The following is a 115,343-nucleotide window of genomic DNA, read 5'->3' on the forward strand; positions in this document are numbered from 1 at the left end:
GCTTTCCGGAAAAACGTTCAATAACATCTCCGTCTTCTCCGAATTCGATGAAGCCGTCATGCTTTTCGGCTGTACCGTCTGTCAGGGGTTGGAACCAATGAGTGTAGTGGGTGACGTTCAGGGATTTAGCCCAGCTTTTCATACCGTTGGCTATTAAATCGGCCATTTCCCGATTAATGGGAGTTCCTTTTTCGATAGCGTCTGTTACAGCTTTATAAGCTTCTTTAGGCAGGTATTCCTGCATCTTTTTACGGTCAAAAACATGGCTGCCGTAGTAATCGGACAACTTGTTTGAAGGAGTAATGACTTCAAGAGGACGACGATTGGCGAGCTCTTGCAAAGCAAAAAATCTCATTTTTGACATACTTGTCTCTTCTTTTATTGATTGTTGGGCGCAAAATTATATGTTTTTTCTGAATTACCCCCTATTTAAAAGGGGGTAATCTTGAATTTTTATATGTTTTTTGGAGATGTACCCCCCCCTTGAAAAGGGGGGTATTCTTGAAAATATGCATTTCTGAAGAAATGGCGGTCCCGGAAAATGAAAATGGAATAAAGATGGAAGTTATTACTTTTTTTCTATATTTGTTCCCATATAAGAAGATATTGCGGTTGAAACATTTTATATGCATATGGATAGGAGCCTGTTTCCTGTGTGCAAGCTTGCAGAAGGCGGGTGCTACGGCTGTTCCCAAATCGTATGCGGGACAGAGGGCTTACGCGGATTCCATTATGGACAAGGTTATCTTTTTTGCGCCTTTTTATGAACGTATTGTCGATGAGTATAAGGCGGAACTCTATATAAAAGGATGGGCAAACATCCGTAAGAAGAATCATTTGCTCCGTTTTATCCCTTCCATGTTTCGTATGAAGAAAGGGGTGCGGGAGTATATGATGGAAACATACAGCGAACTGCATTATACCGCTCCCGATATTTACGACCAGAAAGTGACAGCCAGTGTGGGAACTTCTTCCGAACTTTGGGAGCTGGACGGTCGTTTGCTCGAATATTTCCACATAAATATTTATTCCTCCACTTTATTATATGATAAGTTGCTGTCTCCATTGGCTTCCAATGCGAAGAAATTCTATACTTACTATGTAGATTCCATAATGGGCGAAGTGCATAATCGGGAGTTCCGTATCCGGTTTATGCCGAAGAGCAAGAGCTTCCAACTTGTGGGTGGCTATATGATTGTCAGCGATAACGTGTGGAGCGTGCGGGAGATTCGTTTTTCCGGCCGTTCCGAAATGCTTCGCTTTAATAATCTGGTAAAAATGGGGCAGGTGGGAAGTGAGGACGAGTTTCTGCCTGTGCATTTTAATGTCGATGCCACTTTTCGTTTGCTCGGCAATGTGATAGACGGCAGTTATACGGCGGTGCTCGATTATAAAGATATTCATCAGAAAGATCCTGCTGTCGCAACCGGACGCAATCGGACAAAGAGTAAATACGACCTGTCCGAGTCCTATACTTTGCTGACAGACACCAACGCCTATCAACGTGATACAGCCTATTTCAACAAACTGCGGCCTATTCCGCTGACTTCGCATGAGCAGAAGTTATACGAGGATTTCTTTTTGCGTCGTGATACGCTTCTCTATAAGAAGAAACCCAAGAACAGGCGGCTGGAGTTCTGGGGGCAGATAGGAGATGCATTGGTCAGCAGGTATACGGTAGACCTTGCCAAGATGGGAAGCGTACGTTGTTCACCTCTTATCAATCCTTTGTTGTTGAGTTATAGTAAGAGCAATGGTTTCTCGTATCGTCAGGAGTTCAAATACAACCGTTTATTTGCGGGTGACCGTCTGTTGCGTGTAGTTCCAAAGCTGGGTTATAATTTCAAGCGGAAAGAGTTCTATTGGTCGGTCAACTCCGATTTCGATTACTGGCCTCGCAAGCGCGCCGCCCTGCACGTCAGTGTAGGTAATGGTAATCGTATTTACAGTAGTGATGTACTGGATGATTTGAAAGCTATTCCCGACAGCATCTTTGATTTTGACCAGATTCACCTGGACTATTTTAAGGACTTGTATTTGCATATACGCCATAGCTGGGAGATTGTTAACGGTTTGACTTTGGATGTAGGTCTTTCCTTGCACAAACGTACAGAAGTGGAACGTTCCAGATTCGTTCTTGTCTATCCCAATACTCCGAATGTCATGTCGGCAGGTACTTCATCGATTTATCCGGGATTTGACCCTTCGATTCTGAAGAAGTTCCGTCACAGTTATAACAGTTTCGCGCCTCGTGTACGTGTAACGTGGACTCCCGGTCAATATTATTATATGAGCGGTGACCGTAAAATCAATCTTCATTCCAAATATCCGACTGTCTCGGTAGACTGGGAGCGCGGTATCAGCGGAATTATGAACAGTACCGGAAAGTACGAACGTATTGAAGTGGATTTCCAGCACAATATTCCGTTGGGGTTGATGCGCGATATTTATTACCGGTTCGGCTGGGGAGCTTTTACGAATCAGAAAGAGCTCTATTTTGTGGATTTTGCCAATCTGGCACGTTCCAATCTTCCTGTCGGTTGGAATGATGAAATCGGCGGAGTATTCCAGTTGCTCGACGGACGTTGGTATAACTCGTCCCGCAAGTATATCCGCGGGCATTTTACGTACGAAGCTCCTTTCCTGTTACTTCGCCACCTGAAGAAATATACTCAATATGTGCTGAATGAGCGTTTGTACCTGAATGCTTTGGTCGTTCCTCATTTGAATCCTTATCTTGAAGTGGGATATGGCATCGGTACGCATATTTTCGATTTTGGTGTTTTTACGAGCTTTGCAAATTGGAAATATCAGGAAGTGGGCGTCAAGTTTACGTTTGAGTTGTTCAATAGGTAAGCCGGAATGGAAGATTATAGGAATTTATGCTTTATCTTTGTCGCAAAATTTTAAGACTATGGGAATCGTAATAGGCATAGACGTAGGTGGAAGTACCACTAAAATCGTTGGAATCAATAAAGGAAAGATACAGTCTCCGATGTTCATAACGGCGACCGATCCGGTGACTTCCCTGTTTGGCGCATTCGGTAAGTATATTTATGATAATGGAATCCGGCTGTCCGATGTGGAACAGGTGATGCTGACCGGTGTGGGCAGTGCCTTTGTGGACAGCCCGCTTTACGGACTTCCTACGCGTAAGACGGATGAGTTCATAGCCAACGGGCTGGGTGCGCGCCATGCTACGGATATAGACCGGTTGATTGTTGTCAGTATGGGTACGGGTACATCTTTTGTGAAAATCAACGGGGATGAAATCCAGCATATCGGTGGTATGGGTATTGGCGGTGGAACTTTGCAAGGGCTTTCACGCCTGTTGCTCAAGACGCACGATATTCATCAAGTGGCCGATTTGGCTGCAAAAGGCGATGTGACCCGTGTCAATCTGCAAATCGGTGATATCTGTAACAACGCATTGCCCGATTTACCCGTGTCCGCCACTGCCTCATTGTTCGGAAAAGCCGACAGTAACGCTTCGCAGGAAGATATAGCCTGCGGTATTATCTATACCGTGCTTCAAACCATAGGCGGTGCGGCTGTCCTTTCCGCTTTGAATAGTCCGGTGAAGGATTTTGTGTTGATAGGCAACCTTACCCAACTGCCGCAATGCAGGGAAGTGTTCCCGAAAATGGAAAGCATCTACCATGTCCGGTTTCATATCCCGCCTTATGCGGAATATCGTACGGCTATCGGAGCGGCTTTGGCATATATCAAAGAGAATTCCTGATATATATTAAGGTATAAATCTTTAGAAATCGGGCGTAAAGACCGGATATTTTCAGAAAGAACTTTTTGTCATTCAAGAAAATACTCCTATCTTTGCGCCCGATTTAATATGAGTCAACATAAAGTCTCACTTAATTAACGAGTTAAACAATTTATTTATTAATGGAAAATTTAAAAAATGTTGCTCCCATTGAAGACTTCAACTGGGATGCTTACGAAAACGGTGAAACCGTAACAAACGCAAGTCACGAAGACTTGGAGAAAGCGTATGACAACACGCTGAACAAGGTTAACGACCGCGAGGTAGTTGACGGAACCGTAATCGCAATGAACAAGCGTGAAGTAGTTGTGAACATCGGTTACAAATCAGACGGTATCATTCCTTTGAATGAATTCCGCTACAATCCCGACCTGAAAGTAGGTGATACGGTAGAAGTATACATCGAAAACCAGGAAGACAAAAAAGGACAGTTGGTTCTGTCTCACCGCAAAGCTCGTGCTACCCGTTCTTGGGATCGCGTTAACGCTGCTTTGGAAAATGAAGAAATTATCAAGGGTTACATCAAGTGCCGCACTAAGGGTGGTATGATCGTTGACGTATTCGGTATCGAAGCATTCTTGCCGGGTTCTCAAATCGACGTTAAGCCTATCCGCGACTACGATGTATTCGTTGGCAAAACAATGGAATTCAAGGTTGTTAAAATCAATCAGGAATTCAAGAATGTCGTTGTATCTCACAAGGCTCTTATCGAAGCCGAACTGGAACAACAGAAGAAAGAAATCATCGGTAAACTCGAAAAAGGACAAGTTCTTGAAGGTACCGTTAAGAATATCACTTCCTACGGTGTATTTATCGACCTGGGCGGCGTAGACGGTTTGATTCACATTACAGACCTCTCTTGGGGCCGCGTTAGCGATCCGAAAGAAGTGGTTGAGCTCGACCAGAAACTCAACGTTGTTATCCTCGACTTCGACGATGAGAAGAAGCGTATTGCTCTCGGCTTGAAACAACTTACTCCGCATCCTTGGGACGCTCTTGATCCTAACTTGAAGGTAGGCGACCACGTGAAGGGTAAAGTAGTCGTTATGGCTGACTACGGTGCATTCATCGAAATCGCTCCGGGTGTTGAAGGTTTGATTCACGTATCTGAAATGTCTTGGTCACAGCACTTGCGTTCTGCACAGGACTTCATGAAGGTAGGTGACGAAGTGGAAGCTGTAGTTCTGACTTTGGACCGCGAAGAACGTAAGATGTCTTTGGGTATCAAGCAACTGAAAGCTGATCCTTGGGAAACTATCGAAGAGAAATATCCTATCGGTTCCAAGCACACGGCTAAAGTTCGTAACTTCACTAACTTCGGTGTATTCGTAGAAATCGAAGAAGGTGTTGACGGCTTGATCCACATCTCTGACCTGTCTTGGACTAAGAAGGTTAAGCATCCTTCCGAATTCACTCAGATCGGTGCGGACATCGACGTACAGGTTTTGGAAATCGACAAGGAAAACCGTCGTTTGAGCTTGGGTCACAAGCAACTCGAAGAGAATCCTTGGGATGTATTCGAAACTGTATTCACAGTAGGTTCGGTACACGAAGGTACTATCATCGAAATGCTGGATAAGGGTGCGGTAGTTGCACTGCCTTATGGTGTAGAAGGTTTCGCTACTCCGAAACACCTCGTTAAGGAAGACGGTTCACAAGCTCAGTTGGACGAGAAACTCGAATTCAAGGTTATCGAGTTCAACAAGGACGCTAAGCGCATCATCCTGTCTCACAGCCGTATCTTCGAAGATGTAGCTAAGGCGGAAGAAAGAGCTGAAAAGAAAGCCGCTAAGAAGTCTACCGGTAAGAGAGAAGAAGCTCCCGCTTCAATCCAAAACCAGGCTGCTTCTACAACTTTGGGCGACATCGACGCTCTGGCTGCTTTGAAAGAGCAAATGGAAGCCGGAAAGAAGTAATCACTTCCACATATAGATAAGGTAAGGGCACTTGTGTAACCACAGGTGCCCTTTCTTGTTTTCTATTTCGGTAGAATTTGCAAGAATAAAGGCTGTTTCTTTATTTTATGACTATCTTTGCAAAATAGTAGTTTGAAACGAGGTTTCATAGCTGCCATATTCCAAACAATATACATAACTTTATTTTAGTTCACTATGCAAAACATTCTCAAAACCTCAGGAAACATTATGTTACTGGCTTGTTTGTCTCTCGTGTTATTGACAGGATGCAGCCAAAAGTCCAAACTCAAACTGGCAATAGAATTGGCCGACAAGCAATGTCCCATGGATATGGGAACTGTTGGTGAGATATCCGGCATCACTTTTGATGGTACGGATGTGATATATAACATGCTGATGAATGAGGATTATCTGGATTTGAACGCATTGGAGAAGAATCCGGACGCAATGAAATCTGCGGTAACGGCCATGTTCAAGAATCCGAAAGGCGAGATAAAGACAATGCTGGAAATGGTTGTTGATACAAAATCCGGAATTAAATTTATATATAAGGGAAAAACCACAGGAAAAGAGGTGGAATGCTATTTGGAAACCGAGGATTTGAATAACATCCTGAATCAGAACCTGACAGAGGAAGAAAGCGACAAGCATAAGTTGGAAGAACTGGTGAATGTAACCAATGTCTCCTGTCCGATGGATGTAGATGAGGCTACTACGCTCGATAAGCTGACGATAGAGCCGGATAAAGTAGTCTATAATTATACCATAGACGAGGCAAAGGTCGATATGGCTACAATGAGAAATAATGAAGCGCAAATGAAGCAGGCCATCAAAGGCTCTTTGAGTGTTTCCGAATCTTCTTTAAGGTTGTTTCTGGAAGCTTGCGTAAAGGATAATAAAGGGCTTTCTTACCGGTATGTAGGTGGTACTTCGGGAGAGAGTGCGGAGTATATTTTCACGGTCGCCGAATTAAAAGCGCTTCTGTAAAAAGAGATAAAGATTGTTCTGAACCGTTTATCATGGAAAAGTTTGAATTGCATGTACTCGGCTGTGGTTCCGCACTGCCCACAACACGTCATTTTCCTACTTCGCAAATAGTGAATGTGCGCGATAAGTTGTTTATGATTGATTGCGGGGAAGGTGCACAGTTGCAGTTCCGTAAATCGCGTTTGAAATTTTCGCGACTGAATCACATATTTATATCTCATCTGCATGGAGACCATTGTTTTGGATTATTGGGGCTGATTTCTACCCTCAATCTTTTAGGACGTACGGCCGAATTACACATTCATTCTCCAAAAGGCTTGGAAGACCTGATGATACCCATGCTTGATTTTTTCAATCGTCAGATGACTTATAGAGTGCTCTTCCATGAGTTCGGAACGAAAGAGGCTGCGGTCGTTTATGAAGACCGTTCATTGACGGTGACTACCATTCCTTTGCGGCATCGTATGCCTTGCTGCGGTTTCCTGTTTGCCGAAAAGCCGGGGCCCAACCATATCCTGCGCGATATGATAGATTTCTATCAGGTGCCGGTGTACGAGCTGAACCGTATCAAGAACGGTGCGGACTACGTTACGCCGGAAGGAGAGGTGATACCCAATGCCCGCCTCACCCGTCCTTCGGCTGCTCCGCGCCGCTATGCCTATTGTTCGGATACGATTTATCTTCCCTCTGTAACGGAGCAGATAAAAGGAGTGGATTTGCTTTTCCATGAAGCCACTTTTGCCGAAGATGCCGCCCCGCGTGCCAAGGAAACCTTCCATACCACCGCTTCGCAGGCCGCACGGATAGCTCGCGATGCGGAAGTGAAGAAGTTGCTGATAGGTCACTTCTCCGCCCGTTACGACGATGAGCAGGTATTGCTGGACGAAGCCCGTGCGGTCTTTCCCAATACGCAGCTTGCCAAAGAAACGCTTTGTATATCGGTGTGAATTAAACTTTTACTATCTTTACCGGTGTATTAAATATAATGAGTATGCAAGATATAGTAAACGGACGTTGCGGCTGGTGCGGAACGGACGAGTTGTATGTGAGATACCACGACCAAGAGTGGGGGAAGTTAGTGACCGATGACAAGACGCTGTTTGAGTTTCTTGTATTGGAAAGCTCTCAAGCCGGGCTGAGCTGGATAACCATTCTTAAAAAGCGCGAAGGATACCGTAAAGCCTTTTGTGACTTCGATGCCGGACAAGTGGCGCAAATGACCGATGAGGACGTTGAGCGGCTGATGCGGTTTGAGGGTATTGTGCGGAACCGTTTGAAAATCAAATCGACCATCACAAACGCAAAACTGTTTCTTGCCGTCCAAAAGGAGTTCGGCAGTTTTTATAATTATACCCTGTCATTCTTTCCCGACGGAAAACCTATCATCAATACCGTTCACTCATTGAGCGACATTCCGGTATCATCGCCTCAGTCCGATGCCATGAGCAAGGATATGAAAAAGCGGGGATTCAAGTTCTTCGGGACAACCATTTGCTACGCGCACTTACAGGCGTCAGGCTTTGTGAACGACCATCTGGCGGGATGTATCTGTCGCCAAACAACAGAGGTGAAATAAGCGAAATGCCAATACAACTCTGCCTTTACCGGGCTTTTTGTTCGTTTCGGGCTGCTTTTCGTTTTAATTTCTTATCTTTGCTATCCAAAAGCCATAAATGTGAATAGAATATATGAACCCTTCTTATAATGAACGCGAAGTGCTGGCGCTTCTTCAAGAGGAGAGTACACAGAAGCGGGGATTCGAGATGATTGTCGCACAATACAGTGAGCAGTTATACTGGCAAATCCGGCGCATGGTACTTTCGCATGAAGATGCCAACGACTTGCTTCAGAATACCTTTATCAAGGCATGGATCAATATCGACTATTTCCGGGCGGAGGCCAAACTCTCCACCTGGCTCTATCGTATCGCCCTGAACGAGTGCCTTACTTTCCTGAACAAACAGCGGGCGGCGGGTACCGTGTCATTGGACGCTCCCGAAGCCGCCACCCTTCAAAAGCTGGAGAGCGATCCTTACTTCTCGGGAGACAAGGCTCAGATGGCTTTGCAGAAAGCGCTGCTCACATTGCCCGAAAAACAACGTATGGTGTTCAACCTGAAGTACTACCAGGAAATGAAATACGAGCAAATGTCCGATATCTTCGGTACTTCCGTAGGAGCTTTGAAAGCGTCCTACCATCATGCCGTGAAAAAAATAGAGAAGATATTGGGAGAAGAAGATTAAACCTTTGACGTGAATAAAAGTCTAACCAAACAGAGAGGAGAAGAGCTTATGAAAGAAGAAGACAACATACTCAAAAAGGCAGGGACGGGGAATGTTTTCCATGTGCCCGAGGGATATTTTGAGAACCTTACTTCGGAGATTATGAACCGGCTTCCCGAAAAAGAGCGCCTTGCTTTTGAGAAGAAAGAATCTACGATGTGGGAGAGAGTAAAGCCGTGGGTATATATGGCGGCTATGTTTGTAGGCGCGGCATTGATTATCCGCGTGGCTTCCTCTGACCATACTCCGGCTGCGGCAGACCGCATGGCTGTCGACGAAACGGAAACCGAAATGGAATATATCAACATGGCGGTGGATAACTCCATGCTTGACGACTACTCATTATACGTCTATCTGGCTGATTCCGACGCAGAGTGAGCGATAGATAACTTTAACCGATTGAAGAAAGAATGAAAAAGCTGATTGTTTTATTAGTTATGATGTGCGGTTTGGTACCCGTATTGCGGGCAGCGGACGGATGTAACCAGCGTTTGTCGCCTGCTGAGTTTCGTGCCAAGCAGAAAGCCTATATTACGGAAAAAGCCGGATTGACCAAGGAAGAGGCCGTTAAGTTTTTCCCTCTGTACTTTGAATTGCAGGATAAAAAGAAAGAGCAGAACGATAAGGCATGGAAGCTGATTCGTCAGGGAAAAGACGAAAAGACTACCGAAGCCCAGTATGACGCGATAATGGAAGGCGTGTACGACGCGCGTATCGCTTCCGACCGTTTGGATAAAACGTATTTTGAGAAGTTCAAGAAGATATTGTCTGCCAAGAAACTCTATCTGGTGCAGAAAGCCGAAATGCGCTTTCACCGGGAATTGCTGAAAGGCATGCGTCATAACGGCGACAAGGGTAAAGCTCCGAAACCCCAACCGGGCAAGAAATAAAAACACACCGTCTGTTTGCGTGAAACGGACGGTGTGTCGAGGTCTGACAGACTATCTGTTTGAGCCTGACAGACAGTCTATTTTTTATTTTCCAACGCTTTGGCTTCTTCCCATAGTTTGTCCATTTCTTCCAGCGTCATGTCGTGCAGGTTTTTGCCCTCTTTGATGCTGTGCGCCTCTACATAGTTGAAGCGGCGGATAAACTTCTGGTTGGTATGTTCCAGCGCGTTGTCCGGATTTATCTTATACAGGCGTGCGGCGTTGATGAGGCTGAACATCACGTCCCCGAACTCTTCTTCCGCTTTCTGCTTGTCCATGTGGGCCACTTCGGCTTGGAACTCCTGTATTTCTTCTTTCACTTTATCCCATACCTGCTCGCGTTCTTCCCAGTCGAAACCTACGTTGCGGGCTTTATCCTGAATGCGGTAGGCCTTGATAAGCGAGGGAAGGGCTGAAGGTACGCCGCTTAACACGGTCTTGTTGCCACCCTTTTCCCGAAGTTTCAGCTGTTCCCAGTTTTCGGACACTTGTCCGGCGGTTTCCGCTTTCACGTCGCCGAATACGTGGGGATGGCGGAAGATAAGTTTCTCGCAAAGGCGGTCGCAGACATCTTTCATGTCAAAGTCTCCGGTTTCCGAACCGATTTTGGCATAAAAGGCTACGTGGAGCAATACGTCTCCCAGCTCTTTGCAGATGTCCTGCTTGTCGTCGCGCATCAGGGCGTCACAGAGTTCATACGTCTCTTCAATGGTGTTGGGACGCAGACTTTCGTTGGTCTGTTTCTTGTCCCAGGGACATTTTACCCGCAGTTCGTCGAGAATGTCGAGGAAGCGGCCGAAGGCTTCCATCTGTTCTTTTCTTGTATGTTGCATGAGTCGCTTTTTTTGATTAAAGATTGACGCAAAGATACGAATATTGCACTACGAAAGTGCAGCATTTGTCTTATTTCTGCACTTTTGTGGCACGGTTGGCCTTATTCTTCCATTCTTCATACGAAATCAGCAGGCCTATTACTTCCGAGTAGTTTTTCCGCCCGCTTTCTATCTTGTTTCCTTTCAGGTATAAGTCGTATATCCGGTCTTGGATATCACCGACCAACGGGTTGTACTTCCTCATCCAGTATTCGCTGTTCTTCTTGGCCAGTCCGATGATTTCCGGACGGATGCTCCGGTAGAGTTGTGCGTATTCTTCTTCGTCCATAAGCCGGCGCGCATTGCCCAAGACGTGCGGCAGTACGGACAGATAGCCGCTGAAACGGATGTCTTTCGCCTGCGAGCGGGTACATACCTGATAGGCGTAGAAATTGGCTTCCGCCTCGCTGGTGATGCCCAGTAAGTGGGCGAGCTCGTGGGCGTAAGTGGCGGGATATTGAGAGGGAAGCAAATCGCCGTTCAGGGTGAACTCGCAGAAGAAAGGCGCCATGCTGCCGGTGACTCCCACCATGGAAATCAGGGGGGTGAACAGCATCGTTTTTACCCGGGGCGATTGATGAAAAGGACGGTGAACGCCTAAGGAGTCACCGATTTGATTATAGGCCTGTACGCTTTCACGGCAGACCAGCTCTTTGTCAATCGACGTAATACCGGTGTAAGAACTGTTCAGATTCTCGATGTAGCCGTCTGTAAAACTCCGAAAGTTTTCAGGAGTATAGGCGGTGTAAGGAATGCGCGTCCGCTCGTAAAAGTTCTTTTGCGAGTAATTCAGCCCCCATGCCAGATAGAACCATACATACACCCATAGAAGATACTTTACATCTTTCAGCAGGATGCGACTCCATTTCCGTTTGCGGATGCAGCGCGCGTAAGCAGGGTAGAGAAGTACGCCGGCGATACTTAGCGCAATGAACAGGTCGCCGATGGCGAAAGGGATAAGCCGGGAGAAGGACGAAAGCGTCCGGGCGATGGACGGGTATACGTACATGGCGTAGGCATTTCCCCAACCGGGCACTGTCTGCACGCACAATACGAGCAACAAAAAAAATATCAAAAGCAATGAATCGCCTCTGAATCTCACTCCTGCTATTGTTATGCTACGCTTCATTCTATTCTTCTTCTTGAGCCCGTGCCGGTTTCCTGCCTTCGGTACTGTTGTTTCCCCCTTTGAGAACGGAAGTTTCAAGCGGTGGAACTCCAGTTCCCTTACGTGGATACTGACGTTTCCTTACGTGGGCACTGTTGTTTCCCTGCGTGGATACTTCGGTTTCCTTGCGCGGAAACTTCCGGTTCCGGCAGCCGAAACCGACGCGGTACCGGGTACTTGTTACGGCAACTCCGTATAAAATCATCATTTGTAAAGCAAAGGTATGTAATTCTTTTCATTGCTTTTGCCGGATAAAGCTATTAATTTATTAATTTTGCGCCCATTATAACAAAATATAGATTTTAGAAACATGGAATTAGCAAGTAAGTACAATCCCGCTGACGTAGAGGGAAAGTGGTACCAGTATTGGTTAGACCACAAATTATTCAGTTCTAAGCCCGATGGTCGTGAGCCCTACACCATCGTCATTCCGCCCCCCAACGTCACCGGTGTGCTCCACATGGGACACATGCTTAATAATACCATCCAAGATATCCTTGTACGCCGTGCCCGTATGGAAGGCAAGAACGCCTGCTGGGTTCCGGGTACGGACCATGCTTCCATTGCCACCGAAGCCAAGGTTGTGAACAAGCTTGCCGCGCAGGGCATCAAGAAAACAGACCTTACCCGCGACGAATTCCTGAAGCATGCCTGGGAATGGACGGACGAGCACGGCGGCATCATCCTGAAACAGCTCCGTAAGCTGGGTGCTTCCTGCGACTGGGACCGTACTGCCTTTACCATGGACGAGAAACGCAGCGAAAGCGTGCTCAAAGTATTCGTAGACCTTTACAACAAGGGCCTGATTTATCGTGGCGTGCGTATGGTGAACTGGGACCCGAAAGCCCTCACCGCCCTTAGCGACGAGGAAGTCATCTACAAGGAAGAACATAGCAAACTGTACTATCTGAGATATTACGTTGCCGACGATGATATGTCAGGTGAGACGGGAGCCGAAGGTGAAGTCGTTCATCGTGACGCCGCCGGCAAGCGTTATGCCGTAGTGGCTACTACGCGTCCCGAAACAATCATGGGCGATACGGCGATGTGTATCAATCCCGCAGACCCGAAGAACCAGTGGCTGAAGGGGAAGAAAGTGATTGTTCCGCTGGTGAACCGCGTTATCCCCGTCATCCAGGATGATTATGTAGACGTGGAATTCGGTACGGGCTGTCTGAAGGTAACTCCTGCACACGACGTCAACGACTATATGCTGGGCGAGAAATACAACCTGCCCACTATCGACATCTTCAATGACAACGGTACGTTGAGCGAAGCCGCCGAACTCTATGTCGGCATGGACCGTTTCGATGTACGCGAGCAGATAGAGAAAGATTTGCAGAATGCCGGACTGTTGGAGAAGGTGGAAGCCTATACCAACAAGGTAGGTTTCTCCGAGCGTACCAACGTGGCTATCGAGCCGAAGCTCTCCATGCAATGGTTCCTCAAGATGCAGCACTTTGCCGATATGGCTCTGCCCCCGGTAATGAACGATGACTTGAAATTCTATCCTGCCAAGTATAAGAATACTTACAAGAACTGGCTGGAGAACATCAAAGACTGGTGTATCAGCCGTCAGTTGTGGTGGGGACACCGTATTCCCGCTTACTTCCTGCCGGAAGGCGGATATGTGGTAGCCGCCACTCCCGAAGAGGCTTTGAAACTGGCTTGGGAAAAGACCGGAAATTCCGCCCTTAAAATAGAGGACTTGCGTCAGGACGAGGACTGCCTCGACACTTGGTTCTCTTCCTGGTTATGGCCTATCTCTTTGTTCGACGGCATTCTGAACCCGGGCAACGAAGAAATCAACTATTATTATCCTACCAGCGACCTCGTGACCGGACCGGATATCATCTTCTTCTGGGTAGCCCGTATGATTATGGCGGGTTATGAATACGAGGGTAAGATGCCGTTTAAGAATGTTTACTTCACAGGTATCGTCCGCGACAAGCTGGGACGCAAGATGTCCAAGTCGCTCGGTAACTCGCCCGACCCGCTGGATTTGATAGAGCGTTACGGTGCTGACGGTGTACGTATGGGTATGATGCTTTCGGCTCCTGCCGGCAACGACATCCTTTTTGACGATGCGCTTTGCGAACAGGGACGTAACTTCAACAACAAGATATGGAATGCTTTCCGCCTTATCAAGGGTTGGGAAGTAAGCTCCGAGGTGGCTGTGCCGGAAGCTGCCGAACTGGCAATGCGTTGGTTCGACTCCAAACAGAACGCCGTAGCTGCCGAAGTGGCGGACTTGTTCGGCAAGTATCGTTTGAGCGAGGCGTTAATGGCCGTGTACAAGCTCTTCTGGGATGAGTTCTCTTCCTGGTATCTGGAAATGATTAAGCCTGCTTACGGTCAGCCTATCAACAAGAAGGTGTACGACACGACTATCGGTTTCTTCGATAATCTGTTGCACCTGTTGCATCCGTTCATGCCGTTCATCACCGAAGAATTGTGGCAGCACATTGTCGACCGTAAAGACGGAGAGAGTCTTATGGTAAGTCCTATTTCCATGTCGACGGAAGTGGATGAAGCCTTTGTACAGCAGTTTGAAGTGGTGAAAGAAGTTATCAGTAACGTACGCTCCATCCGTTTGCAGAAGAACATTGCCCAGAAAGAGGCACTGGAGTTGCAGGTTGTCGGTGAGAATCCCGTGGCTGCTTTCGACGCTGTCATTATCAAGATGTGTAACCTTTCTGCCGTAACTGCGGTTGAGGCTAAGGCTGACGGCGCCGCCGCTTTCATGGTAGGTACGACGGAATACGCCGTTCCTCTGGGTAATATGATTGATGTGGATGCCGAAATAGTCCGTATGGAAGCCGAGCTAAAGCATAAGGAAGGCTTCTTGCAAGGCGTTCTGAAGAAACTCGGCAACGAGAAGTTCGTGAATAATGCTCCCGCTGCCGTAATCGAAATGGAACGCAAGAAACAGGCGGATGCGGAGAGTATCATCAATTCACTGAAAGAAAGCATTGCCGCTTTGAAGAAAGCGTAAGGCAGTACCTATGATATAAAAGAAAGGTCCGGACTTCAATAAAGTCCGGACCTTTTTTATTCACGCTATGTTATTCGTTATTTCTCCAGCAAGTCTTTCAAGAAAGCATCCAACTCCTCATCCAACCCTTTCAGCAATTCTTCGTTTACCAGCAGGGTATCGTCGTCCAGCAGTAAAAGTTCGGCTATGGTTTCCTTATCATCATCTACCAGTACGAAAGAGAAAGGCTTCATGATGGTCAGCTTATCAAAAGCGCCCAGATTCTTCATGTTACAGAGCAGGTTACTCAGGATACGCTCCATGTTCTCGTAAAAATCATCACCTTCGTATGTCATCCATTCTTCGATGGTGGCATTGGCGAGTTCCTTGTCGTCATCATCGAATATGAAGAATTCGCCCGAGCTTTGGTTGGCTTGCAGGTGAATATCCGTAACGACGGTTTGCTCGCAACCGCAAGTGTATTTGCCGATTGCCTGTTTGATGGTTTCTTCGAGGAGAGATAATGACGGTTGACTGAGTTTCATAATTGCTTTTCTTTACTTAATGGATGTTCAAAGGTATAAAAAAAACAATTATATCTACAGTATTTGACTAAAAATCATCATTAAATCGCTGCATTTGCATGTTCAGGCGTGATAAGCCTGCTTTTCGCTCTTCTAATTCGGTTACGTAAAGCGTTGTAAGGACATAATAGGGGAGATCCGCTTTGCCAAGATGAGTCAAATCTTTTTTGTCCACGCCGTCTACGATACGAGCTTCGGCTTGCGCTTTCAACGCCCAATCGAGAGCGGTGGCAATGCTGTCCTGCATCTCATAGCCGACAGCGAGATTGTAGGCTGCCTGCATCTTTTTCTTCCCTTTCTTGGTGGCGTAGGTCTGCTTCCACAGCTCGATGGCCGTACCCCATTTCTTATCTCCGGCATATACGGCGGCGTCACGCATGTTTACGGAACCGCCGCAGAACAGATAACGGTTGGCGGTTTTCCAATATGGCAGCAACTTCTTTACAGGGATGCTTCCGGCAAACTCAGAGGCTTGTTTTATCAAATCTTCCTCATTGATAAGGTGGCTCTGTACGAAAGGTCCGTTTCCCGTTTCTTCCCAAAAGATGCTGTCCTTGGCGCTGATGGTCACCATAGGCGTACTGCGGTCGGGCAGATAAACCCTGACGGTGGGATACACTTTGGCATCCACCGTTCCCTGGTAAATACCCCAGCTTTTCAGGTAACTTATTCTCCGGACGGCACGTATCTGTACATTCTCCAATGCAATGAGGAAATCCACGTCCAGCTCATGTGCCAGCCGGTTCACTTCTGTTTCCGATAAAGCTCCCTCACGTGGAGTGACATCATGGGCGCGCAAGGCCGAATCACAGATAACCACCTCATTGAAATAATTCTCATGGGCAAGAGCTTCTGCAAGGGCCTCGGCGGTAATGGCGCCGTTACCGTTGTAATAATCTATCTTACGGGCTATCTCAAAACCGTCTTTCTTTTTTTCTTTGGCAAGAATCGGTTTGTTGTCCGGGACTTCAGGCATGTTATTGACAATGGCTACCCGTTTCAAACTCGGCGGGAAACTTACATCCGCCGGTAACATATAATCTATGGCAAGCGGTTCGACGGTTTGGCAACCCGCCAAAAGCATCAAACAAGACAGTAACAGGTAATAAGAGTATTTAGTCATAGCCTTTTATTCTTAGTTCTAAAAAACAAAAGTAATCTTTTACTTGAATAAATAAAAGCCCCGAACAGTTTTTAACCGTTCGAGGCCTTTATTATACCGGTTGGTGATTGACGGTCAGTGATTGACGATTAGTGATTATCAGTCAGTACCCGCACTAAAGCGCTCCCCTAATCACTAATCCCTAACCCCTAATCGCTTTTTTTACGCATTCTTTCCGTGACAATTCTTGTACTTCTTGCCGCTTCCGCAAGGACAAGGATCGTTACGTCCTACCGTCTTCTCTGCGCGGATAGGCTCGCGCTTCTGCTGTTCGCGCGTATCCTGTTGGGCGGCGGCTTGCTGGTTCGGATCGTTCAAGTCCTGCTTTTGTTCGCGGTACTTGCTTAAATCCTGACGTTGCTCGGGAGCGGCCTGACGCACTTCCTGCGGTTCCTGTACCGGAATTTGTCCGCGCATCAGGATAGAAACAGTCTGGTTGTTTATCTTGTCTACCATGGTGTCGAACAGGTTTACGGACTCCAGCTTGTAAATCAACAACGGGTCTTTCTGTTCGTAGCTGGCATTCTGTACGGAGTGTTTCAATTCGTCCAGTTCGCGCAGGTTCTCTTTCCATGCCTCGTCGATAACGTGCAGCAGGATGGACTTCTCGAATGATTTCACTACTTCCTTGCATTCGCTGTCGTAGGCGGCTTTCAGGTTGCAGGAGATGTTATACATACGCTTGCCGTCCGTAATGGGAATCAGGATGTTTTCGTACATGTGTCCCTGGTTTTCGTACACCTGCTTGATAACCGGATAAGCGATTTGCGCCATACGTTCGGTTTTGCGTTTGAAGAGTTCCATAGCAGCGTCGAATGTCTTGTCGGCCAGTTTCTCTTTCTTCTCGTTACGGAATGCTTCTTCCGTGAAAGGAGTTTCCATGGCAAGCGTCTGGAGCAAGTCCATTTTGCAGTCCTCATAAGTAGGAGCTTCGATGGCGTTGACGCAACGGTCCCAAATCATGTTCACAATATCCATACCGATGCGCTCACCCATCAAAGCGTGGCGGCGTTTGGTGTAGACCACGGTACGTTGTTTGTTCATGACATCATCGTATTCCAGCAAACGCTTACGGATACCGAAGTTGTTTTCTTCCACCTTCTTCTGCGCACGTTCGATAGACTTGGAAATCATGCTGTGCTCAATCATTTCGCCTTCTTTGAAACCGAGTTTGTCCATTACGCCGGCAATACGGTCGGAAGAGAACAGACGCATCAGGTCGTCTTCCAAAGACACGAAGAATACGGATGAACCGGGGTCGCCCTGACGTCCGGCACGACCACGCAGCTGGCGGTCTACACGACGTGACTCGTGACGCTCCGTACCGATAATGGCAAGACCGCCCGCGGCTTTTACTTCCGGGCTCAGCTTGATGTCCGTACCACGACCCGCCATGTTGGTGGCGATGGTTACGGCGCAGCTCAAACCGGCTTTGGCCACGATGTCGGCTTCTTTCTGATGCAGTTTCGCATTCAATACGTTGTGCTCGATTTTGCGCATGGTCAACATCTTGCTCAGCATTTCGGAGATTTCAACGGAAGTGGTACCTACCAGGACAGGACGTCCGGCTTCTACCATCTTCTCGATTTCTTCGATAACGGCTTTATATTTTTCGCGTTTGGTTTTGTAAACGCGGTCATTCATATCGTTACGGGCAATGGGGCGGTTGGTCGGGATAACGACTACATCCAGTTTGTAGATGTCCCAAAGCTCGCCTGCTTCCGTTTCGGCAGTACCGGTCATACCGGACAGCTTGTGATACATACGGAAGTAGTTCTGCAAGGTAATCGTCGCGAAAGTCTGTGTGGCGGCTTCCACCTTCACGCCTTCTTTGGCTTCGATGGCCTGGTGCAAACCGTCGGAGTAACGGCGGCCTTCCATGATACGTCCGGTCTGCTCGTCCACAATCTTCACCTGACCGTCGATTACCACATACTCGTCGTCTTTCTCGAACATGGTGTAAGCCTTCAGCAACTGGTTGATGGTATGTACACGCTCGCTCTTGATGGCGAAGTTAGTCATAAGGGCGTCTTTCTTGGCAAGGCGTTCCTCGTCCGTCAGGCTCTTTTCATTTTCCAGCTCGGAGAGTTGGGCGGTGATGTCGGGAAGCACGAAGAATGTGGGGTCTTCGGAGTTGCCGCTAATCAAGTCTACACCCTTGTCGGTCAGGTCTACGCTGTTCAGCTTTTCATCGATTACGAAATACAGCGGGTCGGTAACCTCGTGCATACGCTTGTTGTTCTGCTCCATGTAGATTTCCTCGGTCTTGAGCATACCGGCTTTGATACCCTGCTCGCTGAGGAACTTAATCAACGCCTTGTTCTTCGGTAAACATTTATGGCTGCGGTATAATGCAAGGAAACCCTCTTCCTGTTCTTTCTTGTCGTTTGAAGCTATCAGGCGTTTGGCATCGGCAAGGTATTGCGTGGCCAGTTTTTTCTGTGCTTCCACCAGACGTTCCACTTGCGGACGGAGTTGCTCGAAAAGCTGGTCGTCGCCTTTGGGAACCGGGCCTGAGATAATCAGCGGAGTACGGGCGTCGTCAATCAATACCGAGTCGACCTCATCCACGATGGCGTAATTGTGCTGACGCTGTACGAGGTCTTTCGGGCTGATAGCCATATTGTCGCGCAGGTAGTCGAAACCGAATTCGTTGTTCGTACCGAAAGTAATGTCGGCAAGATAAGCCTGACGGCGTGCGTCGGAGTTGGGCTGGTGTCTGTCGATACAATCCACGCTCAAACCGTGGAACATATAAAGCGGGCCCATCCATTCGGAGTCACGTTTTGCCAGATAGTCGTTTACGGTTACCACATGCACGCCGTTTCCGGTCAGTGCGTTGAGGAATACGGGTAGGGTAGCCACCAGAGTCTTACCTTCACCGGTTGCCATTTCCGCAATCTTGCCTTTGTGCAGTACCACGCCGCCAAACAACTGTACGTCGTAGTGCACCATGTTCCATAACGTGTCGTTACCGCCGGCTACCCAGTGGTTCTGATAAACGGCCTTATCGCCTTCGATGCGTACAAAATCTTTGGTAGCGGCCAGATGGCGGTCGAATTCCGTAGCGGTTACTACGATTTCTTCGTTTTCGGAGAAGCGCTTGGCTGTTTCCTTTACGATGGAGAAAGCGACGGGCAATACTTCATCCAATGCTTTTTCGTAGATATCCAGTATTTCTTTTTCTATCTTGTCTATTTGAGCGAAGACTTCTTCGCGTTCTTCCAGTTCGATGCTCTCAACGCTTGCTTTTAGTTCTTCCACTTTGGCGCGTTGTTCTGTTGCCGAGTTGCGGATGTATGCCTTCAATTCTTCGGTTTTGGCGCGCAGGGCATCGTTGTCCAATGCGGCTACTTCCGGATATGCGGCTTTTACCTTGTCTACCCACGGCTTTATCTCTTTCATGTCGCGGGTGGCTTTGTTGCCGAAAATCGAGCTTAAAAATTCATTAAATCCCATTATGTATTTGTTTTTATTGTTATTTACTAAGTTTATATGGCGTGCAAAGTTACTGATTTTGCAACAGATAACGTAAAGTTACACTGATTATTTTAAGGGGTTGCCGCGGGGGATAAGGAGTTTTACGGAAATATAAAACTCTGCAGCTCTCTGTACCGGCCTTTATCAATAATTGAGCGGTGTGGCTGTGCACGCATTGGGAGCGCGAATGCGCATCGCGCTTGACAGGGTGGGAGCAACGCGGTCTACGGCGACCGGCATGCGGATTATTTCCGGCTTTATTCCTTTACCGAGAAGTATGAGGGGGGCGGGTATGGCGGCGGCACGCACCACGCGGTTGTCATTGCTGTTTTCCTGCATGACAGTCCAGCCCGGCAGAACTTCGATAATCAAATCGCCGGAGCGGTGGCGGTGAAAGCCGTTGCGTATGCGCTCTATCTGCGGCGACCAGGAGCCCAACAGCAAGTGGTAGGCGGAATATACCTTGTTTACTCCGCTGAACTGTACCAGAAATTCTGCCGACTTTTGCTGCATGTCGGCAAGATTCAACTGCTTCTCTTCTATTAATTTATGATTGAGATATATCTGTTGATTATAATAGCCTTCTACGTATTGCCCTTCACCGTAAGTCGCCATCAGGTACATGTTCAGCAAAGTGGCGCAACGGTTCAGATAGAATTCTCCGCCGGGAATACGGTAGATGCCTATATCTGCTCCGTCCGGGTCGGTATATCCCGTAGAGGCGATGCACAACAGCACGTTTTGCAGACCCACCTTGCGTTCCAGCATATCCAGCAGATGAGCGATGCTTTGGTCTAAGCGGGCGTAGGTGTCTTGCATTTCCATGGCGCACTCTTGCGTGCTGCGGTGATTGTAGTTGCCTGCATAATAGGTGATTGCAAGCAAATCCGTTATTTCGTCCTTGCCGATATTGCTTTTATCCAGTAAATCTTCCGCCACTCGGTTCACTTCATCGTTGATGAGCGGGCTGGTTATCAACCGGCGGTATTTGTTGTCCTTTTCTGTTTCGAACTTGTATTTGAAAGGGATGGTACGCCATTCGGGCAGGAATGTATAGCTTGTGACGGGGTGGAGAGGGTTCCACTCCATTTCCTTGATGCGGAAGTCGGGTGATTGCCCGTCATTGTATTGGCTCAGCCACCAGGGATATTCGCCGTAATAGGTTGTACCGCACCATTTGCCGGTTTTATGGTTCAGCCAGAACGCGCCGTTGCCGCTATGTCCCGCCGAAAGGACGGCGGCATCACGGAAGGGGGCGATGGAATATACCAATGCGGCGTTTTTGGTGGCTATTTTAAGTTCGTCGGCAAAAGTGGAAGTCAGCAGTTGTGTAGGGGCGGTGTTCTGGTCGGTATAGTTACCCATGAAGGCTGAATCGTCTACGCAATTCCTGGGACGCAAGGTTTTCGGGTCGAACCAACGTTCGGCTATGATGCCGTTCATAGACGGTGTGGCGCCCGTATAAAAAGCGGCGATGGCCGAGGCGCGGTCGGTGACGTTGAAAGAATATTCCGCCTGGCGGAACACTTTCCCTTCCCTTAACAGCCGCTTAAAGCCCCTTTCTCCATACAATGACGAGAATGCTTCCATGTAGTCCGTGCGCAGTTGGTCTATTGTCAGCGTCACCACGAGCTTCGGAGATGGTGGCAACGGCTGGGCTTGCAGGCTGCCGAATGTCAGCGCGAGTATGGAAGTTATCAGTCCTTTCTTCATTATTTCTTATCGTATGTGAGAATTAGGTTGCTTGCAGAACGTATCAGCAAACAAAGTGCCAAAGGTAACACTGCTAACGGAAATCTTTGCGGTATTACGAGCCAAAGCAATATAAAAAGTGTTAAAACTATGAAGTTTGCCAGCATATAGCGGCTTCTTTTCCTTTTTCGCACTCTGTTCAGCATGCATGGCAGGCAGAAAAGATGCAGCGGGTGGAATACAAACAGCAGATAATTGGGGCTGACGGCAGGGTGTTGGGAGAACAGGGCGAGGAACGCCAATATACATCCCGCCGTTCCGGCGGCAAAAAACAGTGCCAAATCAATTCCCCAAAGCGTTTTCTTCCGGCGTATTCCGTAGATGGTGGCGGCCGCGGTCAGTATAAACAGGAGTAAAGCGGCCTGCATCGGGGTGAAGCCGTCGGAAGGCTGTTCCGCTTCTTCGCTTCCGGTCATTATTATTTTCTCTTCATTCAGTACCAAAGGACGTGCTTGTCCGTCTTTGTTTACAATACGGGCTTGATTGAAGTAGTCTTGTACATAGAAAGGGACAAACATCATCAGTCGGCGGTTGATGATTTTGTCAGCCCGGCTGCCCATGCATAGGTCCATGCCGAAACGCGACCAGGGATGTCCCTCGCTGTATTTGTGCAACAAGTCGCGAAAGGATGTACCGGTGTTCGTATCGGTCATATTGTCAGCATATTGCAGGCTCCCGTCAATGGATTTTTCTATTAAGTCGCGTGGGCGGGTGGCACAGTTGTCATAAAAGAAATTGTAACGGTATACCCGGTTTTCGGGGCGATAGTTTTCTTCGAGCAAGGCTATCAGCCTCTCTTTTTCCTGCGGGGTGAGGTTCAGCTCTTGTTGCCAGACATCGCGTTCCAGATAGTGATATTCGGCGGCAAACCGTTCGTAACTGTTGACACCCAACTGATAATCCGTTTCACCCAAAGCGAAACGGAGAATGAAGTTCGGCGCGTTGAAGTTGAAGATGCCGTAATTGAATACGGCGTCAATGCCACGCGTATGGTTTTCGTATCGTATGGCGGTATGTCCGAAAAGGGAGTATATTTCTTCGCCCGAGGCGCATGTCAGCAGGCTGATGCGTATGGAATCCGGAGTGTCTCTTTTGTGTTCTTGCGCTTGCACGGCGATGAAAGGCAGGCAGAGGAAAAGAAAAATAAGTATGCGGAAAGCCGGTAAGGAGAATTTCATTTGTCTTTTTTTTATTATCACTGATTTGAATCGGGGTCATATCTTGTAATTCGTTACAAAGATACGCTTTAAATCTTAATACGGCAATTATTGCGGACACTCCTTTCGTCTTTTTTACATCTGCATCCCGTTTCTTTTCGCGCTATACCCAAACCGTTTTTTGATGTACGTCATAACGGATTTCCACTGTGGTGAAAAACTTTTTTCAAGTACTATAAAAATCGCCGTATATGCGGAGGGGGGTATACCCTCCTCTGTCAATCGTGATAACATCGGCGATTTTTCGGAAATAAAAAGAAAAGATAATGCGCGCATACGGGCGAGCCTTAAGATTTATGCGTGGTTATATATAAGGGAAAACCTGTAAACTTAGTGTAACGCGCATGTAAAACAATCGAAAAAAGTGCTATCTTTGCCCCGCTTTAAATATATGCAGAATGAATCTTATAATCGATATAGGCAATACCGTTGCAAAGATAGCGGTGTTTAAAGACAAGGACATCGTCGAGGTGTTCTACGATTCCAATCAAACGCTTGAAAATCTGCCGGATATCTGCGCGAAATATGCCGTTGAGAAAGCCATTGCGGCTACCGTTATCGATCTGAATGAGCAAGTGTCGGCGCAATTGGCGCGTTTGCCCGTTCCGCTGTTGTGGCTGAATGAAACAACATCGCTTCCGGTAGAGAACCTGTATGAAACTCCCGAGACATTGGGGTACGACCGTATGGCGGCTGTGGTGGGCGCCTATGAACAATTTCCCGGAAAGGATATTCTGGTGATAGATGCCGGAACTTGCATCACTTATGAGTTTGTAGATGCCGCCGGCCGCTATCATGGCGGGAATATCTCGCCGGGTGTGCAAATGCGCTTTAAAGCACTTCACGAGCTGACAGGGCGGCTTCCGCTGGTGTCACGCGAAGGGCGGCGGCTGCCGCTGGGTAAGGATACCGATACGGCAATGCGCGAAGGAGTGCTGAAAGGCATGGAATATGAAATTTCGGGCTACATAATGGCCATGAAGCATAAATATCCTGAACTTTTGGTTTTTTTAACGGGCGGCGATGATTTTTCTTTTGATACAAACTTAAAAAGTATCATCTTTGCAGACAGATTTTTAGTGTTGAAAGGATTAAATAGAATTTTAAACTATAATAATGATAGGATATAGACAAACACTCTTGGTGTTCTTGCTCATGATGTTGTCCGGAGCGGCAATCGCTCAAAATAATACGAATTCTCCCTATACACGATACGGATACGGACAATTGGCAGACCAAGGTTCAGGTAATAGCAAAGCCATGGGTGGTATTGCATACGGATTACGGGATAAATACCAGGTGAATTTCGCTAATCCGGCATCCTATACGGCGATAGATTCGCTTACTTTTATTTTTGACGGCGGTATCTCTTTGCAGAACACGAACTTCAGTAACGGTACGGTGAAGCAAAATGCCAAAAACTCCAGTTTCGACTATATTACAATGCAATTTCGCCTGGGTAAATGGGCGGCCATGAGTTTGGGACTGCTGCCTTATTCCAATGTGGGATATAGCATGGGAGAATATCGGGAAGACGCGAATTATCCTTCACAGTCCAGCGCGTTGCAATATTACGGAGACGGCGGACTGCACCAGTTATATCTGGGGGCCGGATTTAAAATATTTAAAAATCTTTCCGTTGGCGCGAACATTTCGTATCTTTGGGGGGATATAACGCATACGAGAGCCATGACATTCCCGAACAACTCGTCTACCTTGCCGCTGACTACGGTGACGGGTACGTCCATACAAAGCTATAAGCTGGACTTCGGCGCGCAGTACACGCAGGCGTTCGGCAAAAAACATGAAGCTACTTTGGGAGTGGTATTCTCGCCGGGACATGACTTGGGTAACGATTCGTACGTGCAAGACCAGCTGGGCGATAGCAATACGGGAGCTACGATAAATACCCGGGACACGGTCGCTACGTTCGGCAGCCCGATGAGTTTCGGCATAGGTCTCAGCTATGTATACGACAAGCGTTTGACGGTAGGCGCCGATTTTACTTTCCAGAAGTGGAGTTCGGTTACTTACATGAATGCGAAGAACGCTTTCTGCAATCGTACGAAGATAGCTTTAGGCGCCGAATTTCTGCCGAATCCTTTGGGAAGAAGTTATTTGGCGCATGTGAAATACCGTTTGGGAGCTTATTATTCCCAGCCGTATTACAAAATAAATGGCATGCGTGCCGCCAATGAATATGGAGTGACTGCCGGTTTCGGACTTCCTATTCCGCGTACGCGTTCCGTATTGAGCCTCTCGGCGCAGTATGTAAGAACCGAAGGCAAGACAGCGGCGTTTCTCAATGAAAACACATTGCGCGTCTGCATCGGGGTGACTTTTAACGAACGCTGGTTCTTCAAACGGAAAGTCGATTAATGTTGAATGGTGAAAATAGACAATATAACAACTAAAATTTAAATACAATGAAAATTAAAACGCTTGTCGCTGTTTTGCTCCTTTCGGGTGGAGTAACCAGCACTTTCGCACAAAGTGATTGTAATGCCAATAGTAGTATCTCGCATGAGGCGGTAAGAGCGAAAAATTTCAAGGACGCTTACGCCCCTTGTATGGAAGTTCTGAAAGACTGTCCGACACTGAGATATTACACTTATACCGATGCGCAAAAGATTCTCGTTGGCTTGATGAGCCAGATTAAGGATCGTAATTCTGCAGAGTATAAGAAGCTGTTTGACGAACTGATGGCTGTACATGACCAGAAAATGAAGTATATTCCTGAATTTGCTACGAAGATGAAGGGTGTACCGAGTGTTGCGTCTGCGTTAGGTACAAAAGCCGTGGATTATCTGCAATATTCACCGGCTCCGGATTTGAACCAGGCTTATGCATGGTTGAAGGAATCCGCTGAAACCGCTAAAGGTGAATCTGACGGTGCCGTATTGCACTATTTTGTAGATGTGTCCATGCAGAAAGTAAAAGCCGACACTAATCACACAGACCAATTCTTCCAGGATTATATCAACGCTTCACAGTACGCTGACGATGCTATTGCAGCAGAGGATAACGCTAAGAAAAAAGCCGTGTTGCAGACAATCAAGGACAATTTGGTAGCTATGTTCGTGAACAGCGGTGTAGCCGATTGTGAGTCCTTGCAGAATATCTACGGTCCTAAAGTTGAGGAAAACAAGTCCGACTCCGCTTTCCTGAAGAAGACCATTACCATCCTGAAGATGATGAAGTGCAATGAGAGCGAGGCGTATTTCAAGGCTTCCGACTATCTGTATCGTGTTAACCCGAGTGCGGATGCTGCCGTAGGCGTAGCATATATGTACTACAAGAAAGGTGACTACGACACTGCTGTGAAGTACTTCGACGAAGCGCTGGGTATGGAAACCGATAACGCGAAGAAAGCCGAAATGGCTTATGCTACCGCTGCCGCTTTGTGGCAGGCCAAAAAGCTGTCTCAGGCAAGAAGCTATGCTCAGAAAGCCATCAGCTTCAATGAAAGCTACGGCGAGCCTTACATCCTGCTGGCTCAAATGTACGGTTCAAATCCTAACTGGAGCGACGAACCCGCTTTGAACAGATGTACTTATTTTGTTGTTATCGATAAGCTGCAACGCGCTAAAGCTGTAGACCCGAGTGTTACAGACAAAGTTAATGAACTGATTTCAACGTATGCGCGTCATACTCCGCAGGCTAAAGACCTCTTTATGTTGGGTTACAAAGCCGGTGACCGTATCACGATCGGCGGTTGGATCGGTGAGTCTACAACCATCAGATAAGCATATGTCGCTACAACCCCACGTGGTCGGACATAAGAATATGAGCATAACCATTGCCCTTGGGGTAATGGTTATGCTTCTTTTATTTTCTTCCTGTTCCGGACGTAAAAAAGAAATGGGAGCCGCCATTACCGAACGCGATTCATTGCCGGTTATGGATACTAAAGGTGTTACAACGCTGATTTCCGATTCGGGCATTACCCGCTATCGTGTCAATACGGCGGAGTGGCTGATTTACGACCGTAAGAACCCGCCTTATTGGGCGTTCGAAAAAGGCATTTACCTGGAAAAGTTCGATTCGGTGTTTCATACCGAGGCCAGTATCAAGGCCGATACGGCTTATTATTATAATAAGAAAGAGTTGTGGAAGCTGATGGGGAATGTGCATATACAGAACCTGAAAGGAGAGAAATTCGATACGGAGTTGCTGTATTGGGATCAGAACAAAAAACGTGTGTATTCCGACCGGCGGGTACGTATAGAACAACCCGACCAGATAATCTATGCCATCGGCTTTGAGTCGAATGAGCAATTAACAAAATATCGTTTCTTCAAGACGGAAGGTATCTTCTATGTGGACGAGGAGAGTACCACGCCTTCCGATACGTTGAGGACGGACAGCATCAAATGATATGATGGATACTATTATTTACTTGTTGATAACCATGGCTTTCTCCGCTTTCTTTTCGGGTATGGAGATTGCTTTTGTTTCCGTAGACAAGCTTCGTTTTGAGATGGAACGGAAACCGGGTGTTACGTCAAGCATCCTTTCCTGTTTCTTCCGTAACCCGAATAATTTTATTTCTACCATGCTGGTGGGAAATAACATTGCGCTGGTTATCTACGGTATCCTTATGGCACAGATTATCGAGGTGAATCTGCTGGCGGGCATGATTGATAATCATTTTGTAATGGTGCTGGTGCAGACCATCATATCCACGCTCATTATCCTTGTAACGGGCGAGTTCCTTCCAAAGACGCTGTTCAAGATTAATCCGAACCTGATGCTGAGGGTGTTTGCTACTCCTTTGTTTGTCTGCTACGTTATTCTGTTTCCCATATCGAAACTTGCTTCCGGACTGTCTTATCTCTTTCTGCGCCTGTTCGGCATGAAGATAAACAAGGAAGCGTCCGACAAGGCGTTCGGTAAGGTCGATTTGGACTATTTCGTGCAGTCGGGCATAGAGAATGCCGCTAATGAGGAAGAGCTGGATGCGGAAGTGAAAATCTTTCAGAATGCGCTTGATTTCTCCAATATCAAGATACGCGATTGCATCGTGCCCCGTACGGAAGTGGTGGCGGTGGATGTGACGGCCTCGCTCGAGGATTTGAAGAGTATGTTTGTGGAGTCGGGCATTTCCAAAATTATTGTGTACGACGGGAATATAGATAATGTAATCGGCTATATCCACTCGTCCGAGATGTTCAGAAACCCGGCGGATTGGAGAAATAATGTCAAGGAAGTGCCCATTGTGCCCGAAACGATGGCGGCGCATAAGCTGATGAAACTTTTTATGCAGCAGAAAAAGACGATTGCCGTTGTAGTGGATGAGTTTGGCGGTACATCCGGTATCGTTTCACTGGAAGATCTGGTAGAAGAAATATTCGGAGATATTGAGGACGAGCATGATAATACTTCCTACATCTGTAAACAGATCGGCGAGCGTGAATATGTGTTGTCAGCTCGTCTTGAGATAGAGAAAGTAAACGAAACGTTCAATCTTGAGCTTCCGGAGTCGGATGAATATCTTACGATAGGCGGATTGATTCTGAGCCGTTATCAAAGCTTCCCGAAGCTGCATGAGGTGATAACCGTCGACGAATATCAGTTCAAGATAATTAAGGTGACAGCCACTAAAATAGAGTTGGTACGGTTGAAAGTCACGGAATAATTCCGTTTCAGCGTAAATTTTTAAAGAATAAATAGATGCGTATTAGCATTTTTTGTATCTTCGTGCGCTAAAATGAACATTGAAAAGAAAATAATAATAAACAAATAATTCATATTAACTAAAATGGCAACATTACAAAACATTCGGTCTAAAGGGCCCTTATTGGTGATTGTTATTGGTTTGGCGCTGTTTGCCTTCATCGCGGGAGACGCGTGGAAAGTACTTCAGCCGCACCAGTCACAAGATGTAGGTGAAGTGAACGGGGAAACAATTTCCGCTCAGGATTTTCAGGCATTGGTAGAGGAATATACGGAAGTAGTGAAATTTTCCAGCGGCTTGAACGCGTTGAGCGATGAACAAACCAACCAGATTAAGGACGAAGTATGGAGAGCATACGTAAACAATAAATTGATTGAGAACGAAGCTGAAAAGTTGGGTTTGACCGTTTCTAAAGCGGAACTTCAGGCTATCATCGACGCCGGTGTACATCCGATGTTGCAGCAGACACCGTTCCGCAATCCGCAGACCGGAGCTTTTGACAAAGATATGTTGAAGAAGTTCCTGGTGGACTATTCTAAGATGAATAAGGCTCAGATGCCGGCTCAATACGCAGAGTACTACAATTCCATGTACAACTTCTGGGCTTTTGTAGAGAAATCACTCGTACAGGCGCGTTTGCAGGAGAAATACCAGGCTCTGATTACGAAGTCTTTGTTCTCTAACCCTGTTGAAGCGGAAGATGCTTTCAATGCGCGCGTAGACCAGTCTGACCTGTTGTTGGCCGCCGTTCCTTATTCCTCTATCGTAGACTCTACAATCGTTATTAAGGAATCCGACCTGAAAGATGCTTATGACAAGAAGAAAGAGCAATTCAGACAATATGTGGAAACCCGCAACATCAAGTATATCGATGTACAGGTTACCGCAAGCCCGGAAGACAAAGCCGATATTCAGAAAGAGGTGGAAGAATATACTGCACAGTTGGCCGAAAATCCTTCCGATTATGCAAATTTCGTCCGTTCAACCGGTTCTACCCAGCAGTATGTTGACTTGTTCTACACAGACAAGGCGTTGCCTGCCGACGTTGTTGCCCGTTTGGATTCTGTAAAGGTAGGCGGTGTATACGGTCCTTACTACAATGCGTCGGACAATACAATCAACTCTTTCAAGAAACTGGCTATTGCCGCTATGGCCGACTCTATCCAATACCGCCAGATTCAGGTTGTTGCGGAAGACGCTGCCAAGACCAAAACTTTGGCTGACAGTATCTATACTGCCATCAAGGGTGGCGCGGACTTTGCCGAAATCGCTAAAAAGTACGGCCAGACCGGCGAAGCGACATGGATTTCTTCTGCCAACTACGAAGGCGCTCAAGTGGATGGTGACAATTTGAAGTATATCGCGGCTATCACTACTTTAGGTCAGAACGAGTTGACTAACCTCGCTTTGGGGCAGGCGAACGTTATCCTGCAAGTGATGAACAAGAAAGCTGTGAAAGATAAATATAAAGTAGCCGTTATCAAGCGTCCGGTTGAATTCAGCAAGGAAACTTATAGCAAGGCATACAATGACTTCAGTCAATTCATCGCTACCAACAATACGCTGGATAAGCTGACCGCCAATGCGGAAGATGCCGGTTACAGACTGTTGGATAGAGCCGACTTGTATAGCTCTGAGCACAATATCGGTGGTGTGAAAGGAACAAAAGAAGCTCTGAAATGGGCGTTTGCCGCAAAAGCAGGTGAAGTTTCAGGTCTGTACGAATGTGGCGAAAGCGATCACATGATGGTAGTAGCCGTTACACGCATCGTTCCGGAAGGCTATCGTCCGTTGTCTATGGTACAGGATCAGTTGAGAAGCGAAATCCTCCGTGACAAGAAAGCCGAGAAGATTATGGCTGATATGAAGGCTGCCGGCGCAACTTCTTTCGACCAGTATAAGAACATGGCAAATGCAGTTAGCGACTCTGTTAAGCACGTGACTTTCGCGGCTCCGGCTTATGTTCCGGCGTTGCGTAGCAGCGAACCGCTGGTAGGCGCTTATGCTTCTATCGCTGAGCTGAACAAGTTGAGCACTCCTATCAAAGGCAATGGTGGCGTATTCGTTCTTCAGCCTTATGCCAAGGACAAACTGAACGAAACTTATAATCAGGAAACGGAAGAAGCTACATTGGAGAATATGCACGCACGTATGGCAAGCCAGTTCATCAATGACCTGTATCTGAATGCGGATGTAAAGGATAACCGCTATCTGTACTTCTAAGAAAGTAGAATAAACTTTAGAATACTTGGAGAAGCCGTTCGATAAATGTCGAACGGCTTTTTCATTTGTGCAACTTTATTCATACCTTTGCAAAAGATAATTTATCGGTGAATAAACTATCTTGTTATCGTAAATATGCAATTAGAATGAAACAACCTCTTTTAGGTCTTACCTTAACCGAACTTCAGGCAGTCGTAAAGAATCTGGGGATGCCCGGATTTGCAGCCAAACAGATCGCTTCGTGGCTATATGACAAAAAAGCAGCTTCCATAGATGAAATGACAAACCTGTCGTTGAAACACCGGGAGCTGTTGAAAGAGATATATGAAGTAGGGGGTGAGGCGCCGGTGGATGCCATGCGCTCGGCAGACGGTACGGTGAAGTATCTTTATCGTGCCGGAGAGGGGCATTATGTGGAAGCTGTTTACATTCCGGATGAGGACAGGGCTACGCTGTGCGTATCTTCCCAAGTAGGGTGTAAGATGAACTGCAAGTTTTGCATGACCGGCAAGCAGGGGTTCACCGCCAATCTGACCGCCAACCAGATTATCAACCAGATTAATTCTCTGCCCGAACGGGACAAGCTGACCAATGTGGTGATGATGGGTATGGGAGAACCGTTGGATAATCTCGATGAGGTGTTGAAGGCGTTGGAAGTGATGACATCGTCCTATGGCTACGGTTGGAGCCCGAAGCGGATTACGCTCTCTTCCGTCGGGCTTCGTAAGGGTTTGCAACGCTTCATTGAAGAGTCGGACTGTCATTTGGCAATCAGCCTGCACTCGCCCGTGCCTTTGCAGCGACGCGAACTGATGCCTGCCGAAAAGGCTTTCTCCATTGCCGAGATTGTAGAACTGTTAAGAAACTATGATTTTAGTAAACAGCGCAGACTATCTTTCGAGTATATTGTTTTTAAGGGAGTGAACGATTCGCTGTTGTATGCCAAGGAGTTGCTGAAGCTGTTGCGAGGTTTGGACTGCCGCGTCAATCTGATTCGTTTTCATGCGATTCCGGGAGTTGATCTGGAAGGTGCCGATATGGAGACGATGACAACGCTTCGCGATTATCTGACGTCGCATGGATTGTTTACTACGATTCGCGCTTCCCGCGGTGAGGATATATTCGCTGCATGCGGTATGCTTTCAACGGCTAAACAGGAAGAGAATAAAGAAGAATTAATATAAATTATTAACTTTGCCGTCAAGCTTATATGGCTTTTTCGTAGCTTTGTAAAAACTAAAACATATAGATATATGAAGAAACACCTGTTTTATTTGAGTATGTCCCTGATACTCGCACTGTTTTCAGCGTGCGGTAATGGCAAGAAGGGTGTGTTTACTCCGACGTCAAGCGGTCGGGCGTATGAAATTTTGGTAGTGGTTGACCAGGGACTGTGGGAACGTCCTGCAGGTCGCGCCCTCTATAACGTGCTTGATTCCGATGTGCCGGGGTTGCCCCAGTCGGAACGTTCATTCCGTATTATGTATACTTCTCCTGCAAACTATGACGCTACATTGAAGTTGATCCGCAATATTATTATTGTCGAGATAAACAAAGACCAGTATACACAGCCCAAGTTTAAGTACGCGAAGGACGTTTATGCCGCTCCGCAATCCATCCTGACTATTCAGGCGCCGGACGAAGCCTCTTTCGAGAAGTTTGTCGAAGAAAACAGACAGGTTATCATCGATTTCTTTACTCGTGCCGAAATGAACCGTCAGATTTCAGTGCTGGAAACCAAGCACAATGATTATGTTTCGACGAAAGTAAAGAGTATGTTCGATTGTGACGTATGGGTTCCCGGTGAACTGACCGCAACCAAACAGGGGGAAAACTTCTTCTGGGCAGGTACGAATGCGGCGACGGGCGATCAGAATTTCGTTATCTACTCTTACCCTTATACGGACAAGGATACATTCACGAAAGAGTACTTTGTGCATAAGCGCGACTCTGTGATGAAAGTCAATATTCCCGGTGCGAGCGAAGGCATGTACATGGAAACCGATTCGTTGATGACAGATGTGCGTCCTATCAATGTACAGGGCGAATATGCTTTGGAAGCCCGCGGCTTGTGGCGTGTGAAGGGCGACTTTATGGGCGGTCCGTACGTGTCTCATGTTCGTTTGGACAAGGCTAACCGGCGTATTATCGTATCCGAGATATTTGTATACTCACCCGATAAGATGAAACGCAATCTGGTACGTCAGATGGAAGCGTCACTGTATACGCTTAGATTGCCGGGAAGCAAACAGGAAGGAAACGAAATGCCTTTGGCGGTAACAAAAGAAAATTCCACTAAAATAGAAAAATAAGAATGGAAGATAACAAAATAAGAGTCGGCATAACTCAGGGAGATATAAACGGAGTGGGATATGAGGTGATTTTAAAAACTTTCTCAGATCCTACGATGCTGGAGCTGTGTACTCCGATTATTTACGGTTCGCCCAAAGTGGCTGCCTATCATCGCAAATCGTTGGATTTGCCGACCAATTTCAGTATTGTAAACTCGGCATCCGAAGCTGCGCCCGACCGTTTGAGTGTGGTGAACTGTACGGACGATGAAGTAAAGGTCGAATTCTCCAAGCCTGATTCAGAGGCGGGTAAAGCCGCTCTCGGCGCTTTGGAAAAAGCGATTGAGGAGTATAAGGCAGGGCTGATTGACGTCATTGTCACGGCTCCTATCAACAAGCATACCATCCAGTCGGAAGAGTTCTCTTTCCCCGGGCATACGGAGTATATCGAGGAGAAGTTGGGCGACGGCAGAAAGGCTTTGATGATTCTGATGAAGGATGACTTCCGGGTGGCATTGGTGACAGGACATATCCCCGTAAGAGAGATCGCATCGACCATTACTAAAGAATTGATACAAGAGAAACTGGTAATCTTCAACCGTTCTCTGAAGCAGGACTTCGGCATCGGAGCACCGCGTATTGCCGTACTTTCTCTGAATCCGCATGCAGGCGATGAGGGGCTGCTGGGTACGGAAGAGCAGGAAATCATCAGTCCTGCCATACAGGAACTGGCAGACAAAGGCATGTTGTGCTACGGACCTTATCCGGCTGACGGCTTTATGGGTTCCGGTAACTTTACCCATTTTGACGGCGTACTGGCAATGTACCACGATCAGGGACTGGCTCCGTTCAAGGCATTGGCCATGGACGAGGGCGTGAACTATACCGCGGGACTTCCGGTAGTGCGTACTTCACCGGCGCATGGCACAGCCTACGACATTGCGGGAAAAGGGCTCGCTTCCGAAGATTCTTTCCGTCAGGCTGTCTATGTGGCAATCGACGTGTTCCGTAACCGTATGCGTGAGAAAGAAGCGCACGCCAATCCTTTGCGGAAACAATATTACGAAAGACGTGACGACAGTGACAAACTGAAACTCGATAGTGTAGAAGAAGATTTGTAGTATGACGAAAGCGGAAATACAACAAGTAAAATTACGTTTTGGCATCATCGGCAATAACGAGGCACTGATGCGTGCCATCGATATTGCCATTCAGGTGGCTCCTACCGATTTGTCGGTGCTGATTACCGGAGAGAGTGGTGTGGGTAAGGAGAGCTTCCCGCAGATAATCCACCAGTACAGCCGGAGAAAGCACGGGCAATACATTGCCGTAAACTGTGGCGCCATTCCCGAAGGGACGATAGATTCGGAGCTTTTCGGTCATGAGAAAGGCGCTTTTACAGGTGCTATCGGCGAACGGAAAGGGTACTTCGGTGAGGCGGACGGCGGAACGATTTTCCTTGATGAAGTAGGCGAACTTCCCATGCCTACGCAAGCCCGTTTGCTTCGTGTGCTCGAGACGGGCGAGTTTATCAAGGTCGGTTCGTCTAAGGTGGAAAAGACGAATGTACGTATCGTAGCCGCCACCAATGTGAATCTTACGCAGGCGATTGCCGACGGGCGCTTCCGCGAAGACTTGTATTACCGTCTTAACACGGTGCCTATTCAGGTTCCGGCTTTGCGTGAACGCGGAGAGGATGTGGTGCTGTTGTTCCGCAAGTTTGCATCGGACTTTGCCGAGAAGTACCGTATGCCTGCGATTCAGCTGACCGAGGACGCCAAGCAATTGCTGCTGGCATATTCATGGCCCGGTAACGTACGCCAGCTGAAGAATATAACGGAACAGATTTCCATCATCGAAACCAATCGCGAAATCAACGCTTCTATTTTGAAGAACTATCTGCCCGAACAGAACAATGCGCAGCGTCTGCCCGCCCTGTTTGGCGTGAAGAATGAGAGCAAGAGCTTTGAGAGCGAGCGCGAGATACTGTATCAGGTGCTTTTCGACATGCGTCAGGATGTGACCGAACTGAAGAAACTGGTACACGAGATTATGACCGAACGGGCTGCTGTGGGAAGTCCGGCCGTAACGCCTGCCGCTTACTATACGCCTGCTCCTGCGGTAGTGGCTTCTGTGCCCGCTGCTGTGCCTACCATAATACATCCTTCCGTAAAACCGGCTCCCGCCATGGATGATGATATCCAAGATACGGAAGAATACGTTGAAGAATCTCTTTCGCTGGATGAAGTGGAGAAAGAGATGATACGCAAAGCTCTCGAAAGGCATCACGGAAAACGCAAAAGTGCGGCCAAGGATTTGAATATATCGGAGCGCACGCTATACAGAAAGATAAAAGAATATGGATTGGATTAAGAAAATAGCGCTGGTATCGGCGTTAGCGGGTGTGGTGTGCGTGGTAGCTTCCTGCCGCATCTCTATGGGACTTGCCCCGATAAGCTCTATCGATTACAGCAAAGTAAAGACTATTACGATTGCCGAATTTCCCAATCGTGCCGAATACGTGTACGCTCCCATGACTACGGAGTTCAACCAGAAACTCAAGGACATGTTTATCCAGCAGACACGTCTGCAACTGGTGAACGCCAACGGCGATTTGGAAATAGACGGTGAGATAACCGGCTATAACCAGTACAACGAGGCTGTGGCTGCGGACGGTTTTTCTTCTAAAGTGAAGCTGACCATGACCGTTAACGTACGTTATGTAAACAACACCAACCATGAGGAAGACTTTGAACAACAGTTCTCCGCCTTCCAGACTTATGATTCGTCCTTGTTGCTGACTGATGTGCAGGACGACCTGATAAGTAAAATGATAAAGGATATCACAGAACAAATATTTAACTCAACCGTAGCTAACTGGTAACCGAGGAATGACTTCTGCCTATTTGCAACAATGGATACAGCATCCTGAAATGTTGGATAAGGACACTTTGTACGAGCTTCGTACATTGGTGGCCCGTTATCCCTATTTCCAGTCGCTCCGGCTGTTATACCTCAAGAATCTTTATTTGCTGCATGACATCACATTCGGTGCGGAACTGCGTAAGGCTGTACTGTATGTGGCGGACAGACGCGTATTGTTCTATCTGATAGAGGGCGACCGTTACACCCTGAAATCCCGGAAATCTCCTTTGCTGTCTTCCAAAGTGCTGGAAGAAGAACCCAGCGTAGACCGTACGCTTTCTTTGATAGACGCTTTCCTTGCAACTGTTCCCGAAGAACATTCGCAAGCTACCGAACTGGATTATGCAATGGATTACACTACGTATCTGTTGCAGGATGACGGTTCGACGGATTCCGAACCAGCCGACGGAAAGGAAGTTCCCAAGCTGCGCGGGCACGAACTGATAGACGGATTTATCCGCAAGAGCGAGTCTACGGAACTGTCCGTATCCGCAAGACCGGTATATCTTGAAGAAGTCCCGGTATCCCCGGAAGAAAAAGAAATATTCTCCGGAGAAGAGGAAATATCTTCCGGGAAAAACGAAAGCGCTCCGACCGCCTTCTCAGAGAATGGTCAGTCGCTTTCCGAAGAAGACGGAGCTAACGGTGAACAGCCCCCGCAGGACAGCCTGGACGATAGCTGTTTTACGGAAACTTTGGCCAAAATCTATATTAAACAGCGTAGATATGATAAAGCGCTTGAAATTATTAAAAAATTAAGTTTGAATTATCCAAAAAAAAATGCTTACTTTGCAGACCAAATAAGATTTTTAGAGAAATTGATTATTAACGCTAAATCAAAATAACAAAATGTACTTATTATTAGTTATCTTAATGGTGATTGCATCCGTGCTGATGTGCTTCATTGTGTTGATTCAGAATTCCAAAGGCGGCGGTCTGGCTTCGGGTTTCTCATCATCCAATCAAATCATGGGTGTACGCAAGACTACTGACTTTCTGGAAAAGGCAACATGGAGCCTCGCTGTATTTTTGGTGGTGATGAGTGTTGCTTCGGCTTACGTCATTCCTTCCGTTTCTCACAAGGGCGGTGATGTAATTCTGGAACAGGCACAACAAGAAGAAAAAACAAACCCGTACAATATGCCCGTAGGTACGGCTGCTCCGCAAGCTGAACAACCGGCCGAGACAGCCCCGGCGGCAACAGCTCCTGCTGCCACGGACGCTGCAGAACCGGCTGCAAACTAATATTCGAGAAATAACCGAATTTCTTGACAGGTGGAATTGTACAATTAATATTGTGCAATTCTGCCTGTTTTTATTTATAGTCTTTTATATTTAGTTACTTTTGCAGCGGGATACTTATTAAAAGCGTATGTTTTATTATACTATCCGTCATGATATATAAACCGAATTTAATTAATCAATTTATTATACTATTGTAATGACAACTACTGACAAAATTCACCAGACGCTCCGCGATTCGGCAGGTATGCGCTGGTTGGTGCTACTGCTTTTGGCGTTCGCCATGTTCTGTTCATATATCTTTATGGACATACTTTCACCTATTAAAGACCTGATGCAGTCCACACGCGGCTGGGATTCGACCGCATTCGGTACGATGCAGGGTTCTGAGACATTCCTTAATGTATTCGTGTTTTTCCTCATCTTCGCGGGTATTATCCTCGATAAAATGGGGGTGCGCTTTACAGCAATCCTTTCCGGAGCTGTGATGCTTGTCGGAGCTACCATCAACTGGTATGCGGTGACGGATGCTTTTCAGGGAAGTGGGCTTCAAACTTGGTTTACCGACAATCTGAACTATATTCCCGGTTTCGATGAACTGGGTATCTCTCCGTTTTATAGAGGTATGCCGGCATCGGCTAAGTTTGCGGCAATAGGTTTCATGATTTTCGGTTGCGGTGTCGAGATGGCGGGAATTACGGTATCCCGCGGTATCGTCAAGTGGTTCAAAGGCCGTGAAATGGCGCTTGCCATGGGTTCCGAAATGGCGCTTGCCCGTTTGGGAGTCGCCACTTGCATGATATTCTCTCCGGTATTCGCCAAGTTAGGGGGCGTTATCGATGTTTCCCGTTCGGTGGCATTTGGCGTTGTATTGTTGCTTATTGCGCTTATCATGTTTATTGTTTACTTCTTTATGGATAAGAAACTCGATGCGCAAACGGGTGAGGCTGAGGAGAAAGACGATCCGTTCAAGATTAGCGATCTCGGTACTATTTTGTCAAGCAGCGGATTCTGGTTGGTGGCTCTTCTTTGCGTGCTTTATTATTCTGCCATATTCCCGTTCCAGAAGTATGCCGTAAATATGTTGCAATGTAATTTGGTATTTAAGGAAGTACCTTCCGACTCTTTCTGGGCTACCAATACGGTGACGATTCTTCAGTATTGCATTATGCTTGTCGTTGCAGGCGCTTCTTTCGCAAGTAATTTTATGAAGAAAGCAAGTATGAAGTACGGTTTGCTTACCCTTGCCGGAGTATTGCTGGCTGTTTTCTGCTATATGGGTTATATGCGCCAGAGCGCGGAAACGGTATTTGCCGTATTCCCTTTGCTTGCTGTGGGTATCACTCCGATATTGGGCAACTACGTCGACCATAAGGGCAAGGCGGCCTCGATGTTGATGATCGGTTCAATGCTGCTCGTGCTTTGTCATCTTACCTTTGCGTTTGTACTTCCTGAGTTCAAAGACAATGCGGTAGGCGGTGTTATGATAGCTTACCTTACCATATTGGTGCTTGGCGCAAGTTTCTCATTGGTTCCCGCTTCTTTATGGCCCAGCGTTCCGAAACTGGTTGATGCCAAGATTATAGGTAGCGCTTATGCGCTTATCTTCTGGGTGCAGAATATCGGTCTTTGGCTTTTTCCGCTTCTTATCGGAAAGGTGCTTGATAAAACAAATACGCAACTTGTGGCTGATTTGAAAAACGGTGTGATTACTCCGGAAGAGGCTGCCGTTTCGTATGATTACACCGCGCCGCTTGTGATGCTGGCCTGCCTTGGCGTTGCCGCTTTGGTACTGGGATTTATCCTTAAGATTGTCGATAAGAAGAAAGGACTTGGTTTGGAAGAACCTAATATCAAAGCTTGATAAGACGGTAATGTCAGATACAAAAGGAAAAGTAAACCTGTTGGATACTGTCCCCGTTCAGTGCGGACATATTACGACCGGATGGGAAGGGGAGTACGCGGTACTTTCCTTTCCCCGGTTTAAGTATGACTGGATGAGACGTTTCTTGTTGCCGAAAAGTATGTCGGCCGATATCCGTGTGAAGCTGGAAGAACATGGTACTGCCGTATGGAGTTTGATAGACGGAAAACGGACAGTACAAGAGATAATCTCTCTGCTTACCGAACATTTCCAAAATGAAGATAACTATCCTTCCCGTGTCACTGCTTACATTATGCAGTTGCAGAAGGATGGGTTTGTTCAGTTGAGAGTTAAAAGTTGAAAGTTAGCTGCGCTATGATGCCGCATGCTAACTTTCAACTCTTGACTTTCAACTCTCTAATTGTTTTCTCTGTCTACCTTTATCAGCCCGCCTGTGGCTGTATCGAACAGTACTTTTACAGTGGAGTTTTTATTGAACAATACAGGCGCAAGGTATTCTATGGTACCGAATTGCGTGATAGGCAGCTCGCCGTCGAATAATTTTTTGTTGTTACCTGTTAATGTAATGTGGGCGCGTCCCGGAACGTTGTAGGCCACTCCGTCGACTTTCTTCTTACCGTCGTCTTCGGGAATGGCGGGAGTTTTCAAGTCGGTTACGGAGATATAATACGGTTCGCCTGCCAAATCATCAGAGGCTACTACACCCAGTCGTTTGGAGAAGCGGAAAGCTACTTCATTGTCCATTTCCTTCGGAGTCAGACGGATTGTAAATGTTTGGGGCTCTTCTTTCAGAGTACCGGAGAACATTTCCGTCATGGCGCGTTCTTGCAGGTTCAGGTTGTCGAGCATGATTTTGAGCTGTGCGCCATCCTGCGGCATATTGTCGGCTTCACCGCGAAGAAGGGCGTTTTTACTTTCACGGATGTTGTAGATTTCTTTGGCTACCAACTCCGCCATTTTAGCTCTGGAACTTGCCATGAGTATCTCTTCCGTAAGGAATTTACGCGGGTCTATAATCTCTTGCGCGGTGGCGGTTATTTTGGTTGCCGGTACCGTACGGTCGCTGAGCGGCATGTTGATGGAACGTACGATTCCGTCTTCGGTAAGCTCCATTAGCGGGGCTACGGTTTTGTCTTTCAGCTTGACGAAGTAAACATTATCTTTATCGGGCACTCCGGTTACACGGGTCTGCAACTTGTCGATGGTCCAATAGATCTCCGGGTCGGCAGATACGTTGTTCATGCGCAGGTAACGGTCTGCATATTTACAGAACTCTCCGGGCATGTACGTATGTTTGGTAGCTTCCACTACAATCTCTATTTCGGTTTTGGGCAGGAGATAAGTTACACCGTAATCCTTACCGCGCATTATGCCGGTGGTGACATCCGTTTGGGCATAGGTACTTGTGGCTATGAAAAGCCCGGCAAGCCATATCATCTTTTTCTTCATACTTCTCTATCGGTTTATAGCTAATTTAAATAACAAAGTTAACGAAGTTCTTTGTTCTTGGAAATTCATTTACGAAAGATTAACTAATTGTGAAATGGCGGGATGAACTGTACACAGACCGGTTTATCGATAAGAATATCTTGCTGTGTGTCTTTTAGCAATCCGTTTTCGGTGTCGCGTTCGTATACTTGGATGACATTGCTGTCTCTGCAAGCCGCCAGCAGGTATTTGCCGTTGGGCGTGATATTGAAATGGCGCGGATGGATGCCGGTAGACTGGTATCCCGCACGGGTTAATGTTCCGTTTACGGTATCTACCGCGAAGATGGCTATACCGTCTCCTTCCAGGCGATTGCTGGCATAGAGGAATTTGCCGTCGGGACTTAAATGGATGTCCGCACTTCCCCGGGCTTGCAGCGAGTCGGCTGCGATACTCTGTATCTGCTCCAGTTTGCCGTCGGTATAACCGAAGGTGATTACTTTACCGGACAGTTCATTGATGAGATAAGCGAACTTACCGTTCGGGCTGAATGTGAGGTGGCGCGGGCCGGAATCGGGAGCGATATCGGTCGCTTCACCGGGCAGGTGGGAGATGTTGCCTTCGGAGCTTAATGTAAAGCGCAGAATACGGTCGGCACTGAAATCGGTGGCGAATATATACTTCCCGTCCGGTGAGAACAGGGCGCAATGGATGTGCGGTACGATTTGGCGAATGGTGTCCGGGCCGTTGGCCGTACCTTTAAAGAGCGCTTCCGCAGGTGATAGCGTACCGTCCTTGCGCAACCGGAATACAGACATGTTTCCGCCGCTGTAATTGGCGGTCAGCACTTCTTTGCCGTTCGTGGATACGTAACAGGGAGCCGCTCCCGGAGTACGTTCGCTGTTCAGCAGGCGGAGATTGCCCGTTTGTTTATCAAAGGCAAGCGCATTGACGGCTGCCGTGCTGTCATTCATCTCGCTTACGGCATAAATGAATTTACCGTCTTCCGATGGCGTGAGGTAGGACGGGTTGGATAGCTCCACCGAGTCGAGCGGCGTGGCCGTACCCGTCTTTTGGTTGAAACGGAAAGAATAGATACCTTTACTTGTTCCGTCGGTGTATGTACCTATCAACATGGATAGTTCGTCTTCACCGCCGTTGACGGTCTTTTGAGGCGTGCAGGCCGCCATACTTAATCCGAGCATACAATAAAGAAGTTTCATTGGAGTTATGAGTTATAAGTTATTTGTTTGTTTTTAGTTCCCGAAAGGAAAAAGTACAAGCGAATAACTTATAACTCATAACTTATAACTTGTATTTTATTCTTTCAGCACTACTTCCGCTATTCCTACGCGGTCGTCATTCAGCACGATGCGCAGGTCGCTGGCGGTAGTTCCCTTGAACGAGTAGGGGATGAGCTGCTCATATTGGCTGACAGTACCCGAATAAACCGTCAGGAATTGCCCGCCACCGCCCGAGAGCTGTATTTCAAACTCTGCCGGCAGCTTGTTATCGCGTTTGAAGGCGATAGATACTTCGTCTACTTTAGCACCGTTCTTTAGAGCAAAGGTAATATAATCTCCCTTATTACCTTGCCAAACGGTGCTGATTTTTCCATCGAGCACGTTCGGGGCATTTTCCATATCGGTACTGGCCGTTACGGGACTGACGGGCTTTTGGCTTTCAAGGGCATGCAGACGGCTCCGGTAGTCTTCTACGGTAAGTATGCCATTCAGCCGGATGTCCTCGGAAGATGCGCCCGCCATGATGGCAAACTCGCCCGGTTCCACTATCCACTTCATATCGGCATTCAGCAGTTCGAGGTGCTTGCGGTCGAGCGTGAAAGTAACCTCTTTGGTTTCTCCCGGTTTCAGACGGATGCGTTCAAAGCCGGCAAGATTCTTTTCGTAGGTGGTAATGCTGCTCAATATATCGCGGGTGTAGAGTTGTACCACTTCATCACCGGCACGTTTGCCGGTATTCGTCACTTTTAGGCGTACGGTGGCTTTTTGGTCGGGCGTGATTACTTTGGGACTGATTTCGAGGTCGGAATACTCAAAAGTGGTATAGCTCAGACCGTAGCCGAAGGGATAAAGCGCGCCGTTGATGCGCGACATATTGCCGTCCGCTCCCGGATTCTTGCCACCGTCAATCTGTGAAGCCGGTTTGCAGGGGAAGTTGAACGGTATTTGTCCGACTGTTTTAGGGAAAGTAACTGTCAGCTTGCCGCCGGGGTTGTAGTCGCCGAAGAGAATGTCGGCTACTGCCGTACCGCCTTTGGAACCCGGATACCAGGCCTCGAGAATGGCGGGGACAAACTTGTCAGCCCAGTTTACGGATAGCGGACGGCCGTTTATCAGTACCAGTACCACAGGTTTACCAGTGGCTTGTACGGCTTGAAGCAATTTCAATTGGCGTCCCGGTAATTCCAGGCTTGTACGCGATTTGTTCTCGCCGCAGGTACGCTGACCGCCGCCCAGTACTACTACCGCCACATCAGCTTGGCGGGCATTGGCAGCGGCACGGTCTATTTCGGCCTGTTCGTCGGGGGTAAGCGGATATTCTATGATTTCGCTTTCCGGCCAATGGGCGTCTACGAGGTCGCAACCTTTGGTATAAAGCACTTCGGCCTTACCTTGCGCTTTTTCTCGGATGCCTTCGAGGACGGTAGTCACCTCTACGGCAAGTGGGCCGTAGTGTGTCAGAGCATAGCCTTCCTCATCGGCGTTCGGGCCGCAGACGGCAATCTTTTTTATCTTATCGATATTCAGCGGCAGTGTGTTATCTGCATTTTTCAGTAATACGACGGACTCGCGGGATGCTTGCAGGGCAACGGCTTCGTTGGCCGCCTTTTCCACTTCGTTATCAGCTCCGGCAAGGTCTGTTTGGTAGGGAGAGTCGAACAGTCCGATAAGGAACTTTACCCGAAGGATGTCGCGCACACGGTCGTTGATGACTTCTTCGCTCAGCCCGCCTTCCTTTACGAGTTCGCGCAGAGGAAGCACGAACGAGTCGGGCGAGCGGAATGTACAACGTACGTTGAGGCCTGCCTCCACACTTTGGCGTACGGCTTCTTTCATGTCTTTGGCGGTGTTGTGCTTGGTATAGAGATACTCCACGGCATCGCTGTCCGACACTACATATCCCCGGAAACCCATTTCCTGGCGCAGGCGGGTTGTCAGCCAGTAGTAGCTGCCCTGAACGGGGATACCGTCGTAGTCGTTATAGGAGCTCATGATGCCCAGTAGTCCGGCTTCGCGGATTACCCGCTTGAAAGGGTAGATATGGATGTTTTCCACTTCGCGCGGCGACATTTGCGGATCGACGCGCGACATGCCTTCACGTGCTCCCTTATTGTTGCTGTAGGCGGCAAAATGTTTGGCAGTGGCGGCTACTTGGTGATTATGTTGCAGTCCGCGTACCATTTCGATACCCAGTTCGGCAACGAGATAGGGAGATTCACCGTAGACTTCCTCATAACGTCCCCAGCGCTGGTCGCGGCCTACATCGAGGATGGGGGCGTAGACGTTGGTGTAGCCCAGCATACGGGCTTCCCGCCCAGTGATAAGTCCGACTTGGCGGATTAGCTCACGGTTCCATGTATGTCCTAAGCCCAGTTGGGTGGGGAAGTTGGTGGCTTTGTAACTTTCCACGCCACGGATGCCTTCATTGGTGAAGTCTACGGGGATGCCGAGGCGGGTATCTTCAACGAAGAAACGTTGTACTTCGTTCAACGCCCAGGCGTGGCGTGAGGCAGGCCAGACGTTTTCATTGTCCGAGGGGGGAAGTCCCCATTGCTGGAAACCGTTCAGATGCTCGTCGATGGCTCCGATACCGTCTTTCCAAAGCATCTGTTTCCATTCGGGAGTGGGAAGATCGTCTTTCAGTACCCGTTTGTAGCCGTAGAGGGTAACCATCTGGCAGGTTTTTTCTTCGAGTGTCATCTGTTGCAAAAGGTTTTCGATGCGGTCGTCGAGTGTTGCGGCGGGATCTTCGTATATGTCTTTAACACCGTTTTTGTTGAAATCTATCCAACCCTTGCGGTACATTTCGCTTTTTACCGGTTTGTAGTGTGCCGGTACTTTTGTAGTTTTCTGTGCAGACAGTAATGTGCCACTGCCTAATAACAAGGTAGCTACAATTAATTTTTTCATGGTATGGTATGTTTTTTATAGTTTTCTTCGGGTGTCAAAGATAATGAGTTTTAGAGACAGGAAAGGATAAAATTGTCCGAAGTACGGGTATTTATTGTACATACTGTATCGGGATAGGATGATAGCTGCGGATAATGGCGTTTGTGCCTTTGACTGATAGATTATATGGTTGATATCTTTTCGTTGATTAAGTCAGTGTCTCTCTGTCATAAGGTGATTTATGATTAAAAGGCTTATAATATCATATTATAAGCCTTTTAATATAGTATTATGAGCCTTTTAATAGTCTCTCGGTCGTGAGGCTATTATGGCTTTGATAGAAACCTTGTTTTATTTAGGGGTATCATTACAGGTAATCACAAATAATGTATATTTAATATATTATTGTTTGCGGTTGTTGCTATTTGTTGTTGGATTGGCCGATTAAGTAGTTAATAGTGTTGGTTGCAAGTTTTGTAAGATTACTATGCATGCTATTACTTTCTTCATTGGAGTTTTTCCACTCAAAAGACGGGTCTCCAATAACAATGGCTTTTCCACTATTCTCGCGTGGCGAAAATTCTGCGACACGAATAGTCGTACCAGTGTTACTACCGTCTGAACCTAATTGAGTGCCTCCCGTTGCAGTTTGCCATGCATTTATATCATCATATTTTTCTGCTTCATCATTAATATTCCATTGAAGAACCCGATTACTGTTTTTATAGCCGGCATCTTCTGCATGTAATGGGAGCCAATGTTCATTGAACGTAATATTGTTAAATAATGGATGATAGATATTGTTACAATAAAGACTTTTATTAAAGTCCACATTATCATTTCCACCCCAGTAATTCTTAGGATATGACCCATTTTTGGAAATTCCCCACTTACCGATAAAACGGGCGGCATCGCGTGATGCTAATATATTTCCACCTGTTTGAAAATATGATTTAATAGCTTCGTTAGCGTTATCTACTATTGCATCGTTATTTGTATTTGCTTCCGTCCAATCAAAGTGTGTCCAAATCATTTTGTATCTATCAAGATTGATATTATTTTCAGTGATTTGGTTGATGCTGATGTATTCAGAGTTTTCAATATTTTGTATCATCCATGTTGCAGCAGCCTTTGCCTCCTCTGTTAGTTCTTCTATATTATCTGCAATACCGATAAAGGCTTTCTTACCCGGTTTATTCTCATTCCACCCCTCTATTGTATTATTATCAAGAGTAATGGTAGCGTGGATTTTGCCGTTTCTTACTTCTGCATTAATGGTATATGAGTTATTTGGTTCGAACTTATTACCGAGCAGAATGAATGATGTCTTTAGATTATCATCCTTATCTCCAATCTGTAAGTCGAGAGATTCGGTATTTTGTGGGTAGATGATACGGACGATTTCCATTTCTGTACCACTCGTTGTAGAGTTTAAGTTTCCAAGTGACCAGTCATTTACTACATTACCATTAGGGCTTGCGATACCGGATTTTATGTTAAATGTTCCTTTGTGCTTCAAACCGCCTAATATAATACTTTTGTTTTCTATTGGTGTGGCATCGGTTACTTTAATTTTCAGTCGGATACGTGCCATTTTGTGTTGGAAAGCAAAGTTTATTTTCTGATTTGCATTCCCCTCAATATACTTTCCTTTAGAAGAAGCAAATAGAAAATCAATCTTCTTTTGTTCTTCTTCCGTAGTAGCAGTATTGGCTTCGATAATGCCATCTTCGTTATCAGTATACGGATAATACGCTGTGAAAACCATTTTATTCTCTGAGGTATAGGCTATCTCGTCTTGTTCTGTTCCAGCCCAAGAGAATGTGGTAGACTCTCCGGTTATATCCGCTTTGTATTGTACGTTTGTATATTTAGGAGTGGATGTTGTTCCTACTATTTCAGAAGCCGATATGCCTACAAGGTCACCTATTTCCCACTCACTGTTTGTCGTTACGCGAGTAGTGATACCTGCTGAGAAGTCCACAGCCACGGGTTGTGCCAGTTGCTTGCCCTCACCTTGGCCGAGAATATCGTCTTCGTCGTCATTGCTGCATGCCGTAAAGGTCAATGTCAGTGTTGTAAAGGTCAACGCCAAAAGCCTGAAGGCTAACTTTGATGAAATAAGAGTAGATAGTTTTGTTTTCATGATATTTGTTCTTTTTAGTATTGGTATTCTTTTGTTTTCCATTTAGTAGCAGCTCACTTTTATGTCGCTCACCTGTATGCTGCCCGCATAAGAGTCTAACGACCAGCAATTTTTCTGTATGCCGTAGATGCGGTTGGTGTATGCCACGTTATCGTTGATATAGACGGTACATACGGAATTGTCCGTGCAGATGGTGACATGATAAATATTATCGGCGGGAACGGGAAATTTGTAGCTGTCTATTCCTGCGATGAATCCCATGCCTTCCTTCCCTTTCTGCTCGAAGTTGATTTTGCGGTTGCTGTTGTTGTCTTCCGGATTGATGATAAGGGAGTAGTATTTCCCGGAGTCTGTGCCGCGTACCAGGGAAATACCGAATACATCTTCGTTGCTTGAGGCTGTTACGGTAAATGTAAGCTTGTTGTGTACGTTCAGGCGGTTGAAAAGTACGTAGGCATCACCGCTGAGCGTATAGTTGCCGTTACTCTCGGCTACACCGGTTTCACTTTGCGCCATTACTTTCAGTGTGGCGTTGTCGGTGTACTTGTTCAGAATTCCGTCTACATATCCTAATGAGAGCGTGCCGTCTTCATGCTGGATAATCTTATGCATTACAAGATTACCCGCCCACTCGGGTTCGGCAGGAGCAGCGCCGACAGCCGTATTGTCATTGCCGGCACGGGTGGGACACCAGCCCCAAATGTAACGGTCGGTTCCGTTGCTTGCCGTTTTTCCGGCATAGAAGGCACGGGAGTCGAGCACACCCTCTTTGTTGTCGGGGAAAGTAGGTGCGGCGGTCATTTGTTTCAGTTCGTCCAGCGTACTGCCTTTGAAGTAGCATACCTTGCGTGATACGGCATTCTGGTCGGAATACACGAGGTACCACCAGTCGCCCATCTTGAATACATCGGCACATTCGTAGAAGCGGTCGGCGCCCCAGTGCATCGGCATGAATACGCCCGCGTGTTCCCATGTTTTCAAGTCGGTGGAAGTGTACTCGGCGAGTACTCCTATACCGTCTTTCTTAGTGGATACGATCATGTGATATTTGCCACTCTCGCTTTCGAAGATGAAAGGGTCGCGGAAGTCTTTCCGGCTGTAACCGTCATTGCTGCCGGGCAGGAAGAAAGTACGGTCTTTGCTCCACGTCTTGAAATCGGTGGAAGTGGCCCGCATCACGACTTCGGTGTCGGCTGTGTGTCCGGTGTAATAGGTATAATATAGCTTATTGGCTTCATCATAGAATGTACAGCCTGTACCTAAGGCCGCGTCGAGCTCCTCTTCCGTTCCGGTGGGGATAAGTTCACCCAATGAGGTGTAACTGCCGCCGTCTTTGGTACTTACCGCCCAAAACGGGTGGTAAGTGGTCTGATTGGGGCGGTACTCCTGTAAGTACATTATTTTGAAGTCACCGGCTTGCGGGTCGTAGAACGGCATGGGGTCGCCCACGTAGCCCAGTTGCGGTTTGTAGTAAGTGCCGAACATGTTTTCATCGGTCGGCTCGAAATAAGTGGCGGTGTTGTCCCAGTCCTTTTGGGTGAGCACGGGAGCGTTATCGTCGTTGCAACTGCCGAGGGTTGTACCCAGCAGCGCGGCGTATGCAAGTGTGTATATCATTGTTTTCATTGTATGTCAGTCTTTATTTACCGGTTAGATAATCGATTGCATTTTTGGTGAACTTGGCTACATTGCCGTGGTATGGGTCTTTGGATGTGTCGATGCCTTCCGAATACCAGTCGTAGCAACCGGAACCGATGCAGAAGACGCCGCCCTTGCCGCCGTCGGCCGGATATTCCCAAACCACGATAGCTCCGTCGCCACCGTAACCTAAGGCTTGGCCGCCATGTTTCCGAGACCAGTCGGCCTCATCGTTGTAATCTCCCCAAGGGTTCGCTCCATCTTGCGAGCGTAAATGCCATTGAGCGGTAGTGTTGGTGATTCCGTAGCCCTTACCGCAGGTATATACGGCATTACCCTCGTGTATACCTTGATAGGCAGGGTGATTTTCATGTCCTTGTATAAAGAAACTCCACGGCTCTGCGGTGATTTCGGGTTCGGCTTCCGTGTGTCCGAGCCAGCAGTTGTTGGGATTCTTATTGTCTTTGGCCGCTCCCAGATTGACGGCGTAGAAAGTGGCGTATCGTGTCAACAACAAGTTCATGCCCTGCTCATAACGTGTTTTAATCGCATCGGCAGCAGACAAGGCGGCCGGAGCAGCCGTTTCGAACTTGTTCATATCATCGATGGTGGCGTCTGCATGGAAATGCCACCACAACACCTTACATTCACTTAAATCCGCGTTGCCTGACGCTATGTCGCTGAAAGAAACATATTGCGCGTCTTTCACATTGAACAGCATCCACGTCGCCGCTTCTTTCTCTTCGGGGTTCAGTCCTTCGATGGTGGAAGCGAGGCCTGCATAAACCGCTGCCGGCTTGCCTGCGGGTGTGAGTACCTTTACGGTATAGACAGCCGATGCCATATTGTTGGATACGATGAAGTCTACCGGACGGCTGAAGTCCATGGCGGTTCCTCCGGCAGGGGCTACGATGGCTCCTTCGGTGGCGGTGTAGGTGGGGACGAGCTTCGTTATATCGGCCGAAGCCGGTACCTGAACCAGAATGTTCTGGTTTTGCTGGTCGATGATGCCGCTATACATATCATTCAGTTGGAATGTCAGAATCCGCGCTTCATCGTATCTCGTTTGGATGACGTATTGCTGGAATACGTTGCCATTGGCTACTTTTACAGTCTGTGTCATGTTCAGATTCAGTACATCTCCCTGCTTGAGGGTCGCCTCGGCGCCTGCCGGCAGTTGTATGTCGGTCACTGTCATTGCCGCCATATCGTAGTCTTCCGGCAGGGTGATGGTGATAGTCTCTTTTTGAGGGTCGATGATGCCGGAGTAGTTGTCCAGCGCAAAGGATTTGATGGCGGTGTCTTCGTTCAGTCTGAGCGCGCTGCTGTTGTCATCGCTGCATCCCGTAGCCAATAATAGAATGGCTGTGAGGAAAGACAGGTTAAATATATTCAGGATTGATTTCATTCTTTTCTGTTTTTGAAGGTAAAACGATGTTTCCATTCCCGCAGAGGAGTTACCAGTTGCCGCAGTTCTGTACATATCTTCCGTTGCTGGCACTGATTTGCGCAAACGGTATGGGCAGGTACTCGTTTTTGTTTTTGGTAAACGAGGCGTTGGAGTAGATACTGCAATCGGCTGCTTCTTCGGCATAGTACTTGTTCAGTACTTCGGCCGCTTCACCCCAGCGTACGAGGTCGAAGAAACGGTCGCACTCCATGGCAAGTTCCACACGACGCTCGAACTTCAGCATTTTCAAGGCATCGGTTTGGCTGTATGTACCGTTGTAAGGCTCTACCTTAATCTTTACGCCATAGTCCTCGGCATAATTCTTTATCACACTGGTACTTGCGGTAACGCTCTGACCGGCACGGCTACGTACTTCGTTTATCAGGCTTACGGCTTCTTCGATCCGGCCGTCGTTCAGTTGAATCAGAGCTTCGGCACGCATCAGCAATACGTCGGCATAGCGCAGTACGATGTGGTTCATAGGCGTGCCCCAATAACTACCTTTCACCAGATAACCGCCGTCGGGGTCTACGTTCTGTTTCAGGGTGACGTTATAGCCGTACAGACCGCCGCTACGGCTCCATGTATTGTTTTTCTTCATCATGTATTTGGTGTTGAATTCGTAAGGAAACTCCGGCATACCTACCGTGAGGAACAGACGCGGGTCGGCGTTGTCCTCGGCCTTGTCGTAGTTCTTGGTGTTGAAGCTGTCGAATAACGGATGTCCGCCGGCATCGGTACGGAAAGCGTTTACCAAGTTCTGACTGGGTTTGTAGAAGTCGTTACCGCCGTCTGTCACACCCGGAATATTGGGTACAATCAGACCGTTGGACCAGTTACAGTTACCGTTCTTTGTTCCGTCGTTCATGGAGTATTGCATGGCCCACAGAGATTCCACGCCGTTTTCATATTCCGGTTCAGGACGGAAGTTGTTGTGAAAATCCGGTTCCAGACCATAGCCGCCTGCGCTCATGATGCTCTTGTCCGTGTATTTCACCACTTGAAGAAGGTCTTCCGCATTAATGGAAGTTACTTCGTTGGTGGCATCATCGTCCTGACGGTATGCTTTGTACAGATATGTTTTTGCCAGATAAGCCGCAGCGGCAGCACGGGTAGGGCGTCCTTTGTCCTCTTGGGTAACCGGCAGGTTCTTGTAGGCGAACTCAAAGTCTCCGGCTATCTCCGCCCAGCTCTCGTCGTTGGTATAGACATCGTTGGACAAGTTGTTATAACCTTCCTGATCCAGCGTCTCATCATTGGCTATGACTATCTTCTTGAAAAGCTGTTTCAGCAGGAAATGTCCGTGTCCGCGCAGGAAACGCATTTCCGCGATACGCTGTTGCTTTTCCGGGTAGGTGGCTTCGTCCATCCCGTTCAGAGATTTTAAAGCCATGTTTACGCGTGAGATGCTGTTGTATAACCGTTGCCAGATGTCGCTGATGTTCCATGCGGTGGTCATGATACCTTGCGAGGTTTCCAACGCGTGAAACACATCGCCGTCTTCCGTACCGTTGCCGCCTTTGTAAGCGTCATCCGAGCGGACATCGTAGTTCCATAAGGAGAAAGAGGAGTTGATATCCTCGGCGCTGATCCATACGGCGTATGCCGAAATCACCAGGTTGTCTATATAAGCCGGGTCTTGCAGTTGTTCTTCGTCCACACTTCCCTGCGGTGTCTGGCTTTCCAGGAAGTCGGAGCATCCGGTGCATATCCATGCGAGTCCGAAGATAAGGGTATATACTAAATTCTTCATGGTTTTTCTATTTGTTGTTCATTGTATTAAAAGCTGACGTTCACGCCAAAAGTGATATTCAAAGGAATGGGGTAGCCGTAGTTCACGTTTTCCGGGTCTACTCCGGTGAAATCTTTGCTCTTGATGGTGAGCAGGTTCTGTGCGCTGAGGTAGAAGCGCAGGCGCTCCATGCGGATTTTCTCCGCCCATGCTTTCGGTACGTTGTAGCCTACCTGCAGATTACGCAGTTTCAGGAATGAACCGTTCTCCACATAATAGGTGGATACGCGTTTCTCGTTGTTACTGTCGTTACGGGCAAGCGCCGGAATGTCGGAACCGGGATTGGCGGGCGACCAGGCATCGAGTACGCGTTTACCTTTGTTCAGGAAGCCGATGTTGAGGCCGCTCCACAGGTCGGTCTCTTTCTTTAAATCACTGATGATGTCTACTCCTTGCACGCCTTGCCAGAACATAGTAAGGTCGAAGTTCTTATATTCCAAATAGATATTGATACCGTAGCTGAAAGCAGGCGTAGGGTCGAATATCCATTGCTGGTCTTTCTCGTTGATGATACCGTTGCCGTCCAGGTCGCGCCAGCGGATGCGTCCCAAGCCTGCACCTTCCTGAGTGGCGTGGTTGTCGATTTCTTCCTGTGACTTGAAAAGGCCGTCGGCTACGTAGCCTACCTGCGCCCCGTTGGGGTGTCCTATCACACTTTCCACGCCGTTTCCGCCGAAAGTTCCGTTGGCCGCTACCGTAGCGGGCAAGGCGGTGATTTTGTTGCGGTAAGAGGAGAGGTTTGCATTGATGTCGTACTTCAGTCCGAATTTTGTACTGTTGCGGTAGCCTAAGTTCAGTTCAAAACCCTTGTTTTCCATTTCACCGGCATTAATCCACTGCTTGCTTCCTTCACCCATGGTGGCGATGCCTGCCATTTCTACCAGAATGTCGGTCGTCTTTTTATAGTACCAGTCGAACGAACCGTACAATGTCTGGTCGAAAAGGGAAAAGTCGAAACCGAGGTCGGTTTGTGTGGTGGTTTCCCATTTGATACCGTTGTTGCCGAGTTGGTCGCGTTTGAAACCGGATTGAAGAATGCTTCCGCCATTGCTTCCCGTGATGTCGTAGGAAGTTCCGTAGCTTCCGCCGCCGTTTTCCGTTCCGGCGTAGTTGGGCACATAAATCGTATAACGGGCGTTGTTGCTGATTTCCTGATTACCGGTCTGTCCCCAGGACGCGCGTATTTTCAAATCGTCCAGCCATTGGATGTTTTTCATGAATTCTTCCTGACTGAGACGCCAGCCGGCGGAAACCGACGGGAAGGTGGCATAGCGGTTGTCCTTGCCGAAGCGTGAAGAACCGTCACGACGTACGGTAAGCGACAGCAGATATTTGTCGTTGTATGTATAGTTCAGCTTTCCGAAGAAAGAAACCAGCGAGTAACCTTCGCCTGCACCGTAGGACTGCGCCGTGCCTACACCGGCATCCGGCCACATATAGTCGGGCGTAAGGATGGAAAAGTTTTCTTTGTAACCTGAGAAATGTATATCGTCCTCACGGTTCAGCTCCACACCCAACATTACGTCTCCACGGTGTTTGCCGACTTCCATGTTATAGGTGGCGATGGCATTCCACATCCATTTGGTCCAATGCTCTTGCTTTGCCTCTATGGCATTCTTGTCGTTGGCTACGTTACCTTCCGTGATGGGATAGGTAAAGATGCGTTGTTGCTTCTGTGAGTAGTCTATGCCGAACGTAGAGCGGAGATTGAAGTTCTTGAACGGGTTCAGGTTGACGTATGCATCGCCGAACATGCGCCAGTATGTGTAGCGGTTGTCGGCGTTGCGTTGCAGGCGCGCTACCGGATTTTCGCGGTCGGGATAGCCGCTGACGGGGCCGGCAAATTCACCTTCGGTAGTATATACCGGTAGTGAAGGATTGGCTTGCAGCACGTTTTGCAGGAATCCGCCGGGAGCTTGCACTTCGCTGGTACGGTTTACGGTGAAGTGCTCGCCTACGGTCAGCAGATTGTCTATCAGCTTGTAGTCGGCATTCATACGGGCGGATATACGGTCGAAATCGGTATCTTTGATGATACCCAGATTCTTGTAATATCCTAAGGAGAAGAAAGAAGAACCTTTCTCCGAGCCGTTGCTCACGGATACATTGTATTGTTGGATAATACCTGTGCGTGTGGTACGGTCGAACCAGTCGGTGTCTGCGGCGGGTACTGTGCCGGCGGCATCCAGATACTTGCGCATGCTGATGCCGTTGAGTTGCGGGTAACCGTTTGCGCCGTAGTTCCAGTCATAGAGGTAGCCCAAGTTGTTGGTGTTCGGGTCTTGTCCTTCGTTCACGTAGGCTTGCCACATGGCGCGGCCGTATTCTTCGGTGTTCAGCACTTCCAGCTTGTTGGTGTACATGGAAGCGGAAACGGAAGCGTCGAAGTTAATCTTGAGTTGCCCTTCTTTACCTTTCTTTGTGGTAATGATGATGACGCCGTTGGCGGCGCGGCTACCGTAGATAGAGGCGGAAGCGGCATCCTTCAGTACCTGTATGGATTCGATGTCACTGCCGTTCAGTTCGTGCATACCGCCTTTGGTGGGTACGCCGTCGATGATGTAGAGCGGGTCGTTGTTGTTCAGCGTACCTACGCCGCGAATACGGATGGTGGTACTGCCGCTCGGATTACCGTCGGCCGTAATGTTCATGCCCGGTACACGCCCCTGCATGGCTTTCATCGGATTGTTTTCGTTCTGCTTGGCTATCTCGTCCATGCTCACTACGGAGATGGAACCGGTAAGGTCGGCCTTGCGCTGGGTGGTGTAGCCGGTTACTACTACTTCCTGCAACATTTCCGAATCCTCGTGCATGATGACGGTCATGGATGTTTCCGCTTTCAGGGTCAGTGTTTGGTAGCCTATATAAGAGAAAGTGATTTCGGAGCCCGGCTTTACGGTGAGGGTGAAGTTGCCGTCTATATCCGTAATCGTTCCGTTGGTTTTATCTGCCTTATCCACAACGGATGCCCCGATGATGGGGTAGCTGTCGGTAGCAGAAGTTACCGTTCCCTTTATTTGGATGTTTTGCGCATAGACAAAACCGCATAATCCTAAAAGGAACATCATAATGCTAAGTTTTCTCATACATTATAAATTTATTGTTAACAGTTATCTTGTGAATTCTCAAAACAGCTTTCCCGATCATGTTTTGATGTTGCAAAGTAAATGGTTTGTATTGAAACAGGCTATAAAAAATGATACGGATGCTGCGAAATTTGTTTCATGGTATGGGGCTGACCGCGCTCTGGAGATAGCCTGGTATCATTTTTAGCAGCATTTGTAACATTTGTGTTAGCCCTTTTCGCTTTTATTCCTTTTCTTTGCAATGTGCTTTCCCGAGCATTGAGCGAGTTCATAAAGTAAACATTAAATTTAATACCTGATTTTGAAAATGAAGCATTACTCCCATAGAACACTTCTTCCTTTTTTGGGAAAGGTTATTGTAACTTCTCTTATTATAATAATGAATATCGGCATTTGTGCGGCGCAGTCTGCCGGACTGAAAATCCATTATCTGGGTGCAAACCACAGTTTGGTGCAGGTGCGGGAACCGCAGAAGTATCTTTTGCTGCCGGTGGAAGAGGCTGCTCCCGAAGCTACCGTCAATGTATTGGTGAACAATAAGACAGACCGGAGTTTTCAGGTTCGCCTGGCTGTCAACCGTATCGACTATCTCGTTCCGTTTGATTTGGAGCAGTATAAAGGCAAGACGGTAACTTTAGATATTCATACCGGCAACAGCCGTGCCAATGTACGTGATGCCATGGCGGATGCCTGTTGGAAAGAATTGAGGCTTTCCGATACGTTTGATGATGCCAACCGTGAGGAATTTCGTCCTCTTTACCACCATTCTCCCCTTTATGGCTGGATGAACGATCCTAACGGGATGTTCTACAAGGACGGAGAATACCACCTCTACTACCAGTGGAATCCATACGGTTCCATGTGGGGCAACATGAACTGGGGACATTCATCCAGCAAGGACTTGATAAGCTGGCAGCATCATCCGGTAGCCATACAGCCCAACGGCTTGGGCACTGTGTTCAGCGGTAGCAGTGTGGTGGATAAGGATAATACGGCAGGTTTCGGAAAGGAAGCTGTGATTGCCATTTATACTTCGGCGGGAGCCAGCCAGATGCAAAGCCTTGCGTATAGTCTGGATAACGGAATGACTTTCCATGTCTATGAAAACAATCCTATCATTGCCGCCGACAAGGAATGCCGCGACCCGAATATGTTCTGGCACGAGAAGAGCGGTAAATGGATTCTTATTTTGGCGGCCGCTCTGGAAAAGGAAATGTGGATATATTCCTCTCCCGATTTGAAGAACTGGACGAAGGAGAGCAGCTTCGGCCATGGATATGGCGCGCAGGATGGCGTATGGGAGTGTCCGGACCTCATGGAATTGCCCGTTCGCGGAACAGACCGTACAAAATGGGTACTGATTTGCAATATCAATCCCGGTGGACCTTTCGGCGGAAGCGCGGCACAGTATTTTGTCGGTGACTTTGACGGGAAGACCTTTACTTGCGATACCAAGCCCGAAATAACCAAATGGATGGATTACGGTAAAGACCATTATGCCGCCGTATCCTGGAGCAATGCGCCCGAAAAGCGACATACCGTGATTGCCTGGATGAGCAACTGGCAATATGCCAACAATGTACCTACCAAACAGTTCCGCAGCGCCAACACATTGCCGCGCGACATCGAATTGTACGAAGGCGGTGACGGTGAGCTCTACCTGGCCGTAACCCCTGCACCGGAAGTAAATGCATTGCGTGCAGGCAAGGCGTTGAAATACGGCTCTTTTTCTGCCGGAACAAAGAAGGTTTCCCGAAAACTTCCGGCCGAGAACAGCGGTATCTGTGAGATTAACCTCGAGCTGGTTCCCCGTTCGGCAGGTAAAGTATACATTACACTGTCCAATGATAAGGATGAACGGACTGTGATGACTTACGACTTGGAGAACTCCACATTCAGCATGGACCGTACTGCAAGCGGACTTACGGATTTCAATAAGGATTTCCCTGCCATAACCGTAGCTCCCTGTCCGGCAGAAGCCAAGCTGCGTCTGCGTCTGTTTGTAGACCGTTGCAGCGTCGAAGCTTTCGAGGGTGACGGACGTTTTGCCATGACAAACCTTGTATTCCCGCAGCATCCTTACACTACCGTTTCCGTTGCCGTAGATAAAGGGCGTTGCAAAGTCAACGACTTGACTGTAAATTCTTTAAAAGTTAACAACTAAATTCCGATATCTTATGAATAACAATAATAATTCGCTTGCAAAGCTGCTTCCTATGATGCTTTGCTTCTTCGCCATGGGGTTTGTAGACCTTGTAGGCATCGCTTCCAACTATGTAAAAGCAGATTTAAACCTAACTGATTCCCAGGCAAATATATTCCCTTCTCTTGTGTTCTTCTGGTTCCTTATCTTCTCCGTACCTACGGGTATGTTGATGAACCGCATCGGACGCAAGAAAACGGTACTTCTCAGTTTGGTCGTGACTTTTGCATCCCTGTTGTTGCCGGTTTTCGGAGACGGGTATGCGCTGATGCTGATTTCGTTCTCGTTACTGGGTATCGGTAATGCGTTGATGCAGACATCGCTCAATCCGCTGCTTTCTAATGTTGTCAGCGGCGAGCGGTTGGCCAGTTCGCTGACTTTCGGACAGTTTGTAAAGGCGATCGCTTCTTTCCTTGCTCCTTATATCGCCATGTGGGGGGCTACGCAGGCTATACCTTCGTTGGGTATGGGCTGGAGAGTACTGTTTCCCGTTTATATGGTGATAGCGGTTGTCGCTATCCTATGGCTGGGCACTACGTCTATTCGTGAAGAAAAGGAAGAAGGACGTCCCTCTACTTTCGGCGAATGTCTTGCTTTGCTGGGGAAACCGTTTATATTGCTTTGTTTTCTGGGTATTATGTGCCATGTGGGTATCGATGTAGGTACGAATACCACTGCACCCAAGATATTGATGGAACGTCTGGGTATGTCGCTTGCCGATGCGGGGTTTGCAACAAGTCTTTATTTCATTTTCCGTACGGCAGGTTGTTTCCTCGGAGCCTTTATTTTGCAGAAGTTATCTGCGCGAACTTTCTTCGGAATCAGTGTGTTGTGTATGCTGGTGGCGATGATAGGGCTGTTCGTTTTCCAGGAGATGACGATGATATATGTGTGTATCGCTCTGATTGGTTTCGGCAACTCGAATATTTTCCCTGTTATTTTCTCGCAAGCGTTGCTGGCGATGCCGCAGAAGAAGAACGAAGTCAGCGGGTTGATGATTATGGGGTTGTTTGGCGGTACGATATTCCCGCTTGCCATGGGTGTGGCAAGTGACGCTATCGGTCAAAGCGGAGCGGTGGCCGTGATGACGGTGGGAGTACTGTACTTGTTTTTCTATATGATGAGAATGAAACGCTGACACTTTTGCGAGCGACTCTGCAAGGTATTGTGAGAGGGGGGTATCTCAGTCGTATACAGAGATACCCTGAGTATACGACTGAGCCTATCTGTGTATACGACTGAATAGGGCTCGATATGCGACCCTGTTTCTTTACCTTTTGCAATAACGATGACAATATGTAAAACTGTAAAATAATAATATCATGAATCAGATTGTAGTAGGAATGGGTGAGGCGCTTTGGGATTGCCTGCCCGAAGGAAAGAAAATCGGCGGTGCTCCGGCAAACTTTGCCTATCATGTATCGCAATTCGGCTTTGACAGCCGCGTAGTCAGTGCGGTAGGCGCTGATGCCGACGGTGATGAAATACTGGAAGTGTTTGCGCAGAAAGGTCTGCGTACGCAGATTGAACGTGTGCCTTATCCTACGGGCACGGTGCAAGTGACGCTCGATGCGATGGGCGTGCCCTGTTATGAAATAAAAGAGGGTGTGGCTTGGGACAATATACCTTTTACGGATGAGCTGAAACGTCTGGCTCTGAACACGCGCGCCGTATGCTTCGGTTCTTTGGCGCAGCGCAATGAGGTCAGCCGCATTACGATAAACCGTTTTCTCGATACCATGCCGGACTGTGAGGAACAATTGAAGATATTCGACATCAACCTGCGTCAGGGCTTTTATACCAAAGAGATACTATGTGACTCTATGCGTCGTTGCAATGTCTTAAAAATCAATGATGAGGAGTTGGTGACAATCAGCCGTATATTCGGTTATCCGGGTATCGACTTGCAGGACAAGTGCTGGATTCTTCTTGCTAAATACAATCTGAAAATGCTTATTCTCACTTGCGGTACAAACGGCAGCTATGTATTTACTCCGGGAGTTGTATCGTTCCAGGAGACCCCGAGAGTGCCCGTTGCCGATACGGTAGGCGCAGGCGACTCATTTACCGCTGCTTTTACATCGGCTGTTCTTAGCGGTAAACCGGTGCAGGAAGCTCATAAACTGGCAGTGGAAGTTTCAGCTTATGTATGTACGCAGAGTGGGGCGATGCCGGAATTGCCGCAGGTATTGAAAGACAGAATCTGATTTTTTTGTTATCTTTGCTCATCTGCAATCACTTAAACTCAGCGAAAGAAGATGAGACGATATATTTACCTGTTACTGTTTGTTCTGTTGGTATGTGGCGGCATAGTGACTTCCTGTTCCCGGCATGAAGTACGTTTCCATATCGGAGTATCGCAATGCAGCGATGACGAGTGGCGCCACCAGATGAATAATGAAATGTTGCGTGAAGCTCTTTTCTACGATGGCGTAGAAGTGGAGATACGTACAGTGAAAGATGATAATGCCAGGCAGGCAGAGGATATCAGACACTTTATAGAGGCGGGAGTGGACTTATTGATAGTCGCTCCCAATGAAGCCGAACCCATAACCCCGGTTGTAGAAGAAGCCTACGACCGGGGTATCCCTGTTATTGTGGTAGACCGCAGAATCCTTTCCGAAAAGTATACCGCTTATGTCGGAGCCGACAATTACGAAATAGGCAAGGCGATAGGTAAATATGTGTCCAATATGCTTCATGGAAAAGGTACGGTAGTAGAGATTGCGGGGTTGGCGGGTTCTACTCCTGCCATAGACCGCCATGAAGGATTTATGAGTGTCATATCCGCTTGTCCGGACATTCGGCTGCTGGCAAAAGAAGACGGTGCTTGGTTGCGCTCGCGGGCAGAAGAGAGAATGGATATTTTGCTCGACCGTTTTCCGGAAATAGATGTCGTTTATGCCCAAAACGACCGTATGGCTGCCGGAGCATATGCGGCCGCCATGCGCCGGAAAAGGGAAAAGGAGATGCGTTTTGTCGGTACGGATGCCATTCCCGGTGAGGGCTACGGGGTGGAACAGGTACTTTCGGGCGAATTGGATGCCACATTTATCTATCCCACAGGCGGTGACCGTGTCATGCAGATCGCGATGGATATTCTGAATAAACGGGACTTCCCCCGCGAAACGATTCTGAATACTTCGGTGGTAGACCGTGATAATGCGCTTATCATGAAGATGCAGACTGCCCATATCAGTTCACTCGATGAGAAGATTGAAACCTTGAACGGAAAAATCAATCAATATCTGGCACGCTATGCCACGCAGCAAGTAGTTTTGTATGGCAGCCTGCTGGTGCTTCTGTTGGCCGTGGGATTGCTGGTTGCCGTTTATCTTTCCTTGCGTACGAAGAATAGGCTGAACCGTGAGCTTTCCCTTCGGAAGGAACAACTGGAACAACAAAGAGACCAGCTGGAACAGCAGAAAGACCAGTTGGAACGGCTCTCTCGTGAACTGGAGGCCGCCACGCATGCCAAACTGGTATTCTTCACCAACGTTTCCCACGATTTTCGTACGCCGTTGACCTTGATTGCAGACCCCGTAGACCAACTTCTTGCCGACCGCTCTATTAGTGAACAATCGCACCAACTGTTGGAGCTGATGAAGAAGAATGTACATATTCTTTTGCGCCTTGTCAATCAGATTCTTGATTTCCGCAAAGTCGAGAACGGGCGTATGGAACTGCACCTTGAACCCTTTGATTTACTGAACAGCTTTGAGGGGTGGAATGATTCGTTCCGTGTGGCTCTGCTTAAAAAGCATATCGCTTTCAGCTTTGAACCTGCTCCCGGTGTAGACTATCGGATGCTGGCGGATGCCGAGAAAATGGAACGCATTTATTTCAATCTTCTTTCCAATGCGGTGAAGTACACACAGGAGAATGGAAAGATTGTGGTACGCCTCGAAGCGGAAGACCGTCACTTCCGGTTGTCGGTATTCAATTCGGGCAGTTATATTTCCACCACTGATGTCGAGGCTATTTTTGAACGTTTCTATCAGGTAGGCGGCCATCAGGCCGGTACGGGTATCGGTCTCGCCTTGGTGCGTGCTTTTGTGGAAATGCATGGCGGTAATATCATGGCGCACAGCAATGAGAAAGGAACTACTTTCACCGTCACTCTCCCGAAACGGGATGTGTCGCAGTATCATCCCGCCGTACCGACTCTGCCTGCCGATGAGAAAGATATTGCGTCCACATTGGTAGATGCGGATATTCCGACAGGAGAGGGGATGACGGAGGATGATTGTCCGACGGTGCTTGTCATTGATGATAATGCCGATATACGCCATTATGTCAAGGCTTTGCTTTCCAAGGAATATCGCGTACTGGATGCGGCGGACGGCGCGGCAGGCATCCGTCTTGCCATGAAATATGTGCCCGATGTGATTATATCCGATGTCATGATGCCCGGTATGGACGGTCTGGAATGTTGCCGTCGTCTGAAAGGGGAATTGCAGACTTGTCATATCCCGGTTATCCTGCTGACTGCCTGCTCGCTCGACGAACAGCGTATACAGGGTTATGAAGGCGGTGCGGATTCTTATATATCCAAGCCTTTCAACTCGCAACTGCTGCTCTCGCGCATCAGGAATCTTATTACGAACCACAGACAGTTGAAACAATTCTTCGGTGACAGCCAGTCGATAGAGAAAGAATCTATCAGCGAGCTTGATAAAGATTTTGTTACCCGTTTCAAGGCTTTGGTGGGCGAGAAGATGAAAGACCCGGAACTGAATGTTGAAGATTTGGGACGTGATATGGGAATGAGCCGCGTACAGCTTTACCGCAAACTAAAGTCGCTTACCAACTATTCTCCCAATGAACTGTTGCGCCAGATGCGCTTGAAGAAAGCCGCTTCTTTGCTTGCCGCTTCCGATATGACTATCGCCGAGGTTGCTTATGAAGTAGGCTTCTCATCGCCGTCTTATTTTACGAAATGCTATAAGGAACAGTTCGGTGAAAGTCCTACCGATTTCCTGAAACGCAAAGGATGACATAGCCCGCCGGCAAAACGAATTTCAGTTATCGTATTGTCTTTCATTTCAGCATTTGCGGCAAATTATCCCTACCCCAGAAGTAATATACGGCCAAGCCGATCCAGCTGGTCAGTATCACGAGGATGATTGCTACCAACCTCTTTTCGGTAGCGATGCCTCTCCATCGCCATATTTCCATTGCCGCCCTGATTGTCAGGATGACGCCGATTATCCAAATAATAAATCCGATCATACTATTTTCTTTCTTTTGTAAACAAATAGAGACTGCGTCCGGTTCACGGAGCAGTCTCTATTTTAGTGTATTATTTCAGTATCTGAAATTATTCGGCAACTTCAGCGCCCCAGTTTTCTTTAGACAGACGCTTGTAGCTGTTGTAACGCCATTTAGCGTTTTCTTCAGCAGCCTTGAACAGCTCGTCGGCTTCCTGCGGATATTGTTTCATTACGGATGCGTAACGAACTTCACCCTTCAAGAAGTCTTGGAAGCCTGTCCAATCCGGTTCTTTGCTATCCAGCGTGAACGGATTCTTACCTTCAGCTTCCAGAGCCGGGTTATAACGCCACAAGTGCCAGTAACCGCACTTAACGGCTTTTTCTTCTTCAGCCTGGCTCTTACCCATACCTGCCTTCAAACCGTGGTTGATACACGGAGCGTAAGCGATGATGAGTGACGGACCGGGATATGCTTCTGCTTCGCGGATAGCCTTCAAAGTCTGAGCCTGATCGGCGCCCATAGCGATTTGAGCAACATATACATAACCGTAAGTGGTAGCCATCAGACCGAGGTCTTTCTTGCGTACGCGCTTACCTGCAGCGGCAAACTTAGCGATAGCGCCTACCGGAGTAGCTTTAGAAGACTGACCGCCGGTATTGGAGTAAACCTCAGTATCCAGAACGAGGATGTTAACGTCCTTACCGCTTGCGATTACATGGTCGAGACCGCCGTAACCGATATCGTAAGAAGCACCGTCACCACCGATGATCCACTGGCTGCGTTTAACCAGATATTGAGACAGACCTGCGATAGTCTTGCAGTTGTCGCATTTGTCTTTGGCAGCTTCTACCATAGGAATGATCTTTTCAGCCAATTCCTTAGTCTTGTCCGCATCGTACATGTTCTCAATCCAAGCCTGGAATACTTCTTTGTATTCAGCCGGAGTACCTTCTGCCGCGATAGCTTCTTCCATAGCCTTCACGATACGTGCACGCATCTTTTCGTTAGCGAGCTCCATACCCAGACCGAATTCGCAGAAGTCTTCGAACAGTGAGTTAGCCCAAGCGGGACCATGACCCTTTTCGTTCTTGGTATAAGGAGTGGAAGGAACAGAACCTGAGTAGATAGAAGAACATCCGGTAGCGTTAGCAACCATTTCACGGTCACCGAACAACTGAGAAATCAGTTTCACATACGGAGTTTCACCACAACCTGAGCAAGCGCCGGAGAACTCGAACAACGGAGTTGCGAACTGAGAGTTCTTAACGTTAGCCTTGATGTCAACCAGGTGTTGTTTGCTCTTCACGTTTTCTGCACAGTAAGTCCAGTTGGCAGCTTCTGCCAGTTGGCTTTCAAGATGCTTCATGGTAAGAGCCTTGCCACCCTTCTTCGGGTTGCCCGGACAAACATCGGCACAGTTACCGCAGCCCAGACAGTCGAGAACGTCAACCTGGATACGGAATGTCATACCGTCGAATACCTTGCCGACAGCTTTCAGCTGGGCGAATTCAGCGCCCTTCTGCTCTTCAGCGTCGAGAACGAACGGACGGATAGAAGCGTGAGGACAAACGTAAGCACACTTGTTACACTGGATACAGTTTTCAGGATTCCATTCAGGAACGAAAGCTGCCACACCGCGTTTTTCGTATTTAGCCGTACCTTGTTCCCAAGTACCGTCTTCGATACCCTTGAACGCAGATACTTTCAGCAAGTCGCCGTCCTGTGCGTTGATAGGACGAACCACTTCGTTGATGAATGCAGGGTCGTTGTTTTCTGCTTTGGCGTCGTCAGCGAGGTTAGCCCAAGCCGGGTCAACGGCGAGCTGCTTGTATTCGCCACCACGGTCAACGGCAGCGTAGTTCTTGTTCACTACGTCTTCACCCTTCTTGCCGTAAGACTTAACGATGAATTTCTTCATCTGTTCAACAGCCTGTTCTACGGGAATTACACCTGTGATACGGAAGAATGCGGACTGGAGAATGGTATTGGTACGGTTGCCCAAACCGATTTCCTGTGCAATCTGAGTTGCGTTGATATAGTAAACAGAAATATTGTTCTGCGCGAAGTATTTCTTCACCTTGTTGGGCAGGTTCTTAGCCAACTCTTCACCTTCCCAGATGGTATTCAGCAAGAATGAGCCGTTCTTGCGCAGACCACGGGTTACATCGTACATGTGCAGGTAAGCCTGAACGTGGCAAGCCACAAAGTTCGGAGTATTTACCAAATATGTGGAGCGGATCGGAGTATCGCCGAAACGCAGGTGAGAACAAGTGAAACCGCCTGATTTCTTGGAGTCGTAAGAGAAGTAAGCCTGGCAGTGCTTGTCGGTGTTGTCACCGATAATCTTTACGGAGTTCTTGTTGGCGCCTACTGTACCGTCAGCACCCAAACCGTAGAACTTAGCTTCGAACATACCTTCGCCGCCCAATGCGATTTCTTCTTCCTGAGGAAGAGAAGTGAAAGTAACGTCGTCCACAATACCGATAGTGAAGTGGTTCTTCGGCATCGGCATGGCCAGGTTCTTGTAAACCGCGATGATTTGTGCAGGAGTAGTGTCCTTAGAACCCAAACCGTAACGGCCGCCTACGATAACCGGAGCGTTTTCCGCACCGTAGAAGCAGTCTTTTACATCGAGATACAACGGTTCGCCGTTAGCGCCCGGTTCTTTCGTACGGTCGAGTACGGCAATCTTCTTGGCAGTTTTGGGAACGGCGGCAAGGAAGTGCTTGGCAGAGAACGGACGATACAAGTGAACGGCAACCAAACCAACCTTTTCGCCATTGGCAACGAGGTAGTCGATAGCTTCGCGGGCAGCTTCCGTTACAGAACCCATAGCGATGATTACGCGTTCGGCATCTTCTGCGCCGTAGTAATCGAACAAACCGTACTTGCGGCCTGTGATTTTGGAAATCTCGTTCATGTATTCCTCAACGATAGCGGGAACAGCCTCGTAGTAGTTGTTGCAGGATTCACGGTGTTGGAAGAAGTGGTCGGGGTTTTCGGCCATACCGCGGGCAACCGGGTTCATCGGGTTCAGTGCGCGTGCACGGAATTCAGCCAAGGCTTCCTGATCGATAAGCGGAGCGAGATCGTCGTTTTCCAACATTTCGATCTTCTGGATTTCGTGAGAAGTACGGAAACCGTCGAAGAAGTTCATGAACGGAACGCGAGACTTGATGGTAGCCAGGTGGGCAACACCTGCCAAGTCCATAACTTCCTGTACAGAACCTTCGGCCAACATGGCGAAACCTGTCTGACGTGCAGACATTACGTCCTGGTGGTCACCGAAGATACACAGTGCATGGCTTGCCAAAGTACGTGCGGATACGTGGAATACGCAAGGCAGGAATTCACCGGCAATCTTGTACATATTCGGTATCATCAGCAACAAACCTTGTGAAGCGGTGTACGTGGTAGTCAGCGCACCTGCCTGCAAAGAACCGTGAACGGCACCGGCAGCACCACCTTCGGATTGCATTTCCTGTACCAATACTGTTTCGCCGAAGATGTTTTTGCGACCTGCGGCAGCCCATTCGTCTACGTATTCAGCCATCGTAGAAGAGGGAGTGATAGGATAGATGGCGGCTACTTCTGAGAACATATACGAGATATGCGCTGCAGCCTGATTACCATCACAAGTAATGAATTTCTTCTGTTTAGTCATAACTAAATTGAATTTATTAAGTAAAAAAATCTCTTTGTCTGTAAATCCTAATACAGGAAACCGAACAACCAGAGCGGTATTTGATTGCCTCGGCCTATCTCCGCCTTGTGCAATGCGTACGTCACTCCCGGATTGTTTTTAATCCTCACGCCTTCCTGACAAATCTTGAAAGGCATCACTTCGTCCACCATGAACGAAATGTTCTTGTCTCCTTTGTTCACTTTGTGGTCTTTCCACATTGTGTTTACAAAGAACGTTTCCAGCACATCCTGCTCTTCCACCTTTACGGGGTAGATGGAGTACATCAGATTGGAGTTGTGCATCATTATCTTCGACGGCTTTTTGGGGAATTCCTCTCCTTTCGGGTACACCATGTTGATAAGTCGTGCATCTGCCAGATACTTGATGTAATTCATCACCGTGGCTCTGGATGTCTGTATGTCGTTGGCCAGTTGGCTTACGTTGGGCGCTTTCGGTCCGTCCACGGCCAACAAATATAGTAATTTTTTTATCTTGGAGAGATATTTCAGCTCTATTTGTTTAATAAGAAGAATATCTACTTCCACCATCATGTTCATCGTCTTCAACAGATTCTCCGAGAAATTACGCTTTTCGAGGAAGAAAGGATAGAAGCCGTGGTGCATATAATCTTGGAAATAGTCCAGCGGGCGCACTTTGGAAAGAATGCCTTTGGCTATCTGCTCGTGGTTGCTCAGTATTTCTTCCAGCGAGTAGCAGCGGAACTTCATGCCTGTTTGCAGGTTCAGGTACTCGCGGAAAGAGAAGCCGCGCAGGTTATAACTTTTTACGATGTCCCGCAGTTCCAGGTTCTCCTCTTTCAGGCGCATCACGGATGAACCGGTAAAGACAATCTTCAGATTGGGAAAGCGGTCGTAGCACAGGCGCAGTTCCTTGCTCCAGTCCGGATGCTTGAATACTTGGTCTATCAACAGTACTTTTCCGCCGCGGCGTTGAAATTCGTAAGCGAAGTCCACGATGCTGTGACCGGAGAAGTAGAAGTTATTCATGTTGATGAAGAGGCAGGAACGGTCGGTACCGAATTTCTCTTTGGCGTATTGCAGCAGGAATGTGGTTTTACCTACCCCACGAGTGCCTTTGATACCGATAAGACGGTCGTTCCAGTCAATCTCGTCCATGAGGTCGCGGCGAACGGGGGCATTCGTATGCTCTACCAGATAAGCGTGTGTTCGGTAAAATGCTTCCATGCTTTAAATTCGGTTTATCGGGCGACAAATATACACCTTTTTTATAGAATTGCAAAGTAGAGATAGCAAAATATCTTGTCCATAGTTAAGTTTTATATATTTGTATGCTGTTCTTTTTCTCTGTAAGTTTGCAGTTCCGAATAATTATGAACTATAATCAATGAAACTATATCTTTTCAATCCGGATTCAGACCTTGCGCTTGCCAATAACGAGGCGAACTACATAGCCCCGGCTTCGGCCCGCCGTATGGCGCAGGACATGGCTTTGCTGCCGATATGGTATGCCGCTCCGGACAGTGCGGTGCTGGCGCCTTCCGCCTACAATGCGGATTTTTTGCGGAGGATGCGGGAACTTTTCGGGTTGCGGGTGCAACTGGCCACCGAGCCTGAATTGCCCGACTATGCCGAAGCCTCGATTGTGCCGTGGGGATGGAATCCTTCCATTCGCAAATATCTCTTGAAGAGGGGCGTCAATGAAGACAAACTGCCTTCCCCTCGGCTTCTTGCGGACTACCGGTCGCTTTCTTCCCGTATTCAGGCCGTGGAGATGACGCGGCGCATGACGGGGCGTTATCCCGGATACACCTGTGGCGAACATACTCTTGTGAACAATATCGAGGATTGCGAACGCATAGTCAATACAATGCACGCCTGTTTGCTTAAAGTACCCTGGTCCGGTAGCGGAAAGGGTCTGAACTGGTGCCTGCACGGATTTACGAAGCCCGTTTCCAATTGGTGTGAACGTATTTTGAGAGAGCAAGGTTGCCTTACGGCGGAGCCTATATGTAATAAGGTGGAAGATTTCGCCCTTGAATTTTATTCCGACGGGTGTGGCGGGGTACGCTTTGCGGGCTGTTCCATGTTTTCCACCAACGAGCACGGCGCATATACCGGCAATCTGCTTGCATCGGACGGGCAGATAGAAGAGATTATTGCACGCTATTTGCCTCTTGAGAAGCTGGAGCGCATTCGTGAAGCTCTCCGTACGGAATTGGCTTCGGTCTATGGGTATACCTATACCGGCTATTTGGGCGTAGACATGATGATTTGCCGGCAAGACAAGGAGAACAAATACCTTGTACACCCTTGCGTGGAGATAAATATGCGTATGAATATGGGTGTCGTCGCCCGCTTGTTTTACGATAGGTTTGCGGCTCCCGGCAGCAAGGGACGTTTCACGGTTGAATACGTTCCCGATAACGGAGCGTTGCGTGCACGGCACGAACAGGATATGCGGAATTATCCGTTGATTGTGGAGAACGGCAGGCTTCTTTCCGGGTATCTGCCGTTGATTCCGGTTACGGGTAAAAACTGTTATAGAGCGTATGTCCGGCTCTGATTCCCGCTGTCAATAACAAATCCGGGATTGTAAACGTATTGCCTTTGCTTTTCTATCGGCAGGCGGGGCTTTCGTTGCCGCAACGGTCTACGGCGGTAACCGCAAAGTATTTCCGGGCAGTCCAGGGACGGATGGGAGCATATATGTATTCCGTTCCCTGTATGCGTTGCGCCACTATGTTCTCAGGGTCGGAGGTATCCACGGGATAGGTGTCGGAACCGTAGATTACATACGTCGGCGCATTCCGCTTGTCGTTGTCTGTGGCGGGTTGCCAGGTGATTCTCCAATATCCTTCGGTCGGTTTCTCGACATTGAGTCGCGTGGGGGCGGTTGGCGGCACATTGTCTATCCACGGCATGGCGGGTTGCAGGGCGGGGGCGGTGTAGTAGTTTTCTTCAAGTATGTCGTACAGTCCCTGCGTATTGTCCATCAGGTATTTCACGCGGTAGTGGCCTTCGCCTGCCAGACCGTGCGCACGGGTGAAGTTTAGTTGCCGTTCCACTTCGTCCACCGTCCAGTTGCCTTCACTTGGGTCGAGGAAGTAGATGCCCAGGCCGGGAATAATCTGCCGGCCGTTGCTTTGTTCCTGCCAGTCGAGGGCGAAAGGATAGAAGCCGTTGCCGCGGAAATACATCATGGGATAGACCTGGTCTTGTATGCCTTCGCCCAGCCAGCCTTGCACATCTTGGTAGACGGTGTGGAAAGCGTTCCAGCCGCGCGACGGATAACGGGAGGTATCGCGGTACTTGCCCACGGGGCAGGTGCTGACTTTCACCCAGGGCTTCAGCGCCTTGACGCCCTTATAGAGATAACGGACTATTTCGGTGATATTGTCCCGCCGCCATTGCGCGAGGTCGCGTCCGTTTCCGTATTTCTTATAGGTATAGCTGTCGGAGAAGCGCAAGGCATGCTCGGGGTAGCGCAGGTAATCGAAATGTACGCCATCCACATCGTAACGTTCCACGACTTCACGGACGAGGCTCATCAGGTATTCTTTGGTCTGAGGGTGTCCGGGATTGAGAAAGTATTCGCGTTTGTAAGGTACGCAGATAGCCGGTTTGCGTTTGGTAACCGACTCCTTGCCGAGAGCGGCGACATGCTTGCGGTTGCCCAAAGGAATGGTTACCATCCAGGCATGGCATTCCATACCGCGTTTATGGCATTCGGCTACGGCGAAGGCAAGCGGGTCGTAACCGGGGTTGCCGCCGACTTTCCCTGTCAGAATGGAGTTGTAGGGTTCGATTGCGGATTTATAGAGTACGTCGCCACGGGTACGGGTTTGAAACAGTACGGTGTTGAAGTTGGCGGCTTTCAGTTTGTCCAGTATTTCTATGAGCTCGGCCTGCTGCTTGCGGATACCTTCGGGAGTGGTGGCGCGGGTACGGGGCCAGTCCAGTCCGTAAACGGCAGTGACCCATGCGGCGCGTACCTCATGCTTGGGCGGGCGCTGGGCGGCAAGGGGGAGAAGACAAAAGATATATAATAGTATAAGGTTTAATCTCTTCATAATGCTATCTTGGTTTTGAGTAAATTCACATTTACTTCTTTATTTCTGTTATATTTCACGGCGAAGATAAGTAAATCGCTTGATAAATTTGCGTAGTTTAGTTGGAAACTGTTACATTTGCATACATAAAATACATTAACATTCAGCATATACGTTAAACATTAGCACGCCATGATTACATTTACGCTTTGCCTGCTGGCGCTGATTGCAGGCTATTTCATCTACGGACGCTTTATAGAACACGTATTCGGACCGGACGACCGTAAGACGCCCGCTCTTACGAAAGCCGACGGGGTGGACTATATCCCGCTGCCTACGTGGAAAATCTTTATGATACAATTTTTGAACATTGCAGGCTTGGGTCCGATTTTCGGCGCAATCATGGGAGCCAAGTTCGGTTCGGCATCCTACCTGTGGATAGTGTTCGGAAGTATCTTTGCCGGGGCGGTGCACGACTATTTCGCGGGAATGCTTTCGTTGCGTCACGACGGCGAGAGCCTGCCGGAGATTATAGGCCGCTATCTGGGCGTGACCACCAAGCAGGTGATGCGCGGATTTACCGTTATCCTGATGATACTCGTAGGAGCGGTTTTTGTGGCGGGTCCTGCCGGACTGCTCGCCAGCCTGACGCCGGAAACGCTGGATACCACTTTCTGGATTGTAGTAGTCTTTATCTATTATGTGCTTGCCACGCTGCTGCCGGTGGATAAGATAATCGGCAAGATATATCCGCTATTCGCCATCGCGCTGTTGTTTATGGCGGTGGGTATCTTGGTAATGCTCTACGTGAATCATCCGGCATTGCCGGAAGTGTGGGACGGGTTGCGGAATACCAATCCCGATGCTTCCGCGCTGCCTATATTTCCCATTATGTTCGTCAGCATCGCATGCGGCGCAATCAGCGGTTTTCATGCTACGCAAAGCCCGTTGATGGCACGTTGCATGACGAGCGAGCGTCATGGCCGTCCCGTATTCTACGGAGCCATGATTACCGAGGGTATCGTAGCTCTTATCTGGGCTGCGGCCGCTACTTATTTCTTCCACGAAAACGGAATGGAGGAGACGAATGCCGCCGTTATCGTGGATGCCATTACGAAGAACTGGTTGGGAACCGTCGGCGGTGTACTGGCTGTGTTGGGGGTGATTGCCGCTCCCATCACCAGCGGAGATACCGCTTTCCGTTCGGCGCGACTTATCGTCGCTGATTTCCTGGGTATGGAACAAAAATCGATGCGCCGTCGTTTATATATCTGCGTACCGATGTTTTTGGCGGCTATCGGATTGCTGCTGTACAGCCTGCGCGATAAAGACGGTTTCGATATGATATGGCGTTACTTTGCATGGGCCAACCAGACTTTGTCCGTCTTTACCTTATGGGCTGTCACGGTATATCTGGTGCGCGCGAAGAAGCAATATTTCCTGACGCTGATACCTGCCTTCTTCATGACCTGCGTTTGTACGACCTATATCTGCATAGCGCCCGAGGGTTTCGGCCTGTCGCATCCGGTGGCCTACGGTATAGGGATAGCCGGTGTCGTGATCGCGTTGGTGTGGTTCGTCGTATGGAAAAACAAACAGACTAAAACTCTTTGACTGATGAAGAAATTCAAGAAATCTACCGGGCTGACCGTAGCCTTGCTTATTTATGTTTCTGCCACCGCGGCGTATTTCCTGCCGCGCAATACGGAAATCAGCGATACGGAGAAGTATGTTACCGTAATCGCTTCGTATGTCATCGTGCTTGTACTGTGGCTGGTGCTCCGTAAGAAAGAAGAGCTGCAACGGAAGCGCCGTGAAGAAGATAGAACGGAACGAAAATAATTATTCACTCAAAAATAAAAACAAGATGAGAAGACTTGCATTACTCGTATGCCTGCTTATTGGCACTGTGGCTGCCCACGCGCAGTTTGAAAAAGGAAAATGGTTCGTAAATCCGTCCATTACCGGACTCAACCTTTCTTATAATACGGAAACGGACAAAGCGCATTTCGGCCTTGAAGCCAAAGGCGGTGCGTTTTTGATGGATAATGTAGCCCTGTTGATAGATGCCGGCGCCAAGTGGCAAGGCGGCGGGACGGATGTCTATACCCTGGGTGTGGGCGGACGTTATTATATCGACAAAGTAGGCGTTTTCCTCGGAGCTGACGTCAACCTGAACCGTTATAACTGGGACGGCGGTGACAAAACCCGTTTCGGCTTCGGTTTGGAAGGCGGTTACGCGTTCTTCTTGTCGCGTACGGTAACCATTGAACCTGCCGTTTATTGGGATATAAATAAAGACCGTTCGGAATTCGGACTGAAAGTGGGATTCGGTTTCTACTTCTAAGAGGACGGAAAGGCCTTTTACACGATAGTTGATTTCGTCTCCTAAGATGATTGGTTTTGTCTTAGGGGACGATTTTTTTGTCTCATGGGATGAAAAAAAACGTCCCGTGAGATGGATTTGTTTATCTCACGAGACGATTCCGACTGGATTATGCGGTTGATTTATTGCAGCTTTTCTTTCAGGAACTGCCCGGTGTAGCTTGCCGCACAGGCCGCAACTTCTTCCGGCGTGCCCGTTGCCACGATGTAGCCGCCTTTGTCTCCGCCTTCGGGACCGAGGTCGATAACATGGTCGGCGCACTTCACTACGTCCATATTGTGCTCGATGATGACGATGGAATGGCCGCGGCGTATCAGCGCGTCAAAGGCTTCCAGTAATTTGCGGATGTCGTGGAAGTGCAGACCGGTGGTAGGCTCGTCGAAGATGAAGAGCGTCGGGTCGGCTTTCTCCATGCTGAGGTAGTATGCCAGTTTTACACGCTGGTTCTCACCGCCGGAGAGGGTAGAGGACGACTGGCCGAGTTTGATGTACCCCAGTCCGACATCTTGCAGCGGTTGCAGGCGCTTCACGATTTTCTTCTGTCCGTGCCCGGTGAAGAATTCGATGGCTTGGTTGACGGTCATTTCCAGTACATCGTAGATGTTGACATCGTGGAACTTCACTTCCAGCGTATCCGACTTGAAGCGTTTGCCGTGGCAGGATTCGCACTCCAGCACAAGGTCGGCCATGAACTGCATCTCTACGGTGATGGTTCCTTCGCCCTTACACTCCTCGCAACGGCCGCCCTCGCTGTTGAAGCTGAAATGACCGGCGGTGTATCCCATCTGCTTGGCAAGAGGTTGTTCCGCCCATAATTTGCGGATTTCATCGTAAGCCTTGATGTAGGTCACGGGGTTGGAACGCGAGGATTTTCCGATAGGGTTCTGGTCTACAAACTCCACATTGCGCAGCTCCTTCAAGTCTCCGCCGATAGAGGCGAACTCGCCCGGACGGTCGCTGCATTCGTCCAGCTCGCGTTTGAGGGCGCGGAAGAAGATGTCGCGCACCAACGTACTCTTGCCCGAACCCGATACGCCGGTGACTACCGTCATTACGTTAAGCGGGAAGCGCACGTCCACGCCTTTCAGATTGTTCTCGCGGGCTCCTGTGATTTCGATATACTGGTTCCACGGGCGGCGGCTTTCGGGCACGGGAATGGTTTCTTCACCCAGCAGATAACGCACGGTGTAGCTGTTGCTGTCTTTTTGCAAGTCTTTCATGTCTCCGCAATAAACAACTTCGCCACCCAGGCGTCCGGCCTTGGGGCCGATGTCGATGATGTAATCGGCGGCGCGGATGATTTCTTCATCATGTTCCACTACGACCACCGTATTGCCCAGTTGTTGCAGTTGGCGCAAGACGTGTATCAGCTTGTCCGTATCGCGGCTGTGAAGTCCGATACTCGGTTCGTCCAGGATGTAGAGACTGCCCACCAGGCTGCTTCCCAGAGAAGTCGCCAGATTGATACGCTGGCTTTCGCCGCCGGACAGCGAGTTGCTGAGGCGGTTCAGTGTGAGGTATCCCAGGCCTACGTCCAGCAGGAAGCGGATGCGGTTGTTGATTTCTATAAGGATGCGGCGGGCTACGTCGGTATCGTGCTTATCCAGCTTCAGGTTGTCGAAAAAGACTTTCAGTTCGGTGATGGGCAGGTCTACCAGCTCGGAGATGCTGCGTCCGCCCACCCTTACATAACCGGCTTCGGGCTTCAGTCTGGTGCCGTGGCATTTGGGGCAAAGGGTTTTACCGCGATAACGCGCCAGCATTACACGGTACTGTATCTTGTACTGGTTCTCCTGCAACATCTTGAAGAAGGCGTTGATGCCCTCGAAGTAGCGGGTTCCTTCCCACAGCATGCGGCGTTGCCCGTCCGTCAGTTCGTAATAGGGTGTGAAAATGGGGAAGCCGGCTTTCTCCGCGCCGCGTACCACCATGTCTTTCCATTCGCCCATTTTCTCTCCGCGCCAGCACACTACGGCGCCGTCGTATACGGAGAGGGAGCGGTTGGGGACAACAAGATGCTCGTCGATGCCAATGACACGTCCGAAGCCTTCGCATTCCGGACATGCCCCGATGGGGGAGTTGAACGAGAACATTTGGTCGTTGGGCTCTTCAAACGTGATGCCGTCCGCCTCGAATTTGGTGCTGAAACGGTAGAGGCTGGTCGTGCCGTCCGGTTGGTAGAAACGGAGCAGGCAGGCTCCGTCACCCTCGTACATGGCGGTTTCGGCAGAGTCGGTAAGGCGGCTGATGGCATCTTTGTCGCCGGAAACCGTCATGCGGTCTACCAAGAGGAATACGGTATCGCCGTCTTTGGGGCGGTACTCGTCGATGCGTACCATCTCTCCGTTTACTTCCAGACGGTTGAAGCCCTGCTTCATGTCTATTTCCAGTTGCTGCTGCAAAGTACGTCCTTCACGAAGTAATATCGGGGTGAGCACGGTGTAGCGTGTTCCCTCGGGCTGCTCCAGCATGCAGTTCACGATGTCCTCGGTGGAATGTTTCTTTACCTCTTGTCCGCTGACCGGGCTGAATGTCCGTCCCACACGGGCATAGAGCAGGCGCAGGTATTCGTAAATCTCGGTAGAGGTTCCTACGGTGGAGCGGGGGTTGCGGCTGCTTACTTTCTGCTCGATGGCGATAGCGGGGGGGATGCCTTTGATGAAATCACATTCGGGCTTGCTCATACGTCCCAGAAACTGGCGGGCATAGCTGCTGAGGCTCTCCACGTAGCGGCGCTGCCCCTCGGCATAGAGCGTGTCGAACGCGAGTGAGGATTTGCCGGAGCCGGACAGTCCGGTGATGACGACCAGTTTGTTGCGGGGTATCTCTACGTCGATGTTCTTCAGGTTGTTGACGCGGGCTCCCTTTATGGTGATAGATGTATTTTTTGTCATAGACTGTTGAAAATGAATTGGGGTACAAAGATAATCATTATCTTTGCCATGCAATATTTAAAAAGAACAAAATGAAACTTAGAAATCTCCTCTTGCCAGTATTGTTGTGTGTGCTGACTTTGACCATGCAGGCGCAGCAAACGTCTACCGTCTATCCCAAACGTGAATTCCGTGCCGCGTGGATTCAGGCGGTGAACGGACAGTTTCGCGGTGTGCCCACCGACAAGCTGAAGCAGACTTTGATAAACCAGTTGAACTCCTTGCAGGGCGCGGGCATCAACGCCATTATCTTCCAGGTGCGTCCCGAAGCCGATGCGTTGTATGCTTCGCAGTACGAACCGTGGAGCCGCTTCCTGACCGGAGTGCAGGGCAAAGCGCCGGAACCTTACTGGGACCCTATGCAGTTTATGATTGAAGAATGCCATAAGCGGGGTATGGAGTTTCATGCCTGGATTAATCCCTATCGGGTAAAGACTTCGTTGAAGAACGAGCTTTCTCCCATTCATGTTTATAATTCGCATCCGGAGTGGTTTGTGACGTACGGCGATCAGTTGTACTTCGACCCGGCATTGCCCGAAAGCCGCAACCATATCTGTAAGGTGATAACCGACATCGTGTCGCGCTACGATGTGGATGCCATTCACATGGACGATTATTTCTATCCTTATCCCATCAAAGGAAAGGACTTTCCGGATGACGCGAGCTTTGCGCGCTATGGCGGCGGCTTCGGCAATAAGGCCGACTGGCGCCGCAGCAACGTGGATATTCTGATTCAGAAGATACATGAAACGGTTCGCGGACTGAAGCCCTGGGTGAAGTTCGGAGTAAGTCCTTTCGGTATCTATCGCAACCAGAGCAGCGACCCGTTGGGCAGCGATACGAACGGATTGCAGAACTACGATGATTTGTATGCCGATGTGCTTCTGTGGGCGCGCAAGGGCTGGATAGATTATAACATACCGCAGATATACTGGCAGATAGGACATCCGGCGGCCGATTATGAGACATTGGTGAAATGGTGGGCGAAGCACACGGAGAACCGTCCCCTGTTCATCGGCCAGTCCGTAATGAATACGGTACAGAATGCCGACCCGAAGAATTCCTCTATCAATCAGCTTCCCCGCAAGATGGCTTTGCAGCGTGCGTATCAAACTATCGGCGGTAGCTGCCAGTGGCCTGCCAGCGCGGTAGTGGAGAATGCCGGCAAGTATCGGGATGCACTGGTTGCCGAATATCATAAATATCCGGCTTTGCCGCCTGTGTTTGACTTTATGGATAATGAAGCGCCCGACAAGGTGCGTAAGGTAAAACCGGTGTGGACGGCCGACGGCTACATCCTTTTCTGGACTGCGCCGAAGTTCAAGGATGAAATGAACCGTCCGGTACAGTATGTTGTCTATCGTTTCGGCTCTAAGGAGAAGGTGGATATCGATGACCCCTCGCGCATCGTGGCCGTTACGCGCAATACTTTCTATAAGTTGCCTTACGAGAACGGTAAGACGAAATACCGTTATGTGGTTACGGCGCTCGACCGTTTGCATAACGAGTCCAAGTCGGTAGGTAAGAAAGTGAAGCTGTAAAAGATACGGCAGCCGTAGATGGGATATGCCCGGAAGATACATTCGTTTCTTCCGGGCATATTTTATTTTCTTCCGGGGATATTCGTCCGCCTTGACCGATAGCCGTCTTTTGTCCTGTACTAATAAAGTATCAGCCCTGCTATTCCGCACGCTATAATCATCAGTATGGGATTGGCCTTATACTTTCTTGTGCCGATGAAGGCTACAAGGAAGATGATGATACTGATTATAAAAGAGTACATGTCTTCATCGGGCGAGCTGAAGTTCTCCGCGTTCATCAAAACCAGCGCGGCCGATGCCAGCAGTCCGACCACCGCCGGGCGAAGTCCGCTGAATACGGCCTCTACCGAAGGGTGCTTCTGATATTTCAGAAAGAACTTGCTGATAGTGAGCATCAGGATAAACGAGGGCAGCACTACGGCGAAAGTGGCTATGCAAGAACCCAGTACGCCCATGCTTGTGCCATATTGCTCGGCTATCGTAGTATAGCCTACATAGGTTGCCGAGTTGATACCGATGGGACCGGGCGTCATTTGACTGATAGCCACGATGTCCGTAAACTCCTGCGGCGTCAGCCAACCGTAGCGGGTGACCACCTCGCCCTGTATCATGGAAAGCATGGCGTATCCGCCGCCAAAACCGAAAAGCCCGATTTTAAAGAATGTATAGAATAGTTGAAGGAAAAGCATAATGCAGTGATTAAGGGTTAGTGGTTAGTGATTAGTGGTTAGTGATTAGGGGGGATACTGTTCTCTTTGGCTTTCAACTTTTCACTTTCGGATAGCGTAGCTTTCCGAACACGTATCCTCCTACGCCGGCGGCAATGATAATCCAGATAGGGGAGAAGCCCAATAACCAGATAAGCAGTGCCGAGACAACCGGAATCCATATCGTGTAGCGGTTGACTTTGGCGGATTTGGCCATACTGAAAGTCGGAGCGGCTATCAGCGCGACAACCGCCGGACGGATGCCCTTGAAGATGCGCTCTACGTAAACGTTGTCTTTGAAGTTATGGAAGAACAGGGCTATGGCAAGGATTATGAGAAAAGAGGGCAGTATCGTTCCCAAAGCCGTGATGATGCTTCCCCGTATTCCCCGTAAGCGATAGCCTATGAATATGGATATGTTGACCGCGAGAATACCCGGCGCCGACTGGGAAATGGCGAGCAGGTCTATAAAATCTTCTTTGGCTATCCATTGGCGCTTTGTTACGATTTCATCCTCAATCAATGGCACCATGGCATAACCGCCGCCGATGGTGAATGCACCGATTTTGAAGAAGATGGAAAACGCTTCGATATATATATTCGTCATATCATGTGTAAATACTGTAACTCTGTTTATTGTTTGGCCTCACCGATATTTCCTTCGTCCTTGGCGTATTGGCTCGGACTTACATTGAAGTGTTTCTTGAATACTTCACGGAAATATTTGGCATCGCTGAACCCTGTCATCTCGGCCACTTCGGTGATGGTGTACTTCTGTTCTTTCAGCAGCTGCATGGCGCGTTTCAGGCGGATCAGCCGGACGTAATCTCCCGGCGCCTGGTCGGTCAGCGCCTTTAGCTTGTTGTAGAAGCTGGTACGGCTCATGTTGAGCAGGGTACAAAGCACATCAATCGTGAAGCTCGGATTGTCCATATTGTCCTCCACGTTCTTCTTGATGCTGGCAATGAATTTCCAGTCCAAATCCGTAGAACAGTTGATACATTCCGTATTGTGGGTATCGTCGTTCAAATCCAGATTGCCGTATCTGTGGCGCAGTAAAGCGCGGTTGGCGAGCAGATTGGCGATGGTGGCGCGCAGGATTCCGATATTAAACGGTTTCACGACATATTCGTCCGCTCCGGTTTGCAGTCCGTCAATGATGTTCTTGTCCGTATTGAGGGCTGTCAGCAGGATAATGGGGATGTGCGAGGTGTCGATGTCGTTCTTTACAATCTGGCACAGCTCATCACCCCGCATTTCGGGCATCATGATGTCCGATATAATCAGGTCGGGGAAATACTCTTTCACGATGTAAAGCGCCGATTTGCCGTTGGAGCATACCTGCACGTGGTAGTTCTCGGCCAGAGTGCGCCGCAGGTATTCCCTCAGTTCGTCGTTATCCTCTACTACCAGTATCTTCTGGCGGTTATCGGCATCCTGGGTTTTCTGTTGGGCGTGTTCGTAGCCTTCGATGGGCGCATTGGCGGCAGGAGCGTTCGGCGTATCTTTCTTCGGAGCGGTGATTTGCTCCAGCTCATTACTCCTTTCCGGCTCTTTCTCTTTCATGGGAACGGGGCGGTGTATGGCCTTGCGGTAGCGCTTCTCGCCTTTGGGGAAAGATACTTTGATGCAGGAGCCTTTTCCTTCGGTACTGGTAAAGTTGAGCTTTCCCTTATGTATATGTACGAGTTTCCATACGAGAAGTAAGCCGATTCCGCTGCCGGTTACTTTGGAGTTGATGGCGTTGCTGCCACGGAAATGCATCTTGAACAGTTTCTTCTGCTCGTCCAGCGGAATACCGATGCCCGTGTCGCTGACCTCTACGCTCCAGGTATCTTCTGTTTCGCAGGCATATACGTGTACGCTTCCGCCGTCGGGCGTATATTTCAGTGCGTTGGATATGATGTTCTTCAGAATAGAGTCCATTTTGTCCTTATCCAGCCAAACGTTCAGATAGCGGAAGTTGCTTTCGTAAGTCAGGTTGATGTGCTTTACGGAAGCGTATGAGCGGAAAGCGTTGATGGTATCGTTCATATAAGCTCCCAGCTCGTACTCGGATACGTAGAAATTGTTTGAATAGGTATCCGCCCGTTCAAAGTTGATGAGGTTGGTAGTAAGACGTAGCAGGGCGTTGACATTGCGAAGCGCCGTGCTGAGGTTGTCCGTCCCTTCTTGGGTCAGCGTTTCACGGTCGTTGAGCTCTTCCAGCGGCGCTTTGATAAGCGTCAGCGGAGTACGGATGTCGTGCGCCGTGTTGACAAAGAAGCGAATCTTGTCATCGGATATTTTTCGTTGCTTGCGCAACACGATAATACGCAGCGCGATGCTCGCAAGGGCTATAAGAATGAGCGCATACAGCAGCAGCGCCCATATGCTGAGCCAGATGGGCTGCTCGATGATGATATCCATGCTGCGTTCTTCCAGGACGATGCGCCGGTCTTCATTGGATATGGCGCGGACGCGCAGGGTGTATTGACCGGGGTTCAGATTGGTGAAGCGGATGATATTCTCCTCTCCGGGGCGACTCCAGCCGTCATAGAACCCTTCCAGCTTCCAAGAATACAGGATGAGGGAAGGATAGTCGTAGTTGATGGAAGAAACCTGAAGCGAGAATATATTCTGATTGTATTTCAGTTTCAGGCTTTTCGTCTCGTCAATGTCCAACACCAGGGGCGAGCCTTCGTCTTTGGGATATACCGTCTGGTAGAAAACGCGCAAGTCGCTGAATATCATGCGCGAACTGTACTCGCGGGGCAATACCATGTTTCTTGGAAATTCTATGGCGCCGTCGGTGCTTCCGAAAATGACGTTTCCATTCTTGCGCAGGGTTCCCGAACTGGCATTGAAGTGGTCGGAATGCAATCCTTGTTCTTTGGTCCAGTTATGGAAAATCTTCTCTTTGGGATAGAAACCGCTCAGCCCTTGTTCGGTGCTTAGCAGAATATCGTCTTTCCCGTCAGACAGAATCATGTAGATGTTATTGGAGATAAGTGCGCAGTTATCCTTGTGATAGTGGTCGAAGCTTTTCTGAACGGGGTCGTATATGAGCAGACCGGAGTTGTTTGTTCCGATATACAGCAGTCCGTTGGGGTCTTGGTACAGGGAGTATATATAGGACGACTCTACCGGCATTGTAATATACCGGTATTTGCCGGTCGCTTTCTCCAGCAGATACAGCCCGTTGGCCGTACCTATCCATATGGAATCCTTGTCTCTCTCCTTGATGTCCGTTACGGCTTCCAGTCCGGGAATCAATTCTATCTTCTGATGCTCGAAATCTATCTTCTTCAAGTTGTAGTAACCGCCCGACCATATATAGCCCTCGCTGTCCTTGGTAATGGAACGGATATATTTGTCGGGGCGAATCGTCTTACCGCCGAATAGGGCGGGGGTGAAGAAGCTGACGGAGCGTTTCTTCTTGTCTATCTGGTAGATGCCGGAGCTGTAACCGCCCGCCCAGATGATGCCGGGGCTGACTTCGCACAGGGATATGAACGTGTGGTTCTGGTTCTCATGTTCTTTATTGAAAACGCTCATAAAGGAGTACCATTGCCGGGTGCGGTGCTCGTACAGGCTGATTCCGTTATTGGTGGCATACCATAAATCGCCTTCGTGGTCTTCGATGATGGCGTTTACCTGGTCGTTGATGAGGGATTGTTTATTGCCGATGGAATGCTTTATCCATTTGTAATCGCTGTACCGGTTGTTGCGTACGGTAATGCCGATGGGATAGTTCGCCATCCAGATACGTTGCTCGTCATCCACGTATATGTCGTAGATGGTATTGCCGTTCATGGCATTGTACCGGTTGAAGTCAGCCACGATGTACGGTTCAGACTGATAGGTATCCACATTCATTTTGTAGACACCTGCGCCATCTGTCGCTATCAATATCTCATTCTCGCCGAAAGTGCAAATCCGGTTGATGCTGACGTCTATCAAACCCGACTTGACATGAAATGCCTTGTGAAGGTTGAGGTCGTATACATAAATTCCCCTTTGAAAAGTTCCGATGAAGATTTTGCGGCTGCCTTTATGAAAGAAAAGCTCGTTGATTTGTAACCTTAGCGTATCCAGCTTTTCGCAAGGACTCAGCGCGAGTATGTCGTTTTTCAGCTCGGCGTAATGTACGCCTACGTCCGTTCCTATGAAATAGTGGGTGGCATCTATCTGCTCGATATCCGTAATGCTCTCGTTGATTTCATTCTTGATGGTAACGGTCTTTTTCGTATCGCTGTCGTATAGGTAGATGTTTCTTTGATTGCAGAGCCATATTGTATTGTTGTCGTCAACAAAGCCATAGCTGACGGGAGTATGTAAACCTTCCGTCTCGCTTTTGGGCAGCTTGTATGTCAGTTGGAAACGGTCGTGCTTGCTTTCGTAGCAGAAAACGCGTCCTTGCTTGCCGATTTCCCATAATCTGCCTTGCGAGTCCGAATACAGCCAGTTGAGGTTCATCATGGAGTTGATTTCTTCTTCGCCGTCCAGAAGTTTATATTGTTTGAATTCCTTTCCGTTGTAACGGTCGATACCGTCATGCGTGAGGAACCACATGTAACCTTTAGGTCCTTTTTGAATAGCATACACCCGCCTGTTGCTCAAACCATCCTCTACGCCGATGTACTTATATGTCTGAGCAGCAGCTAAAAAGGATGATACCAGGAAAATAAAGAAAAAGAAATGCTTTTTCATATCAGCCAATTTTGGAATTTGAGTTTGATAAACGTTCGGGGGGACTTAATATTAACACAAAAGTAGTGAATATGTTTGAGATATGCAAAAAAAAGAGAAACAGAGTACGAAGGCGATAAGTTGGCGGAACAGGGCGGGGAATAAAAGAAATGTGCCAAAGATTCTGCATTGGCGGGAACTTTGGCACATTATTCTATTATCGCGTTATGGTTGGATGCTTTGTCATTTCCGGGTCTTTTCTTCCACCCACTTGCGCGCGTTGACGAATGCTTCTATCCATGGAGTAATCTGGTCGCTGTGTACACGGTCTTGGGGATAGTAGCCGTTCTGCCACGGGAAGATGGAGCGTTCCAGGTGAGGCATGATAGCCAAATGGCGTCCGTTGGTGCTGGCTATGGCCGCGATGGAGTAGTCGGAACCGTTCGGATTGCCGGGATACTCATCGTAAGTATATTTTGCCACCACATTGTATTTATCCTCGTCGTAAGGCAGTGAGAACTTGCCTTCTCCGTGCGCCACCCAGATACCGAGCTTGCTGCCGCTCAAAGAGCCGAACATTACGCTGCGGTTGGTAGGAATGGTCAGGCCGATGAAGGTTGACTCGAATTTGTGAGAATCGTTATGCAGCATCTTTCCCTTCTTTTCGTGGTCGGGAGTGATGAGGCCTAATTCCATCATCAGCTGGCAGCCGTTGCATACGCCGAGAGACAGCGTGTCTTCGCGTGCATAGAACTTGTCGAGCGCTTCTTTGGCTTTCGGGTTGAAAAGGAAAGCGCCCGCCCAGCCTTTGGCGGAGCCCAGTACGTCGGAATTGGAGAAACCGCCGCAGTAAACTACCATATTCACGTCTTCCAGTGTTTCACGTCCGCTGATAAGGTCGGTCATGGTTACGTCTTTCACATCGAAGCCGGCAAGGTAGAGCGAGTACGCCATTTCGCGTTCACCGTTGGTTCCCTTTTCACGGATGATGGCGGCACGGATACCGGTCGGAGTACGACGGTCCGGGTCAAGGCCGTATTGTGAAAGCTTACCCTTGAATTCGGGTAGGAATACCAAATCCAGCGGTTGCATCTTGTAGTTCTCGAAACGCTTCTTGGCGCATCCGTTCATGGATTGCTTGCGGTCGAGCAGGTAAGATGAAGAATACCATACATCGCGCATATAGTCTATGCCGAACTGGTAAGTGGCATCGTTCTTGCTTACGAGGATGTGGCGCTCATCGGTCGGCTTACCGATTTTGATATAGCCTACACCGGCATCTTCCAGTATCTTCTTGACTTCTTCCTTGCGCTTGTCGCTGATTTGGATAACGATACCCGGATTCTCGGCAAACAATATTTTGATGAGGTCTTGTTCCTTCATCTTGTCGAGGTTGATTTCCATACCGCCCTCTACATTGGCGAAGCACATTTCGAGCAGCGTAGTGATGAGACCGCCGGCTGAAATATCGTGCCCGGCAAGAACAAGTCCCTTGTTGATTAATTCCTGTACGGCCAGGAAGGCGTCGCGGAAGTATTCGGCGTCTTGTACGCAAGGCACTTCGTCGCCTACTTTACCCAGTGACTGCGCAAAGGCGGAACCGCCCAGTTTCAGTTTGTCGAAGCTGAAGTCGATATGGTAGAGGGTGGTCTTGTCGTCGTTGACGAGTACGGGAGACACCACTTTCTTCACATCCGAAACCTCACCGCCTGCAGATACGATAACCGTACCCGGAGCGATGACCTTGCTGCCGTCGGGATATTTCTGTGTCATGGACAAAGAGTCCTTACCCGTAGGAACATTGATTTGCAGGGCGCAGCAGAAGTCGCTCAATGCTTTTACCGCTGTATAGAGACGCGCGTCCTCGCCTTCTTGCGAGCGGCAAGGCCACATCCAGTTGGCCGACAGGGATACGCTGTCCAGACCTTCGGCAAGCGGAGCCCAAATCAGGTTGGTCAATGCCTCGCTGACGGAGAGGATGGAACCGGCCGCCGGGTCGGCAAGCGCTGCCTGCGGAGCGTGTCCCAAAGATGTTGCGATACCTTTCTCGCCGCGATAATCCAAAGCTACGACACCGCAGTCGCTCAACGGCAACTGAAGTTCGCCCTGGCACTGTTGGCGGGCAATCTTGCCTGTTACGGAACGGTCTACCTTGTTTGTCAACCAGTCTTTGCAGGCAACGGCTTCCAGCTGGAGTACGTTGGTGAGGTATTCATGCAGTTGTGACAACTCGTATTCCGGCATTTCATAATGACGTTCTACGGTTTTGTCCACCATATAAGTCTTGGGTGAGGAGCCGAACATCTGCTCTACGGCAAGGTCGAACGGACGTACGCCGTCGGCCTGCTGGAAAGCGAAGCGATGGTCGCCGGTCGTTTCGCCGACTACGTACATCGGGGCGCGCTCGCGTTCGGCCACCTTGCGTACATGCTCGATAGCTTCTTCCCGAATCAGCAAGCCCATGCGCTCCTGACTTTCGTTGGCGATGATTTCTTTGGCGGATAGGGTCTTGTCGCCGATAGGCAGCTTGCTCATGTCGATAAGACCGCCGCACTCTTCCACCAGCTCGGACAGACAGTTTACGTGTCCGGCGGAACCGTGGTCGTGGATGGAAACCACCGGGTTGGCGTCTTCTTCACAAAGTGCGCGCACTACGTTGTAGGCGCGTTTCTGCATTTCCGCATTGGCACGCTGTACGGCGTTCAGCTCGATGCCGCTGCTGTAACGTCCCGTATCTACGGATGAGACGGAACCGCCGCCCAAACCGATGCGGTAGTTGTCGCCACCGATAACGACAACCTTGTTACCTGCTTCGGGAGCGCCTTTCAGACAGTCGCGTTGCGTACCGTATCCTACACCGCCGGCAAGCATGATAACTTTGTCGTAACCGTAAACTTCATCTTTCTCTTTGTGCTCAAAGGTGAGTACGGAGCCGCAAATCAGCGGTTGGCCGAACTTGTTTCCGAAATCGCTGGCGCCGTTGGACGCTTTAATCAGGATTTGTTCGGGAGTCTGATACAGCCATTCGCGTACCGGAAGTATGTCTTCCCAGGAACGTTCCTCGTCTGTACGGGGATAGGAAGTCATGTATACGGCTGTTCCGGCAATAGGCCATGAGCCTTTACCGCCGCCCATACGGTCGCGGATTTCACCGCCCGTACCGGTAGAAGCGCCGTTGAAAGGTTCTACGGTAGTAGGGAAGTTATGGGTCTCGGCCTTCAGGGAGATAACGCTCTTGATGTCCTTTATCCGGAAGAAGTCGGGCTTGGAGTGGTCTGCCGGGGCAAACTGCTCGATAACCGGACCTTCGGCAAAGGCTACATTATCTTTATAGGCTGATATAATCTTGTTCGGGTTTTCCTGAGTGGTTTTCTTAATCATCTGGAAGAGGGAAGATTCCTGTTCCACTCCGTCGATGATGAAGGTACCGCCGAAGATTTTGTGACGGCAGTGCTCGGAATTGATTTGCGCGAAACCGAACACCTCGGAGTCGGTCAACGGACGTCCCAGGTCTTTCTCTACTTTCTTAAGGTAGTCCATCTCCTCTTTGGAGAGCGCCAGACCTTCTTTTTCGTTGTATGCTTCCAGGTCATCGATATGGATTATCGGCTCCGGCTGGCGGTTGGTGGTAAATACGTTTTGGTCCAGACCTTTATACATACGTTGCAGCATCGGGTCACGCTCTGCGTTTTCGTCTTTTACGGGGAAATATTCTTCGATACGGGCGATACCGTTCAAACCCATGTTCTGGGTGATTTCCACAGCATTGGTACTCCAAGGAGTAATCATTTCACGGCGCGGGCCGACGAAATGTCCTTTCAGGTTGTCTTCACTTTCGGGGGCGGCTTCTCCAAAAAGCCAGCAGAGTTTGTCGCTGTCTGCCTGAGTAAGTTCGTGGTCACATTCTACGGCAATCACGCTCTTGGATGGTGTTCTGAAAAAAAGAATCATACTTTTATTTAAGAGTTTACGATTTGCTACTTTTGATTGAAGCTGCTGTCTGTCAGTTAGCCTCTTCTCTTTTCTTCTTGGGTGCAAAGATATACAAAATCGTCGGGCGGGAGAAAGAAATGGAAATAAAAAACTTCAGTCGGATGCGAGAGAACATGTTTCACGTTTCATAGGGATAATATAGCTTTTTAAAATCCTTTTCTGACGAAAAAACGTTAACTCTATTCGGTCGTCTCATAAAAAAGTCCGATATTTGCAGGCATGATTCAGATAGAGACCATATTTGACATATTGTGGAAGGGGTTCATAATCGGTGTTATAGTGTCCGCACCTTTGGGTCCTGTAGGAGTATTGTGCATTCAGCGTACTTTGAATAAAGGGCGCTGGTATGGTTTTGTAACCGGTATAGGAGCCTCGTTGAGCGATATAGCCTACGCTTTGCTGACAGGTTACGGAATGAGTTTCGTCTTCGATTATGTCAACAAGAATATTTTCTATCTGCAACTGTTCGGAAGTATCCTGCTGCTGATATTCGGTATTTACACGTTCCGCAGTAATCCGGTACAATCCATTCGTCCGGTATCCACCAGCAAGGGGTCTTATTTTCATAACTTTATCACGGCGTTCGCTGTCACTCTTTCCAATCCGCTTATCATCTTTCTTTTCGTAGGTCTGTTTGCGCGTTTTGCTTTCGTAAGCGAAGGCGTGTTGGTCTTCGAGGCCGTTACGGGGTATCTTGCCATTGCTTTGGGAGCGTTGGCGTGGTGGTTTGGAATTACCTTTTTCGTCAACAAGGTCCGTACGCAATTCAACTTACGCGGCATTTGGATATTGAACCGTATCATCGGCGGCATTGTCATGGTGGTGTCTGCACTCGGGCTGGTATTTACGCTGATGGGCGAATCGTTGTATTAGTTGACGGCCGGCAGACAGGGAATGTGACGTTTGAATCAATCATAAACAATAAATCATCAATCTCAACGTGAAGATCTCACAGCAACTGAAAGAGAAGAATATTGCCGAATACCTTATATATATGTGGCAAGTGGAAGACCTGCTTCGCGCTAATAAGTGCGATATAGACCTGCTTCGCAGTAACATTATTTCCCGCTACCCTGCGGAAGAGCATGCGGCTTTGGAAGAATGGTACGGCAATCTTGCCGATATGATGCGTGCCGAGGGCGTGACGGAGAAAGGGCATTTGCAGATTAACCGCAACGTCATCCGTAACCTTACGGACCTGCATGCCGATTTGCTGGCTTCCACGAAGTATCCTTTTTATAATGCGGCATACTTCAAGGCCTTGCCTTTTATTGTAGAATTGCGGCAAAAGGGCGGACAGGAGGAAGAACCCGAATTGGAAACCTGCTTTGAGGCGCTTTACGGCATATTGCTGCTGCGTTTGCAGAAAAAAGAAATCAGTCAGGGCACTGCTAAGGCGGTAGAGGCTATCAGCAGTTTTCTTTCCTTGCTCGCCAACTATTACGACAAGGACAAGAAAGGCGCGTTGAAGCTGGATAATGACTGACAGGATGTTTGTATGGGCTTGGATAATAAGTTGAGTGATAAATAGTAAATAATAGAATAGTAAATTGTCAACATACCTACGTGTCGGAGATAGAAGAAATATCATGACCGTAGGGAATAAATAGTAACTGTTAAGATGAATATATTGGTAACCGGCGCCAACGGTCAGCTTGGCAACGAGATGCGGGCGCTCTCCGCTGAAAATCAGCAACACACTTACTTCTTTACAGATGTGCAGGAACTGGATATATGTGATGAACAGGCCATACGTACATTCGTGGCCGGCAACCGGGTGGATGTTATCGTAAACTGTGCCGCTTATACGGCGGTAGACAAGGCGGAAGACAATCCGGAGCTTTGCGATAAACTGAACCATGTGGCTCCCGGCTATCTGGCTGCTGCCGCTGAGGCTTGCGGCGCCGCCATGATACAGGTGTCTACGGACTACGTGTTCGACGGCACCGGCCATATTCCTTATACGGAAGAAGTGACTCCTTGTCCCAACTCCGTTTACGGCTCCACGAAACTGGCGGGCGAACAGGCTGTTATGGAGAAGTGCAGTCGCGCAATGGTTATCCGTACGGCATGGCTGTACTCCGTTTACGGCAATAATTTTGTAAAGACCATGATTCGCTTGGGCAATGAGCGTGAGAAGCTGGGAGTCGTTTTCGACCAAATCGGTACGCCGACTTATGCCAACGATTTGGCGCGTGCCATCTTTGCGGCTATCAATCGAGGCATTGTTCCCGGTATTTACCATTTCAGCGACGAAGGTGTTTGTTCCTGGTATGATTTTACGGTAGCCATTCATCGCATAGCGGGCATTACCTCATGCAAAGTCAGTCCGTTGCATACGTACGAGTATCCGGCCAAGGCTCCGCGTCCGCAATATTCCGTATTGGACAAGACGAAGATTAAAAAGACTTTCGGCATCGGGATTCCTCACTGGGAAGAGAGCTTACAGGTCTGCATCGAGCGACTGGCGCAGCAAGCATAACGATATTTATTTGAATATTATACCTATTTATATATGGCAAGTAACAACGAGATAGAAAGAAGACGAACCTTTGCGATTATCGCGCATCCGGATGCCGGTAAGACATCGTTGACTGAAAAGCTGCTGCTGTTTGGCGGTCAGATTCAGGTGGCGGGCGCGGTGAAAAGCAACAAGATAAAGAAGACGGCGACGTCGGACTGGATGGATATTGAAAAACAGCGTGGTATCTCTGTAACCACTTCTGTAATGGAGTTTGATTATCACGATTACAAAATCAATATTCTCGATACTCCGGGTCACCAGGACTTTGCCGAAGATACTTACCGTACCCTGACGGCGGTGGACAGCGTTATCATTGTGGTGGACGGCGCGAAAGGTGTGGAAACCCAGACGCGCAAGCTGATGGAGGTCTGCCGTATGCGCAACACTCCGGTGATTATCTTCATCAATAAGATGGACCGTGAGGCGAAAGACCCGTTCGACCTGCTGGATGAGCTGGAAGAGGAGCTTTCCATCCATGTCCGCCCTCTGACATGGCCTATCGAGAGCGGCGCCCGCTTTAAGGGAGTTTATAACATCTACGAACATAATCTGAACCTGTACCAGCCTTCCAAACAGGTGGTGACGGAGAAAGTGGAAGTGGATATAAATACGGAAGAACTGGATAATCAGATAGGCTCTTCGCTGGCGGACAAGCTGCGCGGCGAGCTGGAGCTGATAGACGGGGTATATCCCGAATTTCAGGTAGAGGAATATCTGAAAGGTGAACTGGCTCCCGTATTCTTCGGTTCCGCCTTGAATAACTTCGGTGTGCAGGAGTTGCTGGACTGCTTTGTGGAGATTGCTCCCAGTCCCCGTCCTGTAAAGGCGGAAGAGCGTGAAGTGGAGCCGGAGGAGCCGAAATTCACAGGCTTTATCTTCAAGATTACCGCCAATATCGACCCGAATCACCGTTCATGTATCGCATTCTGCAAGATATGTTCCGGTAAGTTTACCCGTAATACGCCCTACCTGCATGTGCGTCATGGCAAGACCATGCGTTTCTCGTCGCCCACGCAGTTTATGGCGCAGCGCAAGACTACCATCGACGAGGCATGGGCGGGAGATATTATCGGCCTGCCGGATAACGGCACGTTCAAGATAGGCGATACGCTGACCGAGGGCGAGATGCTTCATTTCCGCGGTTTGCCGAGCTTCTCGCCGGAGATGTTCAAGTACATTGAGAATGCCGACCCGATGAAGCAGAAACAGCTTGCCAAAGGTATCGACCAGTTGATGGACGAAGGTGTGGCGCAGTTGTTTGTCAACCAGTTCAACGGACGCAAGATTATCGGTACGGTAGGGCAGTTGCAGTTCGAGGTTATCCAATACCGTCTGGAAAATGAGTACAGCGCCAAGTGCCGTTGGGAGCCGTTGAGCCTCTACAAGGCTTGTTGGATTGAAAGCGACGACCCCGCCGAACTGGAATCCTTCAAGAAACGCAAGTACCAGTATATGGCGAAAGACCGCGAGGGCAGGGACGTGTTTCTGGCAGACAGCGGCTATGTATTGCAAATGGCGCAAATGGACTTCAAAAACATAAAGTTCCACTTTACGAGCGAGTTCTGATAACAGGGAACCGAAACTTATTTTGAGGCACGGATTATACGAATTTACGCGGCTCTTGATTGACTTGAACCGCCGGATTCGTGTAATCCGTGTTTTTTGTCTTATACTTTACTCATTTACCCATTACTATTATATGCGCATGAAGTCCTGCCTCGATTTTATTCTGCCGTTATTTCTCCTTTGGGGGATAACGGCCTGTTCCGCTCCCGCCGATAAGGATATGTTGGAGTATGAACACTCCCTTGCCCATGCCGATTCGTTGGTACAGTCCGGTGTTGCCGACAGTGCCCGTACCGCTCGTCTGCTTTCCGGCCTGCATCGCGAATACGCCCGTGTAAAAGAACAGTCCGCAGGAAAACCTCTTCGTCTGATGCCGGTCACGGGATGGAAGCATACCCTTTGGGGAGTGTTCGGCGCATTGATGCTGGGCTTGAATGTCTGGCTTTCCATACGGGACATAAAGTTCACGAACGAGCGCAAGCACCGCCGTTACCTCATCAACTTGAGCGAGAATGAACGCCACCTGCATAACAACGAATGTGAGCGTGCCGAACTGGAAGAATGCCTCAAAGAGATGTCACTGGAAGATGACGAACGCGAAGAAGTACAACGCTCGTTGGTGAATCTTATGACCCGGGGTAGCCGGTTGCACGAGGAGAACGGAGTGCTTCGCGGACGTCTCAGGGAGTACGAAGACCATCCTGTCCCTTATGAGCTGGAACTGCTGCAAAAAGAGGGTGAACGTGCCCGTAAACTGGACGGACAGGTACAAGCGCTCACCGCCGCATTGATAGACCGTGACGAGGTGGTGGAGCGGTTGCGCGCTCATCCCAAGTTTCTGACGGAAGCCCAATGGGAACATCTGCGGCAACTGACAGACAAAGCGTATACAGGCATTTCCGAACGCCTCATTTTCCGCTTTCCCCAGCTCACGCCTGCCGACCTTCAGCTTTGCCTACTGATTCGCCTGCGCTTTACGAACACACAGATAGCAACGCTTACGGCTGTCTCTCCCGCTTCTGTCTCTCAGCAGAAGTTCCGCTTGAAAAAGCGGCTGATACAGGCGGATGAATCTTTGTTCAAAAACGGGGAGACGGTGGATGTGGTGGTGTGCGGATGCTGATACGTGTTATTTCCCGGCAGGTGCTTGTGAGATTTATGTCTCCAATGCGATGCTCTCAGGAATTACCCATAGCCCAGTCTGGTATTACATTTTCCATGTGTAAAGTTTTGTTGCAATCCGGATAAGAGAGCCGAAACTGGGGTAAACTCGATTATACTGCAAAAAAAGTCCCGCCGGAAGTACTTCTTGACGGGGTAATCAAAGATAACGGCTGTGATACTCTCATACGCCGGCAGAGGCCGTCTTGCATAACGACAGAGATAGCCTCGCATAACGACAATGCCTGCCACCGTTAAGATAGCATGTCCAGCATCCGTGTTTTGTTGCTATATTTCAATTACCCGCCAACTTTTGCCTGTATCGTCTGATAATTTTCGATATAGCGCAAAGCCGCTACTTCCTTTTTAGAATACGGCAAGATTTTAGGAATCATTCAGGATATGAATCGTAGAGAGAAAGAAGTGTAAGTTTCTCGGTATTGTAGAGATACATTGGTTTCGTGATGCTGGTTGTCAGCTCTTTACATAGCGTTCAGGTAGAGATATTCATAGAATATTGAATCTCCGGTTTGGTATCCTATTGTCGGGTCGTAGAGATGTGCGGTTGATAATATGTTGATTTATAGCTGTTTTGCCGGGATTGTTGTAGAGCCTGTTTTCTTGTTATTCCTTCTTGTGTCCTTTAACTTTGCAACATCGAATTTGAGAAAAGCGAAATACTTTATCGTTGAGGCCTCGCGGTAGAGTTCTTCCTTATACTTCTTGAAAGAGATGCGGTTTCGGTCGGCCTTCAATCTGATCGGTCAAAGCGGTGATGACTGGCTCACTGGCAACTATTATATATTTACTTAATACATTATCAATTATGTTTTATAAGAAAACTCAACAAAAAATCAACGGTTTATGGTATCCTCAGTCCATCACATGGGGCAAAGCTGTTACAAGTAATCAGGTGGCGGATCAATTGGCGTTGCTTTCTACCGTTACCCGTGGTGACGCGTATGCCATCATTAAGAATTTGGGAAGCGTACTTTCTCTTTATATGGCGCAAGGACGTACGGTGAAAATAGACGGGGTAGGTACTTTTTATTATACGGCTGCCGCCAACAAGAATGGAGTGAAAACGTCTAAAGAGGTCAGCGCTTCTCAAATAGCGGGTGTACGTGTCCGTTTCATTCCCGAGGTCGAACGGGACATTAATAATAAGGTTGTTACCCGTAGTATGGTAGACAGTAATATCTGTTGGGAAGAGTGGGGCAAAACTTCAGCTTCCGGCAATGGCGGTAATGGAGATGGTGCGGGCGGTGGTGAAGAAGAAAATCCGTTAGGATAATCTTTATCGTATCCGGACAGGATTCTGTACCGATATCGCAGTATTGATAAATGAGTTCCCGTGTTGCCCTTCCGGACGGCACGGGAATTTCTGTTTTAGCATTATTTATAATTATATCACACTATTCTTTAACGAATTATCGCTAATTTCGGACGAATTTTTGCAATTCCGATAGAATAACTAATAATTTATAATATGGAAAACTTGAATTTAGCGCTCCTGCTAATGGTAGTAGGTATGGCAACGGTTTTTGCCATCCTGCTGATTGTTATCTACTTAGGTAAACTCCTCATCGCTCTTGTGAATAAATATGCTCCCGAAGAGGTTGCTCCTGCCAAACAGGCGGCAAATGCTCCCGCGGCTATTCCCGGCAATATCATGGCGGCCATCAACGCGGCTGTTACGGTGGTGACGCAAGGCAAGGGCAAGGTAGCGAAAGTAGAGAAAATCTGAAATAACTAATCTTATATAAACACACACAGGAATAATTTAGTATGAAAAAAGAAATTAAGTTCAGTTTGGTATTCAGGGATATGTGGCAAAGCGCCGGAAAGTATGTTCCCCGTGTAGACCAACTGGTAAAGGTAGCTCCCGCCATTATCGAGATGGGATGTTTTGCCCGTGTAGAAACGAATGGCGGCGGTTTTGAACAGGTAAATCTTTTGTTCGGCGAGAATCCCAATAAGGCTGTGCGCGAGTGGACGAAACCTTTCCACGAAGCCGGCATCCAGACACATATGTTGGACCGTGCGCTGAACGGTTTGCGCATGAGCCCTGTGCCCGCCGATGTGCGCAAGTTGTTTTATAAAGTAAAGAAAGCGCAGGGTACGGACATCACGCGTACTTTCTGCGGACTGAATGATATACGTAACATCGCCCCCTCCATCACTTATGCGCACGAGGCGGGAATGATTTCGCAGTGCTCTCTTTGCATCACCCATTCACCTATCCATACAGTGGAGTATTATACGGATATGGCATTGAAGCTTATCAAACTGGGTGCGGACGAAATCTGTATAAAGGACATGGCCGGTATCGGTCGTCCGGTATCTCTGGGCAAGATTGTGGCCAATATCAAAGCCGCCCATCCGGAAATTCCCATTCAATATCACAGCCATGCGGGTCCCGGCTTCAATATGGCGAGCATTCTCGAAGTATGTGAAGCCGGCTGCGACTACATCGACGTAGGTATGGAACCGCTGTCATGGGGTACCGGACATGCCGACCTGCTTAGCGTGCAAGCCATGCTGAAAGACGCCGGTTTCCAAGTACCTGAGGTCAATATGGAAGCCTACATGAAGGTTCGCGCCCTGATACAAGAGTTTATGGATGATTTCCTCGGCCTGTACATCAGCCCGAAGAACCGTCTGATGAACTCGTTGCTGATTGGTCCGGGACTTCCGGGCGGCATGATGGGCAGCTTGATGGCGGACTTGGAGTCCAATCTGGAATCTATCAACAAATATAAGGCTAAACGTAACCTGCCGTTTATGAAGCAGGACGAACTGCTGATTAAACTCTTCAACGAAGTGGCTTACGTATGGCCGCGTGTAGGTTACCCGCCGTTGGTAACCCCGTTCAGCCAATATGTAAAGAACCTGTCCATGATGAACGTGATGGCTATGGAGAAAGGCAAGGAACGTTGGGGCATGATAGCCGACGATATTTGGGATATGCTGTTGGGCAAAGCCGGTAAACTGCCGGGTGAGCTTGCGCCCGAAATCGTGGAAAAGGCGGAACGTGAGGGACGTAAATTCTTCAACGGCAACCCGCAGGACAATTATCCCGATGCGCTTGATAAGTACCGCAAGCTGATGAAAGAAAACAAGTGGGAACTCGGAGAGGATGATGAGGAACTCTTTGAGTATGCCATGCATCCGGCGCAATACGAGGCGTACAAGAGCGGCAAGGCCAAAGAGGACTTTCTGGAAGACGTGGAAAAACGCCGTGCCGAACGTGATAAATCTCCTTTGGATGACGCCAAACCCAAAACACTTACTGTACAGGTGGACGGACAGGCTTATCGCGTGACGGTGGCCTACGGCGACATAGACCTGCCGGCTTCCGCTACCGAGAAAGTCACCGCCCCCGTAGGCGAAGGACAGGAAGTGGCGGCTCCGCTCGAAGGCAAGTTCTTCCTGACCAAGAATGCGCAGGAAACTCCGCTCAAGGTAGGAGACAAGGTGAAGGAAGGCGACCTGCTTTGCTACATCGAGGCGATGAAGACTTATAATGCTATCCGTGCCGACTTTGGCGGAACGGTTACCGCTATCTGTGTCAATCCGGGTGATTCTGTTTCTGAAGATGATGTATTAATGAAGATTGGATAATGGAAGATATATTTGCGAAACTTTATGATATGACGGCGTTCAGCAATATCATTGCCGATCCGTCGTTCCTTGTAATGTATGCCATTGCCTTCATTTTGCTGTATCTGGGCATCAAGAAGCATTACGAACCGCTGTTGCTGGTTCCCATCGCTTTCGGTGTGCTCATAGCCAACTTCCCCGGCGGAGAGATGGGCGTGATTCAGGCGGATGAAAACGGTATGGTAATGGTGAACGGAGTGCTGAAGAACATCTGGGAGATGCCGTTGCATGAGATTGCGCACGACCTCGGACTGATGAACTTCATCTACTATATGCTGATAAAGACCGGATTCCTGCCGCCCATCATCTTTATGGGTGTGGGTGCGCTGACGGACTTCGGACCTATGCTCCGCAATCTGCGCCTTTCCATATTCGGCGCGGCTGCACAGCTTGGTATCTTTACAGTGCTGCTGTGCGCGGTAATGATAGGTTTTACACCGCAGGAAGCCGGCGCATTGGGCATTATCGGTGGCGCAGACGGTCCTACGGCTATCTTTACTACCATTAAACTTGCTCCGCACTTGCTGGGTCCTATCGCTATTGCGGCCTACTCGTATATGGCGTTGGTTCCGGTTATCATTCCATTGGTCGTGAAACTGCTTTGCAGCAAGAAGGAACTGATGATTAACATGAAGGAGCAGGAGAAGCTGTATCCTTCAAAGACCGAGATAAAGAACCTGCGTGTATTGAAGATTGTCTTCCCGATTGCCGTTACTACTATTGTAGCCCTTTTCGTACCGACGGCGGTGCCTTTGATTGGTATGTTGATGTTCGGTAACCTGATTAAGGAAATAGGTTCCGATACCAGCCGCCTGTTCGATGCGGCGGCCAACAGCATTATGAATGCGGCAACCATCTTCCTGGGATTGAGCGTGGGTGCTACCATGACGAGCGAGGCGTTCCTTAACTGGACTACTATCGGTATCGTTATCGGCGGTTTCCTTGCGTTCGCCTTGTCTATCTCGGGCGGTATCTTCTTTGTGAAACTGTTCAACCTGTTCTCCAAGAAGAAGATTAATCCGCTGATTGGCGCAACAGGGTTGAGCGCTGTGCCTATGGCGAGTCGTGTATGTAATGAAATCGCTACCAAGTACGACCCCAAGAACCATGTGCTGAATTACTGTATGTCCAGTAATATTTCCGGTGTTATCGGTTCTGCGGTAGCGGCGGGCGTGCTGATTTCCTTCCTCGGGTAAGGGGTTGATGATATAAAAGAATGTGTTAAAACTATGAATAACAGAATGAGAAGTCATTCATAGTTTTAACACATTCTTTTTTACGCTTGCCTTTATTCACTGATGGCTTTCCTGTATTCGGCCACTGCCATTTTTGCGGCAAGGTGCGCGTTGATAAGGTTGGTTTGCGCTTGCGTCCACGAAAGTTGCGCGGAAAGCACATCGACCATGCTTGCCCTGCCTTCATTGTATGAGAACGTAACCAAGTCGAGATTCTCTTCGGCAAGCGCCATATTCTCTTGGGCTGTCTTTACCTGCTGTTCCGTTTCCGTCAGTTTGGTGGTAGCGGCGGATAATTCTTCCAAAATATTATCGGCTACATAGCTTTGCTGTAATCTCTGGATACCTATATATGCTTTTTGCTGGCGGTTGGTCTTGAAGCGTGCCCCCCATCGGAAAATGGGGATGTTGAGATTGAGCCCCGCAATGGGGGTGTGGGGTACGTCCTGTCCCATATAGGCGATACCGGTATCCCATCCGGTAGCCAAAAACATACTGAGTTGGGGATTGTACCGGCTGAGGGCGGCCTTGCGTTGCGCTTCGCTCTTGACGATACTGACATTGGTTCCGGCATAGTCCGCACGGCGTCCTAATACTTCGTCGAGGCTCAGTAAATCGACGGGAGGAGAGCCGGCGCCGATTTCGCAAAGACTGTCTACCGCGGCGTCCGGTTTTACTCCCATCAGAATATTGAGTCGCTGCAAGGCGAGGGTATGGTTCTGACGGGCTTTGATGAACTGCAGTTCAGCCTCCTTCTTGCGGGTGGAAATCATTAGTAAGTCCGTACGGCTGATGGCGCCGTCGTCGAACCTGTCTTGAATGATGCTGTATTGCCGGTTGACAATCTCTTCAAAACGGGCGGCAGCTTCGAGTGTGGCCAATGCGGCCGAAGCGTTCCAATAAACAGCATCGCTCTGGTAGTGTATCTGGTCGAGTGTCAGCTCTATGGCAAGCTTATCCAGTTCCTCGTCGGCTTTGGCTATTCTCTTTTGGGCAATGAGCGAACCGCCTGTATAAAGAGGCTGCCCCAATGTAGCCAATGCCTGGTAGGTATAGGGACGGTATTGTCCCGCAGGACTGTTCCAGGCATCCAGGTGGCTCAAGTTGGCAGTCCCTTCGGCGGTAATGTCTATCTTGGGCAGGAAGCCTGTCTGAGCTATTTTGCGGGCCTCGGTGCTTGCGGCGGTTTTCAGGCGTTGTTGCTTCAGCAGTTGGCTGTATGCTTCCACTTTATCCCGATAGGCCTCGCGGCTGAGATACGTTTCCTGTGCCTCGGCGCTTATGCCGAGGCTGATTACTGATAATATAAGTATAATTTTTCTCATCATTCAAATAGTAAATCGTAAATAGTCAAATCGTAAATCCCTTCATCCTTTTATTCCCTGTATCGCACAGTAGGCCACAGGCAATACAAACAGGGTGAGTATCGAAGCTACCAGCAGACCGCCCATGATAGTGGCTGCCATACCGCCGAACATGGCGTCGAACAATAACGGCAGCATACCCAGAATGGTGGTGCCCGATGCCATGGCTACGGGAACGATACGGGTGGTCGTTGCGCTGATGACCGCTTCGCGCGGCGCTTTTCCGGCAGCCGTTTCCGCATCGATTTGGTCTACGAGGACAATGGCGTTCTTGATGTTCATCCCGATAAGTCCCAGTAAACCCAAGATGGCGAAAAAATCGAATGTCTTGCCCAATAGCAGCAGCCCCAATACGATGCCGATAAAGATGAGCGGCAACATCAGCAATATGACAATGGGCTTGCGGTAGGTCTTGAACAGGAACAGCAGGGTGACGAACATCAGGAAAAACGTCAGCGGCATATTGGCTGCCAGTGCGGCATTGGATTCAGCTTGGCTTTCCTGTTCGCCGAAGTACTTCATGGTATATCCTTCGGGGACGTCTATTTCGTTCTGCGCCTGTTCCCATACACGGTTGAAGGCGGCAATGGCGTTTACTCCCCGGCGGGGGTCGGCTTGTGCCATCATAACCATTTGGCGGTTGTAGTCCTTTACATTGGAGAACTTATACTGATAGTCGAACTCACTGACCACCTGTTCCAGCGTGGTGGTTTCACGCGTAGTCCCGAATACGGGCAGTGTACGCAGGTCGTTAATGCGGAATGAGTCGGTTGTATTATCTTTCAGCAGGATAGGGAGTACTTGGTCGCCTTGCCGGTATTCTCCCAATGTCATTCCGTTGGTGCCGATTTGTATGCTTTGCGCCATGCTCTGGCGGGACACGCCTAACGGTTGCGCACGCTCCTGGCTGTATACGGGTTTCCATATGGGAATCTTGTTACCCCATGAATTGCGTATATTAATAAGGTCTTTGTCACGGTGCATCATCTCCAGAACCCGGTTGGTCAGCGCCACTAAAGTATCCGTGTTATTGCCGATAAAGCCTATCTCGATAGCGGCATCTACGGCAGGCGAGAGTTTGAAGAGCGTGGTGCGGGTGATGGCATTGGGGTAATTCTCCTTCATATAGCTATCCAGATTCTCTTCATATTCCTTGGTATATTTGCTGTCTGTCACTTCTACCAGAAGGTTGGCGAAGTTGGGCTTCGGACCGACGGAAGTGGATGCCAGATAGTAGCGTAGCGGGGTACTGCCGAAGGTGACGGAAACCCGTTTCACTTCCGGCTGTTCCAGCAGATGGGCTTCCACTTTCTTCATTTCCTTCTCTACATCGCGGATACCGTATCCGTCGGGATAGAATACGTCGGCACGGAAATAGGGCTTGTCCAGTGAGGGGAAGAAGTTTTGCGGCATCAGTCCCATGACAACGAGGGAGAGGATAAACAATACGACCATGCTTCCCAACGTCAACGCTTTTTTGCGTATCAGCAGGCTGAGGACAGATGCGAACTTATGGTAGAAAGGCTTGTCGTAGGGGTCTTTGTTGCTGTTGCCGGTTCGGGCTTTCAGTATGAAGTTACCGAAAGTGGTGGTTTGCGTCAATGCCAGTACCCAGCTTAATCCCAACGAGATGGCCAAGACGATGAACAACGGCTTCACAATCTCGGCGACGGAAGACGGCGCAAGATAAAGCGGCAGGAAGGAGCAGATGGCTATAAACGTTGCTCCAAGCAGTCCCCATTGCGGTTTGGTGGCGCCGTCTATCAGCGCTTTCCGTCTGTTTACACCGCGGGCTATGGCGATTTGCGCGTTGTCGGTCACTACGATAGCGTTGTCCACCAGCATTCCCATGGCGATGATGAAGCCTGCCAGCGAGGTACGGTTTAATCCGACTCCCAAAAATGACATGATAAGCAGCGTACCGCCGATGGAGAATATCAGTGAAGAACCGATGAGCACGCCGGCACGCATCCCCATTACCAGCATGATGATGACAATTACAATCAGAATGGATTCTATCAGGTTGATAATGAAACCATTGTTTGCTTCTTTGGCTATGATGTTTTCGGGATAAAGGCTTTCCAATTCCAGCCCTACGGGAATGAGAGGCAGCAGCTCGGCGAGTTTCTTGTCTACCAGTTCGCCGGTTTTTACCACATCCTTCTGCGGGTCGGTGGAGACACCGATGCCGATAGCCCGTTTTCCGTTGACGTGCATGATAGTACCGGGCGGGTCCATATAGCCCTTTTCGACAATGGCTATGTCGCCCAGCTTGACCTGGCCGCCGGGAGTGGTGATTAGCTGGTTACGGATGTCGTTGACGGTGGTATAAGTACCGTTGGCGACAATGCGCAACTGTTGTTCGCCCGCGCCGATTTCACCCGTATTGATAATCTGGTTCTGCGATTGCAGCAGGCTTGCCAGTTGTTTGGGGTCGATACCCATCCCCGCCAACTTGTTTACGGAGATAAAGATATTGATTACTTCCGTCTGTGTGCCGAACAGGGCTACTTTCATCACTCCTTCGGCGGTGATGACCTGAGTTTTGATGCGTTCCGCCCAGTTGCGCATTTCTTCATAAGAGAAACCGTCGTCGCCGACCAGTCCGTAATAAATGCCGAATACATCGCCGAAGTCGTCCGATACCGTTGGCACGGAAGCTCCGGCGGGCAGTTGGGGCTGTATATTGAGAACCTTACGACGCAGTTCATCCCATTTCTGCGGGATAGATGCTGCGGAGAGCGAAGGCTGCAACTCGAACGTAATCTTGGAAAGTCCGTACATGGATTCCGACTTTATCTTGTACACTCCGCTCATACTCTGTATTTCGCGGGAGATAGGTTCGGTAATGAGCCGTTCCACTTCAGCGGGTTCGGCTCCGGGATAGCGTGTCATAATGACCGCCGTCTTGATGACAAAGGGGGCGTCTTCTTTCTTTCCCAAACGGCCGAATGAGAATATGCCGCCGATGAGCAATACGGCAAGGAAGAAATAGACAATCTTTGTATTGTCTAATGAATATTTGGCTAAGTTCATATGTAAAAGGTGATAAAGTTATAAAGTGATAGGGGAAAGGCTGTTACTCTACCTCTTTTACTCTCTGCCCCTCTACGAGCTGGTATACTCCGGCGATAACAACGGTTTCATCCGGTTTCAGCCCTTTGGAGATGAGAATATTGGCTTCACCGGTCGGTGAATATACGGTTACTTCGCGACGGCTTACCCTGTTGTCTTTCACGATCCACACATAGGTGTTCTTGTTCTCGCTGTCGCCGAATACGGCGCTTAGCGGTACATTCATCAGCTTTTCCTCTATGAAAGGGGCGATGTCCGAGGCGAGACGGATGTTACAGGTAAATCCGGGCTTCACATCATATACGGCACGGTCAAAAGCTGGGTCGTCAATGGTGATGGTAACCGGGATGCCCGTACCGTCTGTTGAAATATCGAGATATTCTTCCAGTTTGGCGTTGAATATCGTACCCTTATAAGTATCGAACTCCACTTTGAACGTGGCGTCTTTGGCACGAAGCAGGTACAGGTAATCATCGGGTACGGTGAATTTTATGCGCAGTTTCTGCGTATTTACCAGCCGTACGATCCCCTCTCCCGAATTGACACGCTGATAGTTCTCTACCAGACGCTTTTCGATGGAGCCGTCGAAAGGGGCGAGCAGTTTTGTATCCCGCATATTGTTGGTGGATAACTCGTAGGCGGATTTGGCCTTTTGATAATTGGCTGCGCTGATTTCATATTCCTGCAAGGAAATGGCCTGGCGGCTCAGCAGCCGCTCGTTGCGCTCGACCTGTGCGGCAGCGGTTTCATAGGCAGCCTTGTCGGCGGCATATTGCAGGGAGATATCCCGGGGGTCGATGGCGGCGATCAGTTGTCCTTTCCTTACCCTTTGTCCTTCCACTACCGGAAGGTTGATGATTTGTCCGCTGACACGGAATGCCAGTTTCACATATTCCACCGCTTCTACCATGCCGGAGAAATCCTTGAGAATTACCGACTGTGAACGTACGGTAGCGGTTTTCACAGGTCGAACGAGGGTGGTTTCTTCCCTCTTTTTTTGCCCGCAGGACGTAATGATGAACGTCACCGCTAAGGCGAACAGATACATTTTCTTCATTTATTCCGATTAAGACAAGTCTTTGAGGTTGACGGTCAAAGCCAACCCTTGTCTTAATTCATAAACGTTTTGATATACCTGTATGTTCAGTTGGCTTCCGGCGGTCAGGCTGATTTTTATCTCTTTGCTTACCTGTATATGCAGCGTATTGCCTAAGTAGTTCACTTTGAACGAGTAACTGCTCCATTTCTCCGGTATGACGGGCTCTATCTTGAGTGTGTCGTTCAGTATTTGCAATCCCGCAAACCCGCGTACGATAGCCAGCCAACTGCCCGGCATACTGGTGATATGCAGTCCCTGGTCTCCTTCGTTGTTGTAGTCGTCCAGGTCGAGGCGGGTGGCGTGTAAGAATAATTGATACGCTTTCTCCACCTTTCCGATGCGTGCGGCAAGAATGGAATGGATATGCGGGGAAAGGGACGATTCGTGCACGGTCATCGGTTCGTAGAACTCAAAGTTACGGCGGATGGTTTCCCGGTCGAAGTTGAAATAATAGAGGTATAGCCCGAGCAGAACGTCACCCTGCTTGATGTAACAGGAACGCAGGATACGATCCCACGACCAGTACTGGTTGATGGGGCGCTCGCCATCGGGAATGGCATCGGCGCTTTGCAGAACTTTGTCCATATAACCGTCGTTTTGCACGAAGATACCGCGTTCCGGGTCTTCCGGCAGATATATCCGTTCGATAATATCCCGCCAGCGTTCGCTCTCTTCCGTATAGTTCAGACGGGTGATACGGCGTATGCGGGCGTATTCGTCGGGGTATTGCCGTGCGATGATTTCAAGGAAACTGAGGGTGGTTCTGAGACAGCGCATGCAGGAGTAGTTGGTGTACCAGTTATTGTCTACGTTATTCTCGTATTCGTTGGGTCCGGTAACTCCCAAAATGACGTATTGCTGTTTGGGTTGTGAGAAAGACACCCGTTGGCTCCAGAAGCGGCTGATGGCTATCATTACTTCCAGTCCGTAGCGGGCGATGTAATCCAGTGTGCCTGTGAGGGTGGAGTGTTGCAGAATGGCATAGACAATCATGTTGTTCCGGTGAATCTCTTCAAAGGTAATCTCCCATTCGCTGTGACACTCCTCTCCATTGCTGGTGACTTGCGGAAAGAGGGCGGCTCCATTGTCGAATCCTAACTTACGGGCATTCTCAATGGCTTTAGGCAGTTGTTTATAGCGGTACATCAGCAGGTTCTCGGCAATCTTCTTCGGAGTGGAAAGCAGGAAGAAGGGCACGCAACACAATTCGGTATTCCAGTAAGTGTTTCCGCCGTACTTTTCTCCGGTAAAACCTTTGGGGCCGATATTCAGCCGAGGGTCGTCTCCCCGGTATGTCTGATAGAGTTGGAAGATATTATAGCGTATGCCTTGCTGGGCTTCCGGGTCTCCTTCGATGATAACGTCGGTTTCGTCCCATATCTCCTGCCAGGCTTGCCGGTGCTCCTGTACCAGAACATCCCAACCCGTACTCCGGGCTTTCCGGGCTTCCGAGACGGACGCTTCTATCAAGTCCTGCCGCTCATAATAGAGGGACGATGCGATGGCAATGTATTTAATGAGCGTTACGGTGTCATCCGGTTTCACTTCTACACCTACGCTGAATCCGGTTTGCTTTTCTTTTTCGATACGTATCGGGTTGGCGAATGTCTCTTTATTGTTCTTGAAAAACCGATAGGTCATGGCATAGCATATTTGCGCGTCTTCCCGTCTGGTCTGCGTCCACAGATAGGCGCAATCGCTGGTGGTGCCGGAGCGCAGGATATTCCAAGTCTTTTCGTCAGGATACTCGGCTTGGTTCACGATGTCGCCGTCGAAAGTAGGCACGAGGGAAATCTTGCCTGTGTAGTTGACGGACGTAACGCTATATTTTATAAGGCAGAGGTTGGGATGAGCCATGTCGGTGATGTGTTCCACGTGCAGACGGAGCTTGTTTCCTCGCGGAGAGGTGACTTCCGCATCCCGATAGGAGATACCTGCTTTCATGTCGAGGCGTCTGTTGAAACTGTCTACATCCCATTGAGCCAAATCCAGCTCCTCATCGATAAGGCGCAGGCTGATACGGCTCCAGTCCGGAGCATTGGGAATGCGTGTGTAGAACCGTGGAAAACCGTTCTTCCACCAGCCTACACGGGTTTTGTCCAGAAATGTGATGCCTGCCACGAATGCGCCGCGATAGCTGTCGCTACTGTATGGCTCTTCAAAATATCCCCGTTGTCCGAAACGGCCGTTTCCAAGACTGAATATGCTTTCCGACCATCGCATGCGGTCGGCTTGAAAACTATCTTCTATAATATTCCATTCGTCAGTTTTAAGGTATTTCTTCATGGCAGTCTTTTCTGTGTTATCGGTGTAAAGATAAACAAATAAAAGGATAAACAAATAAGATGCGGGAAAAAGAAACGCCCCGTTCCTTGGTGAGGAACGGGGCGTCGGATGGTTTACGACCTTTCTCCTTTGGTCTCTTTTATCAGATATACGCAGACGGCTCCGATAATGAGCATCACACCCGCCATTACCAGCATGTTTATTTCCGGGGGAAGCATTCCTTTCGGCGTAAACAGTGCCAGAATACTTCCGCCTAATGCCGCTGCCACGATTTGCGGGATACAGATGGTTCCGTTGAACAGTCCGAGGTATGTGCCCATGTGCCCGCCGGACAAGGCGTTGGTCAGGATGGTGAAAGGCAGCGCCAGCATGGCGGCCCATGCGCAACCTATCAGCAGGAAAGAGATGAACAGCACATACTGGCTGTGTACAAAATAAGTGGATATGAAGCCGATGCCGCCCAACACGAGGCTCAGCGCGTAAATGAAGCGGCGGTCTTTGAACATAGGGATGCAGACCGCCCAAAGTACAGAGCCGATGGCTTGTACGGCAAACAGTACGCCTACCCAGTTAGCGGCTTCCTGATATTGCAGGCTCTTGGTGTCAAGAACTATTTTAGTGATTCCGTTTACAGTGTGTTCAACGGTCGGTGCGTCAAAAACATTTGCGGCTATGCTGCCGTTGGTGTATGTCCACATAAACATAAAAGCGAACCAGCAGAAGAACTGCACCAGTCCTACCGTCCAAAAGGCTTTCGGCGCTTTAACCAACAGCTTCAGCATATTGACTTTCTCATGTTCCTGTTCTTCTGTGATGCCATGATACTCGGCATATTCCGCAGGCGGCATTTCCTTGACTTTGACCGTTGTATAAATAACGCAGAATATCAGGATAGCGGCTCCGATGTAGAACGAATAGATTACAGAATCGGGAATTACCCCCTGCGGCGCCGTATTGCTGATGCCCACCCACGCAAATATAAACGGGAACAGATACCCCACCAGACTGCCGGCATTGCATAGGAAACTCTGAATGGAATAGGCGAGTCCTTTCTGTTTCTCATTCACCATATCGCCTACCATCATCTTGAACGGTTGCATCGCCATATTGATAGAGGTGTCCAGAAACATCAGCGATACCAGACCGAAAATCATGGCCGTACTTACCGCCATGCCGAAGCTGCCCGCATTGGGCAGCAGGCACATGACGAGCACCGCAACCAGCGAACCGATGAATAAATAAGGAATGCGACGTCCGAATCTCGTCCAGGTCTTGTCGCTGGCGGCTCCTACAATGGGCTGCACTATGATACCTGCCAACGGCGGTAATATCCAGAAATAACTCAAACTGTGCGGGTCAGCTCCCAAAGTGGAGAATATACGGCTGATATTCGCGCTTTGCAGGGCATACGCGATCTGTACGCCAAAAAAACCGAAGCTGATGTTCCACAGTTTCCAGAAACTTAAATCGGGTTTTACTTTCATTGTTCTTTTGTTTTTTATGATATTAGTTATAATTCATTATTTCGTCGTTCCTCTCACCACCAGATTCGTCCGTACAATCTTATTGGTGCTTTTCTCCTCACTCCCTTCCAGCTTGTCGGTAAGGATGCCGAATGCGCTCTTGCCGACTTCCTCTCCATGTTGCTCCACCGTTGTCAGTTTCGGGTCGGTACTTTGGGCGATGGCTCCGTCGGTGAACCCGCAGATAGAAACCTCGTCCGGTACTTTTAGTCCCACCAGCTTGCAGGCATACAATATGCCTGCCGCCGTTTCGTCGTTAATCGCAAAGAATCCGTCGGGGCGGTTGTCGCTTTCCAGCAAATCGGGTGTTATGGCAATGGCGCGTTCGCGATTGTCGCATAACTTAATCATGCTGTCGTCTACGGGAACCTTGTATTTCTTCATGGCATCCAGATAACCGTTACGCCGGTTCTTGGTAATTTCAAGATGCGGATCGGCTCCGTAAAAGAAGATGCGTTTACATCCTGTCTGAATCATGTACTCCACAGCGGCAAACGAACCGGCATAGTCGTCGACCACTACTCGCTCCGTCTTCAGTCCGGCACAGATGCGGTCGTAGAAAACAATCGGAATATTATTATTTAAGAGTTCCTGATAATGGTCGTATTGCTCCGTATTCTTGGCAAGAGATGCAATGACGCCGCAGACACGGGCGGCGAGAAAGGAATGAACTATTTTTACTTCCTGCCCGTACGATTCGTTGCTTTGCGCCACGATTATATTGTAACCGGCTTCGGCCGCCGCCGTTTCGATACCGCTCAATACGCACGAAAAGAAGTGATGCACCAGTTGGGGCACAATCACGCCAATCGTGTTGCTGCGGCTTGAACGAAGGTTGACGGCAAGTACATTGGGCTTATAATTATGTTCGCGCGCGTAGGCATGGATGAGGTCACGGGTTTCCCGGCTGATGTCCGGATTATCCTTGAGCGCTCTCGATACGGTGGAAGGAGAGACATTCAACGCCCGGGCAATATCCTTGATAGTTATCTGCGGTTTGTTCATGAGTATTATTTCTTTTTCAGCCAAAGGTAATGCAAACCGAAGGCAGTACAAAATATGCTTGCTTATTTTTAATGCTGAGTGCGGCTTATCTTATTTTAAAGATAATGCAAGCCGAAAGCGGTACAAAATGAACTTGCTTATTTTAGCTTCTCCGATGCGATTGCAAAAATAGGGGAATCTCGGAATAAATGCTTTATTGTTGACAGCAATCGGGTTAAGTATAAATGCAAACGATTGCATATTCATTATCTTTGACTAATTATTGATGGGACAGACCGGAGTAGCCGCAATTTTTCTATATTTGCAGAAAAATAATTTACGACTATGAATTGCATGAATTTGGGGACTTTACGAATGTTGATTGTAGGTTGCGGGCTTTTCCTGTCTGCTATGATACAAGCACAGCGTTCGGAATTTTTGCTTGAGAAGAATTGGAAATTTACTAAGGGTGATGTAACCGGAGCCGTATCACCGGAGTTTGACGACAGTAAGTGGGAGACTGTCAGCGTACCGCACGATTGGGCTATCTTCGGACCTTTCGACCGCAGCAACGATTTGCAGAATGTTGCCATTACACAGAATTTTGAGAAGAAGGCATCCGTTAAGACAGGGCGTTCCGGCGGACTGCCGTACGTGGGCGTTGGCTGGTATCGTACGAAATTCGATGTTCCTGCCGGCAAACAGGCAACGCTGGTTTTTGACGGAGCCATGAGTGAAGCCCGTGTGTACGTCAATGGGAAAGAAGCCTGTTTTTGGCCATTTGGCTATAATTCTTTCCATTGCAACGTTACGGAACTGCTGAATGAGAATGGTAAGAATAATGTGTTGTCGGTTCGCCTGGAGAACAAACCGCAGTCTTCCCGCTGGTATCCCGGTGCAGGACTGTATCGCAATGTACGTGTAGTAACAACAGACCGTATCTATGTTCCGGTGTGGGGCACGCAACTCACCACTCCGCACGTATCTTCCGAATACGCTTCCGTACGTCTGCGCACGGAGATAGCCAATGCGGGAGAAAATAATATCCGTGTGGTAACGGAGATTGTATCGCCGGACGGTAAGGTGGTTGCCGTAAAAGATAATACAGGTAAGATTAATCACGGCCGGCCTTTCGAACAGAATTTTCTGGTAAACAGTCCTGCCTTATGGTCGCCGGAGACACCTTATTTATATAAAGCATCTTCCAAAATATACGTAGACGGTAAACAGGTGGATGAATACATCACCCGCTTCGGTATTCGCAGCATAGAGATTGTTGCCGACAAAGGCTTCTTCCTGAATGGCAAGCACCGTAAATTTCAGGGTGTCTGCAATCATCACGACTTAGGACCTTTGGGAGCTGCTGTCAATGTAGCCGCCCTTCGCCGCCAGCTTACGCTGTTGAAGGATATGGGTTGCGACGCAGTCCGTACCTCACACAATATGCCGGCCCCGGAATTAGTGGAGCTTTGTGATGAGATGGGCTTTATGATGATGATAGAACCTTTTGACGAATGGGACATTGCCAAATGTGAAAACGGTTATCACCGCTACTTTGGCGAATGGGCGGAGCGGGACATGGTGAATATGTTGCGTCATTACCGTAATAATGCCAGTGTGGTAATGTGGAGCATTGGCAATGAAGTGCCTACGCAATGCAGTCCGGAAGGTTATAAAGTCGCTTCGTTCCTGCAGGATATATGCCATCGTGAAGACCCTACGCGTCCTGTTACCTGCGGTATGGATCAGGTATCTTGTGTCTTGGAAAACGGATTTGCCGCCATGATAGACGTACCCGGTCTTAACTATCGTGCTCACCGTTATGTAGAATCCTATAATGCGCTTCCGCAAAATATCATTCTGGGGTCGGAGACTGCTTCTACCGTCAGTTCACGCGGCGTCTATAAATTTCCGGTGGAGAAGCGTGCCAGTGTGCGGTATGACGACCATCAATGTTCGGGATATGACGTAGAGTGTTGCTATTGGTCTAATATCCCCGATGTGGATTTTGCCTTGGCTGATGATTATGACTGGACTATCGGGCAGTTTGTCTGGACTGGTTTCGACTATTTGGGTGAACCTTCTCCATACGATACGGATTCCTGGCCCAGCCATAGCTCCGTATTCGGTATCATAGACCTGGCAAGTCTGCCTAAAGACCGTTATTACCTGTATCGCAGCGTTTGGAACAAGAATGTGAATACGCTGCATATCCTTCCTCATTGGACATGGCCGGGCAGGGAAGGAGAGAATACTCCCGTTTTCGTTTATACCAACTATCCCGGCGCAGAGCTTTTTATCAATGGTAAGAGCTACGGCAAGCAGCGTAAACTTACAGCCGGAGAGAGTGAAGCCTTGCAGGGTAAAGACTCGCTTGCCTTGCAGCGTCGCTACCGCCTGATGTGGATGGATGTTCCTTATGAACCGGGCGAACTGAAAGTTGTAGCCTATGATGCTGCCGGCAAACCGGTAGAGGAAAAAACAGTCCATACCGCCGGCAAGCCTCATCATCTGGAATTGGTGGCGGACCGTACCGGACTTGTTGCCGATGGTAAAGACTTGGCATATATCACGGTCCGTGTTGTCGATAAAGACGGTAATCTTTGTCCGTCCGACAATCGTCTTGTTTCTTTCTCTGTGAAGGGAGCCGGCCGTTATCGTGCCGCCGCTAATGGTGACGCCACCAGCCTCGACCTTTTCCACTTGCCCAAGATGCCCGCTTTCAATGGACAGTTGACGGCTATTGTGCAGAGTACGGAGCAATCCGGTGAGATTGTTTTTGAAGCCAAAGCCAAAGGTCTGCGGACAGGAAAAATCGTATTGTCTGCCGGTACACAGCGCTAATTTGCCCTGTTTCTTTTGTTGCAGGGGAATAAACAGTATTCGAGTGCAGGCAAAACCGTCTTATCCCGGATTTAGTTGATTATTGGAATTGTCAACTGAATCCGGAGTAAGACGGTTTTTATATTATTGTTGGCGTGTTTCCTTTTATGGCTTGCAACAGCTATTCTCTTCTTTTTGTTCGCTGTCACTGCGTATCAGACCGCAAATATGATGCAATCGTTTGCATTCTTCTTGCTGCACTTTTTGCAGTATCTGTGTTTCTTACTCGATAATATGGCATACATTTGTTGTATCATAATAAAGTATTTGAAGTACGTTCTGCAATAATGTTAATATACTGAAACGTTTTTTGAATATACTATAGATAATTAATATTGTTAACTTTAATTTTTGAATGCATGAAGCAAGTTAATCTTAGAATCTATCGAACGATTCTTCCCTTGTTATTAGGGCTATTCTTGTCAGTTGGCGCTTATGCACAGAACATCACGGTGAAAGGGCATGTGAAAGATGCTTTAGGTGGTGTGATTGGTGCTAATGTCGTGGAAAAAGGAAATACCACAAACGGTACTATTACGGATTTGGATGGTAATTTTACGTTAACGGTTCCTCAAGGAGCCACTTTGGTAGTTTCTTTTATCGGTTATAAAAGTCAGGAAGTACTTGCGGCTCCTTCTGTAGTAGTGACAATGGAAGATGATTCGCAATTATTGGATGCGGTAGTTGTAATCGGATACGGTTCGGTGAAGAAAAATGACCTGACAGGTTCGGTAACAGCAATCGACGCAGAAAAGATGGTAAAGGGTGCTGCAACTTCTGCTTCCGACCTTTTGGTTGGTAAAGCTGCCGGTGTAAGTGTCATTACCGATGGCGGTGCTCCGGGAGCCAGCGCTACGATTCGTGTACGCGGCGGTTCATCAATGTCAGCCAGCAACGATCCGTTGATTGTAATTGATGGCGTACCTGTGGATAATGAGGGGGTGAATGGTATGTCAAATCCGTTGGCTACTATACACCCTAATGATATTGAGACATTTACTATTCTAAAGGATGCCTCTTCAACGGCTATTTATGGTTCGCGTGCATCCAATGGCGTTATTATTATTACTACGAAAAAAGGACAGTCCGGCAAACCGAGAGTTTCTTATAACGGTTCATTTTCCATTAGTACGAAAACAAAGACTGTTGATGTAATGGGTGCTGATGAGTTCCGTGCTTTTGTAGAGGATAAATACGGAAAGGAAAGTAACCAATACGCAGCTTTGGGAAAAGCTTCTACAGATTGGCAGGATGAGATTTTCCGTACAGCTTTCAGTACCGATCATAATGTAAGCGTTTCAGGCTCTATTCCTAATATGCCTTACCGTGTATCTGTTGCATATACAAATGAAAACGGTATCTTGAAAACCTCTAATCTGCAACGTCTGACCGGTGCAATTAATTTGAATCCGACTTTCTTTGATAAGAAGTTGAATATTAATTTGAATGTGAAAGGTGTGTATAATACAAATCGTTTTGCAGATAAGGCTGCAATCGGTCTGGCTACTCAATACGATCCTACACAACCGGTGTACATGTCAAATTCCGATTATGGTAACGGTTATTATATGGCTATGGCTTCCGATAATAAACCTATTGGTATTGCATTGGCTAATCCGGTTGCTATGCTCGAACAAAAACATGATGAGTCTACCGTATATAGAAGTATCGGTAATGCGCAGATTGATTATAAGATGCATTTCCTGCCGGAACTCCGTGCCAACTTGAATTTGGGTTATGATATCTCAAAGAGTAAAGGTGATGTTATTATCGAAGATAATTCTCCCATGACTTGGTGTAGTGGTAACTACAAACAAGGGTGGGGGGATAACTCTCATTACAGTCAGTTGAAGCGTAACTTATTGCTGGATTTCTATTTGAATTATGCAAAAGATTTTGGAATACATAATATAGATGTGATGGCCGGTTATTCATGGCAACACTTCTACAAAAGCGAAAAGAATTCTTATCCTTATTCTGCGGCACAAGCTGAAATAGAAGGAAAGAAAGAATATAAAGATGGTGACAGTTATGAAACTGAAAATTACTTGGTTTCGTTCTTCGGACGTTTGAACTATTCTTTAATGAATCGTTACTTGTTGACATTCACATTGCGTGAGGATGGTTCTTCCCGATTTAACAAGGATAATCGTTGGGGACTTTTCCCGTCTGTGGCTTTGGCTTGGAAGATTAATGAGGAAACCTTTATGAAAAAGTTTGATTTCTTGTCCGATTTGAAGTTGCGTTTGGGCTATGGTGTAACAGGTCAGCAGAATTTGGATAATGGCGATTATCCTTATTTACCACGTTATATGGATAGTAAGGCCGGTGCAAGTTACTTCTTCGGTGATACTCAATATAGTCTGATTGCTCCATTGGCATATGATAAGAATCTGAAGTGGGAAGAAACTACTACTTGGAATGCAGGTATTGATTACGGTTTCTTGAATGGACGTATTACCGGTGCTTTGGATTTCTATTATCGTAAAACAGAGGATTTGCTGAATACGGTAGCTATCGCCGCCGGAACAAATTTCAGTAACCAGTTGCTGACCAATGTAGGTACATTGGAAAATAAAGGTGTGGAATTTACAATAAACGCACATGCCATTACTACGAAAGACTGGAAGTGGACAATAGGCTATAACATCTCTTACAATAAAAATGAAATTACAAAGATGACTATCAATGATGATCCTAACTATGTGGGTGTTATTCATGGTGGTATTGATGGTGGTACAGGATATAATGTAATGATTAATGCTGTTAATAATCCGTATAACTCATTTTATGTGTTTGAACAGATTTATGACCAGAATGGTAAACCTATCGAAGGTGCTTACGTAGACCATAACGGTGACGGAAAAGTAGGAGAGAAAGATAATGACGGAGACTTAATCGCTTATAAAAAGTCTGCTCCGGATGTATTCATGGGATTGACCTCTCAACTTTCCTATAAGAATTGGGATTTCTCCTTTGCTTTGCGCGCAAGTATTGGCAACTATGCTTATAACAATGTACAATCAAACCGTGAGTCATGGGGTGGTTCGGAAATGTTCGATAATACGGGATTTTTGAAGAATCGTGTAACAAGCGCTACTTATACGGACTTTAAAGATGCCCGTCGTCGTTCCAGCTATTATGTTCAGAACGCTTCATTCCTGAGAATGGATAACATCTCTTTGGGATATACGTTTAATAAATTGTTCAATAATCGTCAGAGTGCCCGTGTTTATGCAACGGTACAGAATCCGTTTGTTATCACTAAGTATGACGGTATTGATCCGGAAATTAGCGGTGAAGGTATTGATAATAATATTTATCCGCGTCCTCGCGTGTTTATGATTGGACTTAACCTTAATTTTTAATAGAAGAATATTATGAGAACATTAAAGTATAAATATTATATTTCAGCGACGTTGGTTAGTCTGATGCTGTCAGGAACCTCATGTATCGGAGATTTGGACACTGTTCCTTTGTCTCCTACAGAGCAGACTTCCGACAATGTGTTCGGTAATGAAGAAATAACTTATGTTGAGAGTTTGGCAAAGATATATGCCGGTATGGCAATCGGTGGTAATAAAGGTGGTGACTCCGATCAAGATGTAGCCGGTATTGATGGTGGTAGCCAGGCTTCTTTCTTGCGTGTACTTTGGAATATGCAGGAACTTCCCACCGATATGGCACATTGTGCATGGAGTGACCCGGGTATTCCCGGTTTTAATCAGGTTTCATGGGGAGCGGACAGCCCATGGATTAAAGGTTCTTATTATCGCTTATTCTATCAAATAAATCTGTCGAATGCTTTTTTGCGTGAAACTACAGATGAAAAGCTGGCTGAACGCCGTTGTGATGCAGCTTTAGTGGATAAAATGAAGGAGTATCGTGCCGAAGCAAGATTCTTGCGTGCTTTGAATTACTGGTATTTGCTTGATTTATATCGTAATGTACCTTTGGTTACGGAAGATAGCGCTATTGGCGAGAAAGTGCTTCCAAGCCAGGTTACTCCACAGGAACTGTATGATTTCATTGAAACGGAATTGACGGAATGCGTCGACGATATGCTGGATCCGGTTGTTGGATATTCCCAACAGTATGGTCATGCTAATAAAGCGGCTGCCTGGAGTTTACTCTCACGTTTGTATTTGAATGCGAAAGTATATATCGGGCAAGAGAAATATACGGAATGTATAGATGCTTGTAAGAAAGTTATTGCTTCGGGGTACACCTTAGATCCAGAATATAAAGCTATATTCTGCGCAGACAATGACCACTCGGTAGAAATGATTTTCCCGGTTCGTTACGAGGGAGATCAGACAATGACATGGGGTGGAATGACGGCTTTCATTAACTGGGGAGCAGCCGATTTAAAGGATGAAGTCAATGGTAAGGATGCTTGGCAGGGTGTTCGTGCTAAATCTTCTTTGTTGAGGCTTTTTGAAAAAGAAAATGCTTCGGAGAAAGATATGCGTAAATCTATGTTGCATACAGAACTGACTACCAATATTGAGATTGTGAATCAGACGGAATTCTTAAATAATGGTATTCCGGTAGCCAAATATTATAATAAGTATAAAGATGGAACATTGCCGCCTTCTAAAGAGGCGTATACGGATTTCCCGCTATTCCGTTTAGGAGAAATCTATCTGAATTATGCAGAGGCCGTGTTACGTGGCGGAACAGGCGGAAGTCGTACTACGGCTTTGGGATATGTAAACGATTTGCGTAAACGTGCTTATGATCAGGATGCTGCAGCTACAATTAGCGATTCAGACTTGACTTTGGATTTATTGCTGGATGAACGTGGACGTGAGTTTTTCTTCGAGGCGCAAAGACGTACGGATTTGATTCGTTTTGATGTGTTTACTGGCGACAGTTATTTATGGCCGTGGAAAGGTGGCGCCGCTGAAGGTATTTCGGTAGGTGATTATCTGAAGATTTACCCGTTGCCTTCTGATGAAATCGGCTCTAATACAAACTTAGTACAAAATCCTGGTTATCAGAAATAACCTATATATAAAGAACAAATTATGAAAAAGATATATTTATATACTTTATTACTGGGACTTGTGGGATTGACATCTTGTGAAGATGATGCAACTCCGGTGCTTAGTGTTAAGGCGAATGCGATACTTCAGGAACTTCCCAAAAGTGATTATGTGTTTACTGCGGATAATGCGTCCGAGCCGTTTACTGTTAAATGGACACCTACGGATTATGGCTTTCAGGCATCTACCTCTTATACAGTAATGCTTACTAATCTTGCCAATGAGAAAAGTGTGGAATTAGGAACAACCAGCGCCAATGAATTGAGTCTTACCAATGAAAATATTAACCTTTTGATGAATGACCTGAATGTATATCCCGGGCAAAAGGGTGAACTGGCTATTTCATTAGATTACTCCGCTTATGAAGGAAAGTTGGATAGCGTGGCTGGTAATGTCATTAAATTTAAGGCAACTCCTTATGACCCGAGAACGGTGAATATAGATTGGGATTATGCTTATGTTGCTGTTTATAAACCTGCCGTAACGAAAGCTGCCGCTAATGCCGATTGGAGCTGGGCAACAGCTTATATGATTGGCGATGTGAATGGT

79 protein-coding genes (2 of these 79 cut by a window edge) are annotated in these 115,343 nt (G+C 48.3%); 47 read left to right on the forward strand and 32 right to left on the reverse strand.

Annotated features, from left to right (window positions below):
- Positions 1-364, reverse strand: partial view of a glutamine synthetase III family protein gene (locus tag BHV73_RS02535; protein ID WP_022219077.1) — the beginning only. 1,826 nt of this gene lie to the left of the window's left edge; 364 of the gene's 2,190 nt are visible here — the first part of the coding sequence; the start codon lies at positions 362-364; its stop codon lies beyond the left edge, outside the window.
- A gap of 248 nt (positions 365-612) precedes the next feature.
- Here BHV73_RS02535 and BHV73_RS02540 point away from each other — a divergent pair, with 248 nt between their 5' ends.
- From BHV73_RS02540 to BHV73_RS02580, 9 genes are all read left to right on the forward strand, one after another.
- Positions 613-2,856, forward strand: coding sequence for a DUF5686 family protein (locus BHV73_RS02540; RefSeq protein WP_490338302.1), 2,244 nt, complete (start codon positions 613-615; stop codon positions 2,854-2,856).
- A 58-nt stretch (positions 2,857-2,914) separates the two neighbouring features.
- A complete protein-coding gene (gene coaW / locus BHV73_RS02545; RefSeq protein ID WP_009122507.1) occupies positions 2,915-3,742 on the forward strand; it encodes a type II pantothenate kinase in 828 nt (275 codons plus the stop codon).
- Positions 3,743-3,903: 161 nt separating this feature from the next.
- Positions 3,904-5,697 (forward strand): 30S ribosomal protein S1, encoded by a 1,794-nt coding sequence (rpsA, locus tag BHV73_RS02550; protein ID WP_009122506.1) that lies wholly within the window; start codon positions 3,904-3,906, stop codon positions 5,695-5,697.
- A 228-nt stretch (positions 5,698-5,925) separates the two neighbouring features.
- A complete protein-coding gene (locus BHV73_RS02555) occupies positions 5,926-6,684 on the forward strand; it encodes a DUF8479 domain-containing protein (protein ID WP_229116218.1) in 759 nt (252 codons plus the stop codon).
- A 32-nt stretch (positions 6,685-6,716) separates the two neighbouring features.
- Positions 6,717-7,631: a ribonuclease Z gene (locus BHV73_RS02560; protein WP_195620591.1), complete on the forward strand. Its 915-nt coding sequence runs from the start codon at positions 6,717-6,719 to the stop codon at positions 7,629-7,631.
- Between the two features lie 44 nt (positions 7,632-7,675).
- Positions 7,676-8,260, forward strand: coding sequence for a DNA-3-methyladenine glycosylase I (locus BHV73_RS02565; RefSeq protein ID WP_022217615.1), 585 nt, complete (start codon positions 7,676-7,678; stop codon positions 8,258-8,260).
- A 112-nt stretch (positions 8,261-8,372) separates the two neighbouring features.
- Positions 8,373-8,927 (forward strand): RNA polymerase sigma factor, encoded by a 555-nt coding sequence (locus BHV73_RS02570; protein WP_009122502.1) that lies wholly within the window; start codon positions 8,373-8,375, stop codon positions 8,925-8,927.
- A gap of 48 nt (positions 8,928-8,975) precedes the next feature.
- The gene (locus tag BHV73_RS02575) at positions 8,976-9,344 is read left to right on the forward strand and encodes a hypothetical protein (RefSeq protein ID WP_281960871.1); all 369 of its coding nucleotides are present in this window, start codon (positions 8,976-8,978) and stop codon (positions 9,342-9,344) included.
- A 32-nt stretch (positions 9,345-9,376) separates the two neighbouring features.
- A complete protein-coding gene (locus BHV73_RS02580; protein ID WP_087425155.1) occupies positions 9,377-9,856 on the forward strand; it encodes a hypothetical protein in 480 nt (159 codons plus the stop codon).
- 77 nt (positions 9,857-9,933) lie between these two features.
- On the opposite strand, the gene mazG is transcribed toward BHV73_RS02580, so the two are convergent.
- The 3 genes from mazG to BHV73_RS02595 form a co-directional block, all read right to left on the reverse strand.
- Positions 9,934-10,728, reverse strand: coding sequence for a nucleoside triphosphate pyrophosphohydrolase (mazG, locus tag BHV73_RS02585; protein ID WP_009122499.1), 795 nt, complete (start codon positions 10,726-10,728; stop codon positions 9,934-9,936).
- A 70-nt stretch (positions 10,729-10,798) separates the two neighbouring features.
- Positions 10,799-11,896: a DUF3810 domain-containing protein gene (locus tag BHV73_RS02590; RefSeq protein ID WP_281960861.1), complete on the reverse strand. Its 1,098-nt coding sequence runs from the start codon at positions 11,894-11,896 to the stop codon at positions 10,799-10,801.
- A gap of 1 nt (position 11,897) precedes the next feature.
- Positions 11,898-12,143, reverse strand: coding sequence for a hypothetical protein (locus tag BHV73_RS02595; RefSeq protein WP_281960859.1), 246 nt, complete (start codon positions 12,141-12,143; stop codon positions 11,898-11,900).
- Positions 12,144-12,245: 102 nt separating this feature from the next.
- On the opposite strand from BHV73_RS02595, the gene BHV73_RS02600 reads away from it, so the two are divergent.
- Positions 12,246-14,930: a valine--tRNA ligase gene (locus tag BHV73_RS02600; protein ID WP_195620597.1), complete on the forward strand. Its 2,685-nt coding sequence runs from the start codon at positions 12,246-12,248 to the stop codon at positions 14,928-14,930.
- Positions 14,931-15,007: 77 nt separating this feature from the next.
- On the opposite strand, the gene BHV73_RS02605 is transcribed toward BHV73_RS02600, so the two are convergent.
- From BHV73_RS02605 to lnb, 5 genes are all read right to left on the reverse strand, one after another.
- Positions 15,008-15,454 carry a hypothetical protein gene (locus tag BHV73_RS02605; protein WP_195620599.1) on the reverse strand — a complete coding sequence of 149 codons (447 nt, stop codon included), beginning with the start codon at positions 15,452-15,454 and terminating at the stop codon, positions 15,008-15,010.
- Positions 15,455-15,521: 67 nt separating this feature from the next.
- Positions 15,522-16,616, reverse strand: a complete 1,095-nt coding sequence (locus BHV73_RS02610) for a DUF6340 family protein (protein WP_022217610.1) — start codon at positions 16,614-16,616, stop codon at positions 15,522-15,524.
- A 201-nt stretch (positions 16,617-16,817) separates the two neighbouring features.
- On the reverse strand, positions 16,818-20,114 hold the full coding sequence (secA, locus tag BHV73_RS02615) for a preprotein translocase subunit SecA (protein ID WP_009122489.1): 3,297 nt from the start codon (positions 20,112-20,114) through the stop codon (positions 16,818-16,820).
- A 165-nt stretch (positions 20,115-20,279) separates the two neighbouring features.
- On the reverse strand, positions 20,280-21,848 hold the full coding sequence (locus tag BHV73_RS02620; RefSeq protein WP_278424267.1) for an alkaline phosphatase family protein: 1,569 nt from the start codon (positions 21,846-21,848) through the stop codon (positions 20,280-20,282).
- Positions 21,848-23,065 carry a lipoprotein N-acyltransferase Lnb gene (lnb, locus tag BHV73_RS02625; protein WP_009122487.1) on the reverse strand — a complete coding sequence of 406 codons (1,218 nt, stop codon included), beginning with the start codon at positions 23,063-23,065 and terminating at the stop codon, positions 21,848-21,850. Before lnb ends, BHV73_RS02620 begins: the two co-directional genes overlap by 1 nt.
- A 437-nt stretch (positions 23,066-23,502) precedes the next feature.
- Here lnb and BHV73_RS02630 point away from each other — a divergent pair, with 437 nt between their 5' ends.
- The 15 genes from BHV73_RS02630 (at position 23,503) to BHV73_RS02700 (ending at position 39,687) form a co-directional block, all read left to right on the forward strand.
- A complete protein-coding gene (locus BHV73_RS02630; RefSeq protein WP_087412797.1) occupies positions 23,503-24,234 on the forward strand; it encodes a type III pantothenate kinase in 732 nt (243 codons plus the stop codon).
- Positions 24,221-25,483, forward strand: a complete 1,263-nt coding sequence (gene bamG, locus BHV73_RS02635) for a BamG family beta-barrel-assembly machinery protein (RefSeq protein ID WP_009122484.1) — start codon at positions 24,221-24,223, stop codon at positions 25,481-25,483. Before BHV73_RS02630 ends, bamG begins: the two co-directional genes overlap by 14 nt.
- Positions 25,484-25,530: 47 nt before the next feature.
- A complete protein-coding gene (locus BHV73_RS02640) occupies positions 25,531-26,850 on the forward strand; it encodes a tetratricopeptide repeat protein (protein ID WP_009122483.1) in 1,320 nt (439 codons plus the stop codon).
- A 4-nt stretch (positions 26,851-26,854) separates the two neighbouring features.
- Positions 26,855-27,481, forward strand: coding sequence for an LPS export ABC transporter periplasmic protein LptC (lptC, locus tag BHV73_RS02645; RefSeq protein ID WP_022217606.1), 627 nt, complete (start codon positions 26,855-26,857; stop codon positions 27,479-27,481).
- Positions 27,482-27,485: 4 nt separating this feature from the next.
- The gene (locus tag BHV73_RS02650) at positions 27,486-28,742 is read left to right on the forward strand and encodes a hemolysin family protein (protein ID WP_087412856.1); all 1,257 of its coding nucleotides are present in this window, start codon (positions 27,486-27,488) and stop codon (positions 28,740-28,742) included.
- 123 nt (positions 28,743-28,865) lie between these two features.
- Positions 28,866-31,004 carry a peptidylprolyl isomerase gene (locus BHV73_RS02655; protein WP_286736266.1) on the forward strand — a complete coding sequence of 713 codons (2,139 nt, stop codon included), beginning with the start codon at positions 28,866-28,868 and terminating at the stop codon, positions 31,002-31,004.
- A 146-nt stretch (positions 31,005-31,150) separates the two neighbouring features.
- Positions 31,151-32,188, forward strand: a complete 1,038-nt coding sequence (rlmN, locus tag BHV73_RS02660) for a dual-specificity RNA methyltransferase RlmN (RefSeq protein WP_009122478.1) — start codon at positions 31,151-31,153, stop codon at positions 32,186-32,188.
- A gap of 69 nt (positions 32,189-32,257) precedes the next feature.
- On the forward strand, positions 32,258-33,316 hold the full coding sequence (locus BHV73_RS02665; RefSeq protein WP_009122477.1) for a DUF4837 family protein: 1,059 nt from the start codon (positions 32,258-32,260) through the stop codon (positions 33,314-33,316).
- A gap of 2 nt (positions 33,317-33,318) precedes the next feature.
- Positions 33,319-34,416 (forward strand): 4-hydroxythreonine-4-phosphate dehydrogenase PdxA, encoded by a 1,098-nt coding sequence (gene pdxA / locus BHV73_RS02670; protein WP_009122476.1) that lies wholly within the window; start codon positions 33,319-33,321, stop codon positions 34,414-34,416.
- Between the two features lies 1 nt (position 34,417).
- A complete protein-coding gene (locus tag BHV73_RS02675) occupies positions 34,418-35,668 on the forward strand; it encodes a sigma-54 interaction domain-containing protein (RefSeq protein WP_009122475.1) in 1,251 nt (416 codons plus the stop codon).
- Complete coding sequence (locus BHV73_RS02680) at positions 35,655-36,179, forward strand: LptE family protein (RefSeq protein ID WP_009122474.1); 525 nt, start codon at positions 35,655-35,657, stop codon at positions 36,177-36,179. The genes BHV73_RS02675 and BHV73_RS02680 overlap by 14 nt, the downstream gene beginning before the upstream one ends.
- Positions 36,180-36,186: 7 nt before the next feature.
- A complete protein-coding gene (locus BHV73_RS02685; RefSeq protein WP_286736273.1) occupies positions 36,187-37,065 on the forward strand; it encodes a DUF8458 domain-containing protein in 879 nt (292 codons plus the stop codon).
- Positions 37,066-37,069: 4 nt separating this feature from the next.
- Positions 37,070-37,465, forward strand: coding sequence for a preprotein translocase subunit SecG (secG, locus tag BHV73_RS02690; RefSeq protein ID WP_009122472.1), 396 nt, complete (start codon positions 37,070-37,072; stop codon positions 37,463-37,465).
- 196 nt (positions 37,466-37,661) lie between these two features.
- Positions 37,662-39,326, forward strand: coding sequence for an MFS transporter (locus BHV73_RS02695; RefSeq protein ID WP_009122471.1), 1,665 nt, complete (start codon positions 37,662-37,664; stop codon positions 39,324-39,326).
- A 10-nt stretch (positions 39,327-39,336) separates the two neighbouring features.
- Complete coding sequence (locus BHV73_RS02700; RefSeq protein WP_118466775.1) at positions 39,337-39,687, forward strand: PqqD family protein; 351 nt, start codon at positions 39,337-39,339, stop codon at positions 39,685-39,687.
- Positions 39,688-39,743: 56 nt separating this feature from the next.
- Here BHV73_RS02700 and BHV73_RS02705 read toward each other — a convergent pair whose 3' ends face one another.
- The 8 genes from BHV73_RS02705 to BHV73_RS02740 form a co-directional block, all read right to left on the reverse strand.
- The gene (locus tag BHV73_RS02705) at positions 39,744-40,796 is read right to left on the reverse strand and encodes a DUF4831 family protein (protein WP_286736279.1); all 1,053 of its coding nucleotides are present in this window, start codon (positions 40,794-40,796) and stop codon (positions 39,744-39,746) included.
- A gap of 83 nt (positions 40,797-40,879) precedes the next feature.
- Positions 40,880-41,998 (reverse strand): lactonase family protein, encoded by a 1,119-nt coding sequence (locus BHV73_RS02710; RefSeq protein ID WP_286736281.1) that lies wholly within the window; start codon positions 41,996-41,998, stop codon positions 40,880-40,882.
- A 96-nt stretch (positions 41,999-42,094) separates the two neighbouring features.
- Entirely contained in the window at positions 42,095-44,929 is a 2,835-nt protein-coding gene (locus BHV73_RS02715) for a glycoside hydrolase family 3 N-terminal domain-containing protein (protein ID WP_286736283.1), read from the reverse strand.
- Positions 44,930-45,329: 400 nt separating this feature from the next.
- Positions 45,330-47,054 (reverse strand): DUF4960 domain-containing protein, encoded by a 1,725-nt coding sequence (locus BHV73_RS02720; RefSeq protein WP_286736286.1) that lies wholly within the window; start codon positions 47,052-47,054, stop codon positions 45,330-45,332.
- A 42-nt stretch (positions 47,055-47,096) separates the two neighbouring features.
- The gene (locus BHV73_RS02725; RefSeq protein WP_278424275.1) at positions 47,097-48,680 is read right to left on the reverse strand and encodes a glycoside hydrolase family 32 protein; all 1,584 of its coding nucleotides are present in this window, start codon (positions 48,678-48,680) and stop codon (positions 47,097-47,099) included.
- A 13-nt stretch (positions 48,681-48,693) separates the two neighbouring features.
- Positions 48,694-50,100 (reverse strand): DUF4960 domain-containing protein, encoded by a 1,407-nt coding sequence (locus BHV73_RS02730; RefSeq protein WP_286736288.1) that lies wholly within the window; start codon positions 50,098-50,100, stop codon positions 48,694-48,696.
- Positions 50,101-50,149: 49 nt separating this feature from the next.
- Positions 50,150-51,895, reverse strand: a complete 1,746-nt coding sequence (locus BHV73_RS02735; RefSeq protein WP_286736291.1) for a RagB/SusD family nutrient uptake outer membrane protein — start codon at positions 51,893-51,895, stop codon at positions 50,150-50,152.
- Positions 51,896-51,921: 26 nt separating this feature from the next.
- On the reverse strand, positions 51,922-55,002 hold the full coding sequence (locus tag BHV73_RS02740; protein WP_286736389.1) for a SusC/RagA family TonB-linked outer membrane protein: 3,081 nt from the start codon (positions 55,000-55,002) through the stop codon (positions 51,922-51,924).
- A gap of 325 nt (positions 55,003-55,327) precedes the next feature.
- Here BHV73_RS02740 and BHV73_RS02745 point away from each other — a divergent pair, with 325 nt between their 5' ends.
- The 4 genes from BHV73_RS02745 to BHV73_RS02760 all read left to right on the forward strand — a co-directional run bounded on the left by BHV73_RS02745 (position 55,328) and on the right by BHV73_RS02760 (position 62,220).
- Positions 55,328-57,184, forward strand: coding sequence for a glycoside hydrolase family 32 protein (locus BHV73_RS02745; RefSeq protein WP_286736293.1), 1,857 nt, complete (start codon positions 55,328-55,330; stop codon positions 57,182-57,184).
- Between the two features lie 13 nt (positions 57,185-57,197).
- On the forward strand, positions 57,198-58,361 hold the full coding sequence (locus BHV73_RS02750; RefSeq protein WP_009122458.1) for an MFS transporter: 1,164 nt from the start codon (positions 57,198-57,200) through the stop codon (positions 58,359-58,361).
- A gap of 184 nt (positions 58,362-58,545) precedes the next feature.
- Complete coding sequence (locus tag BHV73_RS02755; protein WP_009122457.1) at positions 58,546-59,430, forward strand: carbohydrate kinase family protein; 885 nt, start codon at positions 58,546-58,548, stop codon at positions 59,428-59,430.
- Between the two features lie 51 nt (positions 59,431-59,481).
- Positions 59,482-62,220, forward strand: a complete 2,739-nt coding sequence (locus tag BHV73_RS02760) for a substrate-binding domain-containing protein (protein WP_087412783.1) — start codon at positions 59,482-59,484, stop codon at positions 62,218-62,220.
- Positions 62,221-62,263: 43 nt separating this feature from the next.
- On the opposite strand, the gene BHV73_RS02765 is transcribed toward BHV73_RS02760, so the two are convergent.
- The 3 genes from BHV73_RS02765 to BHV73_RS02775 all read right to left on the reverse strand — a co-directional run bounded on the left by BHV73_RS02765 (position 62,264) and on the right by BHV73_RS02775 (position 67,327).
- Positions 62,264-62,455 carry a hypothetical protein gene (locus BHV73_RS02765; RefSeq protein ID WP_009122455.1) on the reverse strand — a complete coding sequence of 64 codons (192 nt, stop codon included), beginning with the start codon at positions 62,453-62,455 and terminating at the stop codon, positions 62,264-62,266.
- Between the two features lie 88 nt (positions 62,456-62,543).
- Entirely contained in the window at positions 62,544-66,101 is a 3,558-nt protein-coding gene (gene nifJ / locus BHV73_RS02770) for a pyruvate:ferredoxin (flavodoxin) oxidoreductase (protein WP_009122454.1), read from the reverse strand.
- Between the two features lie 47 nt (positions 66,102-66,148).
- Positions 66,149-67,327: an ATP-binding protein gene (locus BHV73_RS02775; protein ID WP_039950924.1), complete on the reverse strand. Its 1,179-nt coding sequence runs from the start codon at positions 67,325-67,327 to the stop codon at positions 66,149-66,151.
- A gap of 160 nt (positions 67,328-67,487) precedes the next feature.
- Between BHV73_RS02775 and BHV73_RS02780 the strand changes: the two genes are divergently transcribed.
- Entirely contained in the window at positions 67,488-68,666 is a 1,179-nt protein-coding gene (locus BHV73_RS02780) for a hypothetical protein (RefSeq protein WP_087412782.1), read from the forward strand.
- Between the two features lie 52 nt (positions 68,667-68,718).
- Here the strand turns inward: BHV73_RS02780 and BHV73_RS02785 are convergent, their stop codons facing one another.
- Positions 68,719-70,173: a glycoside hydrolase family 10-like protein gene (locus BHV73_RS02785; RefSeq protein WP_087412781.1), complete on the reverse strand. Its 1,455-nt coding sequence runs from the start codon at positions 70,171-70,173 to the stop codon at positions 68,719-68,721.
- A gap of 171 nt (positions 70,174-70,344) precedes the next feature.
- Here BHV73_RS02785 and BHV73_RS02790 point away from each other — a divergent pair, with 171 nt between their 5' ends.
- From BHV73_RS02790 to BHV73_RS02800, 3 genes are read left to right on the forward strand one after another with little or no spacing between them, the layout of a single operon-like run.
- Positions 70,345-71,766 (forward strand): carbon starvation CstA family protein, encoded by a 1,422-nt coding sequence (locus BHV73_RS02790; protein ID WP_087412780.1) that lies wholly within the window; start codon positions 70,345-70,347, stop codon positions 71,764-71,766.
- Between the two features lie 3 nt (positions 71,767-71,769).
- Positions 71,770-71,994, forward strand: coding sequence for a hypothetical protein (locus tag BHV73_RS02795; protein ID WP_009122446.1), 225 nt, complete (start codon positions 71,770-71,772; stop codon positions 71,992-71,994).
- Positions 71,995-72,019: 25 nt separating this feature from the next.
- Positions 72,020-72,499 (forward strand): hypothetical protein, encoded by a 480-nt coding sequence (locus BHV73_RS02800; RefSeq protein WP_009122445.1) that lies wholly within the window; start codon positions 72,020-72,022, stop codon positions 72,497-72,499.
- Between the two features lie 161 nt (positions 72,500-72,660).
- On the opposite strand, the gene uvrA is transcribed toward BHV73_RS02800, so the two are convergent.
- A complete protein-coding gene (gene uvrA, locus BHV73_RS02805) occupies positions 72,661-75,432 on the reverse strand; it encodes an excinuclease ABC subunit UvrA (RefSeq protein ID WP_039950922.1) in 2,772 nt (923 codons plus the stop codon).
- A 71-nt stretch (positions 75,433-75,503) separates the two neighbouring features.
- On the opposite strand from uvrA, the gene BHV73_RS02810 reads away from it, so the two are divergent.
- On the forward strand, positions 75,504-77,012 hold the full coding sequence (locus BHV73_RS02810) for a glycoside hydrolase family 10-like protein (RefSeq protein WP_087412778.1): 1,509 nt from the start codon (positions 75,504-75,506) through the stop codon (positions 77,010-77,012).
- A 119-nt stretch (positions 77,013-77,131) separates the two neighbouring features.
- Here the strand turns inward: BHV73_RS02810 and BHV73_RS02815 are convergent, their stop codons facing one another.
- The 4 genes from BHV73_RS02815 to purL form a co-directional block, all read right to left on the reverse strand.
- Positions 77,132-77,701, reverse strand: coding sequence for a chromate transporter (locus BHV73_RS02815; RefSeq protein ID WP_009122440.1), 570 nt, complete (start codon positions 77,699-77,701; stop codon positions 77,132-77,134).
- A gap of 73 nt (positions 77,702-77,774) precedes the next feature.
- A complete protein-coding gene (locus BHV73_RS02820; protein WP_009122439.1) occupies positions 77,775-78,326 on the reverse strand; it encodes a chromate transporter in 552 nt (183 codons plus the stop codon).
- 26 nt (positions 78,327-78,352) lie between these two features.
- Entirely contained in the window at positions 78,353-82,411 is a 4,059-nt protein-coding gene (locus BHV73_RS02825) for a hybrid sensor histidine kinase/response regulator transcription factor (protein WP_009122438.1), read from the reverse strand.
- 222 nt (positions 82,412-82,633) lie between these two features.
- Positions 82,634-86,341 carry a phosphoribosylformylglycinamidine synthase gene (purL, locus tag BHV73_RS02830; RefSeq protein ID WP_286736309.1) on the reverse strand — a complete coding sequence of 1,236 codons (3,708 nt, stop codon included), beginning with the start codon at positions 86,339-86,341 and terminating at the stop codon, positions 82,634-82,636.
- Between the two features lie 261 nt (positions 86,342-86,602).
- Here purL and BHV73_RS02835 point away from each other — a divergent pair, with 261 nt between their 5' ends.
- The 9 genes from BHV73_RS02835 (at position 86,603) to BHV73_RS02875 (ending at position 96,493) form a co-directional block, all read left to right on the forward strand.
- Positions 86,603-87,256, forward strand: a complete 654-nt coding sequence (locus tag BHV73_RS02835) for a LysE family translocator (protein WP_009122436.1) — start codon at positions 86,603-86,605, stop codon at positions 87,254-87,256.
- A 67-nt stretch (positions 87,257-87,323) separates the two neighbouring features.
- Positions 87,324-87,869: a DUF4924 family protein gene (locus BHV73_RS02840; protein WP_009122435.1), complete on the forward strand. Its 546-nt coding sequence runs from the start codon at positions 87,324-87,326 to the stop codon at positions 87,867-87,869.
- A gap of 135 nt (positions 87,870-88,004) precedes the next feature.
- A complete protein-coding gene (gene rfbD, locus BHV73_RS02845) occupies positions 88,005-88,865 on the forward strand; it encodes a dTDP-4-dehydrorhamnose reductase (RefSeq protein ID WP_286736316.1) in 861 nt (286 codons plus the stop codon).
- Between the two features lie 33 nt (positions 88,866-88,898).
- Positions 88,899-90,473: a peptide chain release factor 3 gene (locus BHV73_RS02850; protein WP_286736319.1), complete on the forward strand. Its 1,575-nt coding sequence runs from the start codon at positions 88,899-88,901 to the stop codon at positions 90,471-90,473.
- Between the two features lie 139 nt (positions 90,474-90,612).
- The gene (locus BHV73_RS02855; protein WP_286736392.1) at positions 90,613-91,596 is read left to right on the forward strand and encodes a helix-turn-helix transcriptional regulator; all 984 of its coding nucleotides are present in this window, start codon (positions 90,613-90,615) and stop codon (positions 91,594-91,596) included.
- Positions 91,597-92,457: 861 nt separating this feature from the next.
- On the forward strand, positions 92,458-92,928 hold the full coding sequence (locus tag BHV73_RS02860) for an HU family DNA-binding protein (RefSeq protein WP_187366644.1): 471 nt from the start codon (positions 92,458-92,460) through the stop codon (positions 92,926-92,928).
- 195 nt (positions 92,929-93,123) lie between these two features.
- Positions 93,124-93,381 carry an OadG family protein gene (locus BHV73_RS02865; protein ID WP_009122428.1) on the forward strand — a complete coding sequence of 86 codons (258 nt, stop codon included), beginning with the start codon at positions 93,124-93,126 and terminating at the stop codon, positions 93,379-93,381.
- Between the two features lie 41 nt (positions 93,382-93,422).
- The gene (locus BHV73_RS02870; RefSeq protein ID WP_009122427.1) at positions 93,423-95,258 is read left to right on the forward strand and encodes a biotin/lipoyl-containing protein; all 1,836 of its coding nucleotides are present in this window, start codon (positions 93,423-93,425) and stop codon (positions 95,256-95,258) included.
- Positions 95,258-96,493, forward strand: coding sequence for a sodium ion-translocating decarboxylase subunit beta (locus tag BHV73_RS02875; RefSeq protein WP_009122426.1), 1,236 nt, complete (start codon positions 95,258-95,260; stop codon positions 96,491-96,493). Before BHV73_RS02870 ends, BHV73_RS02875 begins: the two co-directional genes overlap by 1 nt.
- A gap of 92 nt (positions 96,494-96,585) precedes the next feature.
- On the opposite strand, the gene BHV73_RS02880 is transcribed toward BHV73_RS02875, so the two are convergent.
- The 6 genes from BHV73_RS02880 to BHV73_RS02905 form a co-directional block, all read right to left on the reverse strand.
- Positions 96,586-97,860 carry a TolC family protein gene (locus BHV73_RS02880; RefSeq protein ID WP_286736325.1) on the reverse strand — a complete coding sequence of 425 codons (1,275 nt, stop codon included), beginning with the start codon at positions 97,858-97,860 and terminating at the stop codon, positions 96,586-96,588.
- A 39-nt stretch (positions 97,861-97,899) separates the two neighbouring features.
- Positions 97,900-100,932 carry an efflux RND transporter permease subunit gene (locus tag BHV73_RS02885; protein WP_286736327.1) on the reverse strand — a complete coding sequence of 1,011 codons (3,033 nt, stop codon included), beginning with the start codon at positions 100,930-100,932 and terminating at the stop codon, positions 97,900-97,902.
- 43 nt (positions 100,933-100,975) lie between these two features.
- Positions 100,976-102,028 (reverse strand): efflux RND transporter periplasmic adaptor subunit, encoded by a 1,053-nt coding sequence (locus BHV73_RS02890; protein ID WP_087425186.1) that lies wholly within the window; start codon positions 102,026-102,028, stop codon positions 100,976-100,978.
- A gap of 9 nt (positions 102,029-102,037) precedes the next feature.
- Positions 102,038-104,356, reverse strand: coding sequence for a family 65 glycosyl hydrolase domain-containing protein (locus BHV73_RS02895; protein WP_286736330.1), 2,319 nt, complete (start codon positions 104,354-104,356; stop codon positions 102,038-102,040).
- Between the two features lie 113 nt (positions 104,357-104,469).
- On the reverse strand, positions 104,470-105,840 hold the full coding sequence (locus BHV73_RS02900; protein ID WP_022219179.1) for an SLC45 family MFS transporter: 1,371 nt from the start codon (positions 105,838-105,840) through the stop codon (positions 104,470-104,472).
- 36 nt (positions 105,841-105,876) lie between these two features.
- Positions 105,877-106,884: a LacI family DNA-binding transcriptional regulator gene (locus tag BHV73_RS02905; RefSeq protein WP_286736333.1), complete on the reverse strand. Its 1,008-nt coding sequence runs from the start codon at positions 106,882-106,884 to the stop codon at positions 105,877-105,879.
- Between the two features lie 354 nt (positions 106,885-107,238).
- On the opposite strand from BHV73_RS02905, the gene BHV73_RS02910 reads away from it, so the two are divergent.
- The 4 genes from BHV73_RS02910 to BHV73_RS02925 all read left to right on the forward strand — a co-directional run.
- Positions 107,239-109,707 (forward strand): glycoside hydrolase family 2 TIM barrel-domain containing protein, encoded by a 2,469-nt coding sequence (locus BHV73_RS02910; protein ID WP_286736397.1) that lies wholly within the window; start codon positions 107,239-107,241, stop codon positions 109,705-109,707.
- A gap of 398 nt (positions 109,708-110,105) precedes the next feature.
- Positions 110,106-113,114, forward strand: coding sequence for a SusC/RagA family TonB-linked outer membrane protein (locus BHV73_RS02915; protein WP_087425280.1), 3,009 nt, complete (start codon positions 110,106-110,108; stop codon positions 113,112-113,114).
- 12 nt (positions 113,115-113,126) lie between these two features.
- On the forward strand, positions 113,127-114,755 hold the full coding sequence (locus BHV73_RS02920; RefSeq protein ID WP_286736337.1) for a RagB/SusD family nutrient uptake outer membrane protein: 1,629 nt from the start codon (positions 113,127-113,129) through the stop codon (positions 114,753-114,755).
- Positions 114,756-114,776: 21 nt separating this feature from the next.
- Positions 114,777-115,343 carry the 5' portion of a SusE domain-containing protein gene (locus BHV73_RS02925; RefSeq protein WP_286736340.1) on the forward strand. The gene runs 1,074 nt beyond the window's last position, so 567 of the gene's 1,641 nt are visible here — the first part of the coding sequence; the start codon lies at positions 114,777-114,779; the stop codon falls past the right edge of the window.

The sequence above is a fragment of the Bacteroides sp. 44_46 genome, assembly GCF_001915465.1.
Taxonomy (GTDB): Bacteria; Bacteroidota; Bacteroidia; order Bacteroidales; family Bacteroidaceae; genus Bacteroides; species Bacteroides clarus.

Excerpts from the sequence above, each read along its gene's own strand:
- coaW (WP_009122507.1), top strand. The coding sequence starts at position 2,915 with ATGGGAATCGTAATAGGCATAGACGTAGGTGGAAGTACCACTAAAATC.
- rpsA (WP_009122506.1), top strand. The coding sequence starts at position 3,904 with ATGGAAAATTTAAAAAATGTTGCTCCCATTGAAGACTTCAACTGGGAT.
- BHV73_RS02555 (WP_229116218.1), top strand. The coding sequence starts at position 5,926 with ATGTTACTGGCTTGTTTGTCTCTCGTGTTATTGACAGGATGCAGCCAA.
- BHV73_RS02560 (WP_195620591.1), top strand. The coding sequence starts at position 6,717 with ATGGAAAAGTTTGAATTGCATGTACTCGGCTGTGGTTCCGCACTGCCC.
- BHV73_RS02565 (WP_022217615.1), top strand. The coding sequence starts at position 7,676 with ATGCAAGATATAGTAAACGGACGTTGCGGCTGGTGCGGAACGGACGAG.
- BHV73_RS02570 (WP_009122502.1), top strand. The coding sequence starts at position 8,373 with ATGAACCCTTCTTATAATGAACGCGAAGTGCTGGCGCTTCTTCAAGAG.
- BHV73_RS02575 (WP_281960871.1), top strand. The coding sequence starts at position 8,976 with ATGAAAGAAGAAGACAACATACTCAAAAAGGCAGGGACGGGGAATGTT.
- BHV73_RS02580 (WP_087425155.1), top strand. The coding sequence starts at position 9,377 with ATGAAAAAGCTGATTGTTTTATTAGTTATGATGTGCGGTTTGGTACCC.
- mazG (WP_009122499.1), bottom strand. The coding sequence starts at position 10,728 with ATGCAACATACAAGAAAAGAACAGATGGAAGCCTTCGGCCGCTTCCTC.
- BHV73_RS02590 (WP_281960861.1), bottom strand. The coding sequence starts at position 11,896 with ATGAAGCGTAGCATAACAATAGCAGGAGTGAGATTCAGAGGCGATTCA.
- BHV73_RS02595 (WP_281960859.1), bottom strand. The coding sequence starts at position 12,143 with ATGATGATTTTATACGGAGTTGCCGTAACAAGTACCCGGTACCGCGTC.
- BHV73_RS02600 (WP_195620597.1), top strand. The coding sequence starts at position 12,246 with ATGGAATTAGCAAGTAAGTACAATCCCGCTGACGTAGAGGGAAAGTGG.
- BHV73_RS02605 (WP_195620599.1), bottom strand. The coding sequence starts at position 15,454 with ATGAAACTCAGTCAACCGTCATTATCTCTCCTCGAAGAAACCATCAAA.
- BHV73_RS02610 (WP_022217610.1), bottom strand. The coding sequence starts at position 16,616 with ATGACTAAATACTCTTATTACCTGTTACTGTCTTGTTTGATGCTTTTG.
- secA (WP_009122489.1), bottom strand. The coding sequence starts at position 20,114 with ATGGGATTTAATGAATTTTTAAGCTCGATTTTCGGCAACAAAGCCACC.
- BHV73_RS02620 (WP_278424267.1), bottom strand. The coding sequence starts at position 21,848 with ATGAAGAAAGGACTGATAACTTCCATACTCGCGCTGACATTCGGCAGC.
- lnb (WP_009122487.1), bottom strand. The coding sequence starts at position 23,065 with ATGAAATTCTCCTTACCGGCTTTCCGCATACTTATTTTTCTTTTCCTC.
- BHV73_RS02630 (WP_087412797.1), top strand. The coding sequence starts at position 23,503 with ATGAATCTTATAATCGATATAGGCAATACCGTTGCAAAGATAGCGGTG.
- bamG (WP_009122484.1), top strand. The coding sequence starts at position 24,221 with ATGATAGGATATAGACAAACACTCTTGGTGTTCTTGCTCATGATGTTG.
- BHV73_RS02640 (WP_009122483.1), top strand. The coding sequence starts at position 25,531 with ATGAAAATTAAAACGCTTGTCGCTGTTTTGCTCCTTTCGGGTGGAGTA.
- lptC (WP_022217606.1), top strand. The coding sequence starts at position 26,855 with ATGTCGCTACAACCCCACGTGGTCGGACATAAGAATATGAGCATAACC.
- BHV73_RS02650 (WP_087412856.1), top strand. The coding sequence starts at position 27,486 with ATGGATACTATTATTTACTTGTTGATAACCATGGCTTTCTCCGCTTTC.
- BHV73_RS02655 (WP_286736266.1), top strand. The coding sequence starts at position 28,866 with ATGGCAACATTACAAAACATTCGGTCTAAAGGGCCCTTATTGGTGATT.
- rlmN (WP_009122478.1), top strand. The coding sequence starts at position 31,151 with ATGAAACAACCTCTTTTAGGTCTTACCTTAACCGAACTTCAGGCAGTC.
- BHV73_RS02665 (WP_009122477.1), top strand. The coding sequence starts at position 32,258 with ATGAAGAAACACCTGTTTTATTTGAGTATGTCCCTGATACTCGCACTG.
- pdxA (WP_009122476.1), top strand. The coding sequence starts at position 33,319 with ATGGAAGATAACAAAATAAGAGTCGGCATAACTCAGGGAGATATAAAC.
- BHV73_RS02675 (WP_009122475.1), top strand. The coding sequence starts at position 34,418 with ATGACGAAAGCGGAAATACAACAAGTAAAATTACGTTTTGGCATCATC.
- BHV73_RS02680 (WP_009122474.1), top strand. The coding sequence starts at position 35,655 with ATGGATTGGATTAAGAAAATAGCGCTGGTATCGGCGTTAGCGGGTGTG.
- BHV73_RS02685 (WP_286736273.1), top strand. The coding sequence starts at position 36,187 with ATGACTTCTGCCTATTTGCAACAATGGATACAGCATCCTGAAATGTTG.
- secG (WP_009122472.1), top strand. The coding sequence starts at position 37,070 with ATGTACTTATTATTAGTTATCTTAATGGTGATTGCATCCGTGCTGATG.
- BHV73_RS02695 (WP_009122471.1), top strand. The coding sequence starts at position 37,662 with ATGACAACTACTGACAAAATTCACCAGACGCTCCGCGATTCGGCAGGT.
- BHV73_RS02700 (WP_118466775.1), top strand. The coding sequence starts at position 39,337 with ATGTCAGATACAAAAGGAAAAGTAAACCTGTTGGATACTGTCCCCGTT.
- BHV73_RS02705 (WP_286736279.1), bottom strand. The coding sequence starts at position 40,796 with ATGAAGAAAAAGATGATATGGCTTGCCGGGCTTTTCATAGCCACAAGT.
- BHV73_RS02710 (WP_286736281.1), bottom strand. The coding sequence starts at position 41,998 with ATGAAACTTCTTTATTGTATGCTCGGATTAAGTATGGCGGCCTGCACG.
- BHV73_RS02715 (WP_286736283.1), bottom strand. The coding sequence starts at position 44,929 with ATGAAAAAATTAATTGTAGCTACCTTGTTATTAGGCAGTGGCACATTA.
- BHV73_RS02720 (WP_286736286.1), bottom strand. The coding sequence starts at position 47,054 with ATGAAAACAAAACTATCTACTCTTATTTCATCAAAGTTAGCCTTCAGG.
- BHV73_RS02725 (WP_278424275.1), bottom strand. The coding sequence starts at position 48,680 with ATGAAAACAATGATATACACACTTGCATACGCCGCGCTGCTGGGTACA.
- BHV73_RS02730 (WP_286736288.1), bottom strand. The coding sequence starts at position 50,100 with ATGAAATCAATCCTGAATATATTTAACCTGTCTTTCCTCACAGCCATT.
- BHV73_RS02735 (WP_286736291.1), bottom strand. The coding sequence starts at position 51,895 with ATGAAGAATTTAGTATATACCCTTATCTTCGGACTCGCATGGATATGC.
- BHV73_RS02740 (WP_286736389.1), bottom strand. The coding sequence starts at position 55,002 with ATGATGTTCCTTTTAGGATTATGCGGTTTTGTCTATGCGCAAAACATC.
- BHV73_RS02745 (WP_286736293.1), top strand. The coding sequence starts at position 55,328 with ATGAAGCATTACTCCCATAGAACACTTCTTCCTTTTTTGGGAAAGGTT.
- BHV73_RS02750 (WP_009122458.1), top strand. The coding sequence starts at position 57,198 with ATGAATAACAATAATAATTCGCTTGCAAAGCTGCTTCCTATGATGCTT.
- BHV73_RS02755 (WP_009122457.1), top strand. The coding sequence starts at position 58,546 with ATGAATCAGATTGTAGTAGGAATGGGTGAGGCGCTTTGGGATTGCCTG.
- BHV73_RS02760 (WP_087412783.1), top strand. The coding sequence starts at position 59,482 with ATGAGACGATATATTTACCTGTTACTGTTTGTTCTGTTGGTATGTGGC.
- BHV73_RS02765 (WP_009122455.1), bottom strand. The coding sequence starts at position 62,455 with ATGATCGGATTTATTATTTGGATAATCGGCGTCATCCTGACAATCAGG.
- nifJ (WP_009122454.1), bottom strand. The coding sequence starts at position 66,101 with ATGACTAAACAGAAGAAATTCATTACTTGTGATGGTAATCAGGCTGCA.
- BHV73_RS02775 (WP_039950924.1), bottom strand. The coding sequence starts at position 67,327 with ATGGAAGCATTTTACCGAACACACGCTTATCTGGTAGAGCATACGAAT.
- BHV73_RS02780 (WP_087412782.1), top strand. The coding sequence starts at position 67,488 with ATGAAACTATATCTTTTCAATCCGGATTCAGACCTTGCGCTTGCCAAT.
- BHV73_RS02785 (WP_087412781.1), bottom strand. The coding sequence starts at position 70,173 with ATGAAGAGATTAAACCTTATACTATTATATATCTTTTGTCTTCTCCCC.
- BHV73_RS02790 (WP_087412780.1), top strand. The coding sequence starts at position 70,345 with ATGATTACATTTACGCTTTGCCTGCTGGCGCTGATTGCAGGCTATTTC.
- BHV73_RS02795 (WP_009122446.1), top strand. The coding sequence starts at position 71,770 with ATGAAGAAATTCAAGAAATCTACCGGGCTGACCGTAGCCTTGCTTATT.
- BHV73_RS02800 (WP_009122445.1), top strand. The coding sequence starts at position 72,020 with ATGAGAAGACTTGCATTACTCGTATGCCTGCTTATTGGCACTGTGGCT.
- uvrA (WP_039950922.1), bottom strand. The coding sequence starts at position 75,432 with ATGACAAAAAATACATCTATCACCATAAAGGGAGCCCGCGTCAACAAC.
- BHV73_RS02810 (WP_087412778.1), top strand. The coding sequence starts at position 75,504 with ATGAAACTTAGAAATCTCCTCTTGCCAGTATTGTTGTGTGTGCTGACT.
- BHV73_RS02815 (WP_009122440.1), bottom strand. The coding sequence starts at position 77,701 with ATGCTTTTCCTTCAACTATTCTATACATTCTTTAAAATCGGGCTTTTC.
- BHV73_RS02820 (WP_009122439.1), bottom strand. The coding sequence starts at position 78,326 with ATGACGAATATATATATCGAAGCGTTTTCCATCTTCTTCAAAATCGGT.
- BHV73_RS02825 (WP_009122438.1), bottom strand. The coding sequence starts at position 82,411 with ATGAAAAAGCATTTCTTTTTCTTTATTTTCCTGGTATCATCCTTTTTA.
- purL (WP_286736309.1), bottom strand. The coding sequence starts at position 86,341 with ATGATTCTTTTTTTCAGAACACCATCCAAGAGCGTGATTGCCGTAGAA.
- BHV73_RS02835 (WP_009122436.1), top strand. The coding sequence starts at position 86,603 with ATGATTCAGATAGAGACCATATTTGACATATTGTGGAAGGGGTTCATA.
- rfbD (WP_286736316.1), top strand. The coding sequence starts at position 88,005 with ATGAATATATTGGTAACCGGCGCCAACGGTCAGCTTGGCAACGAGATG.
- BHV73_RS02850 (WP_286736319.1), top strand. The coding sequence starts at position 88,899 with ATGGCAAGTAACAACGAGATAGAAAGAAGACGAACCTTTGCGATTATC.
- BHV73_RS02855 (WP_286736392.1), top strand. The coding sequence starts at position 90,613 with ATGAAGTCCTGCCTCGATTTTATTCTGCCGTTATTTCTCCTTTGGGGG.
- BHV73_RS02865 (WP_009122428.1), top strand. The coding sequence starts at position 93,124 with ATGGAAAACTTGAATTTAGCGCTCCTGCTAATGGTAGTAGGTATGGCA.
- BHV73_RS02870 (WP_009122427.1), top strand. The coding sequence starts at position 93,423 with ATGAAAAAAGAAATTAAGTTCAGTTTGGTATTCAGGGATATGTGGCAA.
- BHV73_RS02875 (WP_009122426.1), top strand. The coding sequence starts at position 95,258 with ATGGAAGATATATTTGCGAAACTTTATGATATGACGGCGTTCAGCAAT.
- BHV73_RS02880 (WP_286736325.1), bottom strand. The coding sequence starts at position 97,860 with ATGATGAGAAAAATTATACTTATATTATCAGTAATCAGCCTCGGCATA.
- BHV73_RS02885 (WP_286736327.1), bottom strand. The coding sequence starts at position 100,932 with ATGAACTTAGCCAAATATTCATTAGACAATACAAAGATTGTCTATTTC.
- BHV73_RS02890 (WP_087425186.1), bottom strand. The coding sequence starts at position 102,028 with ATGAAGAAAATGTATCTGTTCGCCTTAGCGGTGACGTTCATCATTACG.
- BHV73_RS02895 (WP_286736330.1), bottom strand. The coding sequence starts at position 104,356 with ATGAAGAAATACCTTAAAACTGACGAATGGAATATTATAGAAGATAGT.
- BHV73_RS02900 (WP_022219179.1), bottom strand. The coding sequence starts at position 105,840 with ATGAAAGTAAAACCCGATTTAAGTTTCTGGAAACTGTGGAACATCAGC.
- BHV73_RS02905 (WP_286736333.1), bottom strand. The coding sequence starts at position 106,884 with ATGAACAAACCGCAGATAACTATCAAGGATATTGCCCGGGCGTTGAAT.
- BHV73_RS02910 (WP_286736397.1), top strand. The coding sequence starts at position 107,239 with ATGTTGATTGTAGGTTGCGGGCTTTTCCTGTCTGCTATGATACAAGCA.
- BHV73_RS02915 (WP_087425280.1), top strand. The coding sequence starts at position 110,106 with ATGAAGCAAGTTAATCTTAGAATCTATCGAACGATTCTTCCCTTGTTA.
- BHV73_RS02920 (WP_286736337.1), top strand. The coding sequence starts at position 113,127 with ATGAGAACATTAAAGTATAAATATTATATTTCAGCGACGTTGGTTAGT.